Source organism: Sphingomonas sp. jy18 (assembly GCF_056931895.1).
Genome location: NZ_JBXPBT010000001.1, coordinates 767,501 through 881,076 on the forward strand (window position 1 = coordinate 767,501; position 113,576 = coordinate 881,076).

Annotated in this window: 104 protein-coding genes and 1 tRNA gene (2 of these 105 running past the window's edge); 55 read left to right on the plus strand and 50 right to left on the minus strand. The window is 67.1% G+C overall.

Annotated features, from left to right (window positions below; translation table 11 throughout):
• Positions 1–1,335 carry the 3' portion of a lipopolysaccharide biosynthesis protein gene (locus AC0QC4_RS03815; protein ID WP_483658381.1) on the plus strand. Its footprint begins 198 nt before the window's first position, so 1,335 of the gene's 1,533 nt are visible here — the last part of the coding sequence; its start codon lies off the left edge, out of view; its stop codon occupies positions 1,333–1,335.
• On the opposite strand, the gene AC0QC4_RS03820 is transcribed toward AC0QC4_RS03815, so the two are convergent.
• Positions 1,317–1,745 carry a CBS domain-containing protein gene (locus AC0QC4_RS03820; RefSeq protein ID WP_483658382.1) on the minus strand — a complete coding sequence of 143 codons (429 nt, stop codon included), beginning with the start codon at positions 1,743–1,745 and terminating at the stop codon, positions 1,317–1,319. The two genes, AC0QC4_RS03815 and AC0QC4_RS03820, sit on opposite strands and share 19 nt — an antisense overlap.
• Positions 1,746–1,879: 134 nt before the next feature.
• Here AC0QC4_RS03820 and AC0QC4_RS03825 point away from each other — a divergent pair, with 134 nt between their 5' ends.
• Positions 1,880–2,176, plus strand: a complete 297-nt coding sequence (locus AC0QC4_RS03825; RefSeq protein WP_483658383.1) for a hypothetical protein — start codon at positions 1,880–1,882, stop codon at positions 2,174–2,176.
• Positions 2,177–2,201: 25 nt separating this feature from the next.
• Here AC0QC4_RS03825 and AC0QC4_RS03830 read toward each other — a convergent pair whose 3' ends face one another.
• From AC0QC4_RS03830 to phbB, 5 genes are all read right to left on the minus strand, one after another.
• Positions 2,202–2,594 carry a response regulator gene (locus tag AC0QC4_RS03830; protein WP_483658384.1) on the minus strand — a complete coding sequence of 131 codons (393 nt, stop codon included), beginning with the start codon at positions 2,592–2,594 and terminating at the stop codon, positions 2,202–2,204.
• On the minus strand, positions 2,595–5,099 hold the full coding sequence (locus AC0QC4_RS03835) for an ATP-binding protein (RefSeq protein WP_483658385.1): 2,505 nt from the start codon (positions 5,097–5,099) through the stop codon (positions 2,595–2,597). It lies immediately after the preceding gene.
• On the minus strand, positions 5,096–5,944 hold the full coding sequence (locus AC0QC4_RS03840) for an EAL domain-containing protein (RefSeq protein WP_483658386.1): 849 nt from the start codon (positions 5,942–5,944) through the stop codon (positions 5,096–5,098). Before AC0QC4_RS03840 ends, AC0QC4_RS03835 begins: the two co-directional genes overlap by 4 nt.
• Before the next feature lie 345 nt (positions 5,945–6,289).
• Positions 6,290–6,592, minus strand: coding sequence for a ribbon-helix-helix domain-containing protein (locus AC0QC4_RS03845; RefSeq protein WP_483658387.1), 303 nt, complete (start codon positions 6,590–6,592; stop codon positions 6,290–6,292).
• Entirely contained in the window at positions 6,592–7,314 is a 723-nt protein-coding gene (phbB, locus tag AC0QC4_RS03850; protein WP_483658388.1) for an acetoacetyl-CoA reductase, read from the minus strand. The genes AC0QC4_RS03845 and phbB overlap by 1 nt, the downstream gene beginning before the upstream one ends.
• A 142-nt stretch (positions 7,315–7,456) precedes the next feature.
• On the opposite strand from phbB, the gene AC0QC4_RS03855 reads away from it, so the two are divergent.
• On the plus strand, positions 7,457–10,093 hold the full coding sequence (locus tag AC0QC4_RS03855; RefSeq protein ID WP_483658389.1) for an EAL domain-containing protein: 2,637 nt from the start codon (positions 7,457–7,459) through the stop codon (positions 10,091–10,093).
• Positions 10,094–10,109: 16 nt separating this feature from the next.
• Here AC0QC4_RS03855 and hemH read toward each other — a convergent pair whose 3' ends face one another.
• From hemH to AC0QC4_RS03875, 4 genes are read right to left on the minus strand one after another with little or no spacing between them, the layout of a single operon-like run.
• The gene (hemH, locus tag AC0QC4_RS03860; RefSeq protein WP_483658390.1) at positions 10,110–11,114 is read right to left on the minus strand and encodes a ferrochelatase; all 1,005 of its coding nucleotides are present in this window, start codon (positions 11,112–11,114) and stop codon (positions 10,110–10,112) included.
• Position 11,115: 1 nt separating this feature from the next.
• Positions 11,116–13,413, minus strand: a complete 2,298-nt coding sequence (locus tag AC0QC4_RS03865) for a xanthine dehydrogenase family protein molybdopterin-binding subunit (RefSeq protein ID WP_483658391.1) — start codon at positions 13,411–13,413, stop codon at positions 11,116–11,118.
• On the minus strand, positions 13,410–13,838 hold the full coding sequence (locus AC0QC4_RS03870; RefSeq protein ID WP_483658392.1) for a CoA-binding protein: 429 nt from the start codon (positions 13,836–13,838) through the stop codon (positions 13,410–13,412). The genes AC0QC4_RS03865 and AC0QC4_RS03870 overlap by 4 nt, the downstream gene beginning before the upstream one ends.
• A gap of 19 nt (positions 13,839–13,857) precedes the next feature.
• Complete coding sequence (locus tag AC0QC4_RS03875; RefSeq protein ID WP_483658393.1) at positions 13,858–14,844, minus strand: Mrp/NBP35 family ATP-binding protein; 987 nt, start codon at positions 14,842–14,844, stop codon at positions 13,858–13,860.
• 69 nt (positions 14,845–14,913) lie between these two features.
• On the opposite strand from AC0QC4_RS03875, the gene hflK reads away from it, so the two are divergent.
• The 12 genes from hflK to AC0QC4_RS03935 all read left to right on the plus strand — a co-directional run bounded on the left by hflK (position 14,914) and on the right by AC0QC4_RS03935 (position 28,312).
• Positions 14,914–16,023: a protease modulator HflK gene (gene hflK, locus AC0QC4_RS03880; protein WP_483658394.1), complete on the plus strand. Its 1,110-nt coding sequence runs from the start codon at positions 14,914–14,916 to the stop codon at positions 16,021–16,023.
• Positions 16,020–16,880 (plus strand): protease modulator HflC, encoded by an 861-nt coding sequence (hflC, locus tag AC0QC4_RS03885; protein ID WP_483658395.1) that lies wholly within the window; start codon positions 16,020–16,022, stop codon positions 16,878–16,880. Before hflK ends, hflC begins: the two co-directional genes overlap by 4 nt.
• A gap of 134 nt (positions 16,881–17,014) precedes the next feature.
• Positions 17,015–18,562, plus strand: coding sequence for a Do family serine endopeptidase (locus AC0QC4_RS03890; protein ID WP_483658396.1), 1,548 nt, complete (start codon positions 17,015–17,017; stop codon positions 18,560–18,562).
• Positions 18,563–18,682: 120 nt separating this feature from the next.
• Entirely contained in the window at positions 18,683–20,272 is a 1,590-nt protein-coding gene (locus tag AC0QC4_RS03895) for a helicase HerA-like domain-containing protein (RefSeq protein WP_483658646.1), read from the plus strand.
• A 114-nt stretch (positions 20,273–20,386) separates the two neighbouring features.
• On the plus strand, positions 20,387–21,187 hold the full coding sequence (locus AC0QC4_RS03900; protein ID WP_483658397.1) for a class I SAM-dependent methyltransferase: 801 nt from the start codon (positions 20,387–20,389) through the stop codon (positions 21,185–21,187).
• 5 nt (positions 21,188–21,192) lie between these two features.
• Positions 21,193–22,569, plus strand: coding sequence for a phenylacetate--CoA ligase family protein (locus AC0QC4_RS03905; protein ID WP_483658398.1), 1,377 nt, complete (start codon positions 21,193–21,195; stop codon positions 22,567–22,569).
• A gap of 367 nt (positions 22,570–22,936) precedes the next feature.
• Positions 22,937–23,305, plus strand: coding sequence for a BlaI/MecI/CopY family transcriptional regulator (locus AC0QC4_RS03910; protein WP_483658399.1), 369 nt, complete (start codon positions 22,937–22,939; stop codon positions 23,303–23,305).
• The gene (locus tag AC0QC4_RS03915) at positions 23,302–25,008 is read left to right on the plus strand and encodes a M56 family metallopeptidase (protein WP_483658400.1); all 1,707 of its coding nucleotides are present in this window, start codon (positions 23,302–23,304) and stop codon (positions 25,006–25,008) included. The genes AC0QC4_RS03910 and AC0QC4_RS03915 overlap by 4 nt, the downstream gene beginning before the upstream one ends.
• A gap of 163 nt (positions 25,009–25,171) precedes the next feature.
• On the plus strand, positions 25,172–26,107 hold the full coding sequence (locus AC0QC4_RS03920) for an MBL fold metallo-hydrolase (protein ID WP_483658401.1): 936 nt from the start codon (positions 25,172–25,174) through the stop codon (positions 26,105–26,107).
• 83 nt (positions 26,108–26,190) lie between these two features.
• Entirely contained in the window at positions 26,191–26,958 is a 768-nt protein-coding gene (locus AC0QC4_RS03925; RefSeq protein ID WP_483658402.1) for a hypothetical protein, read from the plus strand.
• A gap of 86 nt (positions 26,959–27,044) precedes the next feature.
• Positions 27,045–28,034: a quinolinate synthase NadA gene (nadA, locus tag AC0QC4_RS03930; protein ID WP_483658403.1), complete on the plus strand. Its 990-nt coding sequence runs from the start codon at positions 27,045–27,047 to the stop codon at positions 28,032–28,034.
• 32 nt (positions 28,035–28,066) lie between these two features.
• Positions 28,067–28,312, plus strand: a complete 246-nt coding sequence (locus AC0QC4_RS03935) for a hypothetical protein (protein ID WP_483658404.1) — start codon at positions 28,067–28,069, stop codon at positions 28,310–28,312.
• Positions 28,313–29,066: 754 nt separating this feature from the next.
• On the opposite strand, the gene AC0QC4_RS03940 is transcribed toward AC0QC4_RS03935, so the two are convergent.
• The gene (locus AC0QC4_RS03940) at positions 29,067–29,714 is read right to left on the minus strand and encodes a TetR/AcrR family transcriptional regulator (RefSeq protein ID WP_483658405.1); all 648 of its coding nucleotides are present in this window, start codon (positions 29,712–29,714) and stop codon (positions 29,067–29,069) included.
• 142 nt (positions 29,715–29,856) lie between these two features.
• On the opposite strand from AC0QC4_RS03940, the gene AC0QC4_RS03945 reads away from it, so the two are divergent.
• A complete protein-coding gene (locus AC0QC4_RS03945) occupies positions 29,857–32,178 on the plus strand; it encodes a TonB-dependent receptor (protein WP_483658406.1) in 2,322 nt (773 codons plus the stop codon).
• Between the two features lie 104 nt (positions 32,179–32,282).
• Positions 32,283–32,663 carry a DUF4345 domain-containing protein gene (locus AC0QC4_RS03950; RefSeq protein ID WP_483658407.1) on the plus strand — a complete coding sequence of 127 codons (381 nt, stop codon included), beginning with the start codon at positions 32,283–32,285 and terminating at the stop codon, positions 32,661–32,663.
• Here AC0QC4_RS03950 and AC0QC4_RS03955 read toward each other — a convergent pair.
• The 12 genes from AC0QC4_RS03955 to AC0QC4_RS04010 form a co-directional block, all read right to left on the minus strand.
• On the minus strand, positions 32,660–34,222 hold the full coding sequence (locus AC0QC4_RS03955) for a peptide chain release factor 3 (RefSeq protein ID WP_483658408.1): 1,563 nt from the start codon (positions 34,220–34,222) through the stop codon (positions 32,660–32,662). The genes AC0QC4_RS03950 and AC0QC4_RS03955 overlap by 4 nt on opposite strands.
• Positions 34,219–35,115, minus strand: a complete 897-nt coding sequence (locus AC0QC4_RS03960) for an aldose 1-epimerase family protein (protein WP_483658409.1) — start codon at positions 35,113–35,115, stop codon at positions 34,219–34,221. Before AC0QC4_RS03960 ends, AC0QC4_RS03955 begins: the two co-directional genes overlap by 4 nt.
• Positions 35,112–37,559 carry a phenylalanine--tRNA ligase subunit beta gene (gene pheT / locus AC0QC4_RS03965; RefSeq protein ID WP_483658410.1) on the minus strand — a complete coding sequence of 816 codons (2,448 nt, stop codon included), beginning with the start codon at positions 37,557–37,559 and terminating at the stop codon, positions 35,112–35,114. Before pheT ends, AC0QC4_RS03960 begins: the two co-directional genes overlap by 4 nt.
• Positions 37,556–38,656: a phenylalanine--tRNA ligase subunit alpha gene (pheS, locus tag AC0QC4_RS03970; RefSeq protein ID WP_483658411.1), complete on the minus strand. Its 1,101-nt coding sequence runs from the start codon at positions 38,654–38,656 to the stop codon at positions 37,556–37,558. The genes pheT and pheS overlap by 4 nt, the downstream gene beginning before the upstream one ends.
• An 85-nt stretch (positions 38,657–38,741) precedes the next feature.
• Positions 38,742–39,107, minus strand: coding sequence for a 50S ribosomal protein L20 (rplT, locus tag AC0QC4_RS03975; RefSeq protein WP_483658412.1), 366 nt, complete (start codon positions 39,105–39,107; stop codon positions 38,742–38,744).
• A gap of 14 nt (positions 39,108–39,121) precedes the next feature.
• Complete coding sequence (rpmI, locus tag AC0QC4_RS03980; protein WP_483658413.1) at positions 39,122–39,325, minus strand: 50S ribosomal protein L35; 204 nt, start codon at positions 39,323–39,325, stop codon at positions 39,122–39,124.
• A 166-nt stretch (positions 39,326–39,491) separates the two neighbouring features.
• Entirely contained in the window at positions 39,492–40,340 is an 849-nt protein-coding gene (locus AC0QC4_RS03985) for a helix-turn-helix domain-containing protein (protein ID WP_483658414.1), read from the minus strand.
• A gap of 65 nt (positions 40,341–40,405) precedes the next feature.
• A complete protein-coding gene (gene hisN / locus AC0QC4_RS03990; RefSeq protein WP_483658415.1) occupies positions 40,406–41,188 on the minus strand; it encodes a histidinol-phosphatase in 783 nt (260 codons plus the stop codon).
• Positions 41,185–41,580, minus strand: a complete 396-nt coding sequence (locus AC0QC4_RS03995) for a cupin domain-containing protein (RefSeq protein ID WP_483658416.1) — start codon at positions 41,578–41,580, stop codon at positions 41,185–41,187. The genes hisN and AC0QC4_RS03995 overlap by 4 nt, the downstream gene beginning before the upstream one ends.
• 11 nt (positions 41,581–41,591) lie before the next feature.
• Positions 41,592–42,527 (minus strand): ribose-phosphate pyrophosphokinase, encoded by a 936-nt coding sequence (locus tag AC0QC4_RS04000; protein WP_483658417.1) that lies wholly within the window; start codon positions 42,525–42,527, stop codon positions 41,592–41,594.
• Positions 42,528–42,571: 44 nt separating this feature from the next.
• Entirely contained in the window at positions 42,572–43,303 is a 732-nt protein-coding gene (locus AC0QC4_RS04005) for a sterol desaturase family protein (RefSeq protein ID WP_483658418.1), read from the minus strand.
• Entirely contained in the window at positions 43,290–44,438 is a 1,149-nt protein-coding gene (locus AC0QC4_RS04010; RefSeq protein ID WP_483658419.1) for a serine hydrolase domain-containing protein, read from the minus strand. The genes AC0QC4_RS04005 and AC0QC4_RS04010 overlap by 14 nt, the downstream gene beginning before the upstream one ends.
• Positions 44,439–44,575: 137 nt before the next feature.
• On the opposite strand from AC0QC4_RS04010, the gene AC0QC4_RS04015 reads away from it, so the two are divergent.
• The gene (locus AC0QC4_RS04015; protein WP_483658420.1) at positions 44,576–46,249 is read left to right on the plus strand and encodes an NAD+ synthase; all 1,674 of its coding nucleotides are present in this window, start codon (positions 44,576–44,578) and stop codon (positions 46,247–46,249) included.
• A gap of 3 nt (positions 46,250–46,252) precedes the next feature.
• Here the strand turns inward: AC0QC4_RS04015 and AC0QC4_RS04020 are convergent, their stop codons facing one another.
• Positions 46,253–47,398, minus strand: coding sequence for a GGDEF domain-containing protein (locus AC0QC4_RS04020; protein WP_483658421.1), 1,146 nt, complete (start codon positions 47,396–47,398; stop codon positions 46,253–46,255).
• Positions 47,399–47,492: 94 nt separating this feature from the next.
• Between AC0QC4_RS04020 and gltX the strand changes: the two genes are divergently transcribed.
• From gltX to AC0QC4_RS04075, 11 genes are all read left to right on the plus strand, one after another.
• Positions 47,493–48,860 (plus strand): glutamate--tRNA ligase, encoded by a 1,368-nt coding sequence (gltX, locus tag AC0QC4_RS04025; RefSeq protein ID WP_483658422.1) that lies wholly within the window; start codon positions 47,493–47,495, stop codon positions 48,858–48,860.
• Between the two features lie 283 nt (positions 48,861–49,143).
• Positions 49,144–49,857 (plus strand): energy transducer TonB, encoded by a 714-nt coding sequence (locus tag AC0QC4_RS04030; RefSeq protein WP_483658423.1) that lies wholly within the window; start codon positions 49,144–49,146, stop codon positions 49,855–49,857.
• A 53-nt stretch (positions 49,858–49,910) separates the two neighbouring features.
• Entirely contained in the window at positions 49,911–50,867 is a 957-nt protein-coding gene (locus AC0QC4_RS04035; RefSeq protein ID WP_483658424.1) for an alpha/beta fold hydrolase, read from the plus strand.
• Between the two features lie 5 nt (positions 50,868–50,872).
• Entirely contained in the window at positions 50,873–51,364 is a 492-nt protein-coding gene (locus AC0QC4_RS04040) for a hypothetical protein (protein WP_483658425.1), read from the plus strand.
• Positions 51,365–51,464: 100 nt separating this feature from the next.
• The gene (ribD, locus tag AC0QC4_RS04045) at positions 51,465–52,445 is read left to right on the plus strand and encodes a bifunctional diaminohydroxyphosphoribosylaminopyrimidine deaminase/5-amino-6-(5-phosphoribosylamino)uracil reductase RibD (RefSeq protein ID WP_483658426.1); all 981 of its coding nucleotides are present in this window, start codon (positions 51,465–51,467) and stop codon (positions 52,443–52,445) included.
• Positions 52,446–52,548: 103 nt separating this feature from the next.
• Positions 52,549–53,157, plus strand: a complete 609-nt coding sequence (locus AC0QC4_RS04050) for a riboflavin synthase (protein WP_483658427.1) — start codon at positions 52,549–52,551, stop codon at positions 53,155–53,157.
• Positions 53,154–53,753, plus strand: a complete 600-nt coding sequence (locus AC0QC4_RS04055; RefSeq protein ID WP_483658428.1) for a hypothetical protein — start codon at positions 53,154–53,156, stop codon at positions 53,751–53,753. Before AC0QC4_RS04050 ends, AC0QC4_RS04055 begins: the two co-directional genes overlap by 4 nt.
• 65 nt (positions 53,754–53,818) lie before the next feature.
• Positions 53,819–55,090, plus strand: coding sequence for a 3,4-dihydroxy-2-butanone-4-phosphate synthase (ribB, locus tag AC0QC4_RS04060; RefSeq protein ID WP_483658429.1), 1,272 nt, complete (start codon positions 53,819–53,821; stop codon positions 55,088–55,090).
• The gene (ribH, locus tag AC0QC4_RS04065; RefSeq protein WP_483658430.1) at positions 55,090–55,509 is read left to right on the plus strand and encodes a 6,7-dimethyl-8-ribityllumazine synthase; all 420 of its coding nucleotides are present in this window, start codon (positions 55,090–55,092) and stop codon (positions 55,507–55,509) included. The genes ribB and ribH overlap by 1 nt, the downstream gene beginning before the upstream one ends.
• Positions 55,509–55,883: a hypothetical protein gene (locus AC0QC4_RS04070; protein ID WP_483658431.1), complete on the plus strand. Its 375-nt coding sequence runs from the start codon at positions 55,509–55,511 to the stop codon at positions 55,881–55,883. The genes ribH and AC0QC4_RS04070 overlap by 1 nt, the downstream gene beginning before the upstream one ends.
• Complete coding sequence (locus AC0QC4_RS04075; RefSeq protein WP_483658432.1) at positions 55,880–56,434, plus strand: GNAT family N-acetyltransferase; 555 nt, start codon at positions 55,880–55,882, stop codon at positions 56,432–56,434. The genes AC0QC4_RS04070 and AC0QC4_RS04075 overlap by 4 nt, the downstream gene beginning before the upstream one ends.
• Here the strand turns inward: AC0QC4_RS04075 and AC0QC4_RS04080 are convergent.
• Together AC0QC4_RS04080 and AC0QC4_RS04085 are read right to left on the minus strand one after the other, a co-directional pair.
• A complete protein-coding gene (locus AC0QC4_RS04080; protein ID WP_483658433.1) occupies positions 56,431–57,381 on the minus strand; it encodes a dimethylarginine dimethylaminohydrolase family protein in 951 nt (316 codons plus the stop codon). The genes AC0QC4_RS04075 and AC0QC4_RS04080 overlap by 4 nt on opposite strands.
• 110 nt (positions 57,382–57,491) lie before the next feature.
• Positions 57,492–58,577: an alkene reductase gene (locus tag AC0QC4_RS04085; protein WP_483658434.1), complete on the minus strand. Its 1,086-nt coding sequence runs from the start codon at positions 58,575–58,577 to the stop codon at positions 57,492–57,494.
• 78 nt (positions 58,578–58,655) lie between these two features.
• Between AC0QC4_RS04085 and AC0QC4_RS04090 the strand changes: the two genes are divergently transcribed.
• The gene (locus AC0QC4_RS04090; RefSeq protein WP_483658435.1) at positions 58,656–59,594 is read left to right on the plus strand and encodes a DMT family transporter; all 939 of its coding nucleotides are present in this window, start codon (positions 58,656–58,658) and stop codon (positions 59,592–59,594) included.
• Positions 59,595–59,608: 14 nt separating this feature from the next.
• On the opposite strand, the gene AC0QC4_RS04095 is transcribed toward AC0QC4_RS04090, so the two are convergent.
• Complete coding sequence (locus tag AC0QC4_RS04095; protein WP_483658436.1) at positions 59,609–60,781, minus strand: PQQ-dependent sugar dehydrogenase; 1,173 nt, start codon at positions 60,779–60,781, stop codon at positions 59,609–59,611.
• Positions 60,782–61,001: 220 nt separating this feature from the next.
• Here AC0QC4_RS04095 and rimP point away from each other — a divergent pair, with 220 nt between their 5' ends.
• From rimP to rbfA, 5 genes are all read left to right on the plus strand, one after another.
• Positions 61,002–61,586, plus strand: coding sequence for a ribosome maturation protein RimP (gene rimP, locus AC0QC4_RS04100; protein WP_483658437.1), 585 nt, complete (start codon positions 61,002–61,004; stop codon positions 61,584–61,586).
• Positions 61,587–61,593: 7 nt separating this feature from the next.
• Positions 61,594–63,198, plus strand: a complete 1,605-nt coding sequence (gene nusA, locus AC0QC4_RS04105; RefSeq protein ID WP_483658438.1) for a transcription termination factor NusA — start codon at positions 61,594–61,596, stop codon at positions 63,196–63,198.
• The gene (locus AC0QC4_RS04110; RefSeq protein WP_483658439.1) at positions 63,179–63,994 is read left to right on the plus strand and encodes a DUF448 domain-containing protein; all 816 of its coding nucleotides are present in this window, start codon (positions 63,179–63,181) and stop codon (positions 63,992–63,994) included. The genes nusA and AC0QC4_RS04110 overlap by 20 nt, the downstream gene beginning before the upstream one ends.
• A gap of 17 nt (positions 63,995–64,011) precedes the next feature.
• Positions 64,012–66,576 carry a translation initiation factor IF-2 gene (infB, locus tag AC0QC4_RS04115; RefSeq protein WP_483658440.1) on the plus strand — a complete coding sequence of 855 codons (2,565 nt, stop codon included), beginning with the start codon at positions 64,012–64,014 and terminating at the stop codon, positions 66,574–66,576.
• Positions 66,577–66,889: 313 nt separating this feature from the next.
• On the plus strand, positions 66,890–67,318 hold the full coding sequence (gene rbfA / locus AC0QC4_RS04120) for a 30S ribosome-binding factor RbfA (protein WP_483658441.1): 429 nt from the start codon (positions 66,890–66,892) through the stop codon (positions 67,316–67,318).
• Between the two features lie 159 nt (positions 67,319–67,477).
• On the opposite strand, the gene AC0QC4_RS04125 is transcribed toward rbfA, so the two are convergent.
• Positions 67,478–69,067: an AbgT family transporter gene (locus tag AC0QC4_RS04125; RefSeq protein WP_483658442.1), complete on the minus strand. Its 1,590-nt coding sequence runs from the start codon at positions 69,065–69,067 to the stop codon at positions 67,478–67,480.
• A gap of 123 nt (positions 69,068–69,190) precedes the next feature.
• On the opposite strand from AC0QC4_RS04125, the gene AC0QC4_RS04130 reads away from it, so the two are divergent.
• The 8 genes from AC0QC4_RS04130 to AC0QC4_RS04165 all read left to right on the plus strand — a co-directional run bounded on the left by AC0QC4_RS04130 (position 69,191) and on the right by AC0QC4_RS04165 (position 75,982).
• Positions 69,191–69,466 carry an AbrB/MazE/SpoVT family DNA-binding domain-containing protein gene (locus AC0QC4_RS04130; RefSeq protein WP_483658443.1) on the plus strand — a complete coding sequence of 92 codons (276 nt, stop codon included), beginning with the start codon at positions 69,191–69,193 and terminating at the stop codon, positions 69,464–69,466.
• Positions 69,454–69,858: a type II toxin-antitoxin system VapC family toxin gene (locus tag AC0QC4_RS04135; RefSeq protein ID WP_483658444.1), complete on the plus strand. Its 405-nt coding sequence runs from the start codon at positions 69,454–69,456 to the stop codon at positions 69,856–69,858. The genes AC0QC4_RS04130 and AC0QC4_RS04135 overlap by 13 nt, the downstream gene beginning before the upstream one ends.
• Positions 69,858–70,457 (plus strand): thymidine kinase, encoded by a 600-nt coding sequence (locus AC0QC4_RS04140; RefSeq protein ID WP_483658445.1) that lies wholly within the window; start codon positions 69,858–69,860, stop codon positions 70,455–70,457. Before AC0QC4_RS04135 ends, AC0QC4_RS04140 begins: the two co-directional genes overlap by 1 nt.
• Entirely contained in the window at positions 70,450–71,025 is a 576-nt protein-coding gene (locus tag AC0QC4_RS04145) for a GNAT family N-acetyltransferase (RefSeq protein WP_483658446.1), read from the plus strand. Before AC0QC4_RS04140 ends, AC0QC4_RS04145 begins: the two co-directional genes overlap by 8 nt.
• The gene (truB, locus tag AC0QC4_RS04150; RefSeq protein ID WP_483658447.1) at positions 71,022–72,041 is read left to right on the plus strand and encodes a tRNA pseudouridine(55) synthase TruB; all 1,020 of its coding nucleotides are present in this window, start codon (positions 71,022–71,024) and stop codon (positions 72,039–72,041) included. Before AC0QC4_RS04145 ends, truB begins: the two co-directional genes overlap by 4 nt.
• A 25-nt stretch (positions 72,042–72,066) precedes the next feature.
• Positions 72,067–72,336 (plus strand): 30S ribosomal protein S15, encoded by a 270-nt coding sequence (gene rpsO / locus AC0QC4_RS04155; protein ID WP_483658448.1) that lies wholly within the window; start codon positions 72,067–72,069, stop codon positions 72,334–72,336.
• Between the two features lie 212 nt (positions 72,337–72,548).
• Entirely contained in the window at positions 72,549–74,861 is a 2,313-nt protein-coding gene (gene pnp / locus AC0QC4_RS04160) for a polyribonucleotide nucleotidyltransferase (RefSeq protein WP_483658647.1), read from the plus strand.
• Between the two features lie 98 nt (positions 74,862–74,959).
• Complete coding sequence (locus AC0QC4_RS04165) at positions 74,960–75,982, plus strand: sensor histidine kinase (protein WP_483658449.1); 1,023 nt, start codon at positions 74,960–74,962, stop codon at positions 75,980–75,982.
• Positions 75,983–75,985: 3 nt separating this feature from the next.
• Here AC0QC4_RS04165 and smc read toward each other — a convergent pair whose 3' ends face one another.
• From smc to AC0QC4_RS04185, 4 genes are all read right to left on the minus strand, one after another.
• Positions 75,986–79,444: a chromosome segregation protein SMC gene (gene smc, locus AC0QC4_RS04170; RefSeq protein WP_483658450.1), complete on the minus strand. Its 3,459-nt coding sequence runs from the start codon at positions 79,442–79,444 to the stop codon at positions 75,986–75,988.
• Positions 79,445–79,515: 71 nt separating this feature from the next.
• A complete protein-coding gene (locus AC0QC4_RS04175) occupies positions 79,516–80,256 on the minus strand; it encodes a thioredoxin domain-containing protein (protein WP_483658451.1) in 741 nt (246 codons plus the stop codon).
• Between the two features lie 32 nt (positions 80,257–80,288).
• The gene (locus AC0QC4_RS04180) at positions 80,289–80,990 is read right to left on the minus strand and encodes a DsbA family protein (RefSeq protein WP_483658452.1); all 702 of its coding nucleotides are present in this window, start codon (positions 80,988–80,990) and stop codon (positions 80,289–80,291) included.
• A 44-nt stretch (positions 80,991–81,034) separates the two neighbouring features.
• On the minus strand, positions 81,035–81,532 hold the full coding sequence (locus AC0QC4_RS04185; RefSeq protein ID WP_483658453.1) for a DUF721 domain-containing protein: 498 nt from the start codon (positions 81,530–81,532) through the stop codon (positions 81,035–81,037).
• A gap of 86 nt (positions 81,533–81,618) precedes the next feature.
• Here AC0QC4_RS04185 and AC0QC4_RS04190 point away from each other — a divergent pair, with 86 nt between their 5' ends.
• From AC0QC4_RS04190 to nudC, 3 genes are read left to right on the plus strand one after another with little or no spacing between them, the layout of a single operon-like run.
• Positions 81,619–82,656 (plus strand): A/G-specific adenine glycosylase, encoded by a 1,038-nt coding sequence (locus tag AC0QC4_RS04190; protein WP_483658454.1) that lies wholly within the window; start codon positions 81,619–81,621, stop codon positions 82,654–82,656.
• A gap of 2 nt (positions 82,657–82,658) precedes the next feature.
• On the plus strand, positions 82,659–83,990 hold the full coding sequence (locus AC0QC4_RS04195) for a serine hydrolase domain-containing protein (RefSeq protein WP_483658455.1): 1,332 nt from the start codon (positions 82,659–82,661) through the stop codon (positions 83,988–83,990).
• Entirely contained in the window at positions 83,990–84,871 is an 882-nt protein-coding gene (nudC, locus tag AC0QC4_RS04200; protein ID WP_483658456.1) for an NAD(+) diphosphatase, read from the plus strand. The genes AC0QC4_RS04195 and nudC overlap by 1 nt, the downstream gene beginning before the upstream one ends.
• Before the next feature lie 86 nt (positions 84,872–84,957).
• Here nudC and AC0QC4_RS04205 read toward each other — a convergent pair whose 3' ends face one another.
• The 5 genes from AC0QC4_RS04205 to AC0QC4_RS04225 form a co-directional block, all read right to left on the minus strand.
• A complete protein-coding gene (locus AC0QC4_RS04205) occupies positions 84,958–85,107 on the minus strand; it encodes a hypothetical protein (RefSeq protein ID WP_483658457.1) in 150 nt (49 codons plus the stop codon).
• Between the two features lie 33 nt (positions 85,108–85,140).
• Complete coding sequence (locus tag AC0QC4_RS04210) at positions 85,141–85,536, minus strand: DUF1489 family protein (RefSeq protein WP_483658458.1); 396 nt, start codon at positions 85,534–85,536, stop codon at positions 85,141–85,143.
• Positions 85,537–85,582: 46 nt separating this feature from the next.
• On the minus strand, positions 85,583–86,086 hold the full coding sequence (locus AC0QC4_RS04215) for a DUF2497 domain-containing protein (RefSeq protein ID WP_483658459.1): 504 nt from the start codon (positions 86,084–86,086) through the stop codon (positions 85,583–85,585).
• A 108-nt stretch (positions 86,087–86,194) separates the two neighbouring features.
• Entirely contained in the window at positions 86,195–87,664 is a 1,470-nt protein-coding gene (locus AC0QC4_RS04220; RefSeq protein WP_483658460.1) for a TolC family outer membrane protein, read from the minus strand.
• A 10-nt stretch (positions 87,665–87,674) separates the two neighbouring features.
• On the minus strand, positions 87,675–88,361 hold the full coding sequence (locus AC0QC4_RS04225) for a protein-L-isoaspartate O-methyltransferase family protein (protein WP_483658461.1): 687 nt from the start codon (positions 88,359–88,361) through the stop codon (positions 87,675–87,677).
• A 186-nt stretch (positions 88,362–88,547) separates the two neighbouring features.
• On the opposite strand from AC0QC4_RS04225, the gene AC0QC4_RS04230 reads away from it, so the two are divergent.
• Positions 88,548–88,621, plus strand: a tRNA-Cys gene (locus AC0QC4_RS04230).
• 102 nt (positions 88,622–88,723) lie between these two features.
• Here AC0QC4_RS04230 and AC0QC4_RS04235 read toward each other — a convergent pair.
• From AC0QC4_RS04235 to AC0QC4_RS04250, 4 genes are all read right to left on the minus strand, one after another.
• Positions 88,724–89,638 (minus strand): lysostaphin resistance A-like protein, encoded by a 915-nt coding sequence (locus tag AC0QC4_RS04235; protein ID WP_483658462.1) that lies wholly within the window; start codon positions 89,636–89,638, stop codon positions 88,724–88,726.
• A gap of 31 nt (positions 89,639–89,669) precedes the next feature.
• Positions 89,670–90,488: an AraC family transcriptional regulator gene (locus tag AC0QC4_RS04240; RefSeq protein ID WP_483658463.1), complete on the minus strand. Its 819-nt coding sequence runs from the start codon at positions 90,486–90,488 to the stop codon at positions 89,670–89,672.
• A 168-nt stretch (positions 90,489–90,656) separates the two neighbouring features.
• Positions 90,657–93,098 (minus strand): YbcC family protein, encoded by a 2,442-nt coding sequence (locus AC0QC4_RS04245; RefSeq protein ID WP_483658464.1) that lies wholly within the window; start codon positions 93,096–93,098, stop codon positions 90,657–90,659.
• Positions 93,095–94,609 carry a proton-conducting transporter transmembrane domain-containing protein gene (locus AC0QC4_RS04250; protein ID WP_483658465.1) on the minus strand — a complete coding sequence of 505 codons (1,515 nt, stop codon included), beginning with the start codon at positions 94,607–94,609 and terminating at the stop codon, positions 93,095–93,097. Before AC0QC4_RS04250 ends, AC0QC4_RS04245 begins: the two co-directional genes overlap by 4 nt.
• A 98-nt stretch (positions 94,610–94,707) precedes the next feature.
• On the opposite strand from AC0QC4_RS04250, the gene AC0QC4_RS04255 reads away from it, so the two are divergent.
• Positions 94,708–95,610, plus strand: a complete 903-nt coding sequence (locus AC0QC4_RS04255; RefSeq protein ID WP_483658466.1) for a LysR family transcriptional regulator — start codon at positions 94,708–94,710, stop codon at positions 95,608–95,610.
• 41 nt (positions 95,611–95,651) lie between these two features.
• Here the strand turns inward: AC0QC4_RS04255 and AC0QC4_RS04260 are convergent, their stop codons facing one another.
• A complete protein-coding gene (locus AC0QC4_RS04260; RefSeq protein ID WP_483658467.1) occupies positions 95,652–97,037 on the minus strand; it encodes an efflux transporter outer membrane subunit in 1,386 nt (461 codons plus the stop codon).
• Positions 97,038–97,174: 137 nt separating this feature from the next.
• Between AC0QC4_RS04260 and AC0QC4_RS04265 the strand changes: the two genes are divergently transcribed.
• Genes AC0QC4_RS04265 through AC0QC4_RS04275 form a run of 3 tightly spaced genes read left to right on the plus strand, consistent with a single transcriptional unit; the run spans position 97,175 to position 101,338 of the window.
• Positions 97,175–98,407, plus strand: coding sequence for an HlyD family secretion protein (locus AC0QC4_RS04265; protein ID WP_483658468.1), 1,233 nt, complete (start codon positions 97,175–97,177; stop codon positions 98,405–98,407).
• Positions 98,404–100,539, plus strand: a complete 2,136-nt coding sequence (locus AC0QC4_RS04270; protein ID WP_483658469.1) for a peptidase domain-containing ABC transporter — start codon at positions 98,404–98,406, stop codon at positions 100,537–100,539. The genes AC0QC4_RS04265 and AC0QC4_RS04270 overlap by 4 nt, the downstream gene beginning before the upstream one ends.
• A 49-nt stretch (positions 100,540–100,588) precedes the next feature.
• Positions 100,589–101,338, plus strand: a complete 750-nt coding sequence (locus AC0QC4_RS04275) for a 2OG-Fe(II) oxygenase (protein ID WP_483658648.1) — start codon at positions 100,589–100,591, stop codon at positions 101,336–101,338.
• A 7-nt stretch (positions 101,339–101,345) separates the two neighbouring features.
• Here AC0QC4_RS04275 and AC0QC4_RS04280 read toward each other — a convergent pair whose 3' ends face one another.
• From AC0QC4_RS04280 to AC0QC4_RS04305, 6 genes are all read right to left on the minus strand, one after another.
• The gene (locus AC0QC4_RS04280) at positions 101,346–102,290 is read right to left on the minus strand and encodes a hypothetical protein (protein ID WP_483658470.1); all 945 of its coding nucleotides are present in this window, start codon (positions 102,288–102,290) and stop codon (positions 101,346–101,348) included.
• A gap of 173 nt (positions 102,291–102,463) precedes the next feature.
• Positions 102,464–102,667 (minus strand): hypothetical protein, encoded by a 204-nt coding sequence (locus tag AC0QC4_RS04285; protein ID WP_483658471.1) that lies wholly within the window; start codon positions 102,665–102,667, stop codon positions 102,464–102,466.
• A 283-nt stretch (positions 102,668–102,950) separates the two neighbouring features.
• On the minus strand, positions 102,951–103,736 hold the full coding sequence (locus AC0QC4_RS04290) for a crotonase/enoyl-CoA hydratase family protein (RefSeq protein ID WP_483658472.1): 786 nt from the start codon (positions 103,734–103,736) through the stop codon (positions 102,951–102,953).
• A 60-nt stretch (positions 103,737–103,796) separates the two neighbouring features.
• Positions 103,797–104,258: a MaoC family dehydratase gene (locus AC0QC4_RS04295; RefSeq protein WP_483658473.1), complete on the minus strand. Its 462-nt coding sequence runs from the start codon at positions 104,256–104,258 to the stop codon at positions 103,797–103,799.
• Between the two features lie 37 nt (positions 104,259–104,295).
• Complete coding sequence (locus tag AC0QC4_RS04300; protein WP_483658474.1) at positions 104,296–105,066, minus strand: SDR family oxidoreductase; 771 nt, start codon at positions 105,064–105,066, stop codon at positions 104,296–104,298.
• 29 nt (positions 105,067–105,095) lie between these two features.
• Positions 105,096–106,928 (minus strand): acyl-CoA dehydrogenase C-terminal domain-containing protein, encoded by a 1,833-nt coding sequence (locus AC0QC4_RS04305; protein WP_483658475.1) that lies wholly within the window; start codon positions 106,926–106,928, stop codon positions 105,096–105,098.
• Positions 106,929–107,106: 178 nt separating this feature from the next.
• Between AC0QC4_RS04305 and AC0QC4_RS04310 the strand changes: the two genes are divergently transcribed.
• A complete protein-coding gene (locus AC0QC4_RS04310) occupies positions 107,107–107,733 on the plus strand; it encodes a TetR/AcrR family transcriptional regulator (RefSeq protein ID WP_483658476.1) in 627 nt (208 codons plus the stop codon).
• On the opposite strand, the gene AC0QC4_RS04315 is transcribed toward AC0QC4_RS04310, so the two are convergent.
• Entirely contained in the window at positions 107,711–109,633 is a 1,923-nt protein-coding gene (locus AC0QC4_RS04315) for a TonB-dependent receptor domain-containing protein (RefSeq protein ID WP_483658477.1), read from the minus strand. The two genes, AC0QC4_RS04310 and AC0QC4_RS04315, sit on opposite strands and share 23 nt — an antisense overlap.
• Before the next feature lie 101 nt (positions 109,634–109,734).
• Here AC0QC4_RS04315 and AC0QC4_RS04320 point away from each other — a divergent pair, with 101 nt between their 5' ends.
• Positions 109,735–110,607 carry a LysR substrate-binding domain-containing protein gene (locus AC0QC4_RS04320; protein ID WP_483658478.1) on the plus strand — a complete coding sequence of 291 codons (873 nt, stop codon included), beginning with the start codon at positions 109,735–109,737 and terminating at the stop codon, positions 110,605–110,607.
• Positions 110,608–110,634: 27 nt separating this feature from the next.
• Here the strand turns inward: AC0QC4_RS04320 and AC0QC4_RS04325 are convergent, their stop codons facing one another.
• Complete coding sequence (locus AC0QC4_RS04325) at positions 110,635–111,915, minus strand: NADH:flavin oxidoreductase/NADH oxidase family protein (RefSeq protein WP_483658479.1); 1,281 nt, start codon at positions 111,913–111,915, stop codon at positions 110,635–110,637.
• A 246-nt stretch (positions 111,916–112,161) separates the two neighbouring features.
• Between AC0QC4_RS04325 and AC0QC4_RS04330 the strand changes: the two genes are divergently transcribed.
• On the plus strand, positions 112,162–113,178 hold the full coding sequence (locus tag AC0QC4_RS04330; RefSeq protein ID WP_483658480.1) for an NAD(P)H-binding protein: 1,017 nt from the start codon (positions 112,162–112,164) through the stop codon (positions 113,176–113,178).
• A gap of 60 nt (positions 113,179–113,238) precedes the next feature.
• Positions 113,239–113,576, plus strand: partial view of a hydantoinase B/oxoprolinase family protein gene (locus tag AC0QC4_RS04335; RefSeq protein WP_483658481.1) — the 5' end (the start) only. It continues 3,280 nt past the right edge of the window; 338 of the gene's 3,618 nt are visible here — the first part of the coding sequence; it begins with the start codon at positions 113,239–113,241; its stop codon lies beyond the right edge, outside the window.

The window sequence follows — 113,576 nt, forward strand, 5'->3', positions numbered from 1 at the left end:
GCACAGGTGATGATGACCTTTCTCGACTTCCTGAACGGTTATGGCTTTGCCAGCGCCCTCATCCAGTCGAAGAATCTTGAGCGGACCGCGATTCGGCAAGCGCTCGGCATCACCATGCTGCTCAACGGATCGATCGCCGCGCTGCAGATTGGCATCGCGCCGCTGGTAGCGGCCTATTATGGCCGGCCGGAGGTCGCCGATCTGCTGCGCATCCTCGCGATCATCTATCTGGCGACTCCGTTCATCATCATTCCCGAGGTGATTCTCGCGCGCGGGCTCGATTTCCGCAAACAGGCCATCGTCAATCTTACGGCCGCGATGGTCGGCGCCACCGTCAGCCTCACCCTCGCCTGGTCGGGCTTCGGCATCTGGACGCTTATCTATGCCCCGATCGCGGTCGCCTTTACCCGCGGGCTTGGCCTGACCATCGCCGCGCGGCTGTTCGTCCTGCCCAGCTTCGATTTCCGCGGCGCCGGCAGCATCGCCCGATTCGGCGGCGCGATGATGGCCAGCCACCTGCTGTGGGTGGTGCAGGCGCAAAGCGACATCTTCATCGCCGGGCGCATCTACAGCCCGAGCGAGATCGGCCTCTACGCCCAAGCCCTGTTCCTCACCCAGCTGGTGATGGCCAAGTTCGTACCGGCACTGAACCAGGTGGCCTTTCCCGCCTATGCGCGCATGCAGGACGATCTGCCGACGTTGCGCTGGGGCTTTCTGGGCTCGGTGCGGCTGATCATGCTCGCCACCGCGCCCATCTACATCGGGCTGGCGGCCAGCGCCGCGCCGCTGATCGAGCTGCTGTTCGGCACCAAATGGCTCGCCATGGTCCCGCTGGTGCAGGTGCTGGCCTTCGCCATGCCGCTGATGACCCTGCAGATCCTGTTCGCGCCGATGCACAACGCGCTTGGCCGCCCAGACCTGTCGGTCAAGAGTTCCGCATGCGGTGCGCTGTTGTTCGGCAGCGCCTTCTTCATCGGCGCGCAGTTCGGGACGATCGGGCTGGCGACCGCCTGGCTGATCGCTGCGCCATTGCTGCTGCTCGCCACCATCGCGCTGGGCACCGCGCTGACCGGGATCACCGCGCGCGCCCTCATCGGGGCGGCCAGCCCGGCCTGCGGCTGCGCGCTGGCAATGGGCGGCATCGTCTGGCTGTGCGACCGTCTGTTCGACCCGCACCTGCCCGCCGTGCCGCATGTGCTGGCGTTGATCGCCATCGGCGGGGCAAGCTACGCGCTGCTGAGCTGGTGGCTGCAGCGGCCCACGCTGATGACGCTGGTCAATATGGTCCGGCCGCGCCGTCCCGCAGAGCCGACAATTCAGGCGCCAGCGATATAGTCGCGCATCGCTGCGGCTTCGGCCTCGATTCGCTCGATCCGGTATTTGACCAGATCGCCGATCGACACGAACCCGGCGAGGCGATCGCCATCGAGCACCGGCAGGTGGCGGAAGCGCCGCCGCGACATCAGCGACAACGCCGTCAGCACCGGCGCATCCATCTCTATCGAAACCACCGGGCTGGTCATCACATCGGCAACCCGCATGCCCAGCGCCGCCGCGCCATGCGCGGTCAGGCAGTGCATCACGTCGCGTTCGGAAAAGATGCCGACGATCCGCCCTTCATCGAGCACGGGCACCGCACCGATTCGCCGTTCGGTCAGCCGCGCGACGACATCGGCCACCTGTTCGTCGGGCGTCGCCGACCAGATGGTGCCGTCGCGACCTGCGAGTATGGCCCTTATCGTCATCGCCGTTCTCCCTCTCGCCGCTCGTACGGATGTGGCCCCCCGGGATTGCCACGCCGACAGGCTATCATGCATTGGCAGCGGACGAAACCGTTCAACCGCTTTCGCTCGCCCGCTCAAGCGCCTATGGGGCAGCGATGGTGCTCCGTTCAGAACTCGACGATCCCGATGTCTCGGCCTTTGCCTGGGCGCGCTACCGGCGGCTGATGGGGTGGATGGCCAGCGCGGCGCTGGTCAGCGCGGTGCTCGCGATCGCTGTCCTCTACCATCGCAATCCGGGCGCCAGCATCCACCTGTTCATCGCTGCCGCGGCCGGCGTGTTCGTTTCCGTGCTGCTGGGTGCCGCGCTGATGGGGCTGGTGTTCCTGTCAGCCGGCACCGGCCATGACGACGCGATAGAAGATCCGTTCGAAGATGAGGTTGACCGGAGCTGAGGGCAGCCTCCAGCCGAAGCGGGCCTCAGCCGATGGGCGCATCCGGGTCGCTGCGATCGACCACGATTTCGGCGATGCTGTCGAACAGGGACTGCATGGCGATCGGCTTGAACAGCACCACATCGGCACCGGCGTCGAGGCATTCGTCCTCAAGGCCCGGCGATGCGTCTGCTGTCACCACGATGATCGGCAGGGTTTTTAGACTGTCATCGCGGCCGCGGATGGCGCGGATCACGTCGAACCCGTCCATCTCCGGCATGCGCAAATCGAGCAGCAGCACGTCGAACGGCTCCTTCTCGAGCCTTGCTATTCCGCTGCGACCACCATCGGCCTCGGCCAACGGCAATCCTGCCACGTGCAGCATGTCCCTGACGACGCGACGGTTCATCGCATCGTCCTCAATGAATAAAATGCGCATCTACTTCCGGCTCATGGAGATCGGCCTTTGCGGCTCTGCTCTCCTGTCTGCGCGTGCGATGGCCGGGCTTGCTGCGACTGGCAAGGTCAAAACAGCAGCGGTGGGTGGATTATCGCAAGATAACGCAGCGTCGAGCGCGGCGGCGACCGCGTTGCGCGAGAATCGCACATGGCGCACCCTGGCAGTGCCTAATTGCGTCACCGGTCCCTCCCCCAGTGCGTCGCCGACGACGATCAGGCTGTTGCCCGCGCTGCACAGCTGCTCGTCATTCATCGAAATCAGGTGCCATGCTGGCGCATCGACGAGCAAAGTCAAGCCATCGTCCGCCGCTATGGACTGAAGTTTCTCAACCGAATCGGCAACGTGGAAACTGTGGCCGGCCTTGCGGACAATCGCGCTCAGCATGGCCACCCGCATCGGATCGGCGGCAACGATGACAACCGCCTGCGCAGTGCCGCCCGGCACGGCGCTGTCGGCTGGTTCAGCCGCATCCGTGCCGGTGGCCGCCTGCAGCACCGGCACCGGCCTCAACGGCAGCCGCACGGTGAAGCTCGAGCCTTCGCCCTCGGCGCTGTCGAGGAGGATGTCGCCGTCCATGGCACGCGCAAGCTGGCGGCAGATGGCAAGCCCGAGCCCAGTGCCGCCATAGTTGCGGGTCCGTGCGCCATCGACCTGGCGGAACATGTCGAACACCGCCTCATGCCATTCCGGCGCGATGCCGATGCCGGTATCGCGGACCACAAGCTCATACGTGCCGGTCGCTTTGCCGGCGGCATCCGGACCTTGGTGCCGCACGCTTACGGTCACACCGCCTTGCGGCGTGAACTTCAGCGCATTGCCGACGAGGTTGAACAGTATCTGGGTCAGCCGGTCCGAATCCGCCATGGTCAGCAACGGCGCGTCCAGCCCTTCCGCCGACAGCGTCAGCCCGGCCGTCTCGGCCTGCGCACCGAACATGCGGACCACGCGCTCGACCAGCGCGGTGACGTCGGTCGGCCGCGGGGAAATGACGAACCCGCCATGCTCGATCTTGGCGACGTCCAGAATGTCGTCGACCAGCATGCGCATCGTCGATCCCGCATCGTGCAGCAGCTCGAGCTGGGTCCGGTGACGTGCTGAGACGGTGCTGTCGGCGAGCAGGATTTGCGCCATGCCGAGGATGCCGTTGAGCGGCGTGCGCAGTTCGTGGCTGGTCGACGCGAGAAACTCGGTCTTCGCGGCGAGCGCGCGCTCCAGCCGCTGGTTGGCCACCGCCAGCTCGGCGCCATCGGCCCGCGCCCGGTTGCGCGCCCGGATGGCGATGATCAGCAAAGCCACCAGCAGACCAAGCGCGAGCACCGAGCCGATGACGATGGTCACCGTCATCGTTCGCTGAAACTTGATCTCCCGCTCGAGACTGTCGGCCTTGAGCTGCGCGATCTGCGCATTCTGCGCCGCAAACTGGAACTGCGCCGACAGCAGCGCGGCCCGGTTGGACGCAGTCAGCTCTGCATCCTGCCGCTCGATGCGCCGGACGATCTGCAACTGTGTATAGGCCTCGTCGCGCAGGCCGTAGTCGTCGAAAATCTGGTAAGCGAGATAATGCATCGGCCAGAAGGTGACCGAATCCGGCTGGCCGGCGATTTCCCGCAGGGAGATTCGAATTCTTGCCAGCGCTTCGCCGCGTTGGCCTTTGCGCCAAGCTACAAGTGCTCTGATGCGCTGTACCTCGCTTAGCTGCCAAAGCGATAATTGAGCACTATCACGATCTAGTTCCACCAGCGAGTCAATTGCGCCACGATAGTCTCCGGAAAAAGATTGGTTTGCCGCAATATTTAGCTGAATCTGCCGATAAAAATTATCGATACCAAGTCTCGAGGCGCTTTGCTGAGCACGTCGCAGCCGCAAAATAGACGAATTGAATTGATCTATCTTCAAGAGTGCTACGCCAAAGTTATTGTTAAGACTAAGCCGGAACACATCGTCTTCGTCATAAGTTTCTTCTGCCAACTCAAAATATCTAATGGCTTCTGTGGAATTGCCAGTGTCATTATACAGGACGCCGAGAGATTGAATGGCCAACGCATGCCCACGGCGGTCCCGCACAGCAATAAATTGCTGTTGCGCCCGTCGAATTGCAACGAGCGCAGCAGCGAAATCCCCTTCGCCGCGGCTCAGCAATCCTGACAGCAGGTAACTGTAACCCCGCACGCGCAATCCTGCGGCACCTTGTGGCGTCACTTGTCGCGTCAAGGCGAGCGAAGTTTTTGCTTCGTCGATATTGCCCAGTCGAAAATGAGCCTGTGCCTTGACCCAGTTAATCTCGGCATCGCTGAACCGTGATCGACGCTGCGCTGCCCGTGCCAACTCCTGATCGGCGCTCGCCAAGGCAGACGCTGGATCGACTGCCAAAGGTACCGTCATTTCATCAATGAAGCTTGCCGTGCCCCGGCCCGCAGCGGCCTCAGCCGGGCTTGCCACTGCCAGCCATCCGGCCAGCACCACCGCCAGCCAACGCCACATCATGCGCGTTTCCAGAATTTATGGTCGCGCAGCACCCGCCCGTCGTTGGGGAAGGTTATCGTCGCAGGGTCGAAGGCGTCGAGATAGGTGGTCAGCGCCTCGGGACGCATCGGGCGACCGATCAGATAGCCCTGCACCATGTCGCAGCCCATGACCGAGAGCAGCGCATGCGCCGCCGGCGTTTCGACGCCCTCGGCCGTCACGGTCATCCCCAGCGCATGCGCCAGATCGATGGTCGAACGCACGATCAGCGGATCGCGGTGGCTGGTGCCGAGCGAGGTGATGAAGCTCTTGTCGATCTTGAGCTCGTCAGCCTCGATCTGCTTGAGATAGGTCAGCGACGACAGGCCGGTGCCATAATCGTCGATGGCGATGCAGAGCCCTGCTTCGCGCAGTCGGCGGATATTGGCAAAGGCGAGATCGGGGTCGGCGATCACCGACCGCTCGGTCACCTCGATGCCGAGGTCTGCGCCTTCGGAGCGGGCCAATGTACACAGCGCCACGACCATGGCTTCGTCGGTCAACAGCTGGGCCGAGAGATTGACGAACAGGCGCAGGCCATGCCCGGTCGTGCGCAACAGGCGTTGATCGGCAAGCGCCTGCTGCATCGTCCACAAGGTGAGCTTGGCAATACTGCCGCCGGTCTCGCTCGCTTCGATGAACCTATCGGGCAGCATCACGCCGAGCTGGGGATGATCCCAGCGCACCAGCGCCTCGGCTCCGTCGATCTGCGCGCGGCGTATATTGAGCTTGGGCTGATAGACCAGCCGGAACTCCCCCGCATCGATGCCGCGCGAAACATCTGCCGCAGCAAAGGGCAGCCGCGGCGGCAGGGACAAGGAGGGCAAGCGCGAGTGCGGCATGATCGATGCGGCTGTGCGCCAAGGGCATGAAGATAAGTTTAACGATGACACCGCTGTGCCACCATGGCGCACCCGGCACGCGCCGGATGATTTGCAAACTGGTTACCGAAACGTTAAGGACAACTGGCAACCACAATAGGGAGCATAGTGATGCTGTCGATCGTCGCCGAAGCACTTTTCGGTCGTGAAGCTGGCGGCTCTCAGATCCCGCCGCTTTGAGCGGTGCAGGAATTCGTTCCATTCCGGAACGGTCTCGGGGCTGGTGTCGCACTGAATCATGGGGTGTCCCGAAAGGGGCACCCCATTTCATTTGCGATGCAGGTCAATGAGTTAATCTTGGTGCGGTGGCGCCGCGTGGCGGCCTTCGGCGCGGGCCAGCACCCATAGCCGGATGGCGCTGGCAAGGTTAGGCGGATCGGCAGCAGCCAGCCGCGCGGCATCGATCTCGGCGATTAGCGCGCTGACTGGCAGCCTTTGCGAATCGGCTTCGGCCTGAACAAAATTCCAAAATGGTGATTCGATTCGAATCGATGTCGGATGGCCGGCGATAGTAATGCTGTGCTTGTCGGCCCGAACAAACAGCCGGGGATCGAAAAGATCGATATCGGTCGGAAACGGCGTCTCGGCCTCCATCAGTACATGTGCTGGCCGCCATTGATGGACAGCGTCGAGCCCGTAATGAAACCGCCTTCCTCCGAACAGAGGAAAGCCACTCCGCGGGCAATCTCGCTCGCCTGCCCCAATCGGCCGACCGGAATCTTGGCGACGATCTTTTCCAGAACCGCTTCGGGCACCGCCGCGACCATGTCGGTATCGATATAGCCGGGCGCCAGCGCGTTGACGGTGATGCCGAAGCGCGCGCCCTCTTGTGCCAGCGCCTTGGTGAAGCCATGGATGCCGGACTTGGCGGCTGCATAGTTGACCTGGCCATATTGGCCGCCCTGCCCGTTGATCGAGCCGATATTGACGATCCGGCCCCAGCCCCTGTCCTTCATGCCCCCGAACACCGCCTTGGCCATGTTGAAACAGCCGCCGAGGTTGATGCGCATCACATCCTCCCACATGTCGAGCGTCATGCGCTGCAGGGTGGCGTCCCGGGTGATGCCGGCATTGTTGACCAGGATGTCGATGGGACCGACCTCTTCGGCGATGCGGGCACAGCCTTCCTGGCAGGCATCATAATCGCCGACGTCCCAGCGATAGGCGGCGATGCCGGTTTCGTCTGAAAACGCTGCCGCCTTTTCCTCGTTGCCCGCATAGTTGGCGACCACCCGCACGCCGACATCGCGCAGAGCCACGCAGATTGCCTTGCCAATTCCGCGCGATCCGCCCGTTACCACCGCTACTCGCTGCATCGCTCTCTCCATTTTCAGGCTCGGCCCTTCGTTTTTAGCTGGATAGCAGCGACACTTCGCCACGCAAGCTGACGGAAACGTCAGCTGTTCCAGCCGGTTCATTAAGGCTTGCTTGGGAATTTGCTGGCATGGCAGTCACGCAATGAAGGACCGCCCCTCTCCCAAACTGGACATGCATTCGGACCCCAGCCTTGAAAAGCTGCCGGGTCTCGCCGTTCAGTTCGGACTGACGCGCAGCCCGACACCCTCGGATGTCGAAGCGCTCGACCGGCGAATTGCCGCTTTTGCGCCACTCTGGCCGATCGTCGTGCTCGCCTCCATCCTGTGTGTTACGCCGCGCCTGCGCGAAATGACGGCGACGGCCAGCGGCAGTGCGCTGCTGCTGGCGATGACATTGCTATGCACCGCGCCCTTGCTGATGTTCCATCTTGCTGCCTTGCGCCGGATCGCGCCGCATTGGCGGGTCTGGGCCTTGACCGTCATCACGGCTGCCGCAGGCGCCGGATTCGGGGCCGTGGCGCTGGCCGCGCTGCAGACCCAATCGTCCGAAGTCGCCCTCCTGATCTTCTGCGCCGCCGGATTCGTCGTTATGGCGGCGCTGGCCCGCCTGCCGGTGACGATGGTGGCCTTTTCGACCGCTCTTATCGCCACCGTTCTGCTGTCTATCGGCACGACCGTGTCGCTGTTGATCCTCGCGCCGATGCAATTCTGCTGCTGCCTCGTCGCCATCGCAGCGGCGCGGGCCGATTTCCGCCACGCCCGTTCGCTGTGGCGCGCCGAGCTGGAAGCGAGCCGGCCGGCGCGTCTGCTCGACGAGCTGGAAAATAGCGGCACCGCCTGGTTCTGGGAAACCGACCGGCGCGGCAAATTGCTGTATCTGTCGACCCGTATTGCCGACATTCTGGCCGAGACGCACGGCTGCATGATCGGCAAGCCGCTGTCATCGATCGCCGCGCCCGAACAGGAAGACGATGGCAATCCGGCGACGCCCGCCGGAGAGCGGACCATCCCCTTTCTGCTGTCGACCCAGACCGCCTTTACCGATCTGTCGATTCGCGCCGCGACCCCCGAAGAGCGCTGGTGGTCGATCTCGGGCCGGCCGGTGCATGACAAGTTCAACCAGCTGCGCGGCTTCATCGGCACCGGCAAGGATCTGACCGAAATACGCCGCTCGGAAGCGGAAATCTCGCGGTTGGCGCGGTTCGATGCGCTGACCGGCCTCGCCAACCGCTCGGAGATCGGCAATCTCCTGCGTCAGGCTCTGTTGGGCCAGGCGAACAGCACGCGCCCTGCCACCTTGTTCCTGCTCGATCTCGACCGGTTCAAGAACATCAACGACAGCTTCGGTCACCCGGCGGGCGACGCGCTGCTCAAGCAGGTTGCCCAGCGGCTGCTCAACGCCATCGGCTCGCACGGCCACGTCGGCCGACTCGGCGGCGACGAATTCAAGGTTGTCCTGCCCGGCAAGACCAACCGCAACCAGATCGAGGCGCTGGCCAAGGCGATCATCGAATCGCTGTCGCGCCCCTATCTGATCGAACGCACCCAGATGTCGATCGGCGCGTCGATCGGCATCGCCGTGTCACCCGACCATGGCAGCACCGACGACGAACTGACCCGCAACGCGGACCTTGCGCTCTACGCTGCCAAGGAAGCCGGGCGCGGCGTCCACCGCTTCTACGAAGCGTCGATGCATGCCGCGGCGGACAGGCGCAACCGGCTGGAGAAGGACCTGACCGAGGCGGTCGAGCGCGACAGCCTGCGCCTCGTCTATCAGCCGGTCGTCTCCTGCAAGGGCGAGCGCGTAACCGGATTCGAGGCGCTGCTGCGCTGGCACCACCCGCACCACGGCCCGATATCGCCATCGGAATTCATCCCCATCGCCGAGGAAACCAGCCTGATCGAGCGGCTGGGCGAATGGGTGCTGCGAAAGGCCTGCGCTGAGGCAGCGACCTGGTCGATCCCGGCGCGCGTCGCCGTCAACGTCTCGCCGAACCAGTTCGCCAATCCTGCCTTCCCGACGCTGGTGGCGCAGGTGCTGGCGCAGACCGGCCTTGCACCGTCCCGGCTCGAGCTGGAGATCACCGAAGGCGTGTTCATGGCCGAAGCAGCGCATGCCGAGCGGCAGTTCGAGACGCTGAAGCGGATCGGCGTCCGGCTGGCGCTGGACGATTTCGGCACCGGCTACTCGTCGCTCGGCTATCTGCAGCGAGCGCCGCTCAACAAGATCAAGATCGACCAGAGCTTCGTGCGTGGCGCGACCCGCGGCGACAATCAGAACGCCGCGATCATCCGCGCCATCGTCACGCTGGCCGAAGCGCTGGGCATGGAAACCACCGCCGAAGGCGCGGAAACCGAGGACGAGATCGAACTGATCCGCCGGCTCGGCTGTTCGCACATCCAGGGTTTCTATTACGGCCCTCCGCTCGAATCATCCGAGCTGGGCGAAAAGCTGGGCATGCTGGGCAGCACCGCCAGCAAGGTCGGCCACAAGGCCGCCCGCGCGCCGCGCATCACCGTGCTGCGCCGTGCGGCACTTGCCCTCGACGGGCGCCAGCTTGCGGTGCGGCTGCGCAATATCTCCGAAACAGGCACGATGATCGAGTCGCCGGACTTCCTCACCGTCGGCAGCCGCGGCGAACTCGCCATCCAGGATGGACCGACCCTGCCGGTGCGGGTGGTGTGGTGGCAGGATCGCCGCTGCGGCCTCGCTTTCGACCAGACGGTCTCGCTCGACTGGCTGGCCGCTGCCCAGGCCTCGCTGCAGCGCAGCGCCTGACGCTGCGACCGGCCGGTCAGCCGATCCAGCCGGCCAACTCGCGCCGGACCAGCGCCTCGAGCATCGCCATGCCGTGTGCGGAGGCGTTGAGGCAGGGCAGATAGGCGAACCGCTCGCCGCCCGCTTCATGGAACTGCTCCTCGCCGCGCATGGCGATTTCCTCGAGCGTTTCGAGGCAATCGGCCGAAAAGCCCGGCGCGATCACGGCAATCTTGCGGACACCCTGCTGGCCCCACTGGGTCAGCGTGTCGTCGGTGGCCGGTTCCAGCCATTTGGCCCGGCCGAATCGCGACTGGAAGGCGACATCAACCGGTCGGCCGAGCGCTTCTGCCAGCAGCCGCGCGGTCTTGCGGCACTGGCAATGATAGGGATCGCCCAGTTCGAGCGTCCGCTGCGGCATGCCGTGAAAGGTCGCCAGCAGCCGTTCGGGCACGAAATCCAGGCTGGCCAGCCCGTCACGCACGCTGGCGGCGAGCGCGTCGACATAAAGGGCATCGTCATAATAAGGCGGCAGCGTGCGCACTGCCGGTTGCCAGCGCATCCCGGCCATCCGCGCAGCCGCCGCGTCGAACGCCGTTGCCGTGGTTGCGGCGCAATATTGCGGGTAAAGCGAGGCGAGCAGGATGCGGTCGCACCCCTGCGCATGCATCTCGGCAAGCACATCGCCGATGTCCGGTTGCCCGTAGCGCATGGCGTGGCGGACCAGCACTGCTTCGCCCAGCACCTGCTGCAGCGCCTCTGCCTGATCGCGGGTGATGGCGGCCAGCGGCGATCCCCTGTCAGTCCACACCGCACGATAGGCTTCGGCCGATTTGGCCGGCCGGGTGTTGAGGATGACGCCGCGCAGGATCGGCTGCCAGACCACCGGCGGCAGTTCAACCACGCGCCGGTCCGACAGGAACTGGCCCAGATAACGCCGCACCGATGCCGTGTCGGGCGCATCTGGCGTCCCCAGATTGGCAATCAGGACGCCGATGCGCCGCGCCGCGACGGGAGGGTGATTGGGGGGGAGCTGGGTCATGTCAGGGCAGCGGCTTTTCGCTCAAGGGGAGGCGGCGTAGTCGGCGTCGCGTAACAGTGAATAGGGCGTTGGCAATAGCTGGCGCGACCACGGGCACCGCCAGTTCGCCCACGCCGCCTGCCGGACGGTCGCTCACGACCAGCTCGCACACGATCTCCGGCGTCTGCGCCAGCGTCGGCAGGCCGATGTCTGCCAGTCGCCGCGCACCGGCAAGGCCACGCCGATAGCGGGTGGTGGCACCGACCGCTGCCGCGAGCCCCCAGACCAATCCGCCCTCGATCTGCTGGCGCACCAGCGAGGGATTGAGCACCCGCCCGACATCGACTGCGGCGACCAGCTTTTCGACCACCAGCCCGGCAGCGCCGGGGCGGGCCACCGCCATCAGCGCGATATGGCTGCCGCGCAGCGAGGCGCAAGCAAGGCCCTGTCCCGAGCCGGCGGTGCCCCCGTCCCAGCCGCCAAGGGCCGTCGCGACCTGCAGGCAGTTGGCGAGCAAGGGCTGTTCACCCAGCATGGCGATGCGGAAGGTGAAGGGGTCGACGCCAGCCGTGCGCGCCAGTTCATCGACAAAACATTCGGTGAAAAAGCAGGTCAGGCTGTCGGCATTGCCGCGCCAGCGCCCGGCGGGGATGGTGACATCGACCGGAAGATGGTCGACCCCCAGATTGGGAATGGCATAGGGCGGGACGGCCCCGGCGACGGCGGCCGCATCGCTGCTGCCCCGTGCCCCGACGAGCGCGTCCTGGGGGCGTGCGCCGGTCAGGCGGGCGCGGGCCTCATGCGGTGCCGGCGGTGTAGCAATCACGGCATGCCAGCCGTCGATCGCGCCTGCCGCGGTCAAGCTGGCCTGCATCCGCGCCCGCGCCGGCGGGCGGGGTAGGTCACGCAGCAATTCCTCGGTGCGGGACCAGGTCAGTTGCACCGGGCGGTCGAGCGACCGGGCGATCAGCGCCGCCTGCACCGCCACCTCATGATCCAGCCCGCGATCGAACCCGCCGCCGGCCGGCATCGCGATCAGCGAAACGCTGCTTTCCCCAACGCCAAGCGCCTGTGCCACGACCGTCCGGCACAGGCCCGGCGCCTGGGTCGCCACCCACAGCTGGATGCGCCCGTCCTGAAAGGCGGCGGTGGCCGTGCGGGTTTCGATGCCTTGGTGCAGCGCCGGCGCTGCCTGATAGTCGGCATGCAGCACCGGCCGACCGGCGAACGTATCGGCCACCGAGCCGCGCTCTGCCACGCGCGCGCCGTCATTTGCGGCGAAGGCCGCTTTCATCCGCCGGTCGGCGACACTGCTGTCCGCGCGCTGCCCTTGGGTGGTGAAGACGGGGTCCATCGCGTTGAGCGCGCGCTGCGCCGCCCAGCTGTTGGTGGCGACCGCCGCGATCCAGCGGTCCTGCCGGATGGCGGCAAGGAAACCGGGCACGCGGTCGGCCGCTGCCTTGTCATGCCGTTTCAGCCGGCTGTCGCCATGCGGGCCCTGCCGGATGGCGGCATAGACCATGTTCGGCAGCCGCACGTCGGCCGCGAAGGCGAAGCTGCCGTCGACCTTGGACGGTGCGTCAAGCCGGGGCAGGTCCTGACCGAACAGGGGGCCGCTGCCCGGCTCGCGGAGCGGCGGATACGGCGGCGGATCCTGCTCGGCGGCCGCGCCTGCCAGCTCGGCGAAGCGCAGCCGCCTGCCCTCATGAAGGACAAACCCGTCGCGTGCGTCGCACGCTTCCCATGCGACGTCCCAGCGCGCCGCTGCCGCCATGCACAGCAGTGCCCGCGCTGTCGCCGCAGCGGCGCGCAGCGGGGCTTCGAACATGCGCTGGGTGGTGGATCCGGTGGTCAGCATCGCCGGTGCGCTGCCGGCCAGGACCGCTTGCCGCCAGCCGCCGAAACCGGCGAGCGCCTCCGGCACGGCAACCCTGGGCGTTGCGGCCCGCGCGTCTTCGTCGAGCCAGAGATGGTTGATATAGGCCGCGCTGATCGGCGCCGGCTCGACCGCGACCGTCCGCCAGTCGGCACCTAGCTCGTCGGCGGCGATATGGGCCAGCAAGGTCCATGCGCCCTGCCCCAGTTCGGCCTGCGGCACCATCACCGTCACCCGGCCATCGGTGGCGATCTTCAGCCACACGCCGAACGCCTGCTCGTCGGGCTGGAGCGGCAGATCGACCACCGCGCTGCGCGGCCACAGCGTCCAGGCCACCGCCAGCCCTGCGACTACACCGCCGCCAATCAGCAGGCTGCGCCGGTCCGGGCGCGGCAGGGCAAGGCCCCGCCCGACCTTGCGCCTGAGGTCGCCCGCCTCGCTCATGCAGGCCCGCCGATGCCGAGCCGTGCCAGTTCGATCTTCGGACAGCGATCCATCACCACCGTCAGCCCGGCCGCTTCGGCCTGCGCGGCCGCCTCGGCATCGATCACGCCGAGTTGCAGCCACAGGCTCCTGGCACCATGCGCGATCGCCTCATCGACCAGTGCCGCCACCGCCGCCGGTTCCCGGAACACATCGATCATGTCGGCCGGCGGCGAGACATCGGCAAGGCTGGCGACGACACGGCAGCCGTGGATCTCCTGCCCGGCGAGCCCCGGATTGACCGGCACGACATCATAACCGTGCGCGAGCAGCGCCTGCATCACGCCATAACTCGGACGTGCCGGCTTGGCCGAAGCCCCGACCAGCGCGATACGCCGGGTGCGCTGCAGCAGCGCAGCGATGTCGGCATCCGCGCTCAGCGGCATGATGGCCCGCCCGGCCGGCTCATCCGCCGATGCCCTTGCTGCGCAGCCAGGTATCGATGCGCCCGGCAATCGCGGCAAACGGCTCTGCCTGCGCGCCACCCTGCGCCACCGGGGGAATGCCGGCGTCGCTCGCGAGGCGGATGTCGCGGTGCAGCGGTACCCGGCCGAGGAAAGCGAGGTCCAGCGTCCCCGCCTCATGCTCTGCGCCGCCGCTGCCGAACGGATCGCTGATTTCCCCGCAATGCGGGCAGACATAGCCGGCCATATTCTCGACCATGCCGATGATCGGCACACCGGCGTCGCGGAACAGGGTGATGGCGCGTGCAGCGTCGATCAGCGCCACGTCCTGCGGGGTGGAAACAATCACCGCACCGGCCGGCTTGTATTTCTGCAGCATGGAAATCTGGATGTCGCCGGTGCCGGGCGGCAGATCGACGATGAGCAGATCGGTATCGCCCCAATGCGCATCGATCAGCTGGTCGAGCGCCTTGCCGGCCATCGGCCCGCGCCAGGCGATGGCCTGACCCGGCGCGGCAATCTGGCCCATCGACAGCAGCGGGATGCCGTGCGGGCTCATGATCGGAACCAGCTTTTCGCCGCTCGCCTCGGGCCGGCTGCCCTCGCTCGACAGCAGGCGTGGCTGGGACGGGCCGTAGATATCGGCGTCGACCATGCCCACCTTGTAACCCAGCGCGCCGAGCGCGAGCGCGATGTTGGTGGCAAGGGTCGATTTGCCGACCCCGCCCTTGCCCGATCCGACGGCGATCAGAGTGCGGGGCTTGCGCGCAGCCAGCATCGCGACCCGCACATCCTCCATCCCGGCCATCCGGCCAAGCTCGCGCCTGAGATCGGCGGCGAGCAGCTCGCGCTCGTCCGTGCCGAGGCCGGCGACGTCGAGCGCCACCGTCACCCGCCCGTCGGCCAGGCGAACGCCGGAGGCGCGGCCCGAAGTGATGGCATAGGCGCGCTGTTCGATGGCGCTGCGCAGGTCGTCTGGCTCGGTCATGCAGCGCTGTTATCGCCGCTTTTCACCATTGCCACTGTTTTTCGCGCCAAGGCTTCCTATAACTGCTGCATGACACCGCCAGCCGACGGACCGGGAGGCCAGATTCCTCCGGCAATTTCCATCAACAGCAACAGCCCGTGGGGCGGGAACGACGATGGCCCGCCCAAGGACAGCGGCCCGCGCAAGGACAGCCCGTGGATGCCGCCACGTACACCCGAACGCGGTGGCGGCAATGGCGGCGGGCCTAGGCGCCCGCAGGGGTTGGACGACCTGCTCAAACGCGGTCCGTTCGGTCCCGGCATGCCGCAGATGCCGGGCGGCAAGCGGCTGTGGCTGCTGATCGGCGGCGGCATATTGGCGCTGTGGGTCGCGGCGACGAGCGTGCATATCCTCGACGCCGGGGAAGAAGGCGTCATCACCCGGTTCGGCAGCTATTCGCGTACCGTCGGCCCAGGCTTCAATCTGACCCTGCCCGCGCCGATCGAGCGGCTGGAGGTGGTCTCCACGCTGGAAATCCGCACCATCGACATTCCTGACGGCACCGCCCAGAATCTGGTGCTGACCGGCGACGCCAACATCATCAACCTGGCCTATACGGTGCGCTGGAATGTCCGCGACCCGGAACGGTTCCTGTTCCAGCTCGAGGATGCCGAGGGCACCGTGCGTGATGCGGCGGAAAGCGCGATGCGGGCGACCATTGCCAACTTCACGCTGGCACAGGCGATCGGTGCTGGGCGCAACGAAATCGAGGCGCAGGTGCAAGAGCGTCTGCAGCGCATTCTCGATGCCTATAACAGCGGCGTGCGCATCGAAGGCGTCGCGATCCGCGATTCGGCGCCGCCGAGCGAGGTCGAGGAAGCGTTCAACGAGGTCAACGCGGCGCGCCAGCAGGCCGAGACCGCGCAGAATAATGCCCGCGCCCAGGCGCAGCAGGTCTTGCAGCGGGCGCAGGGCGATGCCGCAGCATTCGACCGTATCTATGCCGAATATGTCCAGGCACCCGAAGTGACCCGGCGCCGTCTCTATTATGAGACCATGGAATATGTGCTGCAGCCGGCCGACAAGACGGTCGTCTCGTCCGAGGGGACCACCCCCTATCTGGCGTTGCCTGACGTGCGCCGTCGCAGCCAGACCCCGCCCCGACCCCAGCAACCCGCAGCCCAGGGAGCCGGCCAGTGAGTGCGCTTTCGGTCCTGACCCGCAATCCGGTCTACACCGCCGTCGGCGCGCTGTCGCTCGCGGTAATCGCCAGCATGAGCTTGTCGATCGTTCCCGAAACCAAGCAGGGCATCATCCTGAGCTATGGGCAGATCCAGCGGGTGGTGAACCCCTATCGGCCCAATCAGGCGTTCGGCCAGACCCGCGCGGGCATCGTCCCGCGCATCCCCTTCTTCGAGCAGCTGGTGCTGATCGACAAGCGGGTGCTGGGCGTGAAGCTGGAAAACCAGCCAGTGCTGTCCACCGATCAGTTGCGCGTGCAGGTCGATGCCTATGCCCGCTACCGCATCGTCAACCCGCAGCGGATGTATGAGACGATCCGCAGCGAGGCACGGCTGCAGGCGCAGATCACCAACCTGCTGTCCTCTTCCCTGCGCAACGAACTGGGCCGCCGCACCTTCGCCAGCCTGCTCAGCCCGGAGCGGGGACAGGTGATGAGCTCGATCCAGCAGGGGCTGGCGCGCGAAGCTGCCAATTACGGCGTGCAGGTGATCGATGTCCGCATCAACCGGGCGGACCTTCCCGAAGGATCGTCGCGCAACGCGGTGTTCGAGCGTATGCGCACCGCGCGTACCCAGGAGGCCGCGACCATCCGCGCCGAAGGCGAGAAACAGGCGCAGATCATCCGCGCCGATGCGGATGCAGAAGCCGCGCGCATCTATGCGCAAAGCTATGGCAAGGACCCGCAGTTCTACGCTTTCTATCGTGCGATGGAATCCTATCGCCGCACTTTCCGCAGCGAAGGCGCCGGTGAGACGACCTTCGTGCTGCCGCCGGGCGAAGGCTATCTGTCGCAGATGAACCCCGGTCAGCGCTGATCAGGCACGGTTTGACCAGCGAAGTTGAAAGACTGTTGCCGACGGTTCATGTTTCACGTCTATGTATGTAATCGATAGCCTGTCAGCGCCGAAGCTGGCATGACAGGCGCGAATCGAAGAGGAAGAACCCGACCGTGCGACATGTTTATGCCATCACGTCTGCCCTGCTGATCGGCGGCAGCGCACTCGCCCTGACTGCGCAGGCGCCACTTTCTGCCCAGGATCCGGGCGCGAGCCCGACGGCGATCACGCCGCGCGCCGGCGCGCCGACCAGCTTTGCCGATCTGACCGCGCAACTGCAGCCTGCCGTGGTCAACATCTCCACCCGCCAGCGCATCCAGGTGCCGAGCAACCCGTTCGCCGGCACGCCGTTCGAAGGATTGTTCGGCGGCGGCCAGGGCGGCGGCGGGCAGGGCGCCCCGGTCACCCGGCGCGGCCAGTCGCTCGGCTCCGGCTTCATCATCTCGGCCGATGGCTACATCGTCACCAACAACCATGTTGTCTCGCCCGGCGCGCCCAATGCGGTGGTCGAACAGATCACCGTGACCATGCCCGACCGCACCGAATATGTGGCGACCTTGGTCGGTCGCGACCCCGATTCGGATCTGGCGGTGCTCAAGATCGACGGCCGCAACCTGCCGCACGTCGCCTTCGGCGATTCCACCCAGACCCGCGTGGGCGACTGGGTGATCGCCATCGGCAACCCGCTCGGCTTCGGCGGAACCGTCACCTCCGGCATCGTCTCGGCGCTCTACCGCAATGTCGGCCCGGCAGGTCTGGGCACCGGCGGCGCGTTCGACCGCTACATCCAGACCGACGCAGCCATCAACCAGGGCAATTCGGGCGGGCCGCTGTTCGACATGTCGGGCCGGGTGATCGGCATCAACTCGGCGATCATCTCCCCCAATGGCGGCAGCATCGGTCTCGGCTTCGCCATTCCGGCCGAAGTGGCCGATCCGATTGTCCGCCAGCTCATCGAGGGCCGCACCATCGCCCGCGGCTATCTCGGCGTCGAGCGCGGCCCGCTGACCGAAGACCTCGCCAATGCGCTCGGCATCGACCGCTCGCGCGGCGAGTTCATCAACCGGGTGGTGCCCGATGGCGCGGCAGCGCGCGGCGGCATCGAGGCCGGAGACGTGGTGCTGCGGATCAATGGGCAGGACGTCACGCCTGACCAGAATCTGTCCTACATTGTCGCCAACATCGCCCCAGGCACCCGCGTGCCGGTCGAGCTGCTGCGCGATGGCCGCCGCCTGACCGTCAATGTCACCGTCGGCACCCGCCCGCCCGCAGAAGAGCTGGCTGGCGAACAGTTCGACATGGATGCCGAAGAGGATTTCAGCCAGCAGAAGGCACCGACCGAGACGGCGGACACCGCCATCCGTTCCGAACTGGGGCTGGTGACGCAGCAGCTGACTGCCGAAATTGCCCGTGCGATCGGCATCGACACATCCACCCGTGGCGTAGTGATTGCGGCCGTATCGGGATCGTCCGACGCCGCAGCCAAGGGCATCCGTCGCGGCGACGTGATCCTCAACGCGCACGGCCGCGCCGTGACCAGCAATGCCGATCTTGCGGCGGCAATCGCGCAGGCCAAGCAGCAGGGACGCACGGCGATACTGGTGCAGATCGTCCGCCGCGGCGTGCGCCCGCAATATGTGCCGCTGGTGCTGGGCAACTGACCCCAGCTTGATTCTGCCAAGCGACCGATTAGACCAAGGGCGGGCCGGCAACGGTCCGCCCTTTTGGCATCCGTGGGGGGATGAAGCATAGTGACCGACGCGACCGACCTTTTCATCGGCATGGGCGGTGGTGTCCGCCAGGTCATCACGCTGCGCCGCGCCAACCGCCACGGGCTGATCGCCGGAGCGACCGGCACCGGCAAGACGGTGACGCTGCAGGGCATGGCCGAGAGCTTCTCGGCCGCCGGTGTTCCCGTCTTCGTCTCCGACGTGAAGGGCGACCTCAGCGGCATGGCGCTGGCGGGCACGCCGACCGGCAAGCTGCACGAGATTTTCAGCCAGCGCGCCGCCGAAATCGGCCAGAGCGACTGGGCGTACAAGGACAATCCCGTCACCTTCTGGGACCTGTTCGGCGAGCAGGGCCATCCGGTCCGCACCACCATTTCCGAGATGGGACCGCTGTTGCTCGCCCGTCTGCTGGGACTCAACGAGACGCAGGAGGGCGTGCTCTCGATCGCCTTCCGCCTGGCCGACGAGCAGGGGCTGCTGCTGCTCGATCTTGGCGATCTGCAGGCGATGCTGGCGTGGTGCGCGGAAAATGCCGCCGATCTCGCGACCCGTTATGGCAATGTCAGCAAGGCCAGCGTCGGCGCGATCCAGCGGCAGTTGCTGACGCTGGAGGATCAGGGCGGCGACAAATTCTTCGGCGAACCCGCGCTCGACATCATGGACATGATCCGACAAGATGACAGCGGACGCGGCGTGATCAACATCCTCGCCGCCGACAAGCTGATGGCGAGCCCCAAGCTCTACGCCACCTTCCTGCTCTGGCTATTGTCCGAACTGTTCGAGACGCTTCCCGAGGTCGGCGACCCCGACAAGCCCAAGCTGGTCTTCTTCTTCGACGAGGCCCACCTGCTGTTCGACGAAGCGCCGGAAGCCTTGCTCGAAAAGGTCGAGCAGGTCGTGCGGCTGATCCGCTCCAAGGGCGTCGGCGTCTATTTCGTCACCCAGAACCCGATCGACATTCCCGACAGCGTTGCCGGGCAGCTCGGCAACCGCGTCCAGCACGCCCTGCGCGCGTTTACCCCGCGCGAACAGAAGGCGATCAAGGCCGCGTCCGAAACCTTCCGCCCCAATCCGGCGCTCGATGTCGAACAGGTCATCACCCAGTTGAAGGTCGGTGAGGCGCTGGTCTCGACGCTGATGGCCGATGGCGCGCCGTCGATGGTCGAGCGCACGCTGATCAAGGCGCCGTCGAGCCGGGTCGGACCGCTCGACGCGCGCGAACGGGCGATCATCCGCTCGACCAGCATCGTCGGCGAGAAATATGACACCGCCATCGACCGCGAGTCGGCCGAGGAACTGCTCGCCGCGCGCGGGCAGGCCGCGGTCGCGGCTGCCGCAGAGGCGCAGGCTGCCGACGAAGCCGCCAAGGCAGAGGCCGCGCGCGCCAAAGAAGAAGCAAAACAGCGCGCGGCCGCCGAGCGCGAGCGGCTGGCGCAGGAGCGTGCCGCAGCGCGTGAGGCGGCCAAGCCCAGCGCCTTCGACGCGGCCGTGCGCTCGGCCTCCTCCTCGATCGGACGGCAGGTCGCCAACGAGGTCGGTCGCGCCATCTTCGGCGGCGGACGCGGGCGTGGCTCGCGCAGCGGCGGGGTGGGCGGACAAATCGTCCGCGGCATTCTCGGCAACCTGTTCGGGGGACGATGATTAGCACCATCGACTCCTCAATCCCGACCACCCTGAGCTTGTCGAAGGGCTGCCGTTTTTTCTGCGACGCTCAAAGAAAAGGGCAGTGCTTCGACAAGCTCAGCATATTCGGAAATGGGTAAAGGGGCGAACTCCCTTCCCCGCGACTTCCATCGCCGCTGGCCCACGCTGAAGCCGCCACTGCGCCCGCCTGCAACGGTGGCGCTGCACATCGCCGACCTGCTCGCGCCCTGCAGCGACCCGCTGCTGCTGCTCGGCGTCACCCCCGAGCTCGCCAATATCGGCCGCGCCATCGTCGCGATGGATTGGAATGCAGAGATGATTGCGCTGGCTTGGCCCGGCGACACGCCCACCAAACACGCGCTGCTTGCCGACTGGAAAGCGATGCCGCTGGCCGACGCATCGGTTGGCGGGGCGATGGGGGACGGCGTAGTGTCGATGCTCGGCTGGCCGCATGAGCAACCGGCGCTGCTCGCCGAACTGTGGCGGGTGGTGCGCCCGGGTGGGCGGATCGTGCTGCGCTGCTTCGCCACGCCCGAGCATCATCCTCCGGCCGAGGCAGTGCTCGCCGAGGCGATGCAGGGCACGCTTGGCTTCCACGCGTTCAAGCAGCGTTTCAACATGGCGGTGGCGCGCGAGGGTGCGGACATCACCGTGGCCAGCGCGCGCCTGCACGAGCGGTTCGAGGCGCTGGTACCCGATCGCGCGATGCTGTCCGCCGCGACCGGCTGGTCGCTGGACGAGATTGCAGAAATCGACGCCTATCGGGGTTCGGGCTATGTCCATTGCTATCCGGGACGTGCCGAGCTGACGGCGCTGCTCGACCGCCACTGGCCGGCACCGAGCTGCTTTGTCGAAACATCGGGCTATCCGCTCGCCGACCATTGCCCGCTGCTGGTGCTCGAACGGCCATGAAGGGCTTGCACGGGCTCCCGGACCCGCGCCTGGCGGCCATGCGCAGCAACACGCCATTGTCCGACTGGCCGCCTGTGGCCGATGACCGGCACGCGGTGCTCGCCAGCATGGCGTGGCAGTTCGACCGCAGCCAGTGGCTGCCGGTCGAGGAGATCGTCGCGCGCCAGTATCGCCAGCTCTCGGTGCTGGCGCAGTTCCACGCCCGGCACAGCCCTGCCTTTGCCGAGCGGCTGGCCGCCGCCGGACTGACGGCAGACGAACTCGCCACCCCCGAGGCGCTGTGCCGCCTGCCCGAGCTGACGCGCCCGATGGTGCAATCGGGCCGGCACGTGGCGGCGGCAGAGGCTTTGCCCAAGATGCATCGCCCGACCGGCATGGTGAACACGTCGGGATCGACCGGCGAGCCGGTGCGGGTGGTCCGCACTGCGCTCAACCGGCTGCACTGGCTGGGCCTGTCCGTGCGGTTCCATCTGTGGGCAGAGCCGGACCTGACGGCCCGTTTTACTGCGATCCGTGCCAACCTGACCCAGCACGGCCCGGTGCCCGACTGGTCGGCACCGATGAACCTGCTGTGGCAGACCGGGCCGATGCTGCTGATCGACATCGAAACCGACATCGACCGCCAGCTCGACATGTTTGCCGAATTCGGGGCCGAAACGGTGCTGATCTATCCCAGCAATCTGGCCGCTCTGGCCGAGCGGATGCAGGCCAGGGGTATCGCCCTGCCCAGCGTCAAGCGCTGGCGCAGCATGGGCGAGACGCTGACACCGGACACGCGCGAGCGGGTGGCGATGGTGCATGATGCGCCGATCATCGACTGCTATTCGAGCGAGGAGATGGGCTATATCGCGCTGCAATGCCCGGATGTGCCGGAGCATTACCATATCTGTTCGGAGACGCTGCTGGTCGAACTGGTCGACGACGCCGGCCAGCCGGTGGCCGAAGGCGAGACCGGCCGGGTGCTGCTGACCGATCTCCACAATCTGGCATCGCCGATGATCCGCTATGCCATCGGCGATCATGCGGTGGCCGGCGGCCCCTGCCGCTGCGGTCGCGGGCTGCCGACGCTGACCCGCATCCTGGGCCGCACGCGCAACATGATCGTCAAGCCCGACGGATCGCGTCACTGGCCGCTGACCGGTTACAAGCAGATGCGCGACATCGCCCCGATCATCCAATATCAGTTCCGCCAGCATGAGGTGGACCGCATCGAGGTGCGGCTGGTGACCGAGCGCCCGCTCACCGGTGAGGAAGAAGCCGCGCTGGTTGCGCATTTCCAGTGGAAGCTGCGCCACCCCTATCGCATCGAGCTGGTCTATTTCGAGGGGCGGTTGCCGCTCGGCAGGAACGGCAAGTTCGAGGAGTTCGTGTCGCTGCTGTAGCGCGACCGGAGCTGTCGATACCGATGTCAGGGGAGGTTCCGGGTTGAAGCGGGTTGGCGAACAGGGACCAGACTGTGCCAACCCGCTTCATGTGGGCGAAAGCCCTCAGGAACGCGTTATACTATGCAGACCCCGTGCCAGTTTTGGCAAATCGCGCAAAACCGCGCCTGATGATGGTTAAGCTCTGCTAACCATCTGCGCCTTATGTCAATTTTTCCGACAGAAGCCGGTGAAAATCCGGTTAGGCCTTTCATCGCCCGTGTAACGACCGATCGAATGACTGCGGCGATGAAGCGATGCCCAAGTGCTTGACAAGGCCATTGCTTTCAGGTCATCATCTACACATGTAGTCAAGTAGGAATGACCGATGACCGAGCGAATCAGCGAATCCGAACTGGCCATCATGGAATCCCTGTGGCGCACCAACCCCGCCACCGCCGCACAGGTGGGCGACGACGTCGCGGACGACCGCGGCTGGAGCCTGCAAACGGTCAAGACCCTGCTGTCACGCCTCGTCGCCAAGGGCGCAGTTGCGGCCGAAGAAGACGGCCGCCGCTTCCTTTACCGTCCGCTGGTGGCGCAGCAGGATTTCCAGGCCCGCGAATCGCAGCGACTGGTCGACCGGCTGTTCGACGGGCGGGTTTCTCCGCTGGTCGCGCATCTCGCCGAGCGCGAGGCGCTGACCGAAGATGACATCGCCGAACTGAAAGCGCTGATCGAAAGGCTGGAGCAATGATCGCCCCGCTGTTCATCGATGCGGCGTCCGGCCTGCCCGCGCTGCTGATCTGGGCGATCGACACGCTGGTGGTCACCACCCTGCTGGTGCTGCTGGTGATCGCGGTCCGCAAGCCGGTGGCGCGCCACTTCGGCCCGGAAATCGCCTATCTGCTGTGGGCCATACCGGCGGCAAGGCTGATCCTGCCGCCTTTGCCGCAATTGCTGCCGTCGCTGCCTGCGCCCACCGGGGCCACGTCCGGTGCGACGGTACTGCTGATCGACGCGACCGGCCCGGCTGCGCCGTCGCTGATCGATCAGGCGGCTGCCTATGTGCCCGCAAGCTGGCCATGGCTGCTGCTGGCGCTGTGGCTGGGTGGAGCCGCGGTGACGCTGGCATGGCAGGCCTTGATCCACCGCCGCCTGCTCGCGGCGCTGCGGCATGGCGAGCTGGTCGAGCATGTCGGCCGCATCCGCGTCTATGTCAGCGACGAGGTTGGCGGGCCAGTGTCGTTCGGTCTGTTCAATCCGGTGATCGTGCTGCCCAGCCAGCATATCCTGCCGTTGACCCCCGTCGAACAGCGGCTCGCCATCGCGCATGAGCTGGCGCACCACCAGCGCGGCGATCTGTGGGCCAATGCCTTTGCCGTGCTGTTCGCGGCGCTGCACTGGTTCAACCCGCTGGTGCGCCGCGCCTGGGCCAATTTCCGCTTCGACCAGGAAGCCGCCTGCGACGCCTGCGTGCTTGCCGAAACCGGCCGCGATTCGCGCGCCACCTATGCCCGCACGCTGGCCAAGGCCGCCAGCGGCCACATGTCCGCCTTCGCCAGTCCGATGGTCGCGCCCGACCGTCTCAAGGAGAGACTCGCCATGATGATCCAGCCAGACCATTCGCAAGGCCGCCGCCGCGCCGGCATGCTGCTCGCCGGCACGGTGCTGATCGGCACGCTCGTCGCCACCGCAACGCCGGTGCTCGCCGATCCGGTGGACCCGCCCGCGGCGCCTGCGGCACCCGCAGCCCCCGAGGCGCCGGAGCCGCCCGCACCACCGGCACCTCCGGCGCATCCTGACGGCATCCAGACAATCGACATCAGCGGCGAAGACGGTGTTTTTGTCACCCGCATCGGCCGCGATGACGGCACCACCGTCATCCTGCACAGCAACCGTCGCCTGTCCGACGCGGAGGTGCGCAACGCTGAGCGCTCGCGGGAGCGCGCCGAACGCGAGGCTACGCGTCATCGTGAGACAAGTCGGGTGATCATCCGCAATCGCGATGCCATGCCGAGCGAATCGGAAATTGCCGCGATCGTTGCTGAAGCCCGTGCGGAGGCTGCCCGCGCGCATGCCGACGCCGACCGCGTCATCGCAGAGAACCAGCGCATCGTCATCGACATGCGCCGCGTCCGTGCCGATGCCCAGCGCGAGGCGCGGCGAGCGCTGCGCCGTGCCAGTGCGGCGCAGATTATCGATTGCGGCGATGGCGACACCACGCGCCGCGTCATCGAGCGGTCGGGCGACGGGGATGACGACTCGTCCGGCTTCAGCATTTTCACCTGCACCAACGGCAGCCCGGCGCTTCAACTCGACGCCATGCGCTCGGCGCGCCGCGCCCTTGCAACACTCGACTCCCCGGCGCTTGCCGGCGACCGTCGCGACGAGGCGCTCGCCGAACTGGACGAGCAAATCGCGGAACTCGAGCGCGAGATCGCCGACCGCCAGAACTGATCGTCGCCAGTCAGTTACCCCGGGGGTCTCCGCAAGACGCCGGGCGCACTCGGGTCGGAGCCTCCCCCTTGGGCTCCGGCCCGTCTTTTTGACGAGGCCGGCGCCGGTCATCGGCAACGGACCGCCCTTTCCCTTTGCGCGCGGCGGTGCCACAGGGACAAAGGTGAGTGAAGACAAGCCCTGGCCCGACAGCATCCGCGCCGGCGATTGCGAGCAGCATGAGCCATTGGTGCGCCGGGTGCTCGCCCCCAACCCCTCGCCCTATACCTTCACCGGCACCCAGACGTGGATCGTCGGCAATGCCAGCGACGTGGCGATCATCGATCCCGGCCCGACCGGCAGCGGCCAGAGCGTCGGCGACCCTGCCTCCCCGTTCAATGCCGACGCCAATGGCACCGGGCATGTCGAGGCCATCCTGCGCGCGGTCGGCACCGCGCGCGTCGCGGCGATCCTGTGCACCCACACCCACCGCGACCACAGCCCCGCCGCCGCGCCGCTGAAGGCCATGACCGGTGCGCCGATCATCGGCTGCGCCCCGCTCGCGCTGACCGACGATGGCCCGCGCGCCGATTCGGCCTTCGACCCCGACTATGCACCGGACCGCGTGCTGCGCGACGGCGAGACCATAAAGGGCGATGGCTGGACGCTCGAAGCCGTCGCCACCCCCGGGCACACCAGCAACCATCTGTGCTTCGCGCTCAAGGAAAGCGGTGCGCTGTTTACCGGTGACCATGTCATGGCCTGGTCGACCAGCGTGGTCAGCCCGCCCGACGGCAATATGGCCGACTATATGGCGAGCCTCGCCAAGCTCTACGAGCGCGACGACCGCGTCTATTACCCCGCGCACGGGGCAGCGGTGACCAAGCCCAAGCAGCTGGTGCGCGGCATGCTGGGCCACCGCAAGAGCCGCGAGGCGCAGATTTTGCGCGAACTGGCCGACGGCCCGCGTGCCATCCCTGCGATGGTCGCCGCCATGTACAAGGGCCTCGATCCGCGGCTGACCGGCGCGGCGGGGCGATCGGTCCTCGCGCACCTGCTCGATCTGGAAGCACGCGGCGTGGCCGCACGCGACGGCGAAAGATGGTATGTCCGGGCCTGATCCCAGGGGTGGCAATTTCTGCGATCGAGACGCATAGAACAGCTGCATGCCCATCAATTGGGCGACATAGGGAGGGGGGCCCGATGGCGAGCGTAGTAACAACAGCGACTAGCGGTGATGACGCGCGCTTCTTCATGAAGCTGGCGTTGGCGATAGGCCTGATCATTTTCGCGGCCTTCAGCATGCACATGGCGCTTGGCCGCTCTACCTTTGCGCAGCCGCTCGTCTATCACCTGCACGGTATCGTCTTCATGGGCTGGGTAGTGATTTTCATGACCCAGCACGCGCTGGTAGCAAGCGGACGCATCGCCCTTCACCGCCGACTTGGCTGGCTCGCGCTAGGCTGGGTGGGTCTGATGCTCGTCTTCGGTCTCGCCATCACAGTCACTGTCGTCCAGCGCGGCACCACGCCCTTTTTCTTTCTCCCGCAGCATTTTCTGGTCGCGAACCCACTGACGTTATTCGCCTTTACCGGTTTGGTGCTGGCAGCAATTGCCATGCGCAAGCGCACCGACTGGCACCGAAGGCTGCACTTGTGTGCAATGGCGATGATACTCGGCCCTGCCTTCGGTCGGCTGTTGCCGTCGCCCTTCCTGATCCCCTGGGCGTTCGAGATCAGCACCTTTGCCGGTATCGTTTTCCCGCTGATCGCGGTGGCCCGTGAATGGCGACAAGGGGCGGTGCATCCGGCATGGCGCTGGGGGCTGCCGGTCCTGCCGCTGGTTTTGGTGCTCGGCTACATCCTTGGTCATTCGCCGCTGGCGGGGAATATCTATGGCTGGGTCACCGCCGGCACGCCCGGCGCGATGGTTGCCCCGCTGGCCTATGGCACGCCTCCACCCGGCCTTTGACCAAAAATAGTCGCGTCAACCGCTTGTCCCTGTCGGTCGGCGAGGGCATCTAGCGCGGTGCCCGTCCCGGGCCGGAGCTGATAGACATGACCGCCCAGACCCGCGAAAATCTGACCGGCCTCGATCTTGTAGCCGAGATCAAGCGCCTCAAGGTCGAGCGCAACGCCGTCATCCTAGGCCACTATTATCAACGGCCGGAAATCCAGGACCTGTCGGACTTTGTCGGCGATTCGCTTGAGCTCAGCCGCAAGGCGGCGGAGACGGACGCGGACGTCATCGCCTTCTGCGGCGTCAAGTTCATGGCGGAAACGGCCAAGATCCTGTCGCCCGACAAGATCGTCATCCTGCCCGACATGGACGCCGGCTGCAGCCTGGAGGACAGCTGCCCGCCCGAGCAGTTCGCCCGCTTCCGCGCCGCGCATCCGGACCATATCGCGCTGACCTACATCAACTGCTCGGCGGCGGTGAAGGCGCTCTCCGACATCATCGTCACCAGCAGTTCGGCAGAAACAATCATCAGCCAGATCCCGCCCGAGCAGAAGATCATCTTCGGCCCTGACCGGCATCTGGGCGGCTATCTCAATCGCAAATTCGGACGCGACATGCTGCTGTGGCCGGGCGTGTGCATCGTCCATGAAGCGTTCAGCGAGACCGAGCTGATGAAACTGAAGGCGCAGCACCCCGGCGCACCCGTTGCCGCGCACCCCGAATGCCCGCCGCACATCATCGACCATGCCGACTATGTCGGATCGACCAGCGGCATTCTGCAATTCGCCAAGACGATGGGCGGCGACACGCTGATCGTCGCCACCGAACCGCACATCATCCACCAGATGCAGAAAGCGGTGCCGGAAAAGACCTTCATCGGCGCACCCGGTGCCGACGGCAACTGCAACTGCAATATCTGCCCCTATATGGCGCTGAACACGCTGGAAAAACTCTATGTCGCGCTGCGCGATCTGGAGCCGCGCATCGAGCTGGAAGAGGGGCTGCGCCTGAAGGCGAAGAAGAGCCTCGACCGGATGCTGGACATGGCCAGCGGCACGGTCGGCAAGGGCGATCTGGGGCGCGCCTGAGCGAGCAGCGGGCCGCCCCCATGGCTCGGCGCATGAAAATGTCGCTGGCGCAAACTTATCCACAGATTCGATTGCGGCCTGTGCATCACTTTGCGCAATCCCGCTTTGCGACTCACCGCTTTCATGACAGCTTCAAGACATCGGACGGAAGGGAGCTTCCAGACGGTTCGAAAGGGAAGCGCAAGCGGACCGGCGGGATCGGCAAGGAGATGACCAGAGGTCCAGGAGCAAGGGCGGAACAGAAGACGCAGGCGGCCTTGGCCATGCCGGTCTGGTGAAACCCGAGCGAAACGATCCGCCAAGGCCGGACCGGCAAGGCTCAGCGAAAGCGCAGCCGTCCGCCGGACAGGGCAGGGGGATCAGGCAAAGGCTGGAACGGGGAGCGAACCTGCAAGGGGGAGCAAAGCGTAGATGCCGGAGCCACCGCCGGAAAGGGCGGATGTGAAGACCAGGCAGGCGATCCCTCACCGGATCGAAGCCGTCCAGCCAGCAGCGCTTGCGCAGCCAAGGCAGGGCCCGAAGGACGTTAGCCAGCGCTTGCGCCGGCAAATGACCGGGGGAAATCGCATCAGGCCGTATCGGCGAAGTGGGCGCTGACCCCGCGCGGTTGCGAAGCAGGCTTGCCTGCGAGCGACAGCAAGGGATCAGCGCCCATCCATTTTGTGCGCTTGTCGCGCCCCCGTTCACCGGACCAACGCCCGCCTGCCGCCGGGTTGCGCCCTGCCCCGGTCGCCGCGGCCCGCTGGTTACTCCTCCGGAAACCTCTGTATTTGCAATTTTTTTGCGTCGTGCCGGAAGCGGCACCGATCTGTGACTTCTGTCACGGCGATGCCGCCGAATCACCGCTATTGGACCCCTGCGACCCGAAGGCAGTCCCTGTTTCCTTCCGGCTACAGGGATTGCTCAACTTTCAGGGGCCCGGCGCAGGTCGTCGGGCCCTTTTTTTGCGACAATCATCGGGGCGACGGACGCACGCTTGCCGTGGCGGATCAGGGTGCCGGGATCGGAACGTGGGCCCCGGGGATTGCAGCTTCAAGACTGCGGCTTGATGCCGTTGACGATCATGTCGTTGGCACAGGCCGCCACCGCTGCCGCATCTGCCCCTTCCCACAGGCCATAGCGCAGGCCGAGGAAGACGTTCATGCCCATGATCGCCCAGGCATGCACCTCACCGATGTCGCCACGTACCCGCCCTTCGGCGGCCGCCTTGGCCAGACGCTGCTCGATGCGTTGCGCCGTCGTCTCATAATGCAGGCGAAAGCTTGCGGGATCGACGAATTCGGATTCGTCGATGATGCGATAGATTTCCTTATGCTCGGTCGCGAAGCGCAGAAACGCCTCGAGCGCGGCGCGTTCGCCGCTCAGCGGGTCGGGCGCGGCCGACAGCGCCGGGGCGACATGATCGCGCACCCGGCGCGACATGTCGTGCACCAGCGCGCGGAAGATTTCGTCCTTCGAATCGAAATAGGTGTAGAAGGTGCCGAGCGCGACGCCGGCCCGCCCGGTGATGCCGCTGATCGATCCGTCGTGAAAGCCCCGTTCGCCGAATTCCACCGCCGCTGCATCGAGCAGCGCGCGCAGCGTGCGCTCGCCGCGCGCCGTGCGCGGCGTCTTGCCTGCTGCCCCGCCCGCTGCCCGGTCTGCCGCCGGCGTTGCAGCAATGTCACGCTGCTGATCCATTTCTCACCCACCCTCGCAGGACCAAGTTGAAACTTGGTTCAGGTTTCAGTATAGGCGAAAGTCGATAGGGCGCAACCGACTCCTGCCTCGCCATCGGCGCAACGGCCCGGACCGGCAATTGCCCCTCGATTGGGAGGATATCATGAGCCGTTTGCAACGCCACCTGCGTGCCGTTTCGCTTGCCACCGTCGCGCTCTCGGCGCTGAGCGCCGTTCCCGCTCTGGCGCAGGACAACACCGTCGCCGCAGATGCCGCCGATGAAGGCGACATCCTTGTCACCGCGCGCCGTCGCGAGGAAAGCCTGCTCGATGTGCCGGTGGCGATCACCGCCTTTTCGGGCGAAAGCCTGGAAGCGACGGGTGCGATCGACATCACCGACCTCAGCAACGTCACCCCCAACGTCACGCTGGAAACCTCGCGCGGCACCAATTCGACGTTGACCGCCTTCATCCGCGGCGTCGGCCAGCAGGATCCGGTCGCGGGATTCGAATCGGGCGTCGGCCTCTATCTCGACGATGTCTATCTCAACCGTCCGCAGGCCGCCGTGCTCGACATCTATGACGTCGAGCGCATCGAGATCCTGCGCGGCCCGCAGGGCACGCTGTACGGCCGCAACACCATCGGCGGCGCGGTCAAATATGTCACCCGCCGCATCGACGACGATCCGTTCCTGCGGGTGCGTGCCACCTATGGCACCGACGATCAGGCCGACGGCGTGATAAGCTTCGGCCTGCCGGTCGGCGATGACACGCTGCGCTTCGGCGGATCGCTGGCGCGCCTCAGCCGTGGGGGCTTCGGCACCAACCTCACCACCGGACAGGACAATTACAACAAAGACATCTGGGCTGGCCGGCTGACCGCCGAAGTGCATGGCAATGGCATCTTCGTGCGCCTGTCGGGCGACTATACCAAGGATGAGTCCAATCCGCGCGGCGGGCACCGGCTGATCCCCAGCCTCGCCACCAACGCACCGGTTCTGGCCGACGTCTATGATTCGCGTGGCGGGCTCCTCGCCCCGACCCAGGATGTCGAAGCCTGGGGCGTGTCGCTGTTCGCCGAAGCCGAGCTCGACGACCGCTTCACCGTCCGTTCGATCACTGCCTATCGCAAGGATGACAGCGCCACGCCGATCGATTTCGACGCATTGCCCGCGGTCGATGTCGACGTGCCCGCCTTCTACAACAACGACCAGATAAGCCAGGAACTGCAGATCCTCTACTCGGATGGTCCGATCAATGCGCTGCTCGGCGCCTATTATCTCAACGCCAATGCCCGCACCGTCTTCGACGTGCGCCTGCCCGGCGGGGTCACTGCGCTGACCTTCGGCGATGTCGATACCGACACCGGTGCGATCTTCGGCGATGTCACCTTCGACTTCACCGAGCAGCTCAGCCTGTCGCTCGGCGGCCGCTACACGTGGGACAACCGCCGCTCGCAGGTGCTGCGCCGCACCTATCTGGCCGGCGGGTCGCCCTTCTTCGGCGGCACCGGCGTGTTGTTCGCCACCACATCGGACTTCCGGGGCGATGCCGACTTCGGCCGCTTCACCCCGCGCGCTTCGTTGAGCTTCCAGCCCAATGAGGACCATAATTTCTACATTTCCTATTCGCAGGGCTTCAAGGGCGGCGGCTTCGATCCGCGTGGACAGACCACCGCCTGCCGCACGCCGGCCGGCGGCGCCTGCAACGCCGACCAGGTTTATGATTTCCTCGCCTTCGATCCCGAAACGGTCGACAGCTATGAGATCGGCTACAAGGCATCGCTGTTCGATCGCGCGCTGACGGTGGCCGTCGCTGCCTTCCGCGCCGATTATGAGGACGTACAGATCCCGGGGTCAATCGGCACCACGGTGAACGGGCAGCAGACCTTCATCGGCATCACCACCAACGCCGGCAAGGCGCGCATCAACGGCTTCGAGCTGGAAACGGTCGCCACGGCGCGCGATTTCGGCATGGACGGCGCCCGCCTGACCTTCACCGGTACGCTCGGCTACATCGATGCCGAATATAAGGAGTTCATCGATTCGCGCGGCATCAATGTCGCCGATCGGCGGGCCTTCCAGAACACCCCTGAATGGACGACGTCGGGCACGCTGGCGTGGAATGTCCCGGTCGGTGACGGCAATATCAACGCCTCGACCACCGTCTCCTACCGCAGCCGCACCCAGCAGTTCGAGCTGGCCAACGCCTTCCTCGACCAGCCCGGCTATGCGTTGTGGGATGCGAGCCTGGTCTACACCGCGCCGAACGATCGCTGGTCGGTGGGCATCCATGCCCGCAACCTGACCGACAAGCAGTATATCGTCTCCGGTTACACTTTCCTGCGGCAGAACCCCGATACCGGAGCGTTCATCCTTGCCAATGGCCAGCCGGGCTTCAGCTCGACGCTGGGCGCAGAAGGCGTGCTGACGGCCTATTACGGCAACCCGCGCCAGGTGTTCGGCACGGTGACGTTCAACTTCTGACATCCTCTTGTGGTCAGGAAAGCGGGCCGCAGGGAGCAATCTTTGCGGCCCGTTTTGCAACCGGCATGTTTGACTTTGTCGCGCGCGGGGGCAAGCGTGGGCCGATGCCACGTCTTTTCGCTGCACTCATTGCCCTGTTCGGCGCCGTCTGCTGCCTGATCGCGGTGGCGCATATCGCCATCGGCCCGGCGGTCATTCCCGGATCGCTGCCGGTCAACGCGAACATGGACAGCGAGGATCGCTTCTACGCAACCCTGTTCCTGGGCTTCGGCGCGGCGATGATCTGGTGCAGCCGCGATCTTGCGGCCCGCTCGCAGGCCTTTGGTGCGCTGCTGCTGCTGTTCTTCCTGACCGGTGTCGCGCGGATCATCTCGGCGCTCGCCGTCGGCCTGCCGGGGCCGCTGTTCATCGTTCTGGGCGGCCTGGAACTCATCCTGCCACCCCTGTTCTGGTGGTGGCACCGGCGCCTGTACGCCGCCGCCTAACGCTCCTTGGTCGCCGAGAAGGCGACCTCGGGGTGGCGTTCGGCCTGATAGTTCACGTCCCAGACGCTTTTGGCCATGAACACCGGATTGCCATCACGGTCACGGGCGAGCTTGTCGCGATTGTAGGTGGCAAAATCCTTCATCGCCGCGTCGCTGCCCTTGATCCAGCGCGCGGTGTCGAACGGTGAGGGCTCGAGCATCGCCTCGACCTTATACTCGGCCTCGAGGCGCGAAATCAGCACGTCGAGCTGGAGCTGCCCCACCACGCCGACGATCAGGTTGGAGCCGATCTCCGGCGTGAACACCTGGATGACGCCCTCTTCGGACAGATCGTCGAGCGCCTTGCGAAGCTGCTTGGTCTTGGTCGGGTCCTTCAGCGCGACGCGGCGCAGGATTTCAGGCGCAAAGTTGGGCAGGCCGGTAAAGCGGATGTCGTTGCGCTCGGACAGCGTGTCGCCCACCCGCAGCGTGCCATGGTTGGGGATGCCGATGATGTCGCCCGGCTCGGCACTGTCGGCGATCTCCCGGTCCTGCGCAAAGAACAGGATGGGCGAATGCACCGCGATCGGTTTGCCTAGCGCCGACGGGGTCAGCTTCATGCCGCGGCGGAAGGTGCCCGATACCAGCCGCATGAACGCGATGCGGTCCCGGTGCTGCGGATCCATATTGGCCTGCACCTTGAAGATGAAACCGGTGACGTCGGCGCGCTCGGGTGAAACCTCGCCCTGATCCGAAGGCTGCGGGCGCGGCGGTGGCGCATGCTCGGCGATCGCGGCGAGCAGCTCGGGCATGCCGAACTGCTTGAGCGCCGAGCCGAACCAGACAGGCGTCAGGTCCCCGGCGCGATAGGCCGCAGCGTCGAATTCTGGGTAGCCCGCCTGCGCCAGCTCCGCCTCCGCCACCAGCCGGGCACGCCCTTCGGCAGTGAGGCGGCCTTCCAGCGAGGGATCGTCGACGCCCTCGTGCAGCGAGACGTCGCCGAGGAACTCGCGGCTGTCTCCCTCGGGCCGTGACAGGCGGCCGCTGGCGAAATCGTACAGCCCCTCGAATTCGCCGCCCATGCCGACCGGCCAGTTCATCGGGCATACGTCGAGCGCCAGCGTGTCCGCTACCTCGTCGAGTGTCTCGAACGGATCGCGCCCTTCGCGGTCGACCTTGTTGACGAAGGTGATGATCGGCACCGAGCGGAGGCGGCACACCTCGAACAGCTTGCGGGTCTGCGGCTCGATGCCCTTGGCAGCGTCGATCACCATGATCGCCGAATCGACCGCGGTCAGGGTGCGATAGGTATCTTCCGAGAAATCCTCGTGGCCCGGCGTGTCGAGCAGGTTGAAGACGATCCCGTCGCGCTCGAAGGTCATCACCGAGGAGGTGACCGAGATGCCGCGCTGCTGCTCGATCTTCATCCAGTCGGACCGCGCACGCCGCGCAGCCCCGCGCGCCTTGACCTCTCCGGCGAGATGGATCGCGCCGCCGACCATCAGCAGCTTTTCGGTCAGCGTGGTTTTCCCGGCGTCAGGGTGGGCGATGATGGCGAAGGTGCGTCGGTTGAGGGTCATGAAGACGAGGACTGCTTTGAGGGGCGCAAGGTGACGGTCAGGCGAAAACTGCGCGACACGCCCGGCGCCAGATGCATCGACCCAGGCTTGTCGGCGAACGCGCCGTCATAGCCCAGCGGGTCGGCATGTCCGGCCCATGGCTCGAGGCACAGGAAGGGGGCACCGGGTTTCTGCCAGATGCCGAGCATCGGACAGTCGGGGTAGTCGAGCTGTAGCTCTGGCCCGCCCTCGACGCCGAACCAGAGACTGCGGCTATGCAGATGGTCCCAGATGATCGCATCGGGCTCGAACAGCGCGGCCGCGGGGATCAACACATCGCCCTCGACCGGCGTCGGCCGGGCGTCGGGCAGGATCAGGCCGCTCGCCGGATCGATACGACGAATGGGCTGTGGCTCCGCTTCGGCAAAGCGCACGCGATGCACCTGGCCTTCCCCGCCCGGCAGCGGCCAGGAAAAGGCCGGATGGAAGCCGAGACTGAACGGCATCGGCACATCGCCGGCATTATGCACTGTTGCTGTCGTGGCCAGTTGCGGCCCCTCGACGCAGTGGGTCACCTCCAGCAGGAAGGCGAAGGGGTAGGATTGCCGACCGACGTCCGCATCCGACAGCCGCAGCGTGACATGCGCCTCGCTGCGGTCGACCACGCTAAACAGCGCCTTGCGGGCAATGCCATGCTTGGGCATCGGGAAGCTGCCGTCCCCGATCCGGATCCGGTCATCGGCGACCGCGCCGACCACCGGAAACAGCAAGGGCGCAACCCCGCTCCACCACGCCGGATCGCCATCCGACAGCCAGCGGCCACCGCTGGCATCGGTCAGCGCGCGCAGTTCCGCCCCGCGCGGCTCGATCACCGCGGTCAGGGCATCGGAACCGATGGTCAGCGTCTCGCTCATCCGCGCAAGCTCGCACCCAGCTTTGCCGCAGCGGCAACCACCTTGTCGCTGATCGCCTTGAGTTCGGCATCGGTGAAGCTCTTGTCGCCTGGCTGCATCGTCACTTCGAGCGCCAGGCTCACCTGCCCTTCGGGCACGCCCTGTCCAGCGAAGCGATCGAACAGGCGGGCGTCGACAATCGCTCCCTTGTCCGCACCACGCACGGCGCGCACGAGGTCGCCAGCCGGGAGGCCTGCGGGCACGAGGAAGGCGAAATCGCGCGTCACTGCCTGCAGAGCGGGGGGCGAATAAGCCTCACGCACGGGCGACGCGTTGCGCCGCGCAGGCAGCGCGTCGAGGAAGATCTGAGCCGCCATGGCCGGTCCATCGACATCGAACGCCCTGGTCAGCGCCGGGTGCAACGCACCGAATTCGGCGAGTACCGTCTTCGGCCCCAGCCGCAGCGTGCCGGACTGCCCCGGGTGCCAGATGCCGTCACCCTCCACCGCCATCACCTGCAGCCGGTCTACCGGCGCGCCGGCGGCCTCCAGCAAATGCAGTGCCGCACCCTTGGCATCAAAGGCATCGAACGGGCCTGCCTTGCCGGACTGCCAGCTGCGATCGCGCTTCATGCCGGCCATCAGCACGGCCAGCGTCGGCCGTTCGGCATCGGCCAGATAGCGCCGCCCAAGCTCGAACAGCCGGACCGATGCCGCGCCGCGATTGGCATTGCGCGCTGCGGCGGAGAGCAGGCCGGGCAGCAGCGAGGGGCGCATCACCTTCATGTCCTCGCTGATCGGGTTGGCAAGGCTCCAGAGGCCGCCGCCAACACGGGCCGCTTCGCTTTCGGAGATGAAGCTCCAGGTCACCGCCTCGTGGAAGCCGGCAGCGGCGGCAGCGCGGCGGACCTTGCGTTCGACAAGCTGTTCGGGCGTCGCTGTCGGTTTGGCGACACCGGCGTCGCGAGGCAGCGGGGCCGAGGCGATGGCGTCGAAGCCGATGATGCGGGTGACTTCCTCGACCAGATCGGCCGGACCGTCGATGTCGCGGCGCCAGGTGGGGACGGTAACGTCCCAATCATCGCGCACATCGAAGCCGAGCGAGGTCAGGATGCTCCGCTGCCGGTCGGCGGGTACATCGATACCGCCCAGCGCCGCACAGCGGGCCGGATCATAGGCAAGTGCTTTGGGTTCGACCGGCGGCTGACCGGCGCGGACCATCTGCGAGGCGGTGCCGCCGCAATGTTCGAGGATCAGCGCGGTGAGGATCGCGGTGGCGTCGTCCAGAAACGCCGGATCGACGCCGCGCTCGAAGCGGGCGCGGGCATCGCTGGTCAGCGCCAGCGCCTGGCCGGTCAGCGCGATGCGCTCGGGCGTGAAATAGGCGACTTCGAGCAGCACGTCGGTGGTGTCGTCCGAACAGCCCGAATGCGCCCCGCCCATGATCCCGGCGATGTCATGCACGCAGACGTCGTCGGCGATCACCGTCATGCTCTCGGTCAATGTGTAGGATTTGCCGTTGAGCGCCTCGGCGACCTCTCCCGCCACCGCCTTGCGCGCCACCACGACACCGCTCAGCTTGGCAAGATCATAGGCGTGGCTGGGGCGACCGAGATCGAGCATGACATAGTTGGTGATGTCGACCAGCGCCGAAATCACCCGCTGACCCACCGCCTTAAGCCGCCGCTGCATCCAGTCGGGGGAAGCGCCGTTGGTCACACCGTGGATGGTGCGACCGTAGAAAGCGGGGCAGCCCTCGGAATCGTCGGTGCGGATTTCGGCGGCGCAGGGACCTGCTTCAACAAAATCCCGTAGCCCTGAGCCTGTCGAAGGGCGCGTGTCGTCCGAGAGCCGTGCTTCGACAAGCTCAGCACTTACGGTTTTGGGGACGTGAAGCGGCTTCAGGGTGCCGAGCCCGGCTGCTGCCAGATCGCGCGCAATCCCGCGCACGCCCATGCAGTCCTGGCGGTTGGGGGTGATGGAGATGTCGATCACCGGATCGGAGGCGCAGGCATAATCGGCGAAGGCCGCGCCCAGCGGCGCGTCCGCAGGCAATTCGATGATGCCGTCATGGTCGTCGCCGAGCTCCAGCTCGCGCGTCGAGCACATCATGCCGTTGGATTCGACACCGCGTATCGCCGAGACCTTCAGCTCCATGCCATTGGCCGGAACCACCGCACCGGGCAGGCCGAGCACGCCGACGAGGCCAGCGCGCGCATTGGGCGCACCGCAGACCACCTGCAGCGGCGCGCCATCGCCGGTATCGACGCTGAGCACCTGCAGCTTGTCCGCCTGCGGGTGGCGCTCGGCGGTCAGCACCCGCGCGATGCGGAAGCCGCGCAGGCGCGTCGCGGGGTCCTCGACCCCTTCGACCTCATGGCCGATGCGGTTGAGCGTGGCGACGACGGTATCGACGGTGAAACTGCCCTCGAGATGATCGCGCAGCCAGTCCAGCGTGATCTTCATGCCGAAATCCCCCCGCTCAAGGTCGGCACATTCAGCGCACTGAACCCGTAGTGCGCCAGCCAGCGCAGGTCGCCGTCGAAGAAGGCGCGCAGATCGTCCATGCCATATTTGAGCATCGCCAGCCGGTCGACGCCGATGCCGAAGGCAAAACCCTGCCATTCGTCGGGATCGAGCCCGCAATTGGCGATGACCTTGCGGTGGACCATGCCCGAGCCCAGCAACTCCATCCACGCATGGCCTTCATCGTCGCCCGACCCGCCAACGACGCGACGGCCCTTCTCTTGCTTGTAGCCGACGTCGACCTCCGCCGACGGCTCGGTGAAGGGGAAGTAGCTGGGCCGCAGGCGCAGGACGATGTCGTCCCGCTCGAAGAAGGCCTTGAGAAAGGTTTCCAGCGTCCATTTGAGATGGCCCATGTGGATCGCCCGGTCGATCACCAGTCCTTCCACCTGATGGAACATCGGCGTGTGCGTCGCGTCGCTGTCGCTGCGATAGACGCGGCCGGGCGCGATGATGCGGATCGGGGTCTTGCCCTGCAGCATGGTGCGAATCTGCACAGGCGAGGTGTGCGTGCGCAGCACTACCCGACCGCCGCGCTCGCCGCGCACGTCTGCAGGGAAATAGAAGGTATCGTGCATCGCCCGCGCCGGATGCGTCTCGGGGATGTTGAGCGCGTCGAAATTGAACCACTCGTCCTCGATTTCCGGGCCTGTTGCCACGGCAAAGCTCAGGTCTGCGAAAATCTCGGCCAGCTCGTCCATCACCTGGCTGACCGGATGGATGCTGCCGCGGGGCGTGGCATCGGCGGGGAGGCTCATGTCGAGCCGTTCGGCGGCCAGCTTCGCCTCGAGCGCCGCGCTGTCCAGCGCCGCCTTGCGTGCAGCGAGCGCATTGGCGACCGCCTCCCGCAGCCCGTTGATGCGCGGCCCATCCACTTGCCGCTGCTCGGGCGTCATCCCGCCCAACGTCTTCAAGAGCGCGGATACGCTGCCCTGCTTGCCCAGTGCGGCAACGCGTACGGCTTCGAGCGCGTCCGGCGTGGCTGCCGCGTCGATGGCGGAAAGGAGGTCGGATTGGAGTGTGGTGATGTCGGTCATGATGTCCGCCCCATAAGCAAATGGGCGCGAACGGCAATCGCCGCCCACGCCCATGTGCGCATGTCTCGAAGGGTGGGAAGCCGGCTTACGCCGCCTTCGGAAGAGCCGCCTTCGCCTGCGCGATGATCGCGCCAAAGGCTGCGCCTTCGTTCATCGCCAGATCGGCCATCACCTTGCGGTCCAGTTCGATGCCGGCCAGCTTCACGCCATGCATGAACTGCGAATAGGTCAGGCCTTCGGCGCGGACGGCAGCGTTGATGCGCTGGATCCACAGGGCGCGGAAGCTGCGCTTCTTTACCTTGCGGTCGCGATAGGCGTACTGGCCGGCCTTTTCGACCGCCTGCCGCGCGATGCGGATGGTGTTCTTGCGGCGGCCGTAATAACCCTTTGCCTGTTCAAGAATATTCTTGTGCTTGGCGCGGGTGGTAACGCCTCTTTTGACACGTGCCATGGTTCAGCGCTCCCTTACTTCAGGCCGTACGGCGCCCACAGGCGCACATGTGCCGAATCCGCTTCGCTGAGCACGCTGGTGCCGCGGTTGGTACGGATGTATTTTGCATTGTGGCTCGACAGGCGGTGACGCTTGCCGGCGACGCCGTGCTTCACCTTGCCGGTTGCGGTGAATTTGAAGCGCTTCTTCACACCGCTCTTGGTCTTCATCTTGGGCATTTCGGTCTCCTTTATGGCAGTGCGTCGCGCCTGCGCGATTGCACTTCTGGGATTCCCTCGAGCACAAGCGTGGCAGCCCATTTCAGCCAGCCTGCGCAAAGGAAGCGGTGCCGTTAGCCGCTGATGCCCGCAAATGCAAGCGATTCGCCCGCCGGGCCGGCGTGGCTCAGCCGACCTTGTTGGGCAGCATCTGCACCGGCGCGCCCATCATCGCCATGCGCCGCTTGGTCGCCACCGCCAGTATCGGCCGTTCGCGCGCGAAATAGCGGGTCGGCGTGGTGCCCAGAAAGGCATGGAAATCCCGGATCATGTGGCTCTGATCGCTGTAGAAGGGATCGAGAAAGCCGGGCCAGTCGGCCGGCGACTGGAGATGCATCTGCCCGAGCATGCGCATGAAGCGCTGGCGCCGCAGCAAAAGCTTGGGCGAAAAGCCCATCGACGAATGGCACAGCCGCTCAAGGGTGCGCACCGACAGGCCGGTCGCTTCGGCAAAGGCCTCCACCGTGCCGACGTCGGGATCGAGCAGCGCCTTTTGCGCGGCCATGACCCGCGCGGCATAGGTGTCGACCGGCCGCCCGGCGAGCCGCTTGAGCAGCATCGCCTGCACCATCGCCGCGCGCGCCGCATAGTCGGGCAGGGCAAACAGCCCATCGACCAGCGCCGCAAGTTCCCCGGCATCGAGAAAATCCGACAGCGGCCGGCTGGCATTGGCCAGCCCGTCGGCCGTGCCGCCGAACAGCAGCGCCCAGCCGGCCGGCATCAGGCCGAAGCCGAACATCGCCCCGCGATGGCCGCCAAAATCGATCAGCGAGGTGTTGGGGCCCTGCACGAAGCTGGGCAGGAAGGGCTCCACCGGTCCGTCATCGAGACGGGACCACCAGTGACCCGACAGCGGCACGCGCAGGTTGAACCATTCGGGGTGCTGCTGGTCGGCCACCGCGACATCGCCGATCTGCAGCTCATAGATCGCCGTCACCAGGCCGTGGAGTTCCGGCGACAGCTGCGCGAAAAGCATGTCTACATCCGGCTGATCCACGCTTCCCCCCTACCCGGGGTTGTGAACCATGCGCTCGCCCTCGGTCAATGGCCGCAGGCGAGCGCCTCCATCACATCCTCCAGCCGCGCCGGATCGCCCAGCGCGATGACGTGCCCGGCACTGTCCGCGTTGAGCGGATCGCCGTTCCAGTCGGTCATCATGCCGCCCGCGCCTTCGATCACCGGCACCAGCGCGGCAAGATCGTGCAGCTTCAGCCCGGCTTCGACCACGATATCGATGTGGCCCGAGGCGACGAGGCCATAATTGTAGCAATCGCCGCCATAGACGATGCGCCGCTGCGCCACCCGGCCGGCGAGATTGAGGAAATGCTCGCCCTCATGCGCGGAAAAGGCGTGCGGGCTGGTGGTCCCCAGCACCGCCTGGTCGAGCGCAGGGCATAGCCGCGCGCGCGCCGGGGTGCCGTTGAAGGTCGTCGCCTGCCCGGCCGCGCCGACCCAGCGTTCCCGCCCGATCGGCTGGTCGATCACCCCCAGCAGCGGCCAGCCATCTTGCATCAGCGCTATCAGCGTGCCGAAGATCGGGCGGCCGGCGACGAAGCTGGTGGTGCCGTCGATCGGATCGAGCACCCACTGGCGCGAGGCGGTGGGGCGTTCATTGCCATATTCCTCGCCGATGATGCCGTCGGCGGGGCGCTCTGCAGACAATATCTGCCGCATCGCCGCCTCTGCCGCGCGATCCGCCAGCGTCACGGGCGAGGCGTCCTCCTTGCTTTCGAGGCCGATGTCCCCGCGCCAGTAGGGACGGATGGCGGCACCGGCCGCGTCGGCGAGGCGCTGGGCGAGGGCGATGTCGGTGGCGAGGCTCATCGCGGGCGATGCTCGGTGCCGAGGCCGGCAGTGATGAACAGGCAGGTGGCGGCACCGGCTACGTCAGCCGTGTGCCAGCAGCCCGGCGGGTTGATCGCATAATCGCCGGGGCCGAGCGTCACGGTCGCCTCCGATCCGTCGGCCAGCCGCTGATGGATGACGATGCTGCCGTCGAGACACAGCACAACCTCGTCGCCGGCGGGGTGCATCTCCCAACTGTCCCAATTCTCGGTGAAGCGATAATGGCTGACCAGCCGGCCTTCCGCGCCGTCCGCGCCGTGGCGCTCGCCATAGCCGGCATACCAGTCCATCCCGCTGAAAGGCGGCTGCACGACCGCGGTCGCGCCCAATCCCAGATGCAGCGGCTGCGTGTAGATGCTGGGACTGGTCATGACCGGGCTTCTCAGTCGAACAGGGACGACACGCTGGTTTCGTCGGCGATGCGCTTGATGGCCTCGCCCAGCAGCGGGGCAATGGTAAGGGTGCGGATGCGATCCGACGCACTGACCTCGGGCGTCGGCTGGATCGAATCGGTGATGACCAGTTCCTTGAGCTGGGACCCGTCGACCCGCGCCACCGCGCCGCCCGACAGCACGCCATGGGTGCAATAGGCGACGACTTCCTCTGCCCCCGCCGCCTTCAGCGCGCCGGCGGCGTTGCACAGCGTGCCGGCCGAATCGACGATGTCGTCGATGAGGATGCAGAAGCGCCCCTGCACGTCGCCGATGATGTTCATCACCTCCGATTCGCCGGCCTTTTCCCGCCGCTTGTCGACGATGGCGAGCGGGGCATTGTCGAGCCGCTTGGCGAGCGCGCGCGCGCGCACCACGCCGCCGACGTCGGGCGAGACGACCATCAGGTTGCGCGAGCCGAACCGCGCCTGGATGTCCGCGCTCATCACCGGCGCGCCATAGAGATTGTCGGTCGGGATATCGAAGAAGCCCTGGATCTGCCCGGCGTGGAGATCGACCGCGAGCACGCGGTCGGCGCCGGCGGTGGTCACCAGATTGGCGACCAGCTTGGCCGAGATCGGCGTGCGCGGGCCCGGTTTGCGGTCCTGCCGGGCGTAGCCGAAATAGGGGACGACGGCGGTGATCCGCTTGGCCGAGGCGCGGCGCAGCGCATCGATGATGATCAGCAGTTCCATCAGATTGTCGTTGGCGGGGTAGCTGGTCGGCTGGACCACGAACACATCCTGGCCGCGGACATTCTCATGGATTTCGACGAAAATCTCCTCGTCGGCGAAGCGGCGCACGCTGGTGTCGGTCAGCGGCAGATCGAGATAGTCGGCGACCGCGCTGGCCAGCGGCAGATTGCTGTTGCCGGAGATGATCTTCATGGCGGTGGCGGCCCCTTCGACTATGACGCTTTTGTGAGCGCCCCTTAGAGCCTGTCCCCCGCTTGGGGAAGGCCGATGTCTGGTCCGTTGGCGCGATCCTGCCAGGTTCCGAACCAGCGGTCCCACAGGCCGATGGCGAAGCCGAAATTATGGTCATGATCGGCGCCGTGCGCGCTGTGATGGACCCGGTGCACGTCGGGGGTGATCCAGAAGCCGCGCAGCAGCCGCTCGGCGCGCGCAGGCAGGCGGACATTGGCATGCTCGATCATGCTGAACGCCGCGAGATAGGCCTCGAACAGCAGCACCGCGAGGGGCGATGCCCCCAGCAGCAGGACGGCGAGGCTCTTGTAGAGCATCGACGCCAGCGCTTCCCCGGGATGGAAGCGCACGCCGGTGGTCACGTCGAAATCCGCATCCGCATGGTGCAGCCGGTGCAGCGCCCAGCCCCAAGGCAGCACGTGCATGGCGCGATGCTGCCAGTAGATGGCGAAATCCATCGCCACGATCACCGCCGCTGCCTCTGCCCACGACGGCATTGCGAGCCAGTTGAACAGGCCGACGCCGCTGGCCGCAGCCCATCCTGCTGCCGCCAGCGGGGCAGCAATGCCGAGCACCCGCACCAGTACCGCGTTGAGGAGGCCGAGCGCGAGGTTGACCGGCCAGCGGCCGCGCTGCGCCGCTCGCGCCGGTCGACCGAGCTCAAGCAGCACGAGCAGCGCGAACAGCCCGGCCAGCCCTGCTGGCACGACCCAGGCCGGCAGCTCAGGCGCGGCCATAAGCCATGCGCTCGAGCGCGCCATAAGCGGCGAGCACCCGCTCGTCGGCATAGGGCAGCAGTTGCGCCATCAATATGCCGGCGATGCCGGTCGCGGGATCGGCCCAATAATAGCTGTTGAAGATGCCCGCCCAGCACAGGCTGCCTGCCGAGCGGCCATTCGGTCCCGGCTCGGGATTGATCAGAAAGCCGCCCAGGCTCCAGCCGTTGTGCTGATCGGGGAAGGGATCGTAGGCCGGCGACAGCTCGGGCATCGCCGTGCCGATGGCTCCTGCGCGGATGGCGCCGATCTGGTTGCCGGTCATCAGCGCGACGGTTTCAGGCGCGAGCACCCGCACGCCGTCAAGCTCCCCGCCGTTCAGCACCATGCGCAGGAAGCGGGCATAGTCGCCCGCCGTCGAGGAAAGCCCTGCGCCGCCGGCCTGGAATTCGCCGCCGCCCAGTACCATCGGGTAAGGCGCTATCGTGCCGTCGGGCAGGCGGGCGTGCACCTGAGCCGCGTCCGCAGGCAGCGCCTGCTCGTCCCGGAACGCCGTGTCCTGCATCCCCAGCGGCCCGGTCAGCTCGCCCGCCAGATAATCGCCGAGGCTGCGCCCGCTTGCGGCCTCGATCAGCCGCCCGGCCCAGTCGATACCGACGCCATATTCCCAGCGCTCGCCCGGATCGAACAGCAGCGACATCGACAGCGTCGCCAGCGTGCCCGGCGCGGGCGGGCCGCCGGGGCCGCGCGCCTTGAGGATGTCGGGGTGGACGAAATCATAGCCTAGTCCGGCGGTGTGGGTCAGCAGATGGCGCAGTGTGATCGGGCGGGTGGCGGGGCGCGACTGCAGGGCGCCATCGGCATCGAAGCCGGTGATGACCTGCGGCGCGGCAAGCTCGGGCAGCAGCGCCGCGACCGGGGCATCGAGCGCGAGCTGGCCGCGCTCGACCATCTGCAGCGCGGCTGCCGAGACGATGGCCTTGGTCATCGACGCAATCTGGAAGATGGTGTCTTCGCGCATCGGGGTGGTGCCGCCGGCTTCAGTGACCCCGAAGGCGCGGCTGTAGCGCACCCCTTCCGGCCCGGCGATGTGGGCGACCGCGCCTGCTATGCCTGCTGCCGATATCGCTGCTGTCAGCGCGCTGTCGTCGGTCATCGCCATTGCCTCCCCAGCCTCGTCATTCCCGCGAAGGCGGGAATCCGTCCGAAACCGCATCAGCTGGTTTCCCGCTTTCGCGGGAAGGACGAACTGAGGGTTTTCCTGCGGCGTCTTTGCGCCTTACAGAGCCTTGCATGACGCAAACACCTGCCCCCGACAAGCTTGTCATCGTCCTCGCCCAGCTCAACCAGAGCGTGGGCGATCTTGTCCGCAATGCCGATGCCATGCTGGCGGTGCGGGGGCGGCACGGGGATGCCGACCTGATCTGCTATCCGGAACTGCAGCTGATCGGCTATCCTCCCGAGGATCTCGTGCTGAAACCGGCCTTGATCGAGCGCGCCGCGGTTGAGCTGGACCGGCTGGCCGCCGCCACGGCCGACGGCGGACCGGCGATGCTGGTGGGCACGGTGCGGCAGGAGCGCGGGCATCTGTTCAACGCGCTGGCGCTGCTCGATGGCGGCAAGATTGCCGCGATCACCCGCAAGCATGAGTTGCCCAATTACGGCACCTTCGATGAAAAGCGGCTGTTCGCGAGCGGGCCGCTGCCCGATCCCATCGACTTTCGCGGGGTCAGGCTCGGCCTGCCCATCTGCGAGGACATCTGGTTCCCGACCATCTGCTCGCACCTCGCCGATGCTGGTGCGCAACTGCTGATCGCGCCGCACGGCAGCCCCTATGAAATCGACAAGGACGACCGCCGCCTGATGCAGGTCGCCGCCGCGCGCGTGCGCGAGACCGGACTGCCGCTGGTGTTCCTCAACCGCGTCGGCGGGCAGGATGAACTGGTGTTCGACGGCTGCTCCTTCGTGCTCGACGGGGACGGCAGTGTCCGCCACCGGCTGATCGACTGGGCGGAAGAGGAGCGGGTGACGCACTGGGTGCGCGGGCGCGACGGGCGGTGGTCCTGCACCGCCGGCGAGCTGGTCGAGTGGGAGGACCACCCCGCCGACATCTATTCGGCGATGGTGCTGGCGCTGCGCGACTATGTGGAGCGCAACCGCTTTCCCGGAGTCGTCCTGGGCATGTCGGGCGGCATCGACAGCGCGCTGTGCGCCGCCATCGCCGCCGATGCACTGGGGCCGGAACGGGTGTGGTGCGTGATGATGCCGAGCCGGTTCACCAGTCAGGCCAGCCTCGACGACGCCGCGGCATGTTCGCAACTTATCGGCGCGCGGCACGACACCATCCCGATCGCCCCTGCGGTCGAGGCGTTCGACGCGATGCTGGCGGACAGTTTTGCCGACCGGCAGGTGGATATCACCGAGGAGAATGTCCAGTCGCGCATTCGCGGAGTGACGCTGATGGCGCTCAGCAACAAATTCGGCCCGATGCTGCTGACCACCGGCAACAAGAGCGAGATGAGCGTCGGCTATGCCACCATCTATGGCGACATGGCCGGCGGCTACAATCCGCTGAAGGATGCCTACAAGACCACGGTGTTCCGCATCGCCCGCTGGCGCAATGCGCATGTGCCGCGCATTGGCCTGGGTCGCGCGGGTCCGGTGATTCCCGAAGCGATCATCACCAAGCCGCCCAGCGCCGAACTGCGCCCCGACCAGAAGGATTCGGACTCGCTGCCCGATTATGCGGTGCTCGACGACATATTGCTCGGCCTCGTCGAGCAGGAGCTGTCGGTCGATGAAGTCGCCGCGCGCGGCCATGACCGCGCAACGGTGGTGCGGATCGAACGGCTGCTCGCCATCGCCGAATACAAGCGCCGCCAGGCCCCGCCCGGCGTTAAACTCGGCAGCCGCAATTTCGGCCGCGACCGGCGCTACCCGATCACCCACGCCTTCCGTTCGGCCTGAACGTCAGGCCTGGTATCGATCCGCCGGGGCGCGATTGGCGCGCCGGTCGAACGTGGCGGAATAGCGCAGCGCCTTGGCGACATAGAGCCGCTCGTCGGCACGGGCGAGCAGGCTGTCGACGCTGTCGTCGGCGCGGCTGTTGGCGGCACCGGTGCAGGCACCGATGGCGAGATGCCGGCCGTCGATGTCGAACGGCGTCGCAATGCCGCCGAGAATCGAGGTGGCGAGAAGCTGCGTCTCGTAATCGCCCGCCCGGTTGGCCAGCACCGCAAACTCGTCTCCGCCCAGCCGGTAGGGGGTGGCGATGTCCGGCGCGACCGCGCGCAACCGTTCGGCCACCGCGATCAGCAGCCGGTCGCCGGCGGCATGGCCATGCGCGTCGTTGACCGGCTTGAAGCCATCGAGATCGAGAAGCACCAGCCCGACACGACGACCCTGCGCCAGCTCGGCCGCCAGCCGCTCATAGAGGGCACGGCGATTGCCGATGCCGGTCAGCGCGTCGGTCGCCGCCTGTTCCCGCATGTGCCTTTGCAGGCGCAGCAGCGCGATCTGCTGGTCATGGTGCTGCTGGTTCATCCTGAGCAGGAACAGCGTTGCCAGCAGGATCACGCCCGCAGCGAGGCGATCCATGTCGTTGCCGGCCAGCATCTGCGCGGTGAGGACAGGGCCGACACCTGTCACCAGAACGAGCACGGTGGCGACGCGGGTGCTGAACACGCAGAAGGCTGCTGCCAATGCGCCGATGACCATGAACAGCGGATAATAGGTTCTCTGGCCCGGAGCAGACTCGAGCCAGCTCGTAACCGTCCAAGCCGCCGCCGTGCCGCAGATCAGCGCTGCAATCAGCGCCGCCCGGCTGGCAATGCGCCGTGCCTCATCCGGCGAAACCGACACGTGCCGCTTGCGCAACCACCAGATCAGACGAATCACGCAGGCTGCGATGATCGATATCGGCAGGCCATATCTGATATAGGCCGGGGCCCGCGGATCGGCCGCCGACATGGCCGTCAACACCACCAGCATGGTGGTGACATAGAGGGTCGGCACCTGGGCGCGCAGACGCTCGAGCCGGAACATGGCGAGCTCATCCCGTACGTCGGCGGGTACGGGCGGCCAGAAGCGGCGCCACAGGGACAAGAGCGTAGCCATGGTGCGACGCTAGGCGGTCATGGTGAACCATCGGTAAACATCCGCTCCGGCAAGGGGCTCGCGCCGGAGCGCGATTGGGCTATAGGCGCGCGTCATGAGCCAGCCCGCCACCCCCGTCGTCACCCGCTTCGCGCCCTCCCCCACGGGCGAGCTGCATGTCGGCAATCTGCGCACCGCCATCCAGAACTGGCTGTTCGCGCGGCAGGCGGGCGGGCGCTTTCTGCTGCGGATCGACGATACCGACGGCGCCCGCTCCGAAGAGCGCTTTGTCGAGGCGATCCGCGCGGATCTGGCATGGCTGGGGATGATCCCCGATGCCGAGTTCCGCCAGTCCGAGCGTTTCGATCTCTATGAGGCCGCCTTCGACCGGCTGGTCGCCGATGGCCGCGTCTACCCCTGCTACGAGACGCCGGAAGAGCTCGACATCCGCCGCAAGATCCTGGCGTCGCGCGGGCTGCCCCCGGTTTATGAGCGCACCGCGCTGGCCCTGTCCGCCGACGAGCGCGCCGCCAAGGAAGCGGCAGGTATCGCGCCGCACTGGCGCTTCAAGCTCGACCATGCAGCGCCGATCGCCTGGGACGATCTGGTGCGCGGGCCGCAGCGGTTCGACGCCAGCCTGCTGTCCGATCCGGTCATCCGTCGCGCCGACCGCTCGTGGCTGTACATGCTGCCATCCGCAATCGACGATATCGCGATGGGCGTGACCCATGTGGTCAGGGGCGAGGACCATGTTTCCAACACCGCGATGCAGATCCAGATGTTCGAGGCGATGGGCGCGGCTGTCCCCCGCTTTGCCCATGCCGCGCTGCTGACGGGGGACGAAGGCAAGCTGTCCAAGCGGCTGGGCAGCATCGGCGTAACCCATTTCCGTGAGAACGGGATCGAGCCGGCGACATTGCTTTCGAAACTCGCCCGGCTCGGCACCAGCGATCCGGTCGAACCGTTCGCCTCCGCCGAGCCGCTGGTTGCCAGCTTCGACTTTGCCCGGTTCGGTCGCGCCCCGGCGCGGTTCGACGAGGATGAGCTGCGCCAGCTCAATGCGCGCGTCGTCCATCAGCTCGACTTTGCCGCCGTGGCAGGCCGATTGCCCGAAGGCATGGGCGAGGCGGCGTGGCAGGCCATCCGCCCCAATCTGACGACCGTGGCCGAAGCGGCGGACTGGTGGCGCATCGTCACCGGGCCAGTCGACAGTGCGCCGGTCGACAGCGGGGCGGCGGAAGATGGCGACTCGGCCTATCTGGAGCAGGCCGCAGCGCTTGCGGCGACGGTCGACTGGTCGGCCGACCCCTGGCATGCGCTGACCGGCGGCTTGAAGGAGAGCAGCGGCCGCAAGGGCAAGGCGCTGTTCCTGCCGTTGCGACGCGCACTGACGGGGCTCGACCATGGCCCGGACATGGCAGCGCTGTTGCCGTTGATAGGTCAGGCCGCGGCAATCGAACGGCTGCGCGCGGCGGCGGGCTGAGCCGAACCGGCGCTGGGCCCGAACCGGCCAACCGAGCCCGGTGTGGGTGCCGGGCACGGCATATTGTCTGCGCATGCTGCGGCTCCCTGTCGCATAGAACCCGCGCGAACGCTGCAAAACTCACCTCAACCAAAGCGCTTGACAATTATGTAATGTTGTAACATCCTTCTCATGCGCCGGTCATGGGGATGGCCCGGTTGCACGAGAGGGCCGCCACGAGCCGTCGCAACCGCCATCATCGCCCCGTACCCGCCCGCCGGCGCGTGACAAGAGGAGAGACGAGATGGCCCTGCCCTTCCTGATTCTGTCGGCCGCATCGCGCGCACCCGCACTTGCCAATGGCCCGAGCGTGTACCGCCCCGGCGGCGCGCACCGCACCCTGTCTGCCGCTGCCGCCATTGCGATTGCCGGCGGCGTCGGTGCATCGCTGGTTCTGGCGCTGGTCGCGCCCGCCTTCATAAAGCCCGACGACACAGGCCTGGAAGTAACGAACTACCCGTTCGAGCAACCGAAAATCGAGCCCGAGAAGACCGATCCCGCCGAGCCGACGCGCAGCGTGATCACGACAGTGCCCAGAAAGCCCGTCATCGAGAACGACCAGGCACCACAGGTGATTCCCGACCCGCTGCCGCCGCTCGATCCTGGCCCGGTGATCGGCCCGGCAACCAGCGATGGTGGCGGCATTGTCCTTCCCGAACCACCCCGTGTGCCGGTGTTCCGTGGCGCCACCCGCGATCCACGCTTTGCGAGCCGGTTCCAGCCGGACTATCCCGCGTCGCGCATTCGCGATGGCATCGAAGGACGCTGCCCGGTCACCGTGACCATCGCGCCATCCGGGCGGGTCAGCGATGTCGCCAGCAATGGCTGCGACGACGAGGCCTTCTTTGCCGCGACACAGCGGCAGGCGTTGCGCCACTGGCGTTTCCAGCCCGCCACCCGCGATGGGGTGCCGGTGCAATCGACCCAGAGCCTGACGGTGACCTTCGAGATCAGGTAAGCTTCCATCGGCGCGCCGCTTCTGAATTGCTGGCGTCTGCGATAACAGGGGGCATGGACACCGCCCTGCCGACCTTCAGCTGGATGCCCGACCCGGCGTCGGGCATCCGCACCCGCTTTATCGAAGCCAATGGCCTCAATTTCGAGCTGGCCGAACTCGACGCCGCCGACTGCACCACCGACCGGCTGGCGCTGTGCCTCCACGGCTTTCCCGAGCTCAATTTCAGCTGGCGCTACCAGATGCCGCTGCTCAGTGCGCGCGGCTGGCGGGTGTGGGCGCCCAATCTGCGCGGTTATGGCGCGAGCGACAAACCGGCGCATCGCCGTGACTATGCCATTCCCCGGCTGCTCGAGGATGTCGCCGCGCTGATCGACGCCAGCGGCGCCAGCGAGGTGATGCTGGTGGCGCACGACTGGGGAGCGATCGTCGCCTGGATGTTCGCCATCCGCCGCGTTCGCCCGCTGGCGCGGCTGGTGATCATGAACGTACCGCATCCGCACTGCGCCGCGCGCGAGATCCGCACCTGGAAGCAGCTGAAGAAAAGCTGGTACATCTTCTTCTTCCAGTTGCCCTGGCTGCCCGAGGCCGGGCTGACCCGCCACCGTGCCGCCGCCATCGCGCGGGCCTTTACCGGCATGGCGGTGGACAAGACGCGCTTTCCGCCGGCGGTGACGCGCGTTTATGCCGATGCGGCGCTGCGCCCCGGCGCGATCACCGCGATGCTCAACTATTACCGCGCGCTGCTGCGCGACCTGCCGTCCGGCTATGCCGGTGACGGGCAGGTCGATGTGCCGACGCTGATGATCTGGGGCGAAGAGGACAGCGCGCTCGACATCGCGACGACCGATGGCACCGAAGCCTATGTCGCCGATTTCATGCTGCACCGGCTGCCCGGCGTGTCGCACTGGGTGCAGCAGGAGGCGCCCGAACGGGTCAATGCCATCCTTGCCGACTGGCTCGACGGGGGCGAGCTCGCCCCCTCGCCAAAGCCGGAAATCGGGCTTATCTAGCCGCCATGTCGCTCTACACACCCCCCGATATCGCTGGCGGTCTCAAGGATTTCTGGATCTACATCCGCCAGGAAAAGCCGCACAAATGGGCGTCGCTGGGCCTGGCTTTGACCATCGTCGGGGTGATTTTCTACTTCATCGTCAAGGCGCTGGAGCCCAAGCCCGAGCCGCCGAGCATCATCTTCGTCGAAAGCTGGCCGATCGACCGCTCGGACTTCGACGTCCGGCGCGACTGGCTGAAGCGCGGCATCGAGGAGAATGAGCAGAACCGGCGGCGGCGCCATGCCTATGGCGAGCTGGGCAATGCCATCGGCCAGTCGACCTATGACAAGGCCGCCGCCGATGCCGAGTTCGACCGGGCCCGCGCGCTGATGGAGCAGGCGCTCGCCGATCTCGACGCCGCCGAGGCCGCTGGCCGGCCGCTGCCGCCACTGCCACGCCGCGCCGTGCCTGAGCGCGCGGCTCCAGCGGCCCCGGCTGCACCGGCCGCCAAATAGGCATGGCCGCACCGATCGACCGCTGCCCTGACCCTGCCGAAGGGCGCCTGCCCAAGGCGCCGAATGCGCTTCGACAGGCGCGGCGCGGCGGGATCTGACCATGGCTGCCGCGTCCGACGACCATCGCTGGATGGCCGCCGCCATCGCGCTGGCGGCGCGCGGGCGGGGATTGTCCACCCCCAATCCCAATGTCGGCTGCGTCATCGTCCATGATGGACGGGTGGTCGGGCACGGCTGGACCCAGCCGGGCGGGCGGCCGCATGCCGAGGCGATGGCGCTGGCCGAGGCGGGCGAGGCCGCGCGCGGCGCATGCGCCTATGTCACGCTGGAACCCTGCGCGCACGAAGGCGGCCGGGGACCGGCGTGTGCCGACAGCCTGATTGCGGCCAGGGTCGCCCGGGTGGTGTCCGCCACCCGGGACCCCGATCCGCGCACCGACGGTGCCGGGCTGGCGCGGCTGCGCGTCGCCGGCATCGCCGTCACCGAAAACATCCTGCCCGGCGAGGCGCAGGCCGCGATGGCCGGATGGTGGACGCACGCCACGCTCGGCCGCGCCCATGTCACGCTCAAGCTCGCCACCAGCCTCGACGGCTGCATCGCGCTGGCCGACGGCAGCAGCCGCTGGATCACCGGTGAGCGCGCGCGGGCGCACGCCCATCTGCTGCGCGCGCGCAGCGACGCCATATTGGTCGGGCGAGGGACGTGGGACGCGGACCGACCCGCGCTCGACGTGCGCCTGGCCGGGCTGGAAGCGCGCAGGCCGCAGCGGCTGATCCTTTCGGCCACCTCCCCCAAGGGGGAGGATGCGCTGCATGTCCCCACCGCTCGTGCCGCGGCGGCGTTGCCCGGCATCAACGATCTGCTGGTGGAAGGCGGCGCGCAGGCGGCAGCGGCATTCCTCGCCGAGGATCTGGTCGACACGCTGGTCCTCTATCGCGCGCCGATCCTGATCGGCGGGGGCAAGGCGAGCCTCTCCGACATCGGCCTTGCGACCCTCGCCGACGCGCATGGCCGCTGGCGGCTCAGCGATGCGCGGCAGCTTGGGCCTGACAGGATCGAGACCTATTCCCGCACGTCCTGAGCTTGTCGAAAGACAGCCCTTCCTCTAGCGATCGTCGCCGAAGCACGATCAGCCCTTCGACAGGCTCACAGGTGAGCGGAAGGGAGCAGCAAGGCGTTACCCCATGTTCACCGGCATCGTTACCGACATCGGCATCATCCGCTCCGCCGAGCAGCGCGGCGACCTGCGCCTGACGATCGGCTGCGGCTATGACATGGCCGGCGTCGCCATCGGCGCGTCGATCGCCTGTTCGGGCTGCTGCCTGACCGTGGTGGAAAAGGGGGCAGACTGGTTCGCGGTCGATGCCAGCGCCGAGACGCTGTCCAAGACCGCCGACGGCATGTGGGCGGAAGGCCGCCGCCTCAACCTCGAGCGCGCCCTGAAGGTCGGCGACGAACTCGGCGGCCATATCGTCACCGGCCATGTCGATGGCGTCGGGCGGATCGTTTCCATCGTCGAGGACGGCGGATCGCACCGCGTCACCGTCTCCATCCCCGCCGCGCTCGCCCCGTTCATCGCTGCCAAGGGTTCGGTCGCAGTCGATGGCGTTTCGCTGACGGTCAATGCGGTGGCCGACCAGCCCGATGGCACCACCCACTTCACCCTCAACATCATCCCGCACACCTGGGACGTGACCACCTTCGCCGGTCTGTCCGAAGGGCAGGCAGTGAATATCGAGATCGACACGCTGGCGCGCTATCTGCAGCGCATGCAGGCGGTGATGGCGGCATGAGAGCCCTGCTCGCCGCCGTGCTGGCGTTCGCCGCTTTTGCCGCTGTGCCGGCGTCGGCCGAGCCGATCGCCGCCTGCCCGGCCGCGCCCGATTTCAGCCGCTACGGCGCGGAGCGGGAAGCCATCGAATATGCGCGGGCGATAGGCCAGGCGGTCAATGCGCGGGAGGAGGCAGCCACCCTCGATCGCGCGGCGGACCTCGCCATGCTGCTGCTGCCCGATGCGCCTGCGACTGCGGCTTGCCCGCCCGGCCAGCCGGCGCCCGAGCCGGCCTGCCATGCCGAGGATCGGCGGGCGCTGGCTGCCTATCTGGCGAGCGCGATTCCTGCCGAGCAGATCCGCGATGTCTGGTCCTTCCTGTTGCCGCGCGCCGGGCCGATTCCGCCGGCCGACCCCGCGCAACCGCTGGCCGGATGGCGCTTCACCCGGCTTTCGGCAAGCGGCGCGCTGACCTACAATCTCGTCACCGCCCCGCCGCATATCGACAATCGCCGCGAGCGCGCCTGGCAGTATCTCAGCAACCACCGCAGCGGCGAAGCGGTGATGTCCGCGGTCAGCCAGTTCGTGCAGAGCCGGGCCGGGCGCGACTGCCGCTAGGCGACGCCGCCTGACGATGTGATTCGCCTCTTGGACATCACATCACAATGTGATACGCCATTGACATGAGCACATCCGTGATAGACCGCGTGCGCGTCCTCGTCGAGGAAGGCAGCATCACCAAATCCGGTCTGGCCCGCGCGGCCGGCCTCCATGCCAACACGCTGCGCGATCTCGACGCCGCCGACTGGAACCCGACGGCAGAGACGCTGCGCAAGCTGGAGGAATGGATGGCCTATGGCTCCGACGCGTCCCCCATGGCGACGCCGGAGGAGATCATCGACGAGGCGCGCAACGGGCGCATGTTCATCCTCGTCGATGACGAGGACCGCGAGAATGAGGGCGATCTCGTCATCCCCGCACAGATGGCGACGCCCGCCGCGATCAATTTCATGGCGACGCACGGCCGCGGCCTCATCTGCCTGACGCTGTCCAAGCCGCGGGTCGAGGCACTCGGGCTGGAGCTGATGTCCCGCGCCAACGGCACCCGGCACGAAACCGCCTTCACCGTCTCGATCGAGGCGCGCGAGGGCGTGACCACCGGCATCTCCGCGGCGGACCGGGCGCGGACCATCGCGGTCGCCATCGATGCCAGCCGCGGGCGTGAGGATATCGTGACGCCCGGCCATGTCTTCCCGCTGATCGCGCGCGACGGCGGCGTCCTCGTGCGCGCCGGCCATACCGAGGCTTCGGTCGACATCTCGCGCCTCGCCGGGCTCAACCCGTCAGGCGTGATCTGCGAGATCATGAACGACGACGGCACGATGGCGCGGCTCGACGATCTCATCCCCTTCGCGCGGCGGCATGGCATGAAGATCGGCACCATCGCCGACCTGATCGCCTATCGCCACCGCAACGACAGCCTGGTCGAGTGCGTGTCCGACGAGCCCTTCACCTCCGACTACGGCGGCGACTGGCGGCTCAAATCCTATCGCAACACCATCGACGGCAGCGTCAATCTCGTGCTGCAGAAGGGCGCGGTCGATCCTGACGGGGTGACGCTGGTGCGGATGCACGCCATGTCCGCCTATCACGACATGCTGGGCGCACCCGGCCCCAAGAAGCGGCGGCTGCAGCGTGCTATGGAGGCGGTAGGCGCAGCAGGCGCGGGCCTCATCGTGGTGCTGATGCCGGCCCTGCCCGGCGCGGCAGCGACCGAGCCGGCCCCGGCGAGCGGCATGGACCTGCGCGCGTACGGCATCGGCGCGCAGATCCTTGCCGATCTCGGCGTGCACAAGATGGAGCTGCTGACGTCGAGCCACAGCAATATCGTCGGGCTGGAAGGCTATGGCCTCAGCATCGTCGGCGAGCGGAGCATTCCGGGAGAATCAGAATAATGGCGCATATCCTCATCGTCGAAGCGCGCTTCTACGAGCATCTCAACGACATGCTGCTGGCCGGAGCCCGCGCCGCCATCGAGAAGGCCGGGCACAGCCACGAGACGATCACCGTCCCGGGCGCGCTCGAAGTCCCCGGCGCGATCGCGCTGGCCGATGCGTCGCAGGCTTATGACGCGTTCGTCGCCATTGGCGTCGTCATCCGCGGCGAGACCTATCATTTCGAGATCGTCGCCGGGGAGAGCGCGCGCGGGATCATGGCGCTGACCATGGACGGCATGGCCATCGGCAACGGCATCCTCACCACCGAGAATGAGGCGCAGGCCATCCGCCGCGCCGACCCGGCCCAGCTCGACAAGGGCGGCGGCGCGGCGGAAGCGGCGATTGCCATGCTGGCGCTCAAGGAGCGCTTTGCCTGATGAAGGCGCTGCGCGTCGTCGCCATCCTCGGCGCGCTCGCGCTGATGGTCGGCGAAGCCTATCGGTCTTGGGGCGTCGGGCGACCGGTCGCCTTCTGGATGGACGATATGCTGGCCGGCGGGTTGCTGATCGCCAGCGCGATCATGGTTGGCATGCCGACGGTGGCGCGACGCGCTTTTTTCACCGGCGCGTGGGGAATCTGCGTGGGCATGCTCTACGGCAGCTTCTTTGGAAAACTGTTTGCGCCGCAGGATGCCGATCCGGGCAATTTCGATCTGGGCCTCCTGACCGGCCTCATCGGCCTTGCCTTTGCCGTTGCGGTGGCGGGCATGGTGGCGAGCATCGTTTTACCAGCACCGAAGGTTGAGCCATGACCGCCCCCTTCGGACCCATCCTCTACACCGAACGGCTGATGCTGCGCGTTCCCGACGGACGCGATCTCGACGGTTTTGCCGCGTTCGAGAGCGATCCCGAGACGACCCGTTTCCTCGGCGGGGTCAAGACGCGCAGCGAAGCGTGGCGCATCCTCGCCAACATGGCGGGAAGCTGGGTGGTCAATGGCTATGGCATGTTCTCGGTGATCGAGCGCGCCACCGGCCGCTGGGTAGGGCGGCTGGGGCCATGGTGCCCGGAAGGCTGGCCGGGCACCGAGGTCGGCTATGGCGTGCTGCCCGAATTCGCCGGGACCGGTTATGCCCATGAGGCCAGCGTGGCCGCGATGGACTATGCGGTCGACGTGCTCGGCTGGAGCGACATCATCCAGACCATCCACCCCGACAACGCCCGCTCGATCGCGCTGGCGCGGCGGCTCGGCGCGACCCTGCGCGGGCCGACGATATTGCCGGCACCGCTGCATGAGGCGCGAGTCGATGCCTGGGGGCAGAGCGCCGAGGAATGGAAGACGCGGCGCGAACGGGCGCGCTAGCCCACCCGGCGCAGCGGCATGGTCAGGCAGTGCGGGCCGCCGCCGCAGCAGGTGAACTGGTCGAGCGGCAGCGCGATGACATGAAAGCCCTGCGCCTCCAGCATCGCATTGACCCGGCGGTTGGCGGTGGCAGAGAGAATGCGACCGTCGCCCAGGCAGACGATGTTGCAGCCGAGCGCCTGCACTTCCTTGTAGCTGACCGGCAGCAGGCGGATGCCCAGCCGCCGCGTCGCATCCAGAAAGCCGTCGTCGAGCACGTCGACACAGGCAAGCGCGGTCTCCGCGTCGAGCATGCAGAATTGCGTGTCGAGGTGCAGGAAATGCGGGTCGAACGGGCAGAGGATGACCTCCCACCCCTGTGCCTCGTAGAGATCGGCGAGCACGCGCGCGCCGCGATCGTCGGTGCGTTCACCCGACACGCCGATGGCGAGCACGCCCGGGCGGATCAGGCAGACGTCGCCGCCTTCTATCGTCCCGCCGTCGAAATCGGGCGCGAGCACCGGCACGCCCCATAGCTGCGCAAAGGCGGCGACATGCTCTGCCTCGCGCCGCCGGTGCGGCTTGGCGGGCGCCAGCCGGATCAGTCCCCATGGCGAGATACTGACCGCGTCGCGGACGAAGCACAGATCGGCAAGGCCCTCGAGCGCGGGCACCTGCACGACCTGCACGCCTTGCTGCCGCAGCGTCTGCGATAGCGCGCGGTGCTGCGCCAGCGCGGTGGTGCGGCAGGCGGAAAAGCCGTCGCGCAGGCGCGCCCGGGTCACCGCGCAGCAGGGCACGGCTTCGAGATATTGCGGCTGGGCGAGAAGCACGTCGCGCAGCACGCCTGTCTCCGACGATGCGCCATAGGGCACCGCCTTGGCGGGATCGGGCGCGCGGAGGCGGGAAAGGTCGAAGGGCGGCAGGGGCAGGATATCTGCCCCGTCAGCCAGCAATAGATCGAACATGAGCACCGGTACGTGTTTGAAAAAATGGTCCGGCCGACACCTCAAGGGTCGACCGGACCATGCTAACGTACCGGCTGAGGGGTAAGTTTCCGCCGATGTCCTAACCTCGGTTAGGCCGTTTCCAGCACCGGATAGTCGGTGTAGCCCTCCGGCCCCGGCGAATACCAGGTGCGGAAATTGTCCGGCGCCAGTTCGGCATTCACCCGCAGCCGCTCGACCAGATCGGGGTTGGAGATATAGGGACGGCCGAAGCTGATGCCGTCGGCGAGGCCCGATGCGACGTCCGCCGAGGCATTGTCCAGCCGATATTCCTGGTTGAGGATCAGCGGGTTGGTGAACACCTTGCGGATGTCGGGCGAGACGCGCGGCACATCGGTCTTGCCGAAATTGCCGTAGTCCTTCTGCTCGCGCAGCTCGAGGAAGCCAATGCCCAGCCGCTGCAGCTCGGCCGCCGCTGCGGTGAACAGCGCCACCGGATTGCTGTCGTCCGCGCCCTGGGTCTCGCCATTGGGCGACAGGCGCACGCTGGTCCGGCCCGCGCCGACGGTATCGATCAGCGCCGAAGTGACTTCGGAGAGCAGGCGGATGCGGTTTTCGATCGGGCCGCCATAGGCGTCATCGCGGAAGTTGCTGTTGTCGCGCAGGAACTGGTCGATCAGATAGCCATTGGCGCCATGCAGCTGCACCCCGTCGAACCCGGCGCGGATCGCATTCTTCGCGGCATGGACATAATCGCCGATGATCCGCGGAATCTCGTCCAGCGCCAGCGCGCGTGCCTGCTCATAGGGCTTCTTGCCGGTGGCGGTGTGGGCATCCCCCGGCGCCGTCGTCACCGATGCGGAAACCGGCGGCTGGCCGCCGAGGAAATCGGGGTGGACCAGACGGCCCATGTGCCAGAGCTGCAGGATGATGCGCCCGCCAGCCTGGTGCACGGCATCGGTCACCGGCTTCCAGGCTTCGACCTGCGCCTCGCTCCAGATACCGGGCGCGGAGGGCCAGCCGAGGCCTTCCTGGCTGATGCCGGTCGCTTCGGCGATGATCAGCCCCGCACCGGCGCGCTGGGCATAATAGTCCGCCTTGAGCGCGCTGATCGGCACATGCCCCTCGACGCTGCGCCCGCGCGTCAGCGGCGCCATGAGGATGCGGTTGGGGGCGGCGATGTCGCCGAGCTGGATCGGATCGAACAGGGTAGGCATGGACTTCAGTCTCCTCGCTGTCGCTCGGCCTTTCGGCCGTTCTTGTGCACAAACGCCACGACCAGCTAGGGGCGGCGCATGGACGATGCAACAGATTCGGTTGCGAAGGAAAACTTGTCGTCGGCGAAGACATTCGCCGGGGCAGCGCCGTTCGCCTTCCTCGCGCTGCTCGGCGGCAATGCCGCGCTGGCGGCGGGGCCGCTGTTCGTGCGTTTGGCAGACGTCGGGCCGGTGGCCGCAGCCTTCTGGCGGCTGGCGCTGGCCCTGCCGATCCTGCTGCTGTTCGCGCTGCGCCAGGGCAACGGCACGGCGGGCTGGAGCGGCATCCGCGGTGCGCTCGGCCTCGCCGCGGTCGGCGGCCTGTTTTTTGCCGCCGATCTTGCCAGCTGGCATCTGGGCATCCTGCACACCAAGATGGCCAATGCCACGCTGTTCGGCAACGCCGCCAGCCTGATCCTCGCTGCGACCACCTTGCTGCTCGCCCGCCGCCTGCCCTATCGCACCGAGGCGATCGCCCTGCTGCTGGCCGGCGCCGGCGCGGTGGTGCTGATGCGCGAAAGCGGCACGCAGGGCCAGTCACGGCTGATCGGCGACCTGCTCTGCCTGCTCGCTGGTGTGCTCTACGCCGGTTACATGCTGACCATGCAGCGCGCGCGCGGCACGCTCAGCAGCTGGCCGACGCTGGCGCTGTCGACCGCGACGGGCATCCTGCCGCTGCTGCTGTTCGCCTGGGCGATGGGCGAGGCGATTTTGCCCGGCAACTGGGGGCCGGTGGTCGCGCTCGCCTTTTCCAGCCAGATCGTCGGGCAGGGCCTGCTGATCTATGCGCTGCCGCATTTTTCCGCGCTGGTGGTGGGCCTGGCGCTGCTGACCCAGCCGGCGATTGCCGCGCTGATCGGCTGGATGGTCTATGGCGAGCGGCTGACGCTGATCGAGATCGCCGCCGGAGCGATGATCGCGGCGGCGCTGGTGCTGGTCAGGCTGCCGACGCGGACGGAGGCCGCCCGCGCCGGCTGACGTCTCACCGCCGGTCAGCGGCGCGGGGTCAGGCGGTAGAGCCGCCCGTCGCCCTGGCTGCCGCCGTCCTCGAGCAGCCACAGCGTGCCGTCATTGCCCTGGCGCACAGCGCGGACGCGGAAACCCAGGTCCCAGCGGTTGCCGTGGCGCGCGGTGTCGCCATCGAGATCGACCCGGACCAGGCCGGTCGCCCCCAGCGCGGCGATGAAGGCATCGCCGCGCCAGTCGGCAAAGGCATCGCCCGAATAGATGGTAAGGTCCCCCGGCGAGATGGCCGGGTTCCACCACAGCTTGGGCGCGACGAAACCGTCGCCGGCGCTGTGATCGGGGATGTCGCGCCCGTCATAATGATCGCCGTTCGAGACGGTCGGGTAGCCATAGTTGCTGCCGCGCTCGATCAGGTTGAGCTCGTCCCCGCCGGCAGGGCCCATCTCCATCTCCCACAGCCGCCCGTCGGCATCGAAGGCGAGGCCGAGCGGATTGCGCTGGCCGAGCGACCATATCTGCGCGCGCGCGCCGCCAGCCGAGGCAAAGGGATTGTCCGCCGGCACCCCGCCCGAATCGGTCAGCCGCAGCACCTTGCCGAGGGTCGCGTCCATGTCCTGCGCGGGATCGAACTTCTGTCGCTCGCCGGTGCTCAGATAGAGCATGCCGTCGGGGCCGAAGGCGATGCGGTGGCCGAAATGGCCGTTGCCGGTGACGAACGGCTGCGCGCGCCAGATCGTCTCGAAATTCTCCAGCCGGGTCATGTCGGCGGACAGCCGGCCACGGCCGAGCGCCGCGCCCTTGCCGCCCTCGCCTTCCTCCGCCCAGCTCAGATAGACGAGGCGGTTGGTGGCGAAATCGGGATGCAGGGCGACGTCGCCGAGGCCGCCTTGCCCGGCGTAGGACACGGCCGGCACGCCCGCGACTTCGCGCACCTCGCCGCCCTGTTCCCACAGCATCAGCTTGCCGGCCTGCTCGGTGACGAGCGCGAAGGGCGAATCGGGGATGAACGCGATCGCCCACGGATCCTCGAAGTCGGCGATCTGCGTCAGCGTGAACGGTGCGTTGGCAAGGGTTTCCGCGGCGACCGGGCCGAGATTGTCGGCGGCCTCCCGGGTCGGGGTGCCCGACTGGCCATTGGCGGAACAGGCGGTCACCAGCATGGCGGCGGCAATGGCAGTCATCGGCAGGCGCAAGGTCATGTCTCTACTCCCGGAAAAAAATGATTGGTAGCGCATGGGGGTGTATCGGCCACGCATGTGCGGTCGCCGGTTGCCGACGGCAAGGGGGCTGCAGCGCCGTCTTGCTTCGCGGCCGGTTCGCGTCTATGAGCAGGGGGCTTCCAGACATCGACAGAGGTTCGGCAGCGCCGGGGCAGACGCTCCGGCGGGCATCGGCCCATGCTTATCGGATGGAGTTTTCATGGCGGACATCGCCGCAATCGCTGCGCTCGTGGAGCCGGAGGCCAAGGCCCTCGGCTTCGATCTGGTGCGCGTGCGCCTGCAGGGCGGCGACGATGTGACGCTGCAGATCATGGCCGAACGGCCCGAGACCGGGCAGTTGACCATCGATGACTGTACCGCGCTCTCGCACCGCCTGTCCGACCTGTTCGACCGGCTGGAAGAGGAAGGGCGCGACCCGATGGACGAGCCCTACCGGCTCGAGGTCAGTTCGCCCGGCATCGACCGGCCGCTGACCCGGCTCAAGGATTTCGCCGACTGGATCGGCCATGAGGCGCGCGTGGTGCTGACCACCGGCGTGGTGCCGCCGCCCGAGACGATGCTGGGCGATGGCGCCCGCAAGAATCTGTCGGGCGAACTGCTCGCCGTGGAGGGCGTGCATGTCACCATCCGCGATCGCAAGGCAGGGCCGATGACCTTCGCCTTCGCCGACCTGGCGGATGCCAAGCTGATCCTGACCGACGCCCTGATTGCCGCCACCCGCCCGCTAGACAGCAGCGGCGCGGACGAATTCGAAGACGCCGACGCATCGGCAAGTGAGGACTGAGAGACCTATGGCCAACGCCATTTCCGCCAACCGGGCAGAACTGCTCGCCATCGCCAATTCGGTCGCGACCGAAAAGCTGATCGACAAGGCCATCGTCATCGAGGCGATCGAGGAAGCGATTCAGCGCGCCGCCCGCGCGCGCTTCGGTCAGGAAAACGACATTCGCGCCAAGCTCGACCCGATGACCGGCGACCTCAGGCTGTGGCGCGTGGTCGAGGTGGTCGAGAGCGTCGACGATTATTTCAAGCAGGTCGATCTTGGCCAGGCCGAAAAGCTGCAGCCCGGCGCCAAGGTCGGCGACTTCATCGTCGATCCGCTGCCGGCCATCGATCTCGGTCGCATCGACGCCCAGTCGGCCAAGCAGGTCATCTTCCAGCGCGTGCGCGAGGCCGACCGCGAGCGGCAATATGCCGAATATAAGGACCGCGCCGGGGAGATCATCACCGGTGTCGTCAAGTCGGTCGAGTTCGGCCACATCATCGTCAACCTCGGCCGCGCCGAGGGTGTCATCCGCCGCGACCAGCAGATCCCGCGCGAAATGGTGCGCATGGGCGACCGCATCCGCGCCGTCATCCTGAAGGTGGTGCGCGAAACCCGCGGGCCGCAGATCTTCCTGAGCCGCGCGCACCCCGATTTCATGAAGAAGCTGTTCGCGCAGGAAGTGCCCGAAATCTACGACGGCATCATCGAGATCAAGGCGGCGGCGCGCGATCCGGGCAGCCGCGCCAAGATCGGCGTGATCAGCTACGACAGCAGCATCGACCCCGTCGGCGCCTGCGTCGGCATGAAGGGCAGCCGCGTGCAGGCGGTGGTCCAGGAAATGCAGGGCGAAAAGATCGACATCATCCCCTGGTCGGAAGACACCGCGACCTTCGTCGTCAATGCGCTGCAGCCGGCGACGGTCAGCCGCGTGGTGCTCGACGAGGATGAGGGCCGGATCGAGGTGGTCGTCCCCGACGATCAGCTCAGCCTTGCCATCGGCCGCCGCGGCCAGAATGTGCGCCTGGCCAGCCAGCTTACCGGCCGCGCCATCGACATCATGACCGAGGCCGATTCGAGCGAGAAGCGCCAGCGCGAATTCCTCGAACGCTCCGCCATGTTCCAGGAAGAGCTGGACGTCGACGAGACGCTGGCCCAGCTGCTGGTCGCCGAAGGCTTCACCGAGATGGAGGAAGTCGCCTACATCGCGCCCGAGGAACTGGCGGCGATCGAAGGGTTCGACGAGGAACTGGCCGAGGAACTGCAGAACCGCGCGCAGGAAGCGCTCGACCGTCGCGAGGCGGCCGCCCGCGAGGAACGGCGCGCGCTGGGCGTCGAGGATGCGGTGGCCGAGCTGCCGCACCTGACCGAAGCGATGCTGGTGACGCTGGGCAAGGCCGGGCTCAAGACGCTCGACGATGTCGCCGATCTCGCCACCGACGAGCTGATCGCCAAGAAGCGCAGCGAGCCGCGCCGCGGCGGCAAGGAACGCCCCGAGGACAAGGGCGGCGTGCTGGGCAGCTACGGCCTGACCGAAGAGCAGGGCAACGAGATCATCATGGCAGCGCGCGCGCACTGGTTCGACGAAGAGCCAGCATCCGGGGAGGCCGCCAATGCGGAGTCCTCAGTATGACCACGCGCTGACGCCCGACATCCCGACGGACGGGACGGCTGCGGAGACCCGCGGCCCGACCGCCAGCCTTGCGTCCGTCAGGCGTGCGGCGAGCGATGCCGCAGCCGCGGCGGAGCGGCGCTGCATCCTGACCGGCGCGCATGGCGGTCGCGACACGCTGAACCGCCTGGCCATCTCGCCCGACGGGGTGGTGGTGCCCGACGTGCTCGCCCGGGCACCCGGGCGCGGCGCGTGGATCGCGGTCGACCGCCCGACCCTTGAAAATGCGCTGGCCAAGGGCAAGCTAAAGGGAGCGCTGGCGCGGGCCCACAAGGGCGCGTCGCTGACCATTCCTACCGATCTGCCGGCAGCGATAGAGGCCGCGCTGCAACGCACATTTCTGGCCCAGCTCGGCATGGCGGCGAAGGCCGGCGTGCTGCTGACCGGGGCCGAGAAGGTCGACGCCGCCGCTCGCTCGGGCGCGGTGGCGATGCTCTACCATGCCGCCGATGCCGCCGAGGACGGTCGCCGCAAGCGCGACCAGAGCTGGCGGGTCGGGGAAGATGCCGAAGGGTCGGGCCAGGCGGGCCGCATACTGCCGGTGGACCGCACCGCCCTTTCTGTGGCATTGGGCCGCGACAACGCCGTTCACATCGCCATCATCGATGCGAACTGGGCAAGCCGCCTGTCGGCCTTGCTGGACCGCTGGCATGCCTATGCCACTTGCGCTACGGGCAGCCCTGCTGCTGCGGTGGTTGCCACACGAGATGATCCGCCGACCGGTTCCCGCCCGGACGCCGGACCCGCTGCTGTTTGAAGGACGAAGACGTTTCAATGAGTATCGAAGATTCCGACAAGCCGACCCTGACGCGCAAGCCGCTGGGCTTGAAGCGCACGGTCGAGGCCGGCCAGGTGCAGCAGCAGTTCAGCCACGGGCGCAAGAATACCGTGGTGGTGGAGGTCAAGCGCCGCCGTATCCTGGGCAAGCCCGGCGAGGCCGAGGCCGCGCCCGAGCCCGCCGTCGCCGAAACGCCGGCACCGGCACCGGTTGCCAAGGCCCCCACGCCCGCGCCGACCCCGTCGCGCGCGCCGGCCGAGAGCCTGGAATCGCGTCAGGAGCGACAGGCCCGTCTGCTGCGCGAGGCCGAGGAAGCCCGCCTGTCCGCGCTCGAGGAAGCACGCCGCCGAGAAGACGACGAGCGGCAGCAGGCCAGCGAGCAGGAGCGCCGCCGCGCCGAAGAAAACCGCAAGGCCGAGGAAGAAGCCGCACGCCGCGCAGCCGAGGACGCATCGCGCGCCGAGGCCGAGACGCGCACGGCAGCCGCTCAGCCGGACAGCGACGCCGCGGCACCGACCGCCGACGCAGCCGCGCCGGCAGCGGGCGAGGCCACCCCGGCCGCAACCATCCCGCCGCCGCGCCGCTTCACGCCGGTCGAGAGTCCCAAGCGCCCCGAGCCCAAGCGCCCGGAGCCCAAGGCCGGACGCACACCGGACAACCGCCGCCAGTCGGGCAAGCTGACCGTCACCAAGGCGCTGGGCGACGACGAGGGTGCGCGGGCGCGCAGCCTCGCCGCGCTGAAGCGCGCGCGCGAAAAGGAACATCGCCGCAGCTTCGGCGGGCCGGCCCAGCCGCGTGAAAAGCAGGTGCGCGACGTGATCGTGCCCGAGGCGATCACCGTGCAGGAACTCGCCAACCGCATGGCCGAAAAGGGCGCGGACCTGGTCAAGACCCTGTTCAAGATGGGCATGGTGGTTACCGTCAACCAGACCATCGACCAGGACACCGCCGAACTGCTGGTCACCGAATTCGGCCACAACATCCAGCGTGTCGCCGAATCGGACGTCGACATCGATACGCAAAGCGATGTCGATGCGCCCGAGACGCTGAAGCCGCGTCCGCCGGTGGTGACCATCATGGGCCATGTCGACCATGGCAAGACCAGCCTGCTCGACGCGCTGCGCGGGACCAGTGTGGTCGCTGGCGAAGCCGGCGGCATCACCCAGCATATCGGCGCCTATCAGGTGACGACCAAGGACGGGCATGTCATCAGCTTCCTCGACACGCCGGGCCACGCCGCCTTCACCGAGATGCGGGCGCGCGGTGCCAATGTCACGGACATCGTCATCCTGGTGGTCGCCGCCGATGACGGGCTGATGCCGCAGACGGTCGAAGCCATCAACCACACCCGCGCCGCGGGCGTGCCGATGATCGTCGCGATCAACAAGATCGACAAGGAAGGCGCCAATCCGCAGAAGGTGCGCGAGCGCCTGCTGTCGGAAGAAGTGGTGGTCGAGGAGCTGGGCGGCGACGTCCAGAATGTCGAGATTTCCGCGCTCAAGGGCACCAACCTCGACAAGCTGATCGACGCCATCGCGCTGCAGGCCGAAATCATGGAGCTCAAGGCCAATCCCGACCGCGCCGCCGAGGCGACGGTGGTCGAGGCCAAGCTCGACAAGGGTCGTGGTCCGGTTGCCACCGTGCTGGTGCGGCGCGGCACGCTCAAGGTCGGCGACATCTTCGTGGTCGGCACCGAGAGCGGACGCGTCCGCGCGCTGATCGACGATGCCGGCAAGCAGGTGAAGTCGGCCGGTCCGTCGGTCCCCGTCGAAGTGCTCGGCCTGGGCGGTATGCCGAGCGCCGGCGACACGCTGACCGTGGTCGAAAGCGAAGCCCGTGCCCGCGAGGTCGCGAGCTATCGTGCCGAGCAGGCGCTGCTCAAGCGCACCGCCATCGCGCCGGCCAGCCTCGATTCCATGTTCTCCGCGCTCGAGGACAAGAGCCGGGTCATCGAATATCCGGTGGTGGTCAAGGCCGACGTGCAAGGGTCGGTCGAAGCGATCGTCAATGCGCTCAACAAGCTTTCGAACGACGAGATCAAGGTGCGGGTGCTGCATAGCGGCGCCGGTGCGATCACCGAAAGCGACGTCACGCTGGCATCGGCGTCCAACGCGCCGATCATCGGCTTCAACGTCCGTCCCAACGCCAAGGCACGCGAAATCATCAACCAGCGCAAGACGCGGCTGAAGTATTTCGACGTCATCTATCACCTGACCGAGGATATCGCGAAGGAGATGGCGGGCGAGCTGGGGCCGGAGATCATCGAAACCGTGGTCGGCCGCGCGCGGGTGCAGGAAGTGTTCCCCGCGGGCAAGAAGGACAAGGCCGCCGGCCTGCTCGTGCTCGAAGGCAGCATCAAGAAGGGCCTGCATGCCCGCCTTACCCGCGAGGATGTCATCGTTTCCAAGACGACGATCAGCTCGCTGCGCCGCTTCAAGGACGACGCCACCGAAGTGCGCGCCGGCATGGAGTGCGGCGTGCTGCTGGCCGATACCAACGACATCAAGCCGGGCGACAATCTGGAAGTGTTCGAGGTCGAGGAACGCGCACGGACGCTCTGATATGTGACCAGCGGTGAATTTATACTGCGGTGTTACAATGATTTGATTACTCTCCTTCTTGTCGCAACCTGCGACAGGAAGGAGGAGTGAATTATGGATATCAATACCGCAGTGATTCTGGTGACCAATGTTGCGATTTTTATCGTCGCATTGATCGCTTTGACGGTTAAGCTTATTGAGCTGAGCCGGAAATAGCCAGTGCGGGGACCGGCGCGGCAACGCTGGTCCCCAAAAACGATTTGAGCCCGGACGCGGCAACGTCCGGGCTCAGGAGGATGAAGTTTGGAAACTTCACCGCAGTGATGTCTTTTAGATGCTCGAATTTGTGCAGAATGTCAAGATGAACGCCAACTCTACCCAGTCCGGCCCGTCGGTCCGCCTGCTGCGCGTGGGCGAGCAGGTGCGGCATGTCCTTGCCGAGCTGTTGCAGCGCGGCGACGTGCATGACGATGTGCTGGCCAGTCACCCGGTCAGCGTTACCGAAGTGCGCATGTCCCCGGACCTGCGCCACGCGACCGTGTTCGTGAAGCCGCTGCTCGGCCGCGACGAGGCCGAGGTGCTGAAGGCGCTGCGCACCAACACCGCCTTCCTCCAGCGCGAGGTCGCGCGGCGGGTGCGGATGAAATATGCCGCACGGCTGAAGTTCATCGCCGACGACAGTTTCGACGAGGGCAGCCACATCGACCGGCTGCTGCGCGACCCCAAGGTGGCGCAGGATCTGGCCGGGGACGACGACGCCTGACCGCGTCCGCGCCGCCCTCCTGTGGCTCCGCATCCGATTTTCTGGACTTTGTCCTGACAGGTTGAAACCAGCCGCAGCCCTGCGCCTGTCGAAGCGCGCTTGTGACATTAGCGCGCCCCGACAAGCGCAGCACGACGGCTCGCTTCTATCAGCACTGCTTTAGGGCGTTGCTACCGGCACCGGCGCATAGACGCTCGCCCCCGGCCCCAGCGGCAGGTCTAGCGCGACCCAGCCGACCGTCAGCACGATGCCGGAGAGCAGCAGCCCGACCGAGTAGGGCAGCATCGTCGCCGCCAGACTGCCGAGCCCGAAATCCTTCTGCCAGCGCTGCGCGAACACCAGGATCAGCGGGAAATAGACCATCAGCGGGGTGATGATGTTGGTCGCGCCATCGCCGACACGATAGGCCGCCGTGGTCATTTCCGCGCTGATGCCGAGCAGCATCAGCATCGGCACCAGCACTGGCGCGAGCAGCGCCCATTTGGCGCTGGCCGAGCCGATGAACAGGTTGAGCGCGGCGGTGAAGACGACGATCAGCGCCAGCAGCACCGGCGCGGGCAAATCCAGCCCCTGCAGCCCCGCCGCGCCATGCACCGCGATGATCAGCCCCAGGTTCGACCAACCGAACATCGCGACGAAATGCGCCGCGGCAAAGGCCAGCACCAGATAATAGGCCATGGTGCCCATCGAATCGGACATCATCGTCACCAGATCGCGGTGATTGCCGATCACGCCCGTAGCCCTGCCATAAGCCCAGCCGGCCAGCAGGAAGAGCAGGAAGAAGGCGGCGACCAGCGACTGGTAGAAGGGTGTCATCTGCCCGGCCTCGCCCGCCGCCTCATCGATCAGCGGGGTGCCCGGCCCCAGCGTGAAGACCAGCCACAGGCCGACCACCGCCAGCATGGCCAGCCCGGCATGGCGCAGGCCCTTGCGTTCGTCTCCGGTGAGCGCCCGGTCCTGCACATCGCCCGCCGCGTCGGCCGCCTCACCCTCACCGGCATAGACGCCCAGCCGAGGCTCGATGATCCGGTCGGTCACGTACCAGATTACCGGCAGGAAGATGAACAGCATCGCCGCGATGAAATACCAGTTACCGGCGATATTGGCTTCCCAGCCCGGAAACACCGTCTCCACCGCCGCCTGGGTTATGCCGAACAGCAGCGCATCGAGCTGACCGGGCAGCAGATTGGCGGAAAAACCGCCCGATACCCCGGCAAAGGCCGCCGCGATGCCGGCAATAGGATGCCGCCCGACCGCATGATAGAGCACGCCCGCCAGCGGGATCAGGACGACATAGGCTGCGTCCGCCGCGAGATTGCCCATCATCGCGACAAAGGCGATGATCGGGGTCAGCAAGCCCTTGGGCGCGCCGCGCACACCGGCGCGCATCGCCGTGCCGAACAGTCCCGATTTCTCGGCGACACCGGCACCCAGCATCACCAGCAGCACATAGCCCAATGGGTGGAAATGGGTGAAGGTCTTGGGCATCTCCACCCACAGACGCGCGATATTCTCAGCACTGAGCAGGCTGGCGGCAGTGATGACGCGCCGTTCGCCGGTCGCCTCGTCGATCTCCGACGGGTGCACCGCCGACCAGCCGGCGGCATCGGCGATGATGGAAATCAGGACCAGCGCGCCGACCAGCCACAGGAACAATACCACCGGGTCGGGCAAGCGATTGCCGACCCGCTCGATCCAACCCAAAATGCCGCGCGACGGAGGGTTCGCGCTGGCGAGCACATCACTCATGCCAGTCTCTCCAAACCCTCCGCCGCCGTGCATAAGCGATGAAGAGCGGATTTGCCAAGCGGGCAGGGGCAATAGGCCGGAATGGCGCTTGACCGCTGATCAGGTAAGACGTATCTTACCGCGATGAATGCAACCACATCGCTTTCGGCAAAAGGACAGGTGGTCATCCCCAAAGACGTCAGGGATGCGCTCGGTCTCGTTCCCGGTCAGAAGCTGGATGTCATCCGTTCGGGCAATGGGCTGTTCCTGCGACCACAGCATAAGAAGAGCGGGCGGACAACGGACGAGATCATGGAAGAGATCAGGCGAATTCGTCCCCGTCACGTCGGTCCGCCAGTCACAATCGCGGAAATGAACGCCTCGGTCGATGCGATGTTTGCCAATGAGTGGAAAGACTAGGTCTGACTGTCGCCGTCGATACCAACGTGCTGTTGCGCTTGCTCGTCGAGGATGACGAGGCTCAGGCGGTGATCGCACGCGCGATTTTCGAAGGACCTTGTGCTGTTTCAGCGACGGTTTTGCTCGAAGCTGGCTGGGTATTGGCATCGCGTTACCGATGGCCGCGCACCGCCATCGCAGACGCGCTGATTGCTGTCCTCGACATGCCGGGTGTCATTGTCGATCCCGAGACGCTAGGCTGGGCGCTTGAACGCTATCGCTGTGGTGGCGATCTGCCCGATATGATTCATATTGCCATGGCCGGGAGCAGCGAGCGCTTTGCCACGTTCGACGCGTCCATTGCCCAAGATGCAGGCGACAATTCGCCGGTCCCCGTCGAAATCCTTGCCTGATGGCCAAGCTCTATTTCTATTATGCCAGCATGAACGCCGGCAAATCGTCGACGCTGCTGCAGGCCGATTTCAACTACCGCGAGCGCGGCATGGCGACGATGCTGTGGACGGCGGCGCTCGATGTGCGGCCGACCTTCGGGGCGATTGCCTCGCGCATCGGGCTCAATGCCGACGCGCATCGCTTCCACGCCGAAACCGATCTGCATGGTGCGGTGCTGGCGCAGCATGGCGAGACGCCGCTCGCCTGCGTGCTGGTCGATGAGGCGCAGTTCCTGTCGGCCGAACAGGTGTGGCAGTTGGCACGTATCGCCGACGAGGGCGGCATCCCGGTGCTGTGCTATGGCCTGCGCACCGATTTTCAGGGAGAATTGTTCCCCGGCTCCGCCGCGCTGCTGGGCATTGCCGATGCGCTGGTCGAGCTGAAGGCGGTCTGTCACTGCGGCCGCAAGGCAACGATGAACCTGCGCGTCGATGCCAGCGGCACAGCGGTGCTGGCAGGCGCGCAGACCGAGATCGGCGGCGATGACCGCTATGTCGCCCTGTGTCGGCGGCATTTCACGGAGGCGCGCCGTGCCGCAGGGGAGCAAGCGCGTGGGTGAGGCGATCCGTATCGAGGCGTTGATGGCGCCGATGGAAGACGGTGGCTGGCCGGACGGACACATCCGCCTCGAGCCGATCGGCGAGGCGCATCGGGAGGGCATGCGCGCCTGCTGCCAGCCGGAGGATCCGGTGTGGCCCATCTATCCCACCGATTTTTCTGGCGAGAAGTTCGACAGCGCCTACGACGGACATCTTTCCAACTGCAACCGTCATATTTTTGTCGTGCTGCGCGATGGCGATGTGGTCGGCATGACCAGCTATCTTAACCTCGCGCTCGATAGGCAAGCGCTGGAAATCGGCGGCACCTTCATGGCACCGTCGGTGCGCGGCACCGGTATCAACGGACGGGTCAAGCGGCTGCTGCTGGACCGCGCCTTCGGCTGCGGGGTGCGCCGCGTCGAATTCCGCATCGATGAACGCAATGGACGCAGCCAAGCGGCGGTGATGAAGCTGGGCGCCACCAAGGAAGGCGTGCTGCGCGCCGAGCGCATCACCTGGACCGGGCACGTCCGCGACACCGGCGTATTCTCGATCCTCGCCGAAGAATGGGCGGCCAGGCCCAAATGACCGACCGCAATGGCCCTGCCCTCAACGGCTGGCTGATCATCGACAAACCGCTCGGCATCGGTTCCACCCAGGTGGTGAGCGCGGTCAAGCGCGCGCTGCGTGAGGGGGGCTATGCCAAGGTCAAGGTCGGCCATGGCGGCACACTCGATCCGCTGGCGACCGGCGTGCTGCCCGTAGCGCTTGGGGAAGCGACCAAGCTTGCGGGACGGATGCTGGATGCGAGCAAGACCTATGATTTCACGATACAATTCGGCACCCAGACCGACGGGCTGGATGCCGAGGGTGCGGTGGTGGCGGAGAGCGAGGTTCGCCCGACGCTGGACGAGATCGAGGCGGTGTTGCCGCGCTTCACCGGGCCGATCGAGCAGGTGCCGCCAGCCTATTCCGCGCTGAAGATCGATGGCGAGCGCGCCTATGATCGCGCGCGACGGGGCGAGACGGTCGAGATGGCGGCGCGCCGTGTCGTCGTGCACGACATCAGAACCCCCCCGGCACGGGGAGGGGGACCACGAAGTGGTGGAGGGGTGCAGCCTCTCGACAGGGTGCAACGAGGAGAGGGGGGACCCCTCCACAACCCTGCGGGCGGTCCCCCTCCCCGTGCCGGGGAGGTTCTGGAGTCGATCACCCTCACCGCCCATGTCTCCAAGGGAACCTACATCCGCAGTCTGGCCCGCGACATCGCGCTGGCTTGCGGCACCGTCGGCCATGTGTCGATGCTGCGCCGCACCCGCGCCGGGCCGTTTGGGCTCGATGTGGCGATATCGCTGGACTTATTGGCCGAAAGCGCTAAGGGGCGCAGCCTAGAAGCGCATCTCTTGCCATTGGAGGCAGGGCTGGACGGTATCCCGGCTCTCTCTCTCGCGCCCGGCGAGGCAAGGGTGATCCGCACAGGCGGCACGCTTTCCGGGCAATCCGTGGACGACGGGCTCTATCTGGCGAAGGACGGCGCTGTGCCGGTCGCGCTGGTCATGGTCCATGCCGGTGTGCTGGCGGTCGAACGCGGGTTCAATCTTTAAGGCACGATACCGTGGAAAGACAGACATGACGATCACTGCAGAGAAGAAGGCGGAAGTCATCAAGGACAACGCCCGCGCCGCCAACGACACCGGTTCGCCGGAAGTCCAGGTCGCGATCCTGACCACCCGCATCAACCAGCTGACCGAGCATTTCAAGGCGCACCACAAGGACAACCACTCGCGTCGTGGCCTGCTGATGATGGTCAACAAGCGCCGTTCGCTGCTCGACTATCTGAAGAAGAAGGACAGCGAGCGCTACGCCGCCCTCATCGCCAAGCTCGGCTTGCGGAAATAAGAGTTTCACGGACGGCCCCGACACCGGGGCCGTTCGCTTATCCGGCCTGTTGCACGCCTGTGTAACGGCCATGCTGTCTACCCTCGCAATCCGGTGAGGGGGCGCAAACCCAAGGGGCCATATCCGCGCCCCGCACCGACCCGGGCCGGATCGTCCGGGACCAAGAAGAGGCCCCGTGGCGCAATCTGGCGCGCGGGTGAGATACTATGAGCATGTTCGATACCAAGTCCGTCTCCATGGAATGGGGCGGCAAGACGCTGACTCTGGAAACCGGCCGCATCGCCCGTCAGGCCGATGGCGCGGTGCTCGCCACCTATGGCGAAACCGTCGTCCTGTGCGCCGTCACCGCCGCCAAGTCGGTCAAGGAAGGGCAGGATTTCTTCCCGCTCACCGTCCATTATCAGGAAAAATTCTTTGCAGCCGGCCGCATCCCCGGCGGCTTCTTCAAGCGTGAGCGCGGCGCGACCGAAAAGGAAACGCTGGTTTCCCGCCTGATCGACCGTCCGGTCCGCCCGCTGTTCCCCGAAGGTTTCTACAACGAAATCAACGTCATCGCCCAGGTGCTGTCGTTCGATGGCGAATGCGAGCCCGACATTTTGGCGATGATCGCCGCCTCGGCTGCGCTGACCATCTCCGGCGTGCCCTTCATGGGCCCGATCGGCGCGGTGCGCGTCGGCTATGCCGATGGCGAATATCTGCTCAATCCCAAGCAGGATGAAGCCGCCGCCGGCGCGCTCGACCTGGTCGTTGCTGCCACCGGCAACGCGGTGATGATGGTCGAAAGCCAGGCCCGCGAGCTTTCCGAAGAGGTGATGCTCGGCGCGGTCATCTTCGCGCATGACGAGTGCAAGAAGGTCGCCAACCTGATCATCGACCTCGCCGAAAAGGCGGCCAAGGACCCGTGGGAAATCGCGATCAGCGACAACAGCGCGATCAAGGCGCAGCTCAAGGATCTGATCGGCGCGGACATTGCCGCCGCCTACAAGCTGACCGACAAGTCGGCCCGCTCGGACGCGCTCAATGCCGCCCGCGCCAAGGCCAAGGAAGCCTTTGCCGACGCCGATGCGCAGACGCAGATGGTCGCCATCAAGACCGTCAAGAAGGTCGAGGCCGACATCGTCCGCGGTGCGATCCTCAAGGACGGCACCCGCATCGACGGCCGCACCACCACCCAGGTCCGCCCGATCGAGGCGGTCGCCGGCTTCCTGCCGCGCACCCATGGTTCGGCGCTGTTCACCCGTGGCGAGACGCAGGCGATCTGCACCACCACGCTGGGCACCAAGGATGCCGAGCAGATGATCGACGGGCTGGAGGGCCTCAGCTACTCCAGTTTCATGTTGCACTATAACTTCCCGCCCTATTCGGTCGGTGAAGTCGGCCGTTTCGGCGCGCCCTCGCGCCGCGACACCGGCCATGGCAAGCTCGCCTGGCGCGCGCTGCAGGCAGTGCTGCCCAGCAAGGAAGAATTCCCCTACACCATCCGCGTCGTCTCCGACATCACCGAGTCCAACGGCTCGTCGTCGATGGCCACCGTCTGCGGCGGTTCGCTGTCGATGATGGACGCCGGCGTGCCGCTGACCCGTCCGGTGTCGGGCATTGCCATGGGCCTGATCCTCGAAGGCGACCAGTTCACCGTCCTTTCCGACATCCTCGGTGACGAGGATCATCTGGGCGACATGGACTTCAAGGTGGCCGGCACTTCCGAAGGCATCACCACGATGCAGATGGATATCAAGGTGGCCGGGATCACCCGCGAAATCTTCGAAGCCGCGCTCAACCAGGCCAAGGAAGGCCGCGCCCACATCCTGGGCGAGATGAACAAGGCGCTGGGCGAAGTGCGCACCGAGCTTTCGGCGCACGCCCCGCGCATCGAGACGCTGCAGATCGACAAGGCGAAGATCCGCGACGTCATCGGCACCGGCGGTAAGGTGATCCGCGAGATCGTCGCGCAGACCGGCGCCAAGGTCGACATCGACGACGAAGGCCTGATCAAGGTGTCGTCGTCCGACCTGTCCCAGATCGAAGCCGCGATCAACTGGATCAAAGGCATCGTCGAGGAACCCGAAGTCGGCAAGATTTATGACGGCAAGGTCGTCAACATCGTCGATTTCGGGGCGTTCGTGAACTTCATGGGCGGCAAGGACGGCCTCGTCCACGTGTCCGAGATGCGCAACGAGCGCGTCGAGAAGGTGACCGACGTCGTTTCCGAAGGCCAGGCCGTGAAGGTCAAGGTGCTGGAGATCGATCCGCGCGGCAAGGTGCGCCTGTCGATGCGCGTCGTCGATCAGGAAACCGGCGCCGAGCTGGAAGACACCCGCCCGCCGCGCGAGCCGCGCGAAGGTGGCGATCGTGACCGTGGCCCGCGTGGCGATCGCGGCGGACGCGATGACCGCGGCGGCCGGCGCCGGCCAGGCGGTGATCGCGACCGCGGACTGCGCGGCGAAGGCCGCCGGGAGCGTGGCGAACGCGATGGCGGCAGCGAAGACGCCGGCCATGTGCCTGCCTTCCTGAAGGGTGACGACTGATCGCTGCCCTTGAGGCACCTAGATATCCGGGAAAGGGGCCGCCATGGTGCGGCCCCTTTTTCTTTGCGCCAGCCCTGCACCGGCGATAGGGCGGGGCAGTGCGCACCGAGAAAAATCCTTTCATCCGGATGTTCGAGCATCTGCCGCTGGCCGCAGACCGGCCGTGGGTCGGCTATGGCGTAAGCGTGCTGGCGGTGCTGCTGGCCAGCGGCCTCAGGGTTGCGCTCGAAGGGGCGATACCCTCGGGCTATCCCTTCCTCACCTTCTTCCCGGCCGTCATCCTGACCACCTTCTTCTTCGGCCGACAATCGGGCATCCTCACGGCGCTGCTCGGCGGGCTGGCGGCATGGTATCTGTTCATTGAGCCTGCCGGCACATTTGCTCTGAACCCGTCGATCGTCGTCGCCCTGCTCTTCTACCTGTTCATCGTCGCGGTAGACATCTTCCTGGTCGATCTGGCGCAGGTTGCCAGCACGCGGCTGGTCGAGGAGCGCGAGCGCAACCGCGCGCTGGCCGAGACCCGCGCGCTGCTGTTCGACGAATTGCAGCATCGGGTATCCAACAATCTGCAGGTGATCGGCGCGCTGCTTTCCGCCCAGAAGCGGCGGGTCGATGACGAGGCTGCGCGCCATGCGCTCGAAGAGGCGGCGAATCGCCTGACCGTGGTCGGACGGATCAGCCGCACCCTCTACCGCGCCGATGGTGAGCAGGCGGACATGGCCGAATTCCTCCAGCGCCTGGCCGAAGCCGTGCTGGGAGCCAACGGCCGCACCGACGTCACCTGCCAGTTCGACGTCGAACCCGGGCTGACCGTCGAGGCCGAACGCGCGGTGCCGCTGGCGCTGGTGTTCACCGAAGCTCTGTCCAACGCGCTGGAACATGGCATGCCCGATCGCGCCGGCCGGGTGATGGTATCGATGCGGCATCGCGCCGACGGCTTCATCCAGCTGTCGATCGACGACGATGGCAGCGGACTGGCGCCGGATTTCGCGATGGAGAAGCTCAACAGCCTTGGCCTCGGCATCGCCCAGCAGCTTGCCCGCCAGCTTGGCGGCGAGTTCAGGCTGGCCACCCGCACCGATGGGCCGGGCACCAGCGCGCGTCTCGATATTGCGGCCTGACGGCTATTCGGCGGCGAGCAGCTGCTCGGCCCCGCCCAGATCGACCGACACCAGCCGGCTGACCCCGCGTTCGACCATGGTGACGCCGAACAGACGGTGCATCCGCGCCATCGTCACCGCATTGTGGGTGACGATCAGGTAGCGGGTTGCGGTTTCCGCGGTCATCCGGTCGAGCAAGTCGCAGAATCGCTCGACATTGGCATCGTCGAGCGGCGCATCGACTTCGTCGAGCACGCAGATCGGCGCGGGATTGGTGAGGAACAGCGCGAAGATCAGCGCCACGGCGGTCAGCGCCTGTTCGCCGCCCGACAGCAGGGTCAGCGAGGCCAGCTTCTTGCCGGGCGGCTGGGCCATGATCTCCAGCCCCGCTTCGAGCGGATCGTCCGATTCGACCAGCGCAAGATGCGCCTGTCCGCCACCGAACAGCGTTTCGAACAGGCGGCGGAAGTGGCCGTCGACCTGTTCGAAGGCCGCCAGCAACCGCTGCCGGCCTTCCCGATTGAGGTGGCCGATCGAGCCGCGCAGCCGGTTGACGGCCAATGTCAGCTCCTCCGCCTCGGCAGCGGATGTCGCTTGCTCGGCCTCCAGCTCGGCCAGTTCCTGCGCAGCGACCAGATTGACTGGCCCGATTCGCTCCCGTTCCTGTGAAAGCCGCTCATGACCCGCGCTCTCTTCCTGCGGCGTGCCAACCGAGTCAGCCTCGAACCCGGCCTTGCCCGGCAGCAGGGGCGGCGGGCATTCGAAGCGTTCGCCGGAGATGCGGCCCATCTCGATGCGGCGGCTCTCCGCACTTTCGGCGCGGGCGACGGCGCCCGCGCGCGTTTCTCGGGCTGACGCCAGCGCTTCACGCGCGGTATCGAGCGCCGCTTCCGCCAGTCGCGCCGCATCGGCACTGGCCCGTTCGGTCGCCAGCGCCTCGGCGACATGGCGGTTGGCGTCATCGCGCGCCTGTTCCGCCTCGGCGATACGCGCATCCATACCCGCAGGCTTTGCTGCCAGTATCGCCCGTTCGCTGCCGATTTCCTCCTCGCGCGCGGCCATCGAGGACAGCCGACGTGCCGCCTCCCCGGTGCGCGCCTTCCAGCCGCGGGCCTCGGCCTGTGCTTCGACCTGCGCCTCGCGCTCACGGGCGATGGCGCGATCGAGCGCGGCAATCGCGTCGCGCACCGTCGCCAGAGCCGTTCGCGCCGCTTCTGCGTCCCCTTCGCGCTGGGTCAGTCGCTCGGCTGTCGCCTTGCCATCGGGGAGCGCCGCTAGCTGCGCCTCTGCCTCGGCAAGCGCAGCGCGGGCATCGCCTGCCTCGCTCGCCACCCCGGCCTGCCGTTCGCCGAGATGCGCTGCAGTCGCCCGCCAGCGTTCCAGCGCCGCGTCGGCGGCATCGGCCGCACGGCGGGCCGTGCGTGCAGACTCCTCGGCTGCGGCCAGCGTGCGCCGTGCCGCCGCCAGCGTGACATCGGCCTCATTCTGGCGGACGGCAGCAGCAGCGCGCGCGGCTTCGATCTGGTCGAGGCCGGTCTTCACCTGCGGCAGTTGCCCGGCCACGCTTTCACGCCGGTTGATCCTGATCAGCCGTTCGGCAGCGGCAGCGCCATCGCCTGACGAGACAAAGCCGTCCCATCGCCGCAGCCGCCCGTCGCGCGTCACCAGCCGTTGACCGGGGGCCAGCGGCTGACCACCGTCCCGGTCGGCAACGGCGATCTGGGAGAGACGCAGGCGCAGCGCCGGCGGAGCGTCGACGACCGACAATAGCGGAACCGTGCCGGGCGGTAAGGCGGCGTTGATGGCTCCATCCCCTCCGTCCATCGCCCTCCACCCGCGCGCGGCTTCTTCCGCTGCCCCCAGCAGCGGTGCGCCGAGATCGTCGCCGAGGGCGGCGGCCAGCGCGGCTTCATAGCCTGGCTGCACCCGCATGTCGGCCAGAACGCCGCGTGCATCCTTGGCAGACGCGCTCAGCGAGCGGTCAAGCGCTGCCAGCTCGCTCTCCAGCGCCGCGAGCGATGCGCGCGCTTCGGCCAGCGCTGCGTCGGCCTCTGCCAGCGCGGCTGCGGCGGCACTGCGCGCCTGCCCTGCGCTGGCGATGGCGGATTCCGCTTCGCCGATGGCGGCGGCCTTGCCTTCCGCATCCGCACGGGCCACCTCGGCCACCGCTTCGAGCGCCGCGCCGTCGCCGGCTTCGGCGACCGCGCGCGCGACCCGGGCCATTTCGGCCTCGATCCGCTCGACCCGGCGGCGTGCCTCGCTCGCTGCGGCCTCGGCGATACGGCGCTCGGCATGCTCGTTGGCCGCTTCGGCGCGAACGCCAGCAAGCGTCACCTCGGCATCGCGCAGGCGGTCCGCCGCCAGCGCCGCGTCGGCCGACAGGCGCGGCCGCCCTGACTCGGCATCGGCAACCGCCTTGGCAGCCGCTTTGGCCACCGCCTCGAGCCGCTCGATCGCCGCCGCGCCCTCCCGCGCCAGCGCGTCCTCGGCATCGCGATCGCGCGCGATCCGTGAGAGTTCGGCGTCGATGTCCGCCAGCCGCCGTTCCAGCGCCTGCCGTTCGGCGCGCTGTTCCGACAGGCTGGTCGAGATCCTGTGCTCGGCATCGCGCGCGGCCGTGGCGGCATCGCGCGCTGACGCCATGGCGGCTACCGCTTCAGCCTGCGCTTGTGCCGCCCGTTCCTGCACCGCCTGTGTCTCGACCACGCGCGCCTCGGCAGCAGCGGCTTCGCTGCGCGCGGCATCGGCCGCCGCAGCCGCTTCGCGCCAGCGTGCGTAGATCATGCGCGCTTCTGCAACACGAATCTGGTCGGAAAGGCGGGCATAGCGCTCCGCCGCGCGCGCCTGGCGCCTGAGTTGGCCGGCGCGGGCATCCATATCGGCGAGCAGATCGGCCAGCCGCGCCAGATTGGTTTCGGTGGCGCGCAGCTTCTGCTCGGCATCCTTGCGGCGGACGTGCAGCCCGGCGATGCCGGCGGCTTCCTCCAGCAACTGCCGGCGTTCCTGCGGACGGGCGTTGATGATGCCGGCGACCTTGCCCTGGCTGACCAGCGCCGGGCTGTGCGCGCCGGTGGCGGCATCGGCAAAGATCAGCGCGACGTCGCGCGCGCGCACATCCTGCCCGTTGGCGCGATAGGCGCTGCCGGCACCGCGCTCGATACGGCGGACGACCTCCAGCGCACCGCTGTCCTGTTCGGCGACCAGGCCCGGCAGCGGCGCACCTTCGCTGTCGCAGACTAGCGTGACTTCGGCAAATTCGCGCGCCGGACGCGTCGCGGTTCCAGCGAAGATGACGTCATCCATACCGCCGGCGCGCATCGATTTGGGCGAGGATTCGCCCATCACCCAGCGGATCGCCTCGAGCAGGTTGGATTTGCCGCAGCCATTGGGCCCGACAATCCCGGTCAGGCCCGGCTCGATGTGCAGTTCGGTGGGCTCGACGAAGCTTTTGAAGCCTGTCAGGCGCAGACGGCTTATGCGCATCGCGCGCTCGCAGTCCGGCCTGTCACAGGATCATCCAACGTCTGCGCCCCCCAGCGCCCCAAATCGCGCCGTCAGCGTGCGCCCGCCGCCATCAGCCGCTCGCGCAACGCTTCCCAGGTGCCGGCACCCTCCAGCACTTCGCCATTGAGCACGAAGGTCGGTGTGCCGCTGATTTCGAACTCGGTCGAATTGCGCTGGGTCGATTCGTTGAATTTCTCGATCGCCGCCGGGTTGGACAGGCAGCGGGCGGTTTCCTCCGCCGGGATACCGCGCGCAGCGAAGAAAGTGCTGATGCCGATGGCATTGGCAACGCTGCCGAACCGCTGATCCGGCGGCAGGTTGGCGGCAGCCTGCACCGCGGCCTCATCGGCATTCTGGAAGCCGCCGAACAGCTCTTCCTGCGAGGCATAGACATTTTCCAGCAGCGGGAAGAAGCGGTCCGTCCCGGCGCAGGTCAGCGTGGCTGCAATCATCGAATCCTGCAGCGGGTTGATCAGGAACGGCCGGATTTCCAGGCTGACCCGACCGCTATCGACAAATTCGCTCTTCAGCGCGGCCGCGCCGGTGCGGGAGAATTCGGCGCAGTGGCTGCAGGTGGGCGATGCGAACTCGATCAGCTTGAGCGGTGCATCCGGATTGCCCATCACGAACCCGTCCTGCGTCGCACGGACGACTTCCGACCATTTCTGGCCGGCAGGGGCGGCAATCTTGGCAACGGCATCGCCGGACGGTCCGGTGCTCGCGCCATCGCAGGCCGCCAGCGTCATCGCGGCGAGCGTGCCGAGGGCAATCAGTCGGGCTTTGGACAGCATAGTCATGGGTTTCCTTATTCGGGGGAACACGCTCAGCGGGCACTGGCGAGGGCGGCATCGAGCCGGGACTGCAGGGCAGCCCAGCTGTGCACACCATCGACCACCTGCCCGTTGATGGCAAAGGTCGGCGTACCGTTGATACCGGCATTGAGGGCATTGCGGCGCATCGCCTCGATCCGGTCGACCAGCGCCTGATCGGCAAAACAGCGGTCGATCTGCGCAGGAGTGAAGCCACGGCCGCGCATCCACTGGATCACGCCGCTGTCGGTTGCCAGTGCACGGATGCGCTGCAGCGTCGGCAGCGCGACAATTTCGGCCGCACGCTGCTCGGTGATCGCGGAGGTGCGCTGCAGCACGCTGGGCTGCAGCGTGAACAGCGCCTCATGCCGCGAAAAGAAGCGGGCCGGGCTGCCGCACTGGGCCGCCACGGTCATGCCGATGTCCGGCGCGCTCAGCACCAGATGCCGCACCTCGACGCTGACCCGGCCACTCGCGACATGGCGCCGCAGCGTCCCCTGCGATTCCTCGACGAAATCCTTGCAGTGCGGGCAGGTGTAGCTGACATATTCGGTGAGGCGGACCGGCGCGGCGGGATTGCCCCAGATGTGGCTGCCACCTTCCCCGCGCGCCACCTGGCTGAGCCACGCCGACGGGGCCGCCTGCTGGGCAACCGCGACCGGGGCATGCGGCACGGCAGCAAAGGCAGCCACGGCCAGCAGGGCAAATCGGAGCATCAGGGCTTTCATTGGCAGATCGTCACTCGGCAAATATACGAAGTTCAGCGGACTTTAGGCAGCGCGTCGCGCTTGGCAAGACTGCTTGCCAATCCTTCGAGCACCGTCCGGAGCTCCGGATCGGCGATCGCCTTCAACGTCGGTGAAAGGGCGATGGTCGGCACCGGCTGCGCCGTCGCGATGCCAGCAGGCGCGTCGCCCGCGTGGCGCTTGACGCTGCCCTGCGCCAGCCGCACCCGGGCGACCGCCGCATAGCCGAAAAAGCGGTTCACCCGCGCGATGATGTCGGGGACGACATGCTGCACCACCGGTGCGTGCGCCGCCGCCACGGTGATGCACAAGAGTCCGTCGCTCTTGCTGCCCTGCGGGAAGCGCAGCGATTCGGGCGCGGTGACCTTGGCCAGTCGCGCCCCGACGATCTCCGGCCAGCGGGTGACGATCGCGCTCTGCACGAAGCCGAACTTGCGGAAGGCGACATCGCCGATGGCCGGGAGAAAATCGGCCACCCGACGCGCCTCGCCACCGCGCGCGCGCTCGGCCACGGGCGCCTTGGCGGGGCGCGGCTGGCGTGCTTTGGCAGGAGAAGGGGGTGCTTTCGTCACACCGCCGCCTATGGCATGGCCGCGGCATGTCCGTCGAGAGCCAGCGTGCCGACATTCGCGGAGCCTTGCTCGACTGGTATCGTCGGCACGGCCGCAGCCTGCCGTGGCGCAGCCCGCCGGGCGCCAATGCCCGGCCGGACCCATACCGGGTGTGGCTGTCCGAAATCATGCTGCAGCAGACCACGGTTGCCGCAGTCGGACCCTATTTCGAGCACTTCACCAGCCGTTGGCCGACCCTCGCCGCGCTGGCAGCGGCCGACCCCGACGATGTTCTCGCTGCCTGGGCGGGGCTTGGCTATTACAGCCGCGCCCGCAACCTCATCGCCTGTGCGCAGGCGGTGATGCGCGATCATGCCGGCATATTCCCGGCCGACGAGGCGGCGCTGCGCGCCCTGCCAGGCATTGGCGACTATACGGCCGCGGCGATCGCCGGCATCGCCTTCGGCTTGCCCGACGCGGTGCCGGTCGATGCCAATATCGAGCGCGTGGTCGCTCGCCTGTTTGCGATTTCGATGCCTTTGCCGGCAGGGCGGCGCGCCATCGGCGAGGCTGCCCGGGCGCTGTGGCCGACCGACGGCAGCGGCGGCGATTTCGCCCAGGCGATGATGGATCTGGGATCGACCCTGTGCACTGCACGCACGGCCGATTGCCTGCTGTGTCCGCTCAGCCCGCATTGCGAGGGGCGGCGCGCAGGCATTGCGCTCGATCTGCCGGTACGGCCGGCCAAGAAGGCCAAGCCGCTGCGCCATGGCCGCGCCTGGTGGATCGAACGGGACGGGGCGGTGTGGCTGGTCCGCCGCCCGCCGCGCGGCCTGCTCGGCGGTATGCGCGCGCTGCCGGGCGGCGACTGGTCCGATTCGCCGCCGCAGCCTATGCCCTCCGGACGGGAAATCGGGCAGATACGCCACGTCTTCACCCACTTCGCGCTCGATCTCGCGGTAGACCGCCTCAGCGGCACCACTGCGGCCGTAGGGGAAGGCGAGTGGTGGCCGATCGACCGGCTTGACGAAGCAGGCCTGCCGACGCTCTATCGCCGCGCCGCGCAACTGGCATTGGGAGAATGAACATGGCTTTGGACAGGATTTCGCCGGTCGGCATCAGCGAATTCACGCCCAGCCGCCGCAGCCTGTTCGGCTGGATGGCAGGCGGCGCGGCGCTGGCGGCAACGTCCAGCCCGGCAGCGGCGCTGTGGCAGGCGAGCGCGCCCTTCTCCGGGCTGCGCGCCTATATCGCCGACTATGTCTCCTCACGCCGGCTGCCCGGCGCGCTGGCCGCCATCGGTCTGGGCAACATGCCGCTGCAGTCCGTGGCAGCGGGCACGCTCGCCAACGATAGCAGCACCCCCGTCGATCTCGACAGCCTGTGGCGCATCTATTCGATGACCAAGCCGATCACCGGCATCGCTGCGATGATCCTGATCGACGAAGGCAAGATGCAGCTCGATCAGCCGCTGGCCGACATACTGCCTGCCTTCGCCTCGATGCGGGTGCTGACCAGCGCCGATGCGCCGATCGACCAGACGGTGCCCGCCGCGCGCCCGATCACCATCCGCCAGTTGCTGACTCACACCGCCGGGCTTGGCTATTCGATCATCCAGAGCGGGCCGATCAAGACAGCCTATGAAGACAATGGCATCGTCCCCGGTCAGGTCAGCCGCCTGACCTTCCCGGGCATCTCGCGCGGCACGCCGGCCCCGAGCCTGACCGAATTCGCCGACCGGTTGGCGCGCCTGCCGCTGGTCTACCAGCCCGGCACCCGCTGGAGCTATTCGATCGGCCTCGATTTGATGGGCCGGGTGATCGAAGTGGTCTCCGGGCAGAGCTTCGACGCTTTCCTCAAGGCCCGCATCTTCGATCCGCTCGGCATGGCCAGCACCTCCTTCCGCGTCGCACCAGACAATGTCGCGCGCTTGTCCACCAACTATGCGCCACTCGGCGGCACCTTGTTCCCGCTCGATCCGGCGGCGACCAGCATCTATCTCGACGATCCCGCCTTCCCCTTCGGCGGAGCGGGGCTGGTCAGCTCGGCGCGGGACTATGACCGCTTCCTCGAGATGCTGCTCAACGAAGGCGAATTGGGCGGCAACCGCATCCTGTCGACCGCGACCGCCCAGCTCGCCATGTCCAACCTGCTCGATGACAGCATCGAGCGCGCAGGCACCTTCGTCGAAGGCCAAGGCTTCGGCGCCGGCGGACGGGTCAGCCTGCCGGGCAATCCGCAGGGTGCGGGCGTGTTCGGCTGGGGCGGTGCGGCAGGCACCATCGCCTTTGTCGATCGCACCCGCCGCGTCCGCTTTGGCGGCTATGCCAATTACATGCCGTCCGAAGTCTATGATTTCCAGCGACGGGTCGCCGAAGTCTTCTATGCAGACCTCGCGGCAATGGCGGCACGCGGCTGATGGCGGCGGCGGCCCCGGGCTTCACCGGCGCGTTGATCGACCGGGCCGATGCGCTCCGCCAGAGCCCCGATCGGCTCGCCGACGCCATGGCGTCACTCTCCGCGCGGTTGTTGCGGCTCGAAGGCATCGATCCGGTCGAGGGTGAGCCCGGCTGCCTCGCCTGGGGATCGCTGGCGGAGGCAGCGCCTGACGCCGAACTGCTGTTTCTGGGGCTGGAACAGGGCAAGCCCCGCTTCGCCGCGCTGCCGCCACCCGGTACGGCGATCGATGCCCGGTCGCGCAGTTGCTGGCGGGTGTTGCCGTTCCTCGCACCGGACCAGGTGGCGCTCTATGGCGCAGCACGCAGCCTGATCGACTGGCACGCCCGGCACCGCTTCTGTGCCAATTGCGGAACACCCACCCAGGTCGCCAAGGGCGGCTGGCAGCGCGATTGCCCATCCTGCCGTGCCCAGCATTTCCCGCGCACAGATCCGGTGGTGATCATGCTCGCCGAACATGAGGGCAGCGTGCTGGTCGGGCGGCAGCATGGCTGGCCCGCCGGGCGCTATTCCGCACTGGCAGGCTTCATCGAACCGGGCGAGAGCATCGAGGAATCGGTCGCGCGCGAGCTGCGCGAAGAGGCCGGCATAGAGGTCGACGGGGTACGCTATGTCGCCAGCCAACCCTGGCCCTTCCCGTCATCGCTGATGATCGCCTGCATCGGCGAAAGCCGCGGCCGCGACATCGTCCTCGACGAGACCGAGCTGGAGGCGGCCTTCTGGGTCGATCGGGCGGGCGTGGCGGCGGCAATGGCCGGAGACGCCGACGCGCCCTTCATCGCCCCGCCGCCATTCGCCATCGCCTACAGCCTGTTCGCCCACTGGCTGGCGGAGACCGGCTGATACCACCCTGCACTGATTCTGCCTCATGAGGACGGGTTCTGGCGGTTCTCGGCAAGGAGCGTCCGACGTGGTGATGTGGTTCATCGTCACGAGGGCGCGACGCTGTCCGAGAGCCGCCAGAACCCGCCTTCGGTTGCCATTTCCCGCCCGCTGGACATCGTCGCGGCCTTGCCACGATGCCCCGCATCGCGGCGGCGTCCGCTCCTCGCCAGCAAACAGGAAATGGCAATCCTCATGGGTCAGAATCACTGCAGGGTGGTATGAACCCGTCAGACCAAGCCGAGCGCCGACAGTTCGTCGCGCAATTCGGCGGGCATCGCTGCCGCCCCCTCTCCGGCATCGGCCAGATCCGGCGGCGCATCGGCCCCATCGAGATAGCGCCAGCCCTGGTGCGCCCGGCGCGGGCGCGCCATCACCGGAATGGCCTGAGCGGCGATGACGATATCGGTCCGCCCGCCCTCGGCCTCGTCGAACCGCAGGATCGGGCTGCGCGCGACGATCCGGTGGGCGATGATCCAGTAGAGCGATCCGCCGTCGATCTCCTCGGCACGCTTGGGGCGATAGCGCGTGGTCAGGCGCGCTTCGGTGCCGCGCGCGGCAAGGCGGGCCTCCAGCACGGCCAGGCTGCTGCAGCCATAGGCGATCTTGGTGAGGTGAAGCGGCATCGCCGCTCAAATGGCGGTGCGCCCGACTGCGGTCAAGCGCCGCGGATCAACCGCGCGTGCCGGTGATCCGGGCAATCTCGGCAGCTACCAGCCGCTCGACGATGGCCGGCAGATTGGCATCGAGCCATTGCTTGAGCATCGGCCGCAGCGCCGCTTCGACCAGCGCGTTGACGCTGACCTCACCGTGCGGGACCGCGGCGGGCTCGCTGCTGTCCTTGCCCGATGCCAGCACCGCCGCCAGTACGTCGAGCGAGCTGCGCGACGCGGCGGCCGAGAGCGGGGACACCAGCTCGGGGGCAGCATTGTCGGTCGCGGCTGGCTTGGCCGAAGCGGGCATGTCGGGGGATTCCTGCGCGGGCTGAATTTCTGCCGTCTGGGCGGCGCCTTCGGTTTCGGTCAGTTCGAGAACATCGTCGTCGTCGTCCACCGCATCGGCGAGCGGCGCGATCGACTGGGCGGACGCCTGCTGGGCGGATTCGTCCCGCGCGATGACGCGGCGGATGGACGAGAGAATCTCCTCCATCGACGGTTCGCGTGACATATCGCCCATGCTGCGGCCCCCTGATCGCCCGTAAACCGCGCTTGCACCGGCAGAATCGGACGCAATGTGGTTAACGGCCCATATCCCGACTCGCCGCGCAGTGCAATTCGCAGCGGCTTATTGCGCCAGTTCGGGCAGCTCGCCGTCCGGAATGGCCGCTGTCTGGGCGGGCGTGGCGGTGGTCCGCGTCGCCTGCGCCTCAGGCCGGGGGTCGGTATCCCAGTCCCAGACGATGCCGCGCACGCGCCGGGCGTTGACGTCGGGATCGTACAGCTGGTCGCTGGCAACGATGCCCAGATCTTCCGCCTCGGCCTGCCCCATCGCCGCCAGCAGCGAAAAGGCGGCGACATAGGCGTCACGCCGTGCCGTCACCAGCTGCACCTGGGCGTTGAGCAGTTCCTGCTCGGCATTGAGAATGTCGAGGATGGTGCGTGTGCCGACGCTGTTTTCCGCCCGCACCCCTTCGAGGCTGAGCTTGCCCGCGTCGACCGCGATTTGGCTGGAGTTGATGACCGCCAGTGAGGCCTGCCAGCTGGCATAGGCGGCGCGGGTCTGCGCGATCACCGCGCGTTCTGCGCCGATCACCTGATCCAGCGCCTGGGTTTCCCGGGCCTGCGCCTGCCGCACCCGGGCCGCCGGACGGCCGCCCTGGAAGATCGGCAAGGTCACCGTTACGCCGGCCGAAGAGCTGGTTTGCGACTGTGCGGCAGGGACGCCCGGAAGACTCGAGATCGAGCCCAGAAAGTTGCTGTAGCTGCCGTTGGTGGTCGCCGACACGCGCGGCAGCCGCGCCCCGCGCGCCGCGCGAACATCGAAACCGCTGGCCTGTGCCTCGATCTCCGCCGCCTGGAGATCGGGATTTTCCTCGAGCGCGGTGGCGACGGCGGCCTCGGTCGATTCCGGCAGTCCGGGCAGCGCCGGCGGCGCCGTCAGATCACCCGGTTCGCGTCCGACGAGGCGGATATAGGTTTCCCGGCTGCCGATCAGCCGCGCTTCGGCCGCCTGCAGATTGCCCTGCGCCAGCGCCAGCCGCGATTCGGACTGGGCGACATCGGTGCGGGTCAGATCGCCGATGTCGAAGCGGTCACGCGTCGCCTGCAGATTGACGGTGAGCACATTCACATTGTTGCGGTTGAGCGCCACCACGGCCTCGTCGCGCAGCACATCCATGTAGGCTGCGACGACCTGGGTGAACACGCCCGATTCGGTGCCGCGCAGGCTGGCCTGCCCGCCCTCGACCCGCGCGCGCGCCGCCCGCACGCTGTTGCGGACCACGCCGCCCTGGAACACCGGAACCGACAGCTGCGCCTGCGCTGTCGCGGTACGATCCGGCGTGAAGACATTGTTGCTGGCCTGGACCAGGACCTCGGTATAGCCGAGCTGGCCGTTGAGGCTGGGCATGCCGTCCGCCCGCGCAATTGGCACATTCTCGTCGGTGATGCGCTGCCCGGCGCGTGCCGCCGTGATCGTCGGGTTGCTCTCATAGGCCGCCGCGAGCGCATCCCGCAGCGTCTCGCCACGCGCGGGTACGACAATGATCAGCGCTGCCGTTGCAGCCAGGGCGGTGGAAAAGCGGGGAGAGCGCATGGTGGTCCGATCAGAAGGTGAAGCGCGGCGGGGCCGCGAATCCGGGGAGAATGCCGCATTCGAGATCGGCAAAGGCCAGCGGCCTGACCGGCTGCCCGTCGGCGAGCGCCACGGCGCGCGCCAGCCGGGTCACCGGACCGCCGGCAATGCCGCAGGCAATGCGGGCACCGGGTTGCAACTGGGCAAGCAGCGCGCGGGGCAGCGTATCGACCGCGCCATCGACGATCAGCCGGTCATAGGGGCCAAAATCGGGCGCGCCGGCAGCCAGCGGCGCCTCCACCAGCTGCACAGCGCTGACGCCGGCCAGCGCCTGGCGTGCCAGCGCGAGCAGCCCTGCATCCTCCTCTACCGCCACGACCGAGGCACCCAGATGGGCGAGCAGCGCAGCCGCATACCCGCTTGCGGCACCGATCAGGAGCACACGCTGCCCGGGCCGGACCTGCGCATCCGCAATCAACCGCGCGGTGGTCAGCGGCGGATTGAGCATGCGCCCGTTGCCGAGCGGCAGCGCCCGGTCGATATAGGCGGCCGCCTGCAATTCAGCCGGCAGATACGGCTCGCGCGGCGTGTCCTTGAGCGCTTGCACCAGCGCGGCCTCGGTCACGTCATTGGTGCGCAACTGGTTGTCCACCATGGCACGCCGGGCAATGGCACTGCTGTCTGCGCCGGCTTGCTGGAGGGTGTCGGTCAGAGTCATCGATGGATCCTCGGTTCGGCCCGGCTCTACCGGTTCCGCGTCTGTATTGCAATAGTAATACAGTTGTTCGCCGGTCAGGCTGGCCTTAGCCGCTTGAACCGGCGCTGCAAAGCGCAACCCGCATAGGGCGTTGCAAAGCGCGCGCCACTGGTCTAGTCCGCGCCCCTTGCCAAAGACCACTGGCGCGGCCCGATGGCGGAGTGGTGACGCAGAGGACTGCAAATCCTTGCACGCCGGTTCGATTCCGGCTCGGGCCTCCAGCCAGTTTCATGGTCCCGCGACAATCCGACTTGTCGAGGGGTGGATTGGCGAAATCCGCAGCGGCGGTGCCGGTTGGCCGGCGTTCAGGTGCGCGTTTGCGATCAAGCGCCGCCCTGTTCTGAGACCTGCGGCGCGACGGCACTGCGGGGCCAGAACAGCAGCAGCATCGTGGCCACGGCCAGCATGCCGATGGTCAGCACGCTGCCTTCCGGTCCACCCGGCCCGCCGGTCAGAAAATCGGGGCCCGACGGCATCAATTGAACAACCAGCGCTGGCAGTTGCAAATCGAAGCCGGTGATCGGCACGGCGAAACCGACGCCCGTGATCCAGTTCCAGCCTGCATGCCATCCCATCACGCCCCAGATGCTACCGGCACGCCACGCCCAGGCACAGGCGAACAGCCCGAAGGCAAATGTCATGATGATTTCGCGAAACGGCTGATGCGGCGAGAAGTGCAGGAAGGCGAAGGCGATCGAACTGGCAATGAACCCCGCCGCCAGGTTCCAGCGGCGCGTTGCAGTCGAGAGCAGCCAGCCGCGGAAGATGAATTCCTCCACGCCCGATTGGAAGGCAAAGCAGGGCAACAGGATTGCGATCCAGAACAGCGATGCGGGAGAGGCAAAGGCAGGCAGTATGTCTCTGCCGATATACCCCCCGGCGAGCCAGATCGCCGTGACCGCCAGGACCATCATGCCGATCCCAGTCGCCAGCCCGGCCAGGTACGGGCGCAGCCGTTGCGCGCCGGTCAAGCCCATGGTGGCTAGGCTGCGGCGTTCGACGAACCGCGACCAGGCCCAGACTGCAATCCCCATAGCCGCAAATGGCAGCAGCAGATTCAGACAGAAGCCGGCAGCGGACACGGGTTGCCCCTCTCCATCCATCACGCCGCTCCGCTGGAGGGCAAGATCGAGCGGGACACTGGAGAATGCGACAAGCAGGACGCAGAGCACCGGCGAGAACCAGGCCCAGGGCAACCAGCCGCGATGCGGTTCGGGCGAAAAGATGGTCTTGGTCATTGCGGCACCGTATTCCGGGTGCCAGCGCGGCTTATAGAATGATCGTGCGCGGCGGCCCGGACCGGTGCCAGGTCATTGGCGTCGTCCCGAAGGTGCGGCGGAAGACCCGGCCGAAGTGGCTCTGGTCGGCAAATCCGGCCTCGTGGGCAGCAGCAGCCAGGCCCAACCCGCTGCGCAGCAACTGCGTCGCGCGCTCAAGCCGGCGGCATTGCAGATAACGATAGGGGCTTGTGCCCAGCAGGACACGGAAGTCGCGCGATAACTGCCAGCGGTCATAACCGGCGAGGTCTTCGAGGTGATCGAGGTTTGTCCCGGGTGCCGGAACGCTGTCGAGGAATGCGCGCACCCGCATGACGGCGTCGCGATTGACCGTCCGCCTCGCTGGCAAAGGGTTACCTTCGCACCGCTGCATTGCCGACACGAACTGGTGGAGGGCCGACTGATAGCCGAAGAGATCATCTTGCGCCGTGCACATGTCGATCAGGCGAAGCGCGGAGGCGACCAGGCCGGCATCGGCCGAAACCCCTTCGGCCAGAAACGGCAGAGCCGCTCCTGCGATGACAGTCTGGATATGCGCCGGCGGCAGATAGGCCGCCCTGTAAGAGAAGCCCGTCTGATCGCAACAATATCCGTCGTGCACTTCGTCGGGATGCAACACCACCACTTGCCCGGGCCGGGATTGCCAAAGCTTTCCCAGATAATTGAACGACTGCACACCGGCTGTCGTCACGGCGATGGTATAGGTATCGTGGCGATGCGGCGAAAAGGCTCCGGCACGCAGCTCCGCTTCAATCAGCTCGACCCCCGAACCATGCAGCCTGGCATCGTGATTTTCTGCAAGGGACGTCATCCCGATCGATATTGCCGCAAGACAACGTGCTCGCAAGAGCCCGGTCGTTGCTAAGGCCATGCGCGATTGGAAGGCCAATCGGCGAGGCCAGCCGTGGTCGACGCGGGCCGCAAGCGGACGGTCCGGACTTATGTCGTGCCAGCGCCGGGGTCGGGCGTCGTCGATCGCTCAGGCGTCGATCGGGCGGAGATCGGCTATTTCCGGGTATCCGCCATCGAGAATGGCTCGGACCATGTCCCCGGCTCCCCCGATCTGTTCGTCGGCGCGAGACTCCGCTGCCCACGCCAGCCCGCCCTGATAGCGCAGGGCGATGTGACCCTTGTCGTCGAGCGTGAACAGGTGCAGCCAGCGGTTGTCGAACAGCGCAGCCACGTCGGGATGGCGAGCCAGGATGGCACTGATCGCATCGTGCGGCGCCGCGACGCAGACCGACAGTCGCAGCGGCTCATGCGCATAGTCGCTGCCGTCGTGCACCGACTGCCAGGGCAGCCCGGTGCGCAGGGCGCCGCCATTGCCCTCCACAACGCCCAGTCCGCCGACGACATTGTGGATCAGCTTGTTGCCGCCGCCGAACACGCGCGGCGCAACGGCGGAACCGTAACATTGAAGGCTGATCCAGCTTGCGACGACGACCGGGGCGGTCAGGATCAGTTCGAGAATTTTGAAATCAGCGTCGGCACACCAGTCATAATCATGCAGGAAAGCGCGCCCGCCCAGCGGCTTGCCTGCGGTTCGCGCGCGCGGGGCGGCAATGAAGGCCTGGCATCCCGCCAGACCCCATTCGGGGCGCACCTCCGCCCAGTTGCGGCTGCGCGATGGCAGTGCCGCGCCATTGGCCGCGCCCGGCAGGCGCAGGGCGCGTTCGGTGCGGGCCAGCAGCGCGGCCTGATCGAACCAGCGCTGCACCTGCGGCAGGGCTGCGGGCGGGGATGCCAGATCGCCGTCGTACAGCGTCACCTTGTCCGTGGTGGTGTCGTGCAGGGCGGCGACGAACAGCGTATCGGCGGGAATGCGGATGCCGCGTGCCTGAAGCACCCGACGTACGTCGGCGTCGTTGAGCAGCGCCGCGACCAGGCGCGCGTTCACCTCCCCCGAATAGCCGCCGCAGGCGCCGCAATGCAGCGCGCTGGCATGGGGGTTGTTGACGCTATTGCCGCCATGCCCGGCCAGCACGACGATCGGCGCGAAGGGTCCGGTCAGCGACATCGCACGCAGGATGGTTTCGGCAGCGGTCGCCTGCGCGTCGAGATCGAGCGCGGGCACCAGCCGGGGGGCAGGGTCATGCGGTGCCGGGGCCGGGGTGCGGATGAACGAATCACCCAGCAGCTTGCCGACATAGAGCAGGCCCGCCGCCTCGACGAAGGCGAAGGACGAGACGGCGGCCGCCTTGAAGCGGCCCCAGGCGCGGCGGGCACGGGCCTTGACCCGGCTGTCGAGACTCGCTGCGGGATCGCCATCCTCGTCCGCACGGCTGCGCACAGCGGGGTTGAGCAGCACCGGCAACCGTAACTCGGCGGTGTCGGAGGCGAAGCGCTGGTGCGAGGCGGTGAGGCCGAAGAAGCCGGCGAAGCCGAGCGTGCGGATGCCGGCATCGACCGTTTCGAGCGCGCGCCTGAACACTTCCGAGCGCACGTCGATGCAGAAGGCGGCCTGCATGGCGGGGCGCTCAGCCGTCGCGGCCATGCCGGGCCGCGCCAGCGTGGCGCCCAGCGCGCGCTGCCCGGCACGCTCTGCCGCCTCCTGAAGGATGGCATCGGCCACATCGTCCGCGCTCGCGGTGACCGGGGCGGCATGCGCTGCCAGCGTGTCCGACCAGCGGCGCGCGATGGCGGCCCGATGGGCCAGAAACAGCGCTTCTTCCCAGACCAACCTGACCGCCAGCAGCTCCCGCACGGTGGCATCCTGCGCCCCGGCCAGTTCGGCCATCCACAGCCGGTAGCGGCCCGTTTGCGCCCAGCCTTCGAGCGTCATCAGCAGACGATGCAGCACCGTCGGCAGCGCGGCGCTGCCTACGCCCAGCGTGGCGAGAGCGCGCGCGATGGCGGTATCGGCGTCGGCGGGCGCGTCGGCGACATGCCGGGCAAAGCCCCGCAGGCCAAGAATCTCCGGTGTCAGATCCCGGATCGCGGTCGCGCGCCATGCGGCATAGGCCGATCCGGTCCCGGCCGCCGACCACAGCGCCTGGCCCTGATCGAACCAGCTTACTGCCCAGGCGCCGATGCGGTCGGTGACGATGCCGGGCCAATCGATTCCGCTCGCCTCCGCCGCCAGATCGGCAATCGTCGGGAGCGCGCGTGGTGCGGCGCGCGGCCGATCCGCCAGCGCCCTCAGGGCGGCGACATCGGCAGGCCTGAGCGGAGAGCCGGACGCAGCGAGGGCGCCGGCAAGATCGTCATCGCCGATCGCCCCGCTGGCAATCCGGGCTGCGTACCAGGGCCGCGGCATGGTGACGGCGGAACCGGCGACCCGTGCCAGCCGTGCCGCCGTCTCGGCCAGATCCTGCCCGGTCTGACCGAGGAAGGGGTTGACCGCGACCGTCGCGGCGAGCGGCCAGGCCGGAGGTATGGCGCGGACGGCATCATCGATTGCGGTGGCGAGCATCTCGGTCATCTCCGGGCCTCCTGCGACGGGGTCGATCGGGGGTGCGACCATCCGCCCAGCAGCCGGTCGAACAGCGCGTTGGCGTAAAAGCCATTGGACAGGTGGACGCGCAGCCCTGTGGCGGCGGGGTGATAGGCCCACAGCGGGAACATCGCCTGGGCCACCGCAACCGCGCCGAAGCTGGTCACGGCCAGCATGATCAGCGCCCATTCGAGCGGCTGCGGCGCCGGCGTCGGCGGCAGGATATCGGCCATCAGCCAGCTCGCGAAAGCCTGCAGCGCGAAATAGCCGACAGCCGCGGCCGTGGCATAAAGCGCGGTCGCGCGGGTCAGCGCGCGCGGCGCGGCGTCAGCGAGGCCCTGCGCGATCAGATAGGCAGTGCCGAAGATCAGGATCGCCCCCAGCGCGATGGCCTGCGGCGATTTGTGCCAGATGCCGAACGCCAGCCCGACAAGCGCGTAAATGCCGAGCGCGAGGGCAAAGGCACCGGCCACCGCCCTGGGTCCGGGCACAGCCACGGGGCCAGGCCGCGCCGCAGCGGCGATGCGCTCCACCGCGCCACCCGCAGAGAGGAAGGCATGCGCCTTGTACAGCGAGTGTGCGACAATGTGCAGCAAGGCCAGCGGGAACAGCGCGAGCCCGCACTGCAGGATCATGAAACCCATCTGCGCAATGGTCGACCAGGCCAGCGAGGTCTTGACCGCAGGCTGGGTGAGCATGACCAGCCCGCCGACAATCGCGGTCAGGCCGCCCACCGCCACCAGCAGCGCGAGCACGCCCGGGGCGAGCAGCATGACATCGGCAAAGCGGATCAGCAGGAACCCGCCGGCATTGATTACACCGGCATGCAGCAGGGCCGATACCGGCGTCGGCGTTTCGATGACGTCGATGAGCCAGCCGTGGGTCGGGAACTGCGCGGACTTGAGCACTGCAGCGAGCGCCAACGATGCTGCCGCCGCCATCGCCCAGCCACCGCCCGCGCCATCGCGCGCGCCGGCGAGAATGGTAGCGATATCGACGCTGCCATAGGCGACCCACAAACAGGCAGCCGCCACGATCAGTGCCGCATCGCCCGTCCGCGCGGTGAGGAACTTCTTGCGCGCAGCACGCCGCGCACCAGCGCGGTCGGGATAGAATAGCAGCAACCGGTGCAGGAACAGGCTGCAGGCAATCCATGCCAGCACCAGCATCGGCAGCGTTGTCGCCGAGACGAGCAGGATGACGCTGGCCAGCGTCGCGCAGAGCCAGCCGGTGAAGCGGGCCTGCCCGGGCTCGGCGCGCAGATAGGTTTCGGCATAGCGCACGACGATGAAGCCGATGAAGCTGACCAGAACCAGCATCACTGCCGCCACGGCGTCGATCGAGGGGGCGGCTGCGACGGCGCAGAGCAGCGACAGCAAGGCCGCACCCTGCGCGATGCGGGCCGCCCTGCCGGCCTGCCGCTCACCGAGCACGAAGGCAAGCAGGGCCGCCAGGGCCACGGGCAAAGCGGCAAGAATAATCGGAAAGACCATGACCATCGCCAACCCCCTTGGTGCTGCAGGGGCCGCAGCTAGGCGCAGGGCAGGCCCGCGTAAAATGCATTGTAAAGATAAGATCGTTCTGTTCTACAGAATGAATGCCGTCGCTGAATTACAATCACCTGCGCTATTTCTGGGAGGTCGCCCGGGACGGCAACCTGACGCGCACCGCCGACCGCCTGAACCTGTCGCAATCGGCGTTGTCGGTGCAGATCAGGAAGCTGGAAGACCGGCTGGGCCACTTGCTGTTCGAGCGGCGCGGCAAGGCGCTGCACCTGACTGAGGCCGGGCGCATCGCGCTCGACCATGCCGATGCGATCTTTGCCACCGGCGACGACCTGCTCGCCACGCTCGGCGAAACCGGATCGGCGCGCGAGACAGTGCGCGTCGGCGCGCAGGCGACCCTGTCGCGCAACCTCCAGGTCAGCTTTCTGCGGCCGCTGCTGGGCAGCGAGCATGTCGAGCTGACCCTGCGTTCGGGTAGCGAGACCGAGCTGCTGAGCGCGCTGCGCACGCTCAACCTCGACGTCGTGCTGTCGACCCGCCCGCCCCCGGACGATGGCCCGTCGCCCTTCGTCGTGCACCGGATCTCCGAGCAGCCCATCGCCCTGATCGGCCGCAGCGCCTTCGCGCAAGGGGCCAAGACCCTGGCCGAGCGGCTGCGCTCCGAACCGGTTGTCCTGCCCGCACGCGGCACGCTGGTCCGCGCGGCGTTCGACAGCCTGATGGTCCGCCTCGACGTCCACCCAAGGGTCGCCGCGGAAGTGGACGACATGGCAATGATGCGGCTGCTGGCGCGCGAAGGCGCCGGACTGGCCGTGCTGGCGCCGATCGTCGTGGCCGACGAGCTGGCCGCGGGCACGCTCGTCGAAGCCGCGCAACTGCCCGGCATCGTCGAGACCTTCTACGCCGTCACCATCCAGCGACGGTTCCCCAAGGCCGCGCTCGCCAAGCTGATCGACGCGTCAGGCAAAGGCCCTCTTTACGCAGCCGTGCGCTGACCCGCCGGCGCGCGATGGTGCAGGCAGCGGCAGGCGGGGCTTCAGATCGAACCGCCACCGCTGACAGGCGATCCGCCCATCGCCAGGAACAGATCGATGCTCGCTTCGAGCCGCTCCTGCTGGCCGACTACCGCAGCATCCTCCGCGGCGCTCAGCAGTTGCTCGGCGTCGAGCACATATTGCAGATCGACCTCTCCGCCCAGATATTGCAGACGCGCCAGCCGCGCGGTGACTCGCGCTTCATTCACCACCTCGGTCAGCAGGTCCGCGCGTTCGCCCGAAAGCCGGGTGGCCGACATGGCATCTTCCACTTCGGCCAGCGCCGTCAGGATCGACGCGCGATACAGATTCGCCGCCTCCATCTGGCGGCCGGAGACGAAATCGAGATTGCCGTGCAGCCGGCCGCGATCGAAAATCGGGGCGAGCAGGTCGAGCCCGATCGACGATCCGGAGTTGAGCGGGCCGGTCAGGCTGACCGCCTGCAACAGGCCCCGCGCGCTCAGGCTGATGCGCGGCATGAAGGCGGCGCGCGCCTCGGCGATATCGGCGTTGGCAGCGAGCATCGCCGCTTCGGCGGCGCGGACATCGGGACGGCGCGCCAGCAACGGGGCCGGCTGCATCACCGCCAGCGCCGGTGGCGCGAGCCCCGCGAAAGGCGCAGGCGCGCTGTGGAACAGCGGGGCCTCCTCCCCGACCAGCACTGCCAGTGCGGTGCGGGTGCGGTCGAGCGCCTCGACCAGGCGCAGCCGCTCCGCCTGCAGCTGCCGGACCTGGATGGTCTGCAGTCCGAGATCGACCCGGCTGGCATCGCCGGCGCGCACCCGCGCGGCAATGATCCGTTCAAGATCGAGCGCGAGCTGGGTGTTGCGGTCGAGAATGGTGATCCGCTCCGCCAGCGCGGCGCGGCGAACGAAAGACCGGGCGACCTCGGCCTCGATCGCGAGAGCCGCTGCATCCCGGCTATATTCGGCGGCGAGTACGCGCTGACCGGCAGCACGACGGGCGGCGCGCGCTTCCCCGAACAGGTCGAGCGCGAAGTCGACATCGATGCCGGCAAAGGATTCGCTGAAGTCGAAAGGATTGCCGTCACCCCGGCTGCGCGACCGGCTGATCCCGGCCGATCCACCGACCACCGGCAGCATGGTGCCACGCGCGGTGCGCAGCAGGCCCCGCGCCTGCCGGATGCGCGCCGTGGCGACGCCGATCTGGGTATTGCGGTTGCGGGCCTGCCCGATCAGCTGGTCGAGATCGGGCGAACCGAGGGCGAAGCCGAGCGAGGCCGGCATCGCCTGCCCCGCCGGTCCGGGCGCGATCGTCCAGCTATCCGAGGCCATGTTGGGCGGGATGGCAATGGCTACCTGCGGCGCGCACCCGCCAACCGCGAGCGGCAGGCCGACAAGCGGCAGCAAGGTCCTGAGCGTCGACATCGGCACCGCCATAGGCCCGACAGGGTTAAATTTGCCTAAGCCATGGCCGGAGCGCCGCGCTCTGGTGTCCGCGCAGTTAACCGCGCTTTCAACCCTTCGCGCCTATGGACAGCCTTTGCATTCCACCAGCAGGGCATATGGCAGAGCCGCTTTTTCGTCAGGAGGTTATAGAGGCAAGCCGCGAACGGCTGGCCGGGACGGTCGTCGCGGCCGTACCGCCGTCGTCGCGCTTCTATACCTGGCTGGTCGTCGGCGTGGTCGGCCTGATCCTGCTCATCCTGATCTTCGGCGATTATGCCAGCAGTGCACAAGTGCGCGGCATCGTCTCCTACGACAATGGCATTGCGCGGGTCTATCCTTCCAACGCGGCAGAGATACGGACCATTCACGTACGTACAGGGCAGCGGGTGGCATCGGGCGACCCGCTGGTCACGCTGACACCGACTCAAGGACTGGGCGGGGTATCCCCGCAGCTGGCGCAGTTGACCGCGCAGGATGCAGAGCTTGCCCGGCAGCTCGAACTGACCTCGGTCATCGGCACCACCGATACCGGCACGCTCGAGGCCCAGCGCCGCAGCCTGACCGAAGCGATCGGCTCGCTCGAGCGGCAGCGTACCATTGCCAACGGCCAGATCGCGCTGGCCGAGGCCGCCTTGCGACGTGCCACCAGCCTCGCCGCCCAAGGGGCAGGCACGCAGCGCCAGGTCGAGGACAGCCGCTCGATCCTGCTCGCGCGCCGCGCCGAGCTGGAAGCCATCGGCGAGCGGCTGATCGCCCAGCGCGACAGCCTGCGCAACACCGAGGCCGACATCCAGCGCCGCACGCTCGAGGCCCGGCAGAGCCGGTCCGTGCTGCAGGCCCAGCGCGCCGCGCTGGCCGAGCAGCGCGCCCTGCTGGCGCGGTCCGACCAGGTGACGCTGACGGCGCCGATCGACGGCACGGTCGGCGATGTCAGCGCCGAAGCGGGGCAGCGGGCGCGGCCCGATGCGTCGCTGGTCACGGTCGTACCCGACAACAGCCGGCTGGAAGTGTGGCTCTACGCGCCCTCGCGCGCGATCGGCCTGTCGCGGCCCGGGCAGCACGTGCGGCTGCGCTTCGATTCCTTTCCCTATCAGAAATATGGTGTCGGGGCGGGCGTGGTGACCGAGGTGTCGCGGGTGCCGACAGAGCCGGGCAATATCGGCGTCGATCTGGGCTTCCAGGAACCGGTGTTCCGGATCCGCGTCCGCATCGACAGCTTCGCGCCGCGCGCGCCGACCAACATCGATGCTTTGCGCCCCGGAATGACGGTATCGGCCAACCTGGTGCTGGAGCGGCGCAGCCTCTGGCAGGTGCTGTTCAACCCGGTGCGTGAGGCATTGGCGTCATGAGCAGCATCGAATGGCCATGGACCAGCCGGGTCCGCCCCATCCTGCAATCCGAAGCGGCGGAATGCGGCCTCGCCTCGTTGGCGATGGTCGCACGGCATCACGGCCATCTCGTCGATCTGGTCGGGTTGCGGCAACGCTATCCGACCTCGATCAAGGGCATGACGCTCAAGCAGATGATGGCGGTGGCGTCCGATCTTGAGCTCGCACCGCGGGCGGTGCGGCTGGAGGTGGCCGAGCTCGCCAAGTTGCAGATGCCGGCCATCCTGCACTGGGACCTCAACCATTTCGTCGTGCTGGAAGCGGTGCAGCGCGGGGTTGCCGTGGTGCTCGATCCGGCGACGGGGCGCCGGCGGATCCCGCTCGACAAGCTCGCCCGGCATTTCACCGGGGTGGCGCTAGAACTGTCGCCGACAGCCGATTTCAAGCCGATCGTCGTGCGGGTGCGCACCCGGCTCACCGACCTGTGGAGCCGGCTGGTCAATTTCCGCGGACCGATCCTGCAAATCTTCCTGTTGTCGCTGGTCATCCAGGTCACCGCGCTGGTCGTCCCCTTCTTCATCCAGCTGGTGATCGACGAGGGCATCGGGCAGGGCGATGCGAGCCTGTTGACGCTGCTGCTGGTCGGTTTTGCCGTCATCTATCTGCTGCAGGGACTGACCCGTGCACTGCGCAACTGGGTGATCCTGTGCCTTGGGGAATCGCTGTCGTTCCAGCTCGGCGGCAATGTCATCCGCCACCTGCTGCGTCTGCCGCTGGGCTATTTCGAGCGGCGCCATGTCGGGGATCTGCTGTCGCGGATCGGCTCGATCCAGCCGATCCAGTCGCTGCTGACCAAGGGCCTCGTCAATGCGGTGATCGATTCGATGCTGATGGTGGCGACGCTGGTGGTGATGGCGATCATCAGCCTGCAGCTGACCGCCATCGTCCTGTTGTTCACCCTCTCCTATCTCGCCGTATCGCAGCTGATCTATCCGGCACTGCGCCAGCGGACCGAGGAGGAGATCGTCGCGCGTGCCAGCGAGGAATCCTACCTGATGGAGAGCATGCGCGCGATTCGCGCGATCAAGCTGCACGGCCATGAGGCGATGCGCGAGAATGGCTGGCGCAACCGTTATGCCGATGTCGTCTCCGCCACCTACAAGGCGCGCATCATCGGTATCGGCATCGATCTGGCGGAAGACATATTGCTCAGCCTGTCGTTCCTGCTGACCGTTTATTTCGGCGCGCTGCAGGTGGTCGATCAGACGATCAGCGTCGGCCTGCTGCTCGCCTTCCTGTCCTACCGCAGCAGCTTCAGCTCGAGTGCCATCGCGCTCATCGACCAGTTGCAGAAATGGCGGCTGCTTGGCGTCCATCTCGAGCGGCTGTCCGATATCGTCGGCCAGCCGAAGGAGACGCTGAAGGTCGCTCCGCCGCGCCGTCTGCTTGCCGGCCCGGCGATCCGCGCGAGCGGCCTGAGCTTTGCCTATGACGCGAGCGAAAGCCCGATCCTGGACAAGGCGACGATCGATATCGCCTCTGGCAGTTTCGTTGCCATCGTCGGGCCGTCGGGTTCGGGCAAGACCACGCTGATGCGCATCCTGCTTGGCCTGCTCGACCCCAAGCAGGGCGGCATCGAGGTGGACGGGGTCACGCTCGGCCCGGCCACCATGGCCGCGTGGCGCGCGCGCATCGGCGCGGTGATGCAAGACGATTATCTGCTGTCGGGCACATTGGCGGACAATATCTGCTTCTTCGATCCCCAGCCCGATCAGGACAAGATCGAACAGGCCGCCCGCTTCGCGCGCATTCACGACGATATCGTGGCGATGCCGATGGCCTATCACAGCCTGGTCAGCGACATGGGCTCCGCGCTGTCGTCGGGTCAGCGGCAGCGCATGCTGCTGGCCCGCGCCATGTATCGCGACCCGGACATATTGTTCCTCGACGAGGGCACCGCCAATCTCGACGGCAAGACCGAGAGTGAAATCGCCGATGCGATCGCCGCGCTGCCGATCACCCGCATCGTCATCGCCCACCGCCCGGCGCTGGTACGCCGCGCCGACATCGTCCTGCGCGTCAGCAACGGCAAGATCGAGCGGATGGCGCATCCGGACGACATCGCCAGCCACCGCCTGCGCGGTGCCGCATGAGCCCACCGCCCTGCCGCCGATTGTCCATGAGGGGAGCCCAGCATTGACCATGCAACCGCCGCAGTCCGGGTTTGCCCCGGCCGGTCCCGACATCGAGCTCAGGCTCAACCCCGACCTCGACATCGCGGCGCTGGCCCGCGCCTATCGCGAGCAGGGCCATGTCCGGGTCGAACGCATCCTCGCCTCCGGCGCGCGCGAAATGTTCCTGTGGTTCCAGCAATGCTCCGACTGGATCCAGCTGATCAGCAGCGAAGGCGGGGCGATCGAGATCGATTATGCCGACTGGGTGTCGATGCCGGCCGGCAAGCGACGGCCGATCGAGCGCACCATGCACGAACGCGCCACCGACGGCTTCCAGTACAGCTATGCCGCCATGCGTGTTCCCGATCAGGACGAGCGCAATCCGCTGCGCGACCCGATGACCATCTTTGCCGAATTCATGGAATCAGCAGAGACGCAGGCGCTGCTCGAAGCCATCACCGGCACCCGCTCGCCGGCGTTCAACGATGGCCAGGCCACCGCTTACGGCACCGGCGATTTCCTGACCGGCCATGACGACGATGTCGCCGGACGCCGCCGCACCACCGCCTGCGTGTTCGGGCTGACGCCGCAGTGGCGTCTGGAGTGGGGCGGCTTGCTGCTGTTTCACGATCTGGGCAGCCGCGACGTCCATGGCATGGTGCCGCAATTCAACACGCTCGATCTGTTCGCGGTGCCGCGTTACCACAGCGTGTCGCTGGTCAGCCCGGCAGCACCGCGCCGCCGCTATGCGATCACCGGCTGGCTGTCGCCCGCCTGAGCGGAGCTCAATAGAGCGTCGCCGTCGACGAGCGTACCTTGATCTCGACTTCGACCTGCGTTTCCATTTCCCGCACATGCAGCGTCTTGGCGAGGCGCGGATCGAAGAAGTCGCGCAGGATCGGCGGGCGCTTGGCGGCGAAGTAGAATTCGGGGTCTTCGGCCACCTCGTCGCTGGCCGTCAGCTTCAGCTCGTCCTTGCGCGTCACCGTTTCGACAACGCACCAGCCATGGGTGAAGCCCGCACGGCGCAGGGCGTAGGCGCGGTGATAGCCGTTCTGCAGCAAGATCCGGCTGCCGCTGCGCACCCCGCTCATGAAATTGGAGCCGAATCCGATCATCACCCCGAGCATCGCTTCAACGGGACCGCTCGACGTCAGATGGGCAAGCTCGGCACCGCGCAGCAGGCGCGGCTCATGGGTGCGGAAATCGGTGGAGGGGGAGGCGAACAGATAGCGGCTGCTGCCGAGGCGCTGGATGCGAACCGGCGGTGCCTGGCGCGAGACGGGAAGGCAGAAATCGAACAGTGCCTTGTCGCCTCCCTTGTCGCCCAACCGCTCGCGGACATCGCCCGAATAGCTGGCCTCGACATGCAGTTGCGAAACGACCAGCTTGTCGAGTTCGACCTTTTCGATGCTGTAGGGGAGATTGTCGAAGGATTCGCGGAACCAGGGATTGGCCTCGAGCGCGGCGACCTGCGCGGCACGTTTGGCGCCGGCCGGGCGACAGCCGATCGAATCCGCAATCCCCGCCTCGCTGCCTTCCAGACCGGCATAGACATCGTTGGCGGCGCGCCATTCGTCGGCAAGCTGGCGCTTGTCGATTGCACCGCCGCCGACCACCCGGGTTTCGACAAAGGACAGATAGTCGCCGAGGTGCGGCTGGCCGAGCAGCCAGATCAGCGGATGGCCGATGTGCGACGACCGGCCTGTCTTGCCCTGTTTTCCTGCCACCCTGCCCTTACCCTTTCGAAGCCCCGCACACAGGCAAGGCTGGCCATCGGCGGACAATGGCAGATGCGGGTTAGGATAAGGTTTCCTGCACCTTATCCATGCAAAACGGGCGGCAAGCCGATAGCTTGCCGCCCGTTTTCAAATCCGTTCAGCCCCCTTGGGAGCCGCCGGACTTAGCCGCAATAGCCGCGCGAACCGCGCTTGTTGCTCTTCTTGCCCTTGGACTTGCTGCCCTTGCCCTTGGTACCCTTGGACTTGCTGCCCTTGCCGCGGGTGCCGCACGACGACGGCGGGGTCGGCGAGTCGCCGCAGCCGCTACGGCCACGCCCGCCAGCGCCATAAACCATGTCGAGTTCGTCAAGATTGAGATCGCGCATCAACTGTCTCCCCTTCGCCCAAGGACAATTCCTGCTGGCGGGATGAGCGTTTGATGCACTTGACGACCGCCGCGCGCTACAAGACGGCTGGCCGCTATGTGCCAGAATGATAATTTCGAATAACCAATTGAATTTACGGATTACGGTAACGCTTGCCGCCGGCAGCGCTGTACAGGGCGGTCGCAGGTCGGCTGCTGTAAGGGAACCGGCTGGGACCAGGCGGCCCGCCCATATGCCACGGCAGGGTGTGCCCGTGGCGGCGGGATGGTCTTGCCCGTTCCGGTTACCGGCCCTGGAACACCGCGGCGCGGCGCTGCATGAACGACATGATGCCCTCTGCCGCGTCGGCGCTGCCCATGACGCGGTCGCGCACGGTGGCGACGGCCGCGATCGCCGCCTGTTCGCCGGCTTCGATATATTTGCGTCCCGCCTCCTTGGTGACCTGGATGCCGAGCGGCGCGTTGGTGGCGATGGTCTGCGCCAATGTCATCGCCCGATCGACCTGGGTTCCGGCCGGGACCACTTCCTGCACCAGCCCGATGCGATAGGCCTCTGCGGCACCGAACTCGTCGCACAGGAACAGATGGTACATGGCGTTGCCCCAGCCGGCGCGGGTGATGTAGCGGAAATGCGCCCCGCCCAGCGGGGCGATGCCGCGCTTCGATTCCATCTGGCAGAAACGGCTGTCATCGGCAGCGACGACGATGTCACCGGCCAGCGCCAGTTCGATGCCGATGGTGAAGCAGATGCCCTGCACCGCGGTGACGATCGGCTTGCGGCACTGGTTCTTGAGCCCGAACGGATCGATCTGGCCGTCGGCCAGCGGCTTGGCGGTGGCGCCGGGGCCGAAGAATTTGGGCATGTCCAGCCCGGCGGTGAAATGGTCGCCCTCCGCGCACAGGACCCCCACCCACAGCGAATCGTCCTGGTCCAGCAGCGTCAGCGCGGCGGCGAGCTGTTCCATCATCTCGGGGATGAAGGCGTTCTTCTTCGCGGGATTGTCGATGACGATCTTCAGGATATGGTCGTGGCGCTCGTGGCGGACCTGCGCTTCGCTCTGTTCACTCATGGCTGTCTTGTCTCCTTGTCCACGGCCGTCCGACGGCCCCGTCGCTGCTGCCGGCCGGCATCAGGCGAAATATGAAATGCCGATCCATTCGGCGACCAGCGCCGGCTTGGGCGATCCTTCGATCTCCACCGTCGCCTCGCTCTTGGTCATGATCTCCTTCGGCCCCCGGTCGATGATCTCGCGCAGCACGAAGCGGCCGCGCACGCGCGCGCCCGATCGCACCGGGGTCAGCATCCGCACCCGGTCGAAGCCGTAATTCACCGCCATCGCCCGCCCGGCAATGCTCGGCTGGGCATCGAACGCCATCGCCGCCAGCATCGACAGGCTGAGGAAACCGTGCGCCACCGTGCCGCCGAACGGCGTCGCCGCGGCCCTGGCGGGATCGACATGGATGAACTGATGGTCTTCGGTGACGTCGGCAAAGGCGTCGATCCGGGCCTGGTCGATGGCGAACCAGCGCGACACCCCCAGTTCCTGCCCCAGCAAGGCGCGATACGCGTCGAGACTGATTTCACGGCTCATCTGCTTTCCTTTCGTTCCGATCGCTGCGGATGCCGCGTCACACCGAGGTGACGCCGCCATCGACCGCCAGGGTCTGCCCGGTGATGTGCTTGCCCGCGTCGCTGGCGAACAGCAGCACCGTGCCCTTCAGATCCTGATCGTCGCCGATGCGCCCCAGCGGCGCGGCATTGGCGAAGCGTTCGACGCCGAACTTCTCGAAAGTGCCCTTGGTCATCTTCGATGGGAACATGCCCGGCGCGATGGCATTGGCGGTGATGCCATATTTGCCCCACGACGCCGCCAGCGCGCGGGTGAAGTTGATTACCGCGCCCTTGCTGGTGTTGTAGGCGACCAGCCCGTCTGCGCCGCGCAGCCCGGCCATCGACGACATGTTGATGATGCGGCCATAGCGGTTGGGGATCATCGACTGCTTGGCAATGCGCTGCGACAGCACGAACAGTGCGCGGATGTTGAGGTTCATGATCTTGTCGAACGCATCGATCGGATGGTCCTCGGTCGGCGCGCCCCAGCTGGCGCCGGCGTTGTTGACCAATATGTCGATCTTGCCGAGCCGGTCGATCGCCGCGTCCGCCAGCGCGAAAATCTGCTCGTCCTCAGCATTGTCGGCGACGACATAGCTGACGTCGATGCCGCGCCCGGCGAGATGCGCCTCTGCCTCGACCAGATCGGCTTCCTTGCGCGACGAAATGACCAGCCGCGCGCCGAAATCGCCAAGCGCCTCGGCAATCTGGATGCCCAGCCCGCGGGAACCGCCGGTCACCAGCGCGGTCTTGCCGGTGAGGTCGAAAAGCTTGGTCGGATCGGTCATGATGTCACTCGCTGCTGCATGAGGGAAATTCAGAAATCGGCGGTGGCCAGCGCCATCAGCGGTGCCGGGCCGGACCGGGCCGCGGCGAGCAGGCTGTCGATCTGCGGGATTTCGCGCAGCGCCCAGTAGTTGCCGACGGCGATCTTGCGCCGGGCGAAGGCCGGATCCCCCACATTGGTGTCGAGCCGCTCCAGCGCGGCAAGCGACATGCGGCCCCACATCAGGCCGACCGCAACGATGCCGAAGATCGCGAGGCTGTCGCTGGCCATCGCGGCGACCGCGTTGCGATCCGCAGCGGACTCGCGCAGCAGCGCCAGCGTCTGGCGCAAGCCGGCCAAGCCGGCGGCCAGCGCGTCGGCCTGCACTCTTAGCGCCGCCTGGCCCTGCATCCGGGCCAGCACCGCCTCGCTTTCCTCCATCAGGGCGGCAACGCCGAGCCCGCCCTGCGCGGGCAGCTTGCGTGTGACCAGATCGAGCGCCTGGATGCCGTTGGCGCCTTCGTAGAGCTGGAAGATGCGCCCGTCGCGGACATGCTGTTCCACGCCATTGTCGCGGATGTAGCCATGGCCGCCATAGACCTGCACCGCCAGATTGGAGGCTTCGAACGCCTTGTCGCTGCAATAGGCCTTGACCACCGGCGTCAGCAGCGACGCCAGTGCCCCTGCCCTGGCGCGCTGCGCCGCATCGGTGGCGTGCGCCTGTTCGTCGAGCAGCAGCGAAACCCACAGCGCCAGCGCGCGCGCGCCTTCGAGGAAGGCGGCCTGCTTCAGCAGCATGCGCCGCACATCGGGGTGGACGATGATCGGATCGGCGCGCCCGGCGGTGCGGTCGGCAGGCTCGGCGGCGCGACCCGACAGCCGCTCCTTGGCGTAGGCTGCGCTTTTGGCATAGGCCGCGGCAGCCGTCGCCACCGCCTGCACGCCGGTGCCGAGCCGGGCACCGTTCATCATGTCGAACATCGCGCTCATGCCGCTCGATTTCGACGCTTCGGTCGCATCGGCCTTGGTGCTGCCCAGCTTCCAGCCGACGGCGCCGTCGAAGTTGAGCACCGTGGTCGCGCTGCCTTTCAGCCCCATCTTGGCTTCGAGGCCGCCGACCGAGACGCCATTGCCACGCCCGGTCAGCCGGCCTTCCTCGTCGAGGTCCATCTTGGAGACCATGAACAGCGCGACGGTGGCGAGATCGTCGACATAGCGCCCGTCGGCATCGGGCAGCTTGGCCAGCACCAGATGGATGACATTGTCGGTCAGGTCATGGTCGCCGCCGGAGATGAAGATCTTGGTGCCATCGATGCGATAGCCGCCCGACGGCAGCGGTGTCGCGCGGGTCGACATCAGCTTGAGGTCGGTGCCGCAGGCGGGCTCGGTCAGGCACATGGTGCCGGTCCATTCGCCGCTGACCATCCGCGGCACGACATGCGCGCGCATCCAGTCCGAACCGGCGCGGGCAATGCTGTGCATAGCGCCGCGGGTCAGGCCGGGATAAAGCATCAGGGCCGCGTTGGCCGATGCGCACAGCTCGTTGGCCGCCGTGCCGATCACGCCTGGCAAACCCGCACCGCCCAGCGCCTCGCCGACCGTCAGCCGGTTCCACCCGGCCTCGCAATAGGCGCGATAGGCGTCGCCGAACCCGGGCGGTGTGCGCACCACGCCATTTTCGAGGGTGCAGCCATGCGCATCACCCACCGCGTTCAGCGGCTCGAGCACGCCGCTGGCGAATTCGGCGATGCCTTCGAGGATCGGGCCGGTGAGATCGGGAGTGAGCTCGGCAAATCCGGCCAGGTCGTGGCGCTGGTCTATGCGCAGCACGTCATGCAGCAGGAACAGAAAGTCTTCCACCGCGATGCTATTGGCTGCCGACACCGCCTATCCTCCCGATCCGGACCACCGATACACCTGTCTGCGTGACATGCATCACGCTGACAGGCCCGATATTTCTCGCTTTTTCAGAGGATAACTGCTACCATCCTCTGCATTGCTCTTTCAAACAGCATGATGCTTATCATGCAGAGAGTCAAGCCAGCATGGAAGGCGACAGATCATGGGGCATTCGAGAGCCGAAAAGGCGCAGAGCCGCGAGCGGATCCTCAGCCTGGCGGGGCAGACCATCCGCGCGCGCGGCATCGATGCGATCAGTATCGGCGCGCTGATGAAGGAAGCGGGGCTGACCCACGGGGCATTTTACGTGCACTTCGAATCGCGCGACGCACTGATCGCCGCCGCGCTCGAGCGGGCGCTGCTGGACGGTGAGGCATCCGCCGCCGCCGGCAATCGCAGCGGCGGCAAACGTACCGTCAAATCGGTCGTCAACGGCTACCTCAGCCGCACCCACCGCGACGATCCCGCCGCGGGATGCGCGGTATCGGCCCTGTCCGGCGACGTCGCGCGCGGCGGCAAGCTGACCCGCGCGATCATGATGGGCAAGCTCGAACGCTATTTCGAAGCGATGGCGGAGGCCGCGTCGGCCGACGACCCGGAGCGCGCCGAGGAATTCGCGATGGCGGCCTGGTCCACCATGATCGGGGCGATCACCCTGTCCCGCGTATTTGCCGGAGACGAGCGGGCCGACCGGATCCTGCTCGCCGCGCGCAAGGCGATCATGGCGCTGGACGGTGCCCCGGCGCTGCCGGACGCCGCCGACAGCGTCAGAAATCGACCCCCAGGCTGAACTGCACCACGCGCCGGTCGATGAAGCCATAGACCCCGCTGCCATACACTTCCCACCCGAAATCATTGGCCAGATTGGTGGCACTGACCCTGGCCTGGGCGGGCAGATCGCCGATGCGGAAGCCATAGCGCACCCCGGCATCGAACAGGGCGCGGGCCGGGACCCGGACGCTGTTGCTGCTGGTCGCCACAACCGAAGACATCGCCCGTACACCGGCCGACAGCGTGAGGCCATCGACCCACGGCGGGCGCCAGTCGACGGCAAGGTTGAATCGCCGGTCGGGCCGTCCGACCGCTTCGGCCCCTACCAGCCCCGCCGCGACCGCCGGGCCGCGCACGGTGGAATCGCCGATGATCGCCCCGCCGACCACGTCGAGACGCGGGGTGATTGCGCCCGACAGGCTGATTTCCACACCGCGATTGGAGGTGCTGCCCAACTGGCTGAACGCCCCTTGCGGATCGAACTGGAAATAGGGGCGGCTGAGATCGTAGGCGCCCACCACCAGATTGAGGTCGGGCGTCACCTTCCAGCGCAGGCCTATGTCATATTGGCGGGTGCGACTGGCTGGCAGCGGTGCATTGCGATTGGTGGCGCTGCCCGGCGCCGAACCGCTGTCCTCCAGCCCTTCGGCATAGCTTGCATAGACCGACAGGCTGTCGCTGAGGCGCGCCGATCCGGTTGCGGTCAGCAGCACCGGGCTGGCCCGCCCGACCAGCGGCGCGCCATTGCCCGGGGTCGCCCGCTGGCGATAGTCGGTCTTCTGGATGCCGAGGCTGAGCTCGCCACGATTGCGCCAGCTGAAGGTATAGCCGGCCGCGATCGTGCCCTGGCGAATTTCGTTGAGGTCCTGTTCGGTGAACGCACGATCGGGGCGCGGAGCGCGTTGCGGGGTACCGATCCGGATCCGCCCCAGATCGATGAACTGGCTGCCGCCGAACAGGCGCTCGCGCAGCCGCCCACGCAGCGACAGCGTGAACAGATGGCGCAGATCGCCGCTGCCGAGCGCGCGGTCGAGCCGCAGCTCGCCGCTGGTCGAGCCATTGCGCGCAGGCGGATCGGCAACGATCAGCTGGTCGGCGGTGGCATCCGCCGTGATGTCGAGATAGAGGTTGGCGAAACTCGCCGGCGCATTCGAAACCGAGCGGAACAGCCCGGCGCGCAGCCGCCAGCCGCCGTCCTGCCAGCGGACGATGGTGCCGAAATTATAGCGGTTGCGCGCATTCTCCGCCCAGAGCGGCCCCGCGAACACCCGCCGTGGCAAGCGAGGCGGTAGAAAGTCGCCGGCGGTGATGTAATCGGGCGGGGTCTGCGCCTCGCGCATCGCCAGATAGGAGAAGAAGGGCACCACCTCCAGCTGCTCGGTCGGCCGCCATTCGACGGTGGCGCTGCCCGAGGCGATCCAGTCGGTGGTGCCATTGACATAGCTTTCGCGATAGGCGCCCGCGCCCAGCGCCACCCCCAGGCGGGGCGACAGCCGCACGTCCGCAGTCGCTTCCGACACCAGAAAGCCATAGGTATCGACCGAGGCGAACAGGCTGTGCGCAGGGCGCTCCGCCGGTCGGCGCAGCCGGATGTCGACGACGCCCGACGGGGCAGGAAAGGCGAAGCCCTGCGCCGCGATGCCGACACGGATGGTGGTGGTCGATCGCAGCAGCGAGGAGGGCAGCGTCACCGGATCGAAATAGAGATCCTCGAGCCGGGCATTGCCGGCATCCACCGCCGAAAAGCCGCGCACATCGTCCGAACCGTAGAGCCCGATCGTTTCGCGCCCGATGCTGGTGCCGAACGCATCCTCAGCGGCCTGCAATGCATTTTCGGCCGAGCGCTGCGCGTGCAGCGGCGTCGCCATCCCACTCGCCAGCAGCATTGCAACGGCCTTGGCGATAGTTGATCTTTTCATCGGTTGAACAGACTGCCCAGTTGTAAGAGCCGGCGATTTCTCTCTAAAATCGGTTGCTGACTATCGAATTGACCGGACCATTATATGAAGAAATATAAACAATGACCCGTCGCGCCTCGCTCAACGTCTCGCTCAACGCGCTGCGGGTGTATGAGGCGGTGGTGCGGCTCGGCGGGGTGCATCCGGCGGCGGCAGAGCTGGGGCTGACCGCGTCGGCGATCAGCCACCAGCTCAAGGCGCTCGACGCCGCCATGCCACTGCCGCTGCTGCGCAAGGAGGGGCGGCGCGCGCTGCCGACCGCGCACGGCGCCAAGCTCGCCGCGCAACTGGGCGGCGCCTTTGCCGCCATCGACGATGCCATCGACGAACTGCGCAGCGCCCGGCAGGTGATGACGATCAGCGCCTATGACAGTTTTGCGGTCAACTGGCTGCTGCCACGCCTAGCCCGTTTCACCGAAGCCCATCCCGACATCGACGTCCGGCTGGCGACCTCGTCACGCCTGCTCGATCTCGATCGCGAGCGTATCGATTGCGCTATCCGCCTCGGCCCGGGCGGCTGGCCTGGGGTGGAGGCAGAGGTGCTGGTGCCGCAATATTTCGGCCCGCTGGTGCGCAGCGACCGCAGCGGCAGCGGCTCCATCCCCCGCATCATCTGGGTCGGCTGCGAGGACGATTGGGACCCGTGGCCCGAATGGCAGCAAGGCGGACAAGAAATCCGTGTGATGTCCCGCGAGATGGTGATCGGAGCAGTGACGGCGGGCACGGGCGCGGGCGTGCTCGATCTGATCCTGCTGTCCGACCGCATCGCCAATCGCGAGCTGATCGTGGCCGGCCCACGCCATGCCTCGCCGTGGAGCTATCATCTGGTGCTGCCGGCGGGACGGCAAGCCCCGCCCCATGTCCGTGCCTTTGCCGACTGGGTACGCGCAGAGATGGGCCGGACCGACCGCTATCTGCGCACGCACGTCGCCTGACGGAGGCCACAGCGACGCGCCACCCGATCAGCCCGAGCGGGCAGCAAGGATAGTGCGATTGCGCTTGTCGAGCGTGAGGAACGCCTTGAGCGGCTTTGCCGCCTCGTTTGTGCGGCCGTCATGGCCCAGCGACCAGAGCTGCTCATAGAACCAGGCCATGCCGGCAAAGCCGTTGACCGCCTTCATCACCTGCAGGCGCTTGAGGAAGCCCAGCCAGCCGGGGATGAATTCCAGCCCGTCCTCATAGCGCGGCAGTTGCTCCAGCCCTTCGATCAGGCGGCGTGGCGCATCGGTCATCACGCACATCGGGCGACCGATGCCGATGACGTCGGCGGCGCCGATCTCGAGCGCCTGCACCATCGCTGCGCGGCTGCGAAAGCCGCCGGTGACCATCAGCGGGATGCCGACTTCCGCCTGCATCGCCTGCGCAAAATCGACGAAATAGGCCTCCCGCGCCGCGGTCGAGGGGGCGATGTCCTGCTTTTCCTCGGCCTCCATGCCGGCAATGCCGAGCAATTTGGGCTGCTCATAGGTGCCGCCGGAAATCTCGATCAGGTCGACCGACGCGGCCTCCAGCCATTTGACCACCGCCAGGCTGTCGGCAAAGTCGAAGCCGCCCTTCTGGAAATCGGCGCTGTTGAGCTTGACCGCGATGGGAAAGGCGCTGCCCACGGCAGCGCGCACCGCAGCCACGATTTCGAGCAGGAAGCGCGCGCGATTGTCGAGGCTGCCGCCATAGCGATCGGTCCTGCGGTTGGAGCGCGGGCTGAGAAATTGCGAGACGAGATAGCCGTGCGCGGCGTGGATCTGCACCCCGGTAAAGCCTGTGTCCTGGCAGGCCTTGGCGGCGGTCGCCCAACGCTGGACGAGATCGGCGATCTCACCCTCGGTCAAAGGAACGGGCTTGGCGAACTGCCCGCCGGGCAGCGCCAACTGCACGTCGGAGGCGGATTTGGGTGCCGGATTGACGCTTTTCTGCACCTGCCGCCCGCCATGGCTGATCTGCGCCCACAGATGATTGCCGCCGCGCGTGCCGGCCTTCGCCCAGCCGGCGAGCGCAGCGGCCATCGCCGCATCGGGCGCACGGTCGATCACGACATTGCCGGGCCGTTCGAGATGGTCGGCATCGACGATGACATTGCCGGTGATCAGCAATCCCGCCCCGCCATCCGACCACAGGCCATACAGCCGCTCGAGCTCGGCCGTCGGCACACCGTCGGGCGTCGCCAGCCCCTCGGTCATCGCCGCCTTGGCGAGGCGATTGGGCAGGGTGGCACCGCAGGGGAGGGTCAAAGGCGTATCGAGCATGCGCGGCCTTTCAGGCAGGGTGGAACAACAGGGGTGTGACGCACGGTCTCGCGCGCTGCAAGCGCCGGCTGGACATCCCCCGCGCCAGGTGCGGCGCGCGCCGCTTTGCTGCCGCACAAGCGCGGCTTGACCCTTATGTAGCAGTTGCTTCATTTCGGCAAGCGAGCAGCGACCAGCGAATAACTGAACGAGACTGCGCCAGTTCAAAGCTTGCAGTGAAGTCCGTTCGGCGCAAAACGTTGCAGCATGCCGAGCGAGAAGCCCGTGAGTGCGCGCCGCCGAATCTGCCTGACCGGTGCCACCGGAACGATCGGCCGGGCGACGCTGGCCGCGCTGAAGCGCGGGGGCTGGGATGTGGTTTGCCTGGCGCGGCGAAGCGCTGTCGGCGGGCGGGATTCGCATGCCGTGCCGGGCGGGCCCTCCGTTGGCAGCGTCGAGGTGCGCATCGTCGATTTTGCCGATCCAGCATCGGTTGCGCGCGACGGTTTTGCCGGGGAACGGTTCGACGCGGTGATATCCTGCATGGCATCGCGCACCGGGACAGCGCGCGATGCCTGGGCGATCGACCATCGAGCGCAGTCGCACCTGCTGGCCGCATCGCGCGACGCCGGTGTCGCCCATTTCATCCTGCTGTCGGCCATCTGCGTCCAGAAGCCGCTGCTCGCCTTCCAGCAGGCCAAGCTGGCGTTCGAGCGCGAACTGGTGGCGTCTGGGCTGCGCTATTCCATCGTCCGGCCGACCGCCTTCTTCAAATCGCTGTCGGGCCAGATCGAACGGGTGCGCCAGGGCAGGCCGTTCCTGCTGTTCGGCGACGGGGCGCTGACTGCGTGCAAGCCGATCAGCGACGAGGACCTTGCCGACAATATCGTCGGCTGCCTCGACGATGGGCAGCGCTGGGACCGCATCCTGCCGATCGGCGGGCCCGGCCCCGCGATCACGCCGCGCCAGCAGGGCGAGGCGCTGTTCGCCTTGCTGGGGCGCCCGCCGCGCTTCCGGTCGGTGCCGGTGCGCCTGCTCGACGCGATTGTCGCGATTTTGGCATTGCTCGGCCGCGTTGCCCCAAGGCTGGCCGACAAGGCCGATCTTGCACGCATCGGGCGCTATTATGCGACCGAGTCGATGCTGGCGATCGACCCGGCCACGGGCCGGTATGACGCCGCCGCCACCCCGTCGACCGGCGCCACGACGCTGGTCGATTTCTACCGGTCCGTGCTGATCGACGGCGCCGCCTTGCCCGACCGGGGCGAGCACAGCGTCTTTTGATGCCGGCATCGCAGCACGGTGCCTGATTGACGGCCTGTCTGCGCGGCATATAGCGGACCGATGGACGGGGGTGCGCAGCGCTGGCAATTCTGGGTCGACCGCGGCGGCACCTTCACCGACGTCATCGCCCGCGATCCTGCCGGGCATATCCGCGTCGCCAAGCTGCTGTCGGAAAATCCCGGCCACTATGCCGATGCGGCGGTGGCGGCGATGCGGCAGCTGACCGGGGTGGCGGACGGGCCGCTGCCACCCGTCGACCTCAGGATCGGCACAACCGTCGCCACCAACGCCCTGCTCGAACGGCGGGGCGAGCCGACGCTGCTGGTGATCACCCGCGGCTTTGCCGACGCCCTGCTGATCGGCCACCAGGAGCGGCCGCAACTGTTCGTCCGTCGGAT

Coding starts and splice junctions, on each gene's coding strand:
- AC0QC4_RS03820 (WP_483658382.1), bottom strand. CDS start 1,745: ATGACGATAAGGGCCATACTCGCAGGTCGCGACGGCACCATCTGGTCG.
- AC0QC4_RS03825 (WP_483658383.1), top strand. CDS start 1,880: ATGGTGCTCCGTTCAGAACTCGACGATCCCGATGTCTCGGCCTTTGCC.
- AC0QC4_RS03830 (WP_483658384.1), bottom strand. CDS start 2,594: ATGCGCATTTTATTCATTGAGGACGATGCGATGAACCGTCGCGTCGTC.
- AC0QC4_RS03835 (WP_483658385.1), bottom strand. CDS start 5,099: ATGATGTGGCGTTGGCTGGCGGTGGTGCTGGCCGGATGGCTGGCAGTG.
- AC0QC4_RS03845 (WP_483658387.1), bottom strand. CDS start 6,592: ATGGAGGCCGAGACGCCGTTTCCGACCGATATCGATCTTTTCGATCCC.
- phbB (WP_483658388.1), bottom strand. CDS start 7,314: ATGCAGCGAGTAGCGGTGGTAACGGGCGGATCGCGCGGAATTGGCAAG.
- AC0QC4_RS03855 (WP_483658389.1), top strand. CDS start 7,457: ATGAAGGACCGCCCCTCTCCCAAACTGGACATGCATTCGGACCCCAGC.
- hemH (WP_483658390.1), bottom strand. CDS start 11,114: ATGACCCAGCTCCCCCCCAATCACCCTCCCGTCGCGGCGCGGCGCATC.
- AC0QC4_RS03865 (WP_483658391.1), bottom strand. CDS start 13,413: ATGAGCGAGGCGGGCGACCTCAGGCGCAAGGTCGGGCGGGGCCTTGCC.
- AC0QC4_RS03870 (WP_483658392.1), bottom strand. CDS start 13,838: ATGCCGCTGAGCGCGGATGCCGACATCGCTGCGCTGCTGCAGCGCACC.
- AC0QC4_RS03875 (WP_483658393.1), bottom strand. CDS start 14,844: ATGACCGAGCCAGACGACCTGCGCAGCGCCATCGAACAGCGCGCCTAT.
- hflK (WP_483658394.1), top strand. CDS start 14,914: ATGACACCGCCAGCCGACGGACCGGGAGGCCAGATTCCTCCGGCAATT.
- AC0QC4_RS03895 (WP_483658646.1), top strand. CDS start 18,683: ATGGGCGGTGGTGTCCGCCAGGTCATCACGCTGCGCCGCGCCAACCGC.
- AC0QC4_RS03900 (WP_483658397.1), top strand. CDS start 20,387: ATGGGTAAAGGGGCGAACTCCCTTCCCCGCGACTTCCATCGCCGCTGG.
- AC0QC4_RS03910 (WP_483658399.1), top strand. CDS start 22,937: ATGACCGAGCGAATCAGCGAATCCGAACTGGCCATCATGGAATCCCTG.
- AC0QC4_RS03915 (WP_483658400.1), top strand. CDS start 23,302: ATGATCGCCCCGCTGTTCATCGATGCGGCGTCCGGCCTGCCCGCGCTG.
- AC0QC4_RS03925 (WP_483658402.1), top strand. CDS start 26,191: ATGGCGAGCGTAGTAACAACAGCGACTAGCGGTGATGACGCGCGCTTC.
- nadA (WP_483658403.1), top strand. CDS start 27,045: ATGACCGCCCAGACCCGCGAAAATCTGACCGGCCTCGATCTTGTAGCC.
- AC0QC4_RS03935 (WP_483658404.1), top strand. CDS start 28,067: ATGAAAATGTCGCTGGCGCAAACTTATCCACAGATTCGATTGCGGCCT.
- AC0QC4_RS03940 (WP_483658405.1), bottom strand. CDS start 29,714: ATGGATCAGCAGCGTGACATTGCTGCAACGCCGGCGGCAGACCGGGCA.
- AC0QC4_RS03945 (WP_483658406.1), top strand. CDS start 29,857: ATGAGCCGTTTGCAACGCCACCTGCGTGCCGTTTCGCTTGCCACCGTC.
- AC0QC4_RS03950 (WP_483658407.1), top strand. CDS start 32,283: ATGCCACGTCTTTTCGCTGCACTCATTGCCCTGTTCGGCGCCGTCTGC.
- AC0QC4_RS03955 (WP_483658408.1), bottom strand. CDS start 34,222: ATGACCCTCAACCGACGCACCTTCGCCATCATCGCCCACCCTGACGCC.
- AC0QC4_RS03960 (WP_483658409.1), bottom strand. CDS start 35,115: ATGAGCGAGACGCTGACCATCGGTTCCGATGCCCTGACCGCGGTGATC.
- pheT (WP_483658410.1), bottom strand. CDS start 37,559: ATGAAGATCACGCTGGACTGGCTGCGCGATCATCTCGAGGGCAGTTTC.
- pheS (WP_483658411.1), bottom strand. CDS start 38,656: ATGACCGACATCACCACACTCCAATCCGACCTCCTTTCCGCCATCGAC.
- rplT (WP_483658412.1), bottom strand. CDS start 39,107: ATGGCACGTGTCAAAAGAGGCGTTACCACCCGCGCCAAGCACAAGAAT.
- rpmI (WP_483658413.1), bottom strand. CDS start 39,325: ATGCCCAAGATGAAGACCAAGAGCGGTGTGAAGAAGCGCTTCAAATTC.
- AC0QC4_RS03985 (WP_483658414.1), bottom strand. CDS start 40,340: ATGCTTTTCGCGCAGCTGTCGCCGGAACTCCACGGCCTGGTGACGGCG.
- hisN (WP_483658415.1), bottom strand. CDS start 41,188: ATGAGCCTCGCCACCGACATCGCCCTCGCCCAGCGCCTCGCCGACGCG.
- AC0QC4_RS03995 (WP_483658416.1), bottom strand. CDS start 41,580: ATGACCAGTCCCAGCATCTACACGCAGCCGCTGCATCTGGGATTGGGC.
- AC0QC4_RS04000 (WP_483658417.1), bottom strand. CDS start 42,527: ATGAAGATCATCTCCGGCAACAGCAATCTGCCGCTGGCCAGCGCGGTC.
- AC0QC4_RS04005 (WP_483658418.1), bottom strand. CDS start 43,303: ATGGCCGCGCCTGAGCTGCCGGCCTGGGTCGTGCCAGCAGGGCTGGCC.
- AC0QC4_RS04010 (WP_483658419.1), bottom strand. CDS start 44,438: ATGACCGACGACAGCGCGCTGACAGCAGCGATATCGGCAGCAGGCATA.
- AC0QC4_RS04015 (WP_483658420.1), top strand. CDS start 44,576: ATGACGCAAACACCTGCCCCCGACAAGCTTGTCATCGTCCTCGCCCAG.
- AC0QC4_RS04020 (WP_483658421.1), bottom strand. CDS start 47,398: ATGGCTACGCTCTTGTCCCTGTGGCGCCGCTTCTGGCCGCCCGTACCC.
- gltX (WP_483658422.1), top strand. CDS start 47,493: ATGAGCCAGCCCGCCACCCCCGTCGTCACCCGCTTCGCGCCCTCCCCC.
- AC0QC4_RS04030 (WP_483658423.1), top strand. CDS start 49,144: ATGGCCCTGCCCTTCCTGATTCTGTCGGCCGCATCGCGCGCACCCGCA.
- AC0QC4_RS04035 (WP_483658424.1), top strand. CDS start 49,911: ATGGACACCGCCCTGCCGACCTTCAGCTGGATGCCCGACCCGGCGTCG.
- AC0QC4_RS04040 (WP_483658425.1), top strand. CDS start 50,873: ATGTCGCTCTACACACCCCCCGATATCGCTGGCGGTCTCAAGGATTTC.
- ribD (WP_483658426.1), top strand. CDS start 51,465: ATGGCTGCCGCGTCCGACGACCATCGCTGGATGGCCGCCGCCATCGCG.
- AC0QC4_RS04050 (WP_483658427.1), top strand. CDS start 52,549: ATGTTCACCGGCATCGTTACCGACATCGGCATCATCCGCTCCGCCGAG.
- AC0QC4_RS04055 (WP_483658428.1), top strand. CDS start 53,154: ATGAGAGCCCTGCTCGCCGCCGTGCTGGCGTTCGCCGCTTTTGCCGCT.
- ribB (WP_483658429.1), top strand. CDS start 53,819: ATGAGCACATCCGTGATAGACCGCGTGCGCGTCCTCGTCGAGGAAGGC.
- ribH (WP_483658430.1), top strand. CDS start 55,090: ATGGCGCATATCCTCATCGTCGAAGCGCGCTTCTACGAGCATCTCAAC.
- AC0QC4_RS04070 (WP_483658431.1), top strand. CDS start 55,509: ATGAAGGCGCTGCGCGTCGTCGCCATCCTCGGCGCGCTCGCGCTGATG.
- AC0QC4_RS04075 (WP_483658432.1), top strand. CDS start 55,880: ATGACCGCCCCCTTCGGACCCATCCTCTACACCGAACGGCTGATGCTG.
- AC0QC4_RS04080 (WP_483658433.1), bottom strand. CDS start 57,381: ATGTTCGATCTATTGCTGGCTGACGGGGCAGATATCCTGCCCCTGCCG.
- AC0QC4_RS04085 (WP_483658434.1), bottom strand. CDS start 58,577: ATGCCTACCCTGTTCGATCCGATCCAGCTCGGCGACATCGCCGCCCCC.
- AC0QC4_RS04090 (WP_483658435.1), top strand. CDS start 58,656: ATGGACGATGCAACAGATTCGGTTGCGAAGGAAAACTTGTCGTCGGCG.
- AC0QC4_RS04095 (WP_483658436.1), bottom strand. CDS start 60,781: ATGACCTTGCGCCTGCCGATGACTGCCATTGCCGCCGCCATGCTGGTG.
- rimP (WP_483658437.1), top strand. CDS start 61,002: ATGGCGGACATCGCCGCAATCGCTGCGCTCGTGGAGCCGGAGGCCAAG.
- nusA (WP_483658438.1), top strand. CDS start 61,594: ATGGCCAACGCCATTTCCGCCAACCGGGCAGAACTGCTCGCCATCGCC.
- AC0QC4_RS04110 (WP_483658439.1), top strand. CDS start 63,179: ATGCGGAGTCCTCAGTATGACCACGCGCTGACGCCCGACATCCCGACG.
- infB (WP_483658440.1), top strand. CDS start 64,012: ATGAGTATCGAAGATTCCGACAAGCCGACCCTGACGCGCAAGCCGCTG.
- rbfA (WP_483658441.1), top strand. CDS start 66,890: ATGCTCGAATTTGTGCAGAATGTCAAGATGAACGCCAACTCTACCCAG.
- AC0QC4_RS04125 (WP_483658442.1), bottom strand. CDS start 69,067: ATGAGTGATGTGCTCGCCAGCGCGAACCCTCCGTCGCGCGGCATTTTG.
- AC0QC4_RS04130 (WP_483658443.1), top strand. CDS start 69,191: ATGAATGCAACCACATCGCTTTCGGCAAAAGGACAGGTGGTCATCCCC.
- AC0QC4_RS04140 (WP_483658445.1), top strand. CDS start 69,858: ATGGCCAAGCTCTATTTCTATTATGCCAGCATGAACGCCGGCAAATCG.
- truB (WP_483658447.1), top strand. CDS start 71,022: ATGACCGACCGCAATGGCCCTGCCCTCAACGGCTGGCTGATCATCGAC.
- rpsO (WP_483658448.1), top strand. CDS start 72,067: ATGACGATCACTGCAGAGAAGAAGGCGGAAGTCATCAAGGACAACGCC.
- pnp (WP_483658647.1), top strand. CDS start 72,549: ATGTTCGATACCAAGTCCGTCTCCATGGAATGGGGCGGCAAGACGCTG.
- smc (WP_483658450.1), bottom strand. CDS start 79,444: ATGCGCATAAGCCGTCTGCGCCTGACAGGCTTCAAAAGCTTCGTCGAG.
- AC0QC4_RS04175 (WP_483658451.1), bottom strand. CDS start 80,256: ATGCTGTCCAAAGCCCGACTGATTGCCCTCGGCACGCTCGCCGCGATG.
- AC0QC4_RS04180 (WP_483658452.1), bottom strand. CDS start 80,990: ATGCTCCGATTTGCCCTGCTGGCCGTGGCTGCCTTTGCTGCCGTGCCG.
- AC0QC4_RS04190 (WP_483658454.1), top strand. CDS start 81,619: ATGTCCGTCGAGAGCCAGCGTGCCGACATTCGCGGAGCCTTGCTCGAC.
- AC0QC4_RS04195 (WP_483658455.1), top strand. CDS start 82,659: ATGGCTTTGGACAGGATTTCGCCGGTCGGCATCAGCGAATTCACGCCC.
- nudC (WP_483658456.1), top strand. CDS start 83,990: ATGGCGGCGGCGGCCCCGGGCTTCACCGGCGCGTTGATCGACCGGGCC.
- AC0QC4_RS04205 (WP_483658457.1), bottom strand. CDS start 85,107: ATGAGGATTGCCATTTCCTGTTTGCTGGCGAGGAGCGGACGCCGCCGC.
- AC0QC4_RS04210 (WP_483658458.1), bottom strand. CDS start 85,536: ATGCCGCTTCACCTCACCAAGATCGCCTATGGCTGCAGCAGCCTGGCC.
- AC0QC4_RS04215 (WP_483658459.1), bottom strand. CDS start 86,086: ATGGGCGATATGTCACGCGAACCGTCGATGGAGGAGATTCTCTCGTCC.
- AC0QC4_RS04220 (WP_483658460.1), bottom strand. CDS start 87,664: ATGCGCTCTCCCCGCTTTTCCACCGCCCTGGCTGCAACGGCAGCGCTG.
- AC0QC4_RS04225 (WP_483658461.1), bottom strand. CDS start 88,361: ATGACTCTGACCGACACCCTCCAGCAAGCCGGCGCAGACAGCAGTGCC.
- AC0QC4_RS04235 (WP_483658462.1), bottom strand. CDS start 89,638: ATGACCAAGACCATCTTTTCGCCCGAACCGCATCGCGGCTGGTTGCCC.
- AC0QC4_RS04240 (WP_483658463.1), bottom strand. CDS start 90,488: ATGACGTCCCTTGCAGAAAATCACGATGCCAGGCTGCATGGTTCGGGG.
- AC0QC4_RS04245 (WP_483658464.1), bottom strand. CDS start 93,098: ATGACCGAGATGCTCGCCACCGCAATCGATGATGCCGTCCGCGCCATA.
- AC0QC4_RS04250 (WP_483658465.1), bottom strand. CDS start 94,609: ATGGTCATGGTCTTTCCGATTATTCTTGCCGCTTTGCCCGTGGCCCTG.
- AC0QC4_RS04255 (WP_483658466.1), top strand. CDS start 94,708: ATGCCGTCGCTGAATTACAATCACCTGCGCTATTTCTGGGAGGTCGCC.
- AC0QC4_RS04260 (WP_483658467.1), bottom strand. CDS start 97,037: ATGTCGACGCTCAGGACCTTGCTGCCGCTTGTCGGCCTGCCGCTCGCG.
- AC0QC4_RS04265 (WP_483658468.1), top strand. CDS start 97,175: ATGGCAGAGCCGCTTTTTCGTCAGGAGGTTATAGAGGCAAGCCGCGAA.
- AC0QC4_RS04270 (WP_483658469.1), top strand. CDS start 98,404: ATGAGCAGCATCGAATGGCCATGGACCAGCCGGGTCCGCCCCATCCTG.
- AC0QC4_RS04275 (WP_483658648.1), top strand. CDS start 100,589: ATGCAACCGCCGCAGTCCGGGTTTGCCCCGGCCGGTCCCGACATCGAG.
- AC0QC4_RS04285 (WP_483658471.1), bottom strand. CDS start 102,667: ATGCGCGATCTCAATCTTGACGAACTCGACATGGTTTATGGCGCTGGC.
- AC0QC4_RS04290 (WP_483658472.1), bottom strand. CDS start 103,736: ATGAGTGAACAGAGCGAAGCGCAGGTCCGCCACGAGCGCCACGACCAT.
- AC0QC4_RS04295 (WP_483658473.1), bottom strand. CDS start 104,258: ATGAGCCGTGAAATCAGTCTCGACGCGTATCGCGCCTTGCTGGGGCAG.
- AC0QC4_RS04300 (WP_483658474.1), bottom strand. CDS start 105,066: ATGACCGATCCGACCAAGCTTTTCGACCTCACCGGCAAGACCGCGCTG.
- AC0QC4_RS04310 (WP_483658476.1), top strand. CDS start 107,107: ATGGGGCATTCGAGAGCCGAAAAGGCGCAGAGCCGCGAGCGGATCCTC.
- AC0QC4_RS04315 (WP_483658477.1), bottom strand. CDS start 109,633: ATGAAAAGATCAACTATCGCCAAGGCCGTTGCAATGCTGCTGGCGAGT.
- AC0QC4_RS04320 (WP_483658478.1), top strand. CDS start 109,735: ATGACCCGTCGCGCCTCGCTCAACGTCTCGCTCAACGCGCTGCGGGTG.
- AC0QC4_RS04325 (WP_483658479.1), bottom strand. CDS start 111,915: ATGCTCGATACGCCTTTGACCCTCCCCTGCGGTGCCACCCTGCCCAAT.
- AC0QC4_RS04330 (WP_483658480.1), top strand. CDS start 112,162: ATGCCGAGCGAGAAGCCCGTGAGTGCGCGCCGCCGAATCTGCCTGACC.